Below are 94477 nucleotides of genomic sequence, written 5' to 3' on the forward strand. Positions count from 1 at the left end.
AGGCCGTGTATTTTTAAGACCGCTCTCAAAAATACACAGCCACTCCATGGAACGATTTTCTCACTGGGAGACTGGGCTTGGCAAGTACACTGTTTCGTGGGGCGCTTACCTATCCGCCCCAACAAATCATTCATAGCTACGACAAAGTGGTGCAGATCAATTTGATCCGCACCAAAATCTGAAAGGAGGCTCCCACTATGCCCGTCACCAATACGATTGAATTGCCAAAAAGGAGGGCCGCCATTGAGCCAACCACAATACGCCATTATGCGCTTCGCCAAGTACAAAGGGCCGGAGATCACCAACATCGAGGCCCATAACGAGCGCAGAAAAGAGAAGTACGCCAGTAACCCCGATATTGACCTTTCCCGCAGCAAGCATAACTTTCACCTGATCGACCCGCCCCAGCGGTACCGGGCCGAAGCCGAGCGACAGATCAGCGCTGCGGGCTGCCGTACCCGGAAGGACAGTGTCCGGCTGGTGGAAGTCCTGTTCACCGCCACACCGGAATTCTTTCAGGGCAAGAAGCTGCCCGAAATCCGGCAGTACTTTGAAGAAGCACTCCACTTCCTGGAGCAGTATCAAGCCAAAGAAACAATTATCTCCGCCATGGTGCATATGGACGAGAAGACGCCCCATATGCACCTTTCTTTTGTCCCGCTGACGCCAGACGGCAGGCTGAGTGCCAAAGAGATTGTGGGCAACAAAAAGAAGCTGAGCTGGTGGCAGGACAAGTTCTGGGAGCACATGGTTGTCAAGTACTCCGACCTGGAGCGCGGCGAGAGCGCCAGCCAGACGGGCCGCGACCATATCCCGCCCCGCATTTTTAAGGAGATGACCCGCCTGACCAAGCAGCGCCAGAAGCTGGATCATCTGCTCACAAGCATCGGGCCTCTGAACGGCAAGAAGCGGGCCGCCGAGATTTCTGAACTGCTGGACGGCTATATCCCGGCCGTGGAGAAGATGCGGACCCAGCTGAAAAAGTACAGTACAGCCTTCACCAGTACCAAGGCTGAGAATGAAAAGCTCAAGAAGAAAAACAAAAAGCTCTCGGAGTCCCTGGACGAGGCGACTCACGAGAGCGTTCTGAAGCAGCTGAAAGATGCCAAGCTCCAGCGGGAGTATCAGGAGGCCCTCGCGATTCTGGAGCGCATTCCCAAAGAGGTTCTGGATGCGTATACCCACATGGGAACCGCAGAACGAAACCACCCCATGAAACAGGGCTTATGAACATGGGAGGTAATCATTTGGCAAAAAAGAAAGCGATCAATGATTACGGCACCGGCATTCCACAGCACGAGATGGAAGCGCTGGCTCGGGTCCTGCTGCCGGAAATTGAAAAATTTTATGCCAGCGAAGAAGGTCAGCGTCAGTTTGCTCGGTGGAAAGAGGAACAGCAGCTAAAGCAGCAGAACCTCCCTATGGCTGGGTAAGTAAATGAATTTCTAATCAAGTGCTCAAGCGAGCACTTGATTTACATAAAGCCAAATAAATTATATACTAAAAATAATTTTTATATTGTAAACAGACTTTTCTCCTCAATTACATGAAAGTCTGCTTATTATAACAGGTTAGCTTTTTTGTAATTCAATCCCTGTTAACTCTAAAACCATATCGAAAAATCTCCCAAATCATAATATCATCAGAAGATCCACAAGAGTCCAGCAATATTAATAGTTTTGCCAGTAACAAAGCCAAAACATTTCTATTTTACAGAATACTAAACTAAAAAGTATCTTTTCATATTATCTCGGAACGTTTAATTCATGAGGACGTAGCATATATTTACGCTCTTTGACATGGTTATTTAGAATTTCAGCGATATCCACCATTAGAGACACAACTGTTTGGGAAAACTCAGTAATATGCTCAGGATCAACAGAAATGGAGTTGTCACCGTGGGCAATACGATTCCTATAGTTGAGAAACTTATTAAGAGGCACCTTGTATTTTTCTAACGATTCACAATTGACCGCATATCTATTGCAAATATTCTGCAATTCAGCATAATTAACATTTGACCCTGTATCAATTTCCAATGGAAGTTGTACTGGTCCAGATACCATATCTTGAATCTTTCTAACTAGTTGCTTTTTCTTTTCAAAAGTTTGCGGAGGTTGATGTAAGCTTAGTGAAGAAAACATATGTTTTGTTTTTATACTTTCATTTAAATCAGAAAAAGTCAACTGTTCACTATTGATGACCTTTACATACTCTTTGAAAGAGTTAACAATATAGCCCTCCCAAACCGCATATAGAGCAGGAATACAATATTTTCGAGAGACAGCTTTTTTTCTTTCTGACAAATGAGATTGAACTGTCAAAGATTTTAATATAGCAATCTCACCTAATCTCCAATTTAAATCAGAATTTATAGCTTCTTCAAAATCACTCATGTGCACTTTCTCCAAATAGTTCAAGTGCTCGCTTTATTCGCCGTTTAGCCCTATTTTTGCTGCTTGAAGATACGCCAGAATTTTTTCTAAACTGATCATCAGTTTTTAGTCGAGCAATCACGGAACTTAATTTATCAGGATGTGTTTCATAAAAATCCAGATTATTAGTTAATGCTACCATTACTGCATCATAAAGACTAGACGAACAAATTGTGCTATTAGCAAAACGGAAAACAGATTTACCCAAAGGTTCAAGCAATTTTAAGGTACGATAGAATTTATCAGGTATTTCTGCCGGAATATCTTCACCTTTGTCTAGTTTCTCTCGTAAATAATTCGTCATATACATTGAAATTGATGCATTTACTTTTTCCCAGCTATCCACTAAGCAAATATATCTTACTATTAGTTCTTGGTTATATAGCTCCAGCTTTTGACGTTCAGTTAGCGCCGTTAAATTGACAAATATTTTATTGTTAACTGCCTCATCAATAAATTCATATAATTTTCTTAGGCCACTTCGGAATATGCAGTTTCTTATTTCCTGATCGGTCAACGCCTCTCCACCTGTATTAAGTCGACTAAACAGCTCATATCTCATATCCCATTGGCTGTCCCATTTTATAATTTCTATCCGACAAACAGCACGCTTAATATTTAAACGATACCTGTTGGGAAGATTATCAATATTGAATCCCTCTAGAGCATCTAGTAAATCACCAGATACTAAAAACCACCTGTTCATCTCCGGCTTATCTGTTCTCAAAACACCAAAAAATGAAAGTACTGTCGAAATTCTTTGCAGCCCATCCACCAATTCCCAACGACCATCATTATCTTCTGCCACAAAAATTGGGGGAATAGGAATGCCAAGCAAAATAGATTCTATAAATTTTGTTTTCTGTTCAACAGTCCACCGAAACAATCTTTGAAATTCAGGAGAAATTATTATTTCTCCTTGCTCATACATGCTCATTATTTCGCCAAAGGACATGTCCATTCTATCAGTAGTTAGGCTATTCCTAAGCTTTTTAACTTGCATTTCAAGTTCGTTAACCTGTGCAGGGACATCTCCCTCTGGAAACATTGAAATCCGAGTATCATCCATAATAATCCCTCAACTCTGTCATGTATTTGTATATATTATATACTACTCATTTACATGTCTAAAATCAATAGCTAATATGAAGGAATCAATCTTCACTTTGTGAATGAGTCTTCTTCGACCAATGTGAAGGCTTTCATTATTAGAGAACGCACATTTAGGAGGCAATATGTTTCTTTACACCGAAGCCGCCTAATCCGTCCTATGGTCCAGGTAAAGATACTCGTCACAGCTATAACAAACAAGACTAAAGTACCTTGAAAAGAGTTTGTAGATTCTGGTGTATACAGAACAAAGGCATTTCTAAGGTCCTCAGAATCGGTTTAATAAGTACAAGGCGGGCCTTCCCTTCTTCATTCGAGGAAGCCCCGCCCTTTCCGATCACCGCGTCAAATCCAGGTTCTCGGTAGAAAGCAAAAATCCGAACCCGTCTCCCACTGGGAAGATCAAGTTCGGATTTCTATCTCTTGGTCGGAGTGGCGAGACTCGAACTCGCGGCCTCCTGCTCCCAAAGCAGGCGCGCTACCAACTGCGCAACACCCCGGCACTGCTCTATAGTATACCGCGTTTGGGGCGTTTCGTCAATCGGCAGTTGCCGGCGGGGCCGGGCCGTGCTACAATAAAGCCAGCACCTGCCCACCCCGACGGAGGCCCTGTTATGACGGTGATTTTCCTGGATATCGATGGCGTTCTCTGCACGCCCCTCAGCGTCCGGCTGAACTGGCTGTTCCGCCGGCCCATGGAGCGGCCCTTCTTTGACCCCATCGCCCTGGGGCTGCTGCGCCGGCTGGTGCGGCGCACCGGCGCCCGGGTGGTGTTGTCCTCCTCCTGGCGGTACAGCTTTGAGGACGACGATCCCTTCATGCAGGCCATCCGGGACCACTTCTACCGCACCCTGGAGGCCAACGGCACCCCGGTATGGGATCTGGCCCCCATTCTGGGCCGGAGCAAGGGGGAGGAGATCGCCGCCTGGCTGGAACAGCACCCCGGCGCCGGCTTCGTCATCCTGGACGACCGGCCCGACGAATTCACCGGCACGCCGGCCCTGAAAGCCCGGCTGGTGGAGGTGGACAGCATGCGGGGACTGCGCCGGAGGGATTTCCGGCAGGCGCTGGACCTTTTGGCCGGGGTTGCCCCCGGCGTCTAAATCTGTTATACTCACCCTAACCATCCAACGAAAGAGGTGTCCGCCATGATTGATTTTGAAAACCCGTCTTTTCTCAAGCTGCGCCCGGTCAACGATTCCAAGCTGGAGCGCCTGATCCAGCCTCTGCTCACCCCCGGTGAACAGGTGGTCCAGGCCTTCCAGAGCGTCCGGGACGGCGTCGTCTTTACCGACCGCCGGGTCATCGCCATCAACGTCCAGGGGGTCACCGGGATGAAAAAGTCCTTCACCTCCCTGCCCTACCGCCGGGTGCAGGCCTACGCCATCGAGTCCGCCGGCATGGGCGATCTGGACGGCGAGCTGCAGCTGTGGTATTCGGGCCTGGGGGCCGTCAAGTTTGAGCTGCTGGCCGGTTCCGACCTGGCCCTGCTCTGCCGCGTCATCGAAAACGCCATCTCGGGCTGAATCCTGCCCGACACACAAAAGCGCCCGGTGCCTCTCCCCTTTTGCGGGAAAGGCCCGGGCGTTTGTTTTGTTCAGGATTCGGGTTCGTCCAGCTGCCGCAGCAGGCGGTCCAGCTGCTCAAAGGTATACAGCCGGTTGAATACCTCCAGCATTTCCTTTTTGGAAAGCCTCGGCGGCAGCCCCAGGGCCCCCAGCAGCCGGTATTTCCGCTCGGCGGCCCCTGCGGTACCCGACAGGCCCCAGTCGTACAGGTCGGTGTAGGTGACGGCCCGGCCCGTCCGGGGGGCGGCGGGCTGGTCGGCCTCGCTGCCCAGAGCCTGCCGCAGGCTGCGGAGGATTACCTCGTCGGGCACCCCCTCCACCCCCAGCAGGCCCTCCTTGCCGGGGGCGGCCTTGCGGCGCTCTTTGCCCGGCATGGCCGGGACATAGGCCTGGACCACGTGTTCCTCCCCCACCAGGTTGGTGATGTAGGTGCGGATCTGGAACCCCGCCTTGTCCGAGTCGGTCAGGAGAATCAGGCCGTTTTGCTCTGCCAGCTGCTTGAGAAGCCGCTGGCGTTTTTTGTCCGAAAACACCGCGAACCCGCCCGTCAGCAGGATCATGGCGTCGGTGAGGCCGGCCAGGCGGGCGGCGTCGTATTTGCCCTCCACCACCAGCACCCGGCCGGTATGCAGACGTTCGCTCATCGGCTGCCTCCTTCCATGACCAGGCGGCACAGGGCCATTTCCAGCAGCACCTGGGGGTTCACCGGCTGGCCCTTGAGGTTTTTGTCCAGCTCCAGCAGGATATTCAGGCACCGCTTGAGCTGGGGCAGGGTGTAGCCTGCCGCCGTCTGGGCCGACCGCTTGAGCCGGAAATCACTGCCCTTGTACCCGAAGTCCTTGAACACGGCGGTGTAGTTCTTTTTGTTCTGCTGGCCCAGCTTGACCCGGTACAGGTCCACATAGCTGCCGATCAGGGCGGCGGTGATGGCGATGGGTTCCTGCTGCAGCCGCAGCAGAACCTGCAGTTTCTTGCAGGCGGCGGCCGCGTTGCGGGCGGTCACCATCCGCACCATCTCAAAGACGTCCGCCTCCAGGCTCACCACACCCATGTCGGCCACCAGGGCCGGGGTGATGGTGCGGTAGCCCGAGGCCGCCGCCAGCTTGTCCACCTCGTTTTCCAGCAGGTAGGGGTCCTCGCCGCAGCGGTCCAGCAGGGCCGACGCCGCCGGGCCGGTCAGTTCGGCCCCCTGGGCCTGGGCCCGGTCGGTCATCATCTGCCGCAGCTGGGCGGGGCCGGGCTTGGCCAGTTCCTCGGCCCAGCCCAGCTTTTTGCACTGGGCAATCAGCCGCTGGGCCCGCTTGCCCGGCTTGGCCTTGCCGGTGCGCTCGGCCTCAAAGACGCTGCCCAGCACCAGCACGGCGTTTTCCAGGCTGGCCACCGTGTCCATAAAGGCTTCCAGGTCTTTTTCGCTGTAGGCCCCGGGGTCCACCTCGGGCAGGCAGACCACACGCCGGGTGCCGAAAAACGAGATGGTGCCCGCCGCCATCACCAGCTGCTCCACGTCGGGAGCCGCCCCGTCCAGCACCGTCATCTCCTCCTCTGTCCCCTGGGCCAGCAGGCGGCAGGCCGCCTGCACCGCCTGGTGCACCAGATATTTCTCGGTGGAGTAAAAATAGAACACCGGGCAGCCCTGTTCCGCCAGGACCGCCAGCTTGGTTTCTGCGGGCATCGCGCCTCGCCTCCTTTGTCATTGCCGGACCCGCACGCCCCCGCCCGGCCGCAGCAGCAGCCCGGACGCCCGGGGCGTGTCCGGGTCCATCCAGTCGTATTCCTTGAGCGCCAGCACCCCTTCCCACCGGAAGGCCGACGGGTCGGAGGGTGAGGCCAGCAGCCAGTCCACCTCCATGGTTTGGGCCAGCTCAAAGGTGCCGTTGACCGCTGCCAGCCGCCACCGGCCCACCGTCACAAGGGCGGCCCGGCCCTGGGGCAGGCAGAGGACTTCCACTTTCATATCGCCCCGCTGGCCCCGGTAGGTGGCATAATCTCCCAGCCCCGACGCCAGAATCACCCGGTCCGCCTCGGGGCGGGTCACCCGGGAGGGTTCGCTGCGCAAATCCACCAGCAGGCAGGGCTGGGACAGGCCGCGGCTTTCCAGCCAGCCCTCCACCGCGGTGCGGCCGCTGCTGCCGCCCCGGTAGAGAACCACCGTCTGGCCGTTCTGGGTCAGGATCACCGAGGGGGTCTGGGCGCTGCCCACCAGGGCCACCTGCACCACATCCCGGCTCAGGACCACCGCCCCGCCGATCCCCACCGCAGCCGCCAGCACCAGCGCCGGCACCCAGAACCGGGCCCGCACCCGGCCCTGATAGGCCAGGTAGCACAGGCCCATCAGGATCAGGCTCACTGCGGCGGCATAGCGGCTGTCAAAAGCCATCTGGGCCCCGGGCCACTGGGACACCATTTCCACCCATGCGTTCAGAAGCCGGGCGAACGCTCCGGCTCCCATCGCCAGCAGATGATAGACCGGGTACAGTGCCGGCACCAGCCCGGTGAGGGCCGCCAGGATGCCCAGAATCATCATAGGCTGCACCACCCACAGGACGGCCACACCCGATATGAGCGCATAGGGGCTGGTGCTCATCCCCCGGAGAACCAGCACCGGGAAGGTGGCCGCCGAGGCGCACAGGGAGATGCACCCTGTGGTCCAGACCGCCCGTGCCAGCCGCAGAGCCGCCCGCTGGATCAGGGGCGCTTGTCCCATCCCCTCCCGGCGAAAGGCCGGGCGGTCGTTCAGCCTTTGGGTGCGGCGGCGGGCCAGGGCCGCCCCTGCCAGGGTGCCCATCACCGCCGCATAGGACAGTTCAAAGCCCACGTCGCAGACGGCGTAGCTGTTGAAGGCGCTCATCCCCAGCCCGGCCAGGGCCAGACTGGTCATGGCGTCGGCGGGGGCCATGACCCACACCCCAAAGGCCCCGATGGCCACCGCTGCGGCGGCCCGGAGCACCGACGGGGTAAAGCCGGTGATGCCGGTCAGCAGGACGGCCAGCGCCACCGGCCCCAGGGCCCGCAGCCGCAGAGCCCAGACCTTGCGCCGGCTGAAACAGCCCTCCATGGGCCGGGCGGGACGCAGCTGCATCTGGGCCAGCCGCACCCCGAACCGCCGGTACAGCTTAAAGCCCAGTTTGTCCGGCAGCAGCAGGGCCAGCTTCTGCCCTGCCGTCAGCCAGCGCTTCATATCCCACAGGGCCGGCAGGCCCATGCCGCACAGGATGGTGACGTGCATTCCGCTGACCACCAGCACATGGGACAATCCCGCCGCCCGATAGGCGCTGTTCAGTTCTGAGGAGATCCGGCTGCGGTCCCCCACCACCATGGCGGCCAGGGCGCCGGCCTCGTCCCCTTCCATATCTTTGCACAGAGCATCGCTGAGGGTCTGCTGGAGCCGGGCCGACCAGGCCCGAAAGCCTTCCGCCTCCCCCAGACAGGCAAACTGCTGGCTGTAGTCGGCCAGAAAGACGATTTCGTCGGCGTAGCGGCCGGGACGGTCCTCCTGGCCGGGGGATTCCAGGGTGAAAATCCCCTCGATCCGGTCCCCGGCCTCACAGGCCGGCAGGTTGTCGCACCAGCAGCAGAAGGACGCCTCCTGCCCCCGGACGCTCTCCACCCGCAGCCTGGCCCGGACATTCAGCCGGGTGTAACCCTCCCTTACCTCCTCCACGCTGGCCACCAGACGGACGGTGGTGTTGTCGTACCGGCTGGTGAGGGTTTCCAGCCGGGCCTGGGTGCGCAGGGTAAAGCCGATGCCCAGCATGGCCCCCGCCAGCAGCCAGAGACCATATCCCCTGCGCCGCCCGCCCAGCAGCATCACCGCCAGGCAGATCCCGACAAAGAAAGCCGCAAGCGGCCCGAGGGTCACCTGCGGCTCATAAGCAGCGATCAGCTGTGCGCTCAGCGCACCGGCAAAAAGTGCGCAGACCGGCCGCCTCACCCCATCAGTGGAAGAACAGGGGCAGCGGCTCCAGGAAGATGATGTCCTCCCGCTTGGCTGCGTCGCCTTCAGCCAGGACGGCGGCCTGGCCCACGATCTCGCAGCGGGTCTGCTCGGCCAGGGCGTCCAGGGCTTTCAGGGAACCGCCGGTGGAGATGACGTCATCCACCACCAGCACACGCTTGCCGCTCATCTGGTCCAGCTCCTTGCGGTCGATGACCAGCTTCTGCTTGCCGGCGGTGGTGATGGACTGGTCCTCCACGATGACCGGGTCCTTCATATACAGCTTGACGTTCTTGCGGGCGCAGACATAGGGTTTGCCGCTCTGACGGCTCATCTCGTGGGCCAGGGGGATGCCCTTGGCCTCGGCGGTGAGCAGGATGTCAAAGTCGGGGCACTTTTTCAGCAGCTCGGCGGCTGCGGCCACCGTCAGCTCACTGTCACCCAGCATGATGAAGGCCGCAATGTCCATGTGGTCGTTCACCTTGCAGATGGTCAGCTCGCGGGTCAGGCCCGCGACCTTCAAAGTATAGGTTTCAGCCATGTTGTGATTCTCTCCTTTTTCCGATCCGGGCTCTCAGCCTGCGGGCCAGCCCATGGGGCGCTTGGCCATCACATGGAAGTGCAGGTGCTTGACGCTCTGGCCGGCGTCCTCGCCCACGTTGGACACGATGCGGTAGCCGCCGTCGCAGCCCAGGTCATTGCACAGTTTGGCGATGGTGGCGAAGATGTGGCCCAGCAGGGCCCCGTCCGCCTCGGTCAGGGCTGCGGCCGAGGGAATGTGCTTTTTGGGGATGACGAGGAAGTGGACCGGGGCCTGGGGGTCGATGTCATAAAAGGCCAGCAGCTGGTCGTCCTCGTACAGCTTGTTGGAGGGAATTTCCCCCGCAGCGATCTTACAGAACAGGCAGTCATCCATGGTTGTGACAGCTCCTTTCGTGGGTGAATCTGCCGGCAGCGCCCGGCCGGGGGCCGGTTTCTGCCGTTATCAGTCAGCGCGGCGTCCAAGGCCGCGCGCGGGCCGTGGATCAGGCCATCTGGCGGCCGGCCACCTCGCCTGCAGCCTGCAGGGCCTCGTCGATCTTGGTGGCATCCTTCAGGCCGGCCATGGCGAAGTCGGGCTTGCCGCCGCCCTTGCCGCCTGCAATGGCCGACAGCTCCTTGACCAGGTTGCCGGCCTTGAGGCCCTTGGCCTGGGCCAGCTTGTTGACGGCCACGGCCATGGTGGTCTTGCCGTTGTCGCTGCCCACCAGGACGGCCACCACCGGGTTGACGGCCTTGTCGCGGATGGTGTCGCACATGCCGCGCAGGGTGTCGCTGGCGGTGCCGGTGAAGTAGGCGGTGACGATCTTGACGCCGTTGACCTCGTTGGCGTTCTTGAACAGGTCGGTGACCTTGGAGGCAGCCACCTCAGCCTTGAGGGTATCCAGCTCCTTGGTCAGGGCCTTGTTCTCGGCCATGACGGCCTCGGCGCGGGCGGCCAGGTCGGCCACGTTGTTGGCCTTGAGGGCGGCGGCGGTCTGGCGCAGGGTCAGCTCGTTGGCGTTGGCCCGCATCAGCAGGTTCTTGCCGGTGACGGCCTCAATGCGGCGGATGCCGGCGGCCACAGAGGACTCGCTGACAATCTTGAAGCAGCCGATCTGGGCGGTGTTCTTGACGTGGGTACCGCCGCAGAACTCGGTGGACCAGCCGCAGACGTCCACGACGCGGACGATCTCGCCGTACTTCTCGCCGAACAGGGCCATGGCGCCCATCTTCTTGGCCTCGTCCAGCGGCATGCTGCGGACGTTGACCTCCAGGGCCTCATAGATCTTGTCGTTGACGATCTGCTCCACCCGGGCCAGTTCCTCAGGGGTCACGGCGCTGAAGTGGGTGAAGTCGAAGTGGGTCACATGGGCATCCTGATAGGAGCCGGCCTGGTGGACGTGGTCGCCCAGGACCTCCCGCAGGGCAGCCTGCAGCAGGTGGGTGGCGGTGTGGTTGCGGGCGATGGCCCAGCGGTACTCACGGTCCACCTGGGCGTTCAGCACGTCGCCCACGCGGACATAGCCGTTCTCCAGCACGCAGGTGTGGACGAAGTAGCCCTTGGGGGTCTTCTTCACGTCCAGCACGCGCAGGGTGCAGTTGTCGCCGGTGAGAACGCCGTGGTCAGCGGTCTGGCCGCCCATCTCGGCGTAGAAGGGGGTCTTGTCCAGCACCACCAGCACGCCTTCTTTGGCCTGGTCGTCGGTGGCGATGGCGTCGGTGAGGGTCTCCTCGTCCGACAGGGCCACCACGGTGCCCTGGTCGTTCAGGGTGTCATAGCCGGTAAAGACGGTGGGGGCAGCCTCCAGAGAACCGAACAGGTCGGCGCTCCAGCCCGAGATATTCTTCTTGAGGCGCTCGGCGCGGGCCCGCTCCTTCTGCTTGGTCATCTCGGCGTGGAAGCCCTCCTCGTCCACCTCGATGCCCTGCTCGGCGGCGATCTCGCGGGTCAGGTCCAGGGGGAAGCCGAAGGTGTCGTTCAGCTTGAAGACATCCAGGCCGCTCAGGATGTGCTGATGGGCCTTCTCGATGCCGTCGATGAGGGTATTGAGGATGTTCATGCCGGCGTCGATGGTCCGGGCGAAGTTGGCCTCCTCGGTGCCCACCACCTTCTTGATGTAGGCGGCGTGCTCACGCAGCTCGGGGTATGCGCTCTCGCTGGACTGGATGACGGTCTCCACCAGGTCCACCAGGAAGGGGCCCTGGATGCCCAGCAGACGGCCGTGACGGGCGGCGCGGCGCAGCAGGCGGCGCAGCACGTAGCCGCGGCCCTCGTTGGAGGGCAGGATGCCGTCCGACACCATGAAGGTGCAGCTGCGGATGTGGTCGGTGATGACGCGGATGGAGATGTCGGCCTTGTCGTTCTGCTTGTAGGTCTTGCCGGCGATGTGCTCCACATGGTGCAGCACGCTCTGGACGGTGTCCACCTCAAACAGGTTGCCCACGCCCTGCATCACGCAGGCCAGACGCTCCAGGCCCATGCCGGTATCAATGTTGGGCTTGGGCAGGCGGTCATAGTGGCCCTTGCCGTCCGAATCGAACTGGCTGAACACCAGGTTCCAGATCTCCATATAGCGGTCGCAGTCGCAGCCGGGGCCGCAGGTGGGCTTGCCGCAGCCGTACTCGATGCCGCGGTCAAAGTAAATCTCGGAGCAGGGGCCGCACGGACCGGAGCCGTGCTCCCAGAAGTTGTCCTCCTTGCCCATGCGGACCATGTGGTCGGGGGCGATGCCCACCTTCTGGGTCCAGATGTCATAGGCCTCGTCGTCTTCCAGGTAGACCGAGATATACAGCTTGTCCTTGGGGATGGCCATCCACTGGTCGCTGGTCAGGAACTCCCATGCCCAGGGAATGACCTCCTCCTTGAAGTAATCCTGGAAGGAGAAGTTGCCCAGCATCTCAAAGAAGGTGCCGTGGCGTGCGGTGATGCCCACCCGCTCGATGTCGGGGGTCCGGATGCACTTCTGGCAGGTGGTGACCCGGTGGCGGGGCGGCTCCTCCTGGCCCAGGAACCACTTCTTCATGGGGGCCATGCCGCTGTTGATCAGCAGCAGGCTGGGGTCGTCCTTGGGCACCAGGGGGAAGCTGCCCAGGCGCAGGTGACCCTTGCCCTCGAAGAAGCTCAGGTATTTTTCACGCAGTTCATTCAAACCGGTCCATTGCATAAACGATTCTCTCCTTGCTCTGCCCCGCCATGCGGGGCCTGAATATAAACGGCAGCGCGGCGAAAACAAAAGCAGCCCCCGCCCCGACAAGGGACGAAGGCTGCCGTAACTGCTCCGTGGTACCACCCAACTTGCGGCGGGCCGGGTGGCCTGCCGCCTCTTTTGCCGCAATAACGCTGCGCCGCGCCCGGCTTGTTTCGCCGGGAGCTCGAGGGTGGCATGGAACGTGAACAGCCGGAGGGCCTCACAGCTGAAAAACCCTCTCTCTGAACGGCTGGGCGCACATTCCTGGCCCTGTCATCGCCAAATAACCTTTTTTGATTTCAGGCGGGCGGCAGGGGGCCACACCCCCGGCCGCACCACTCAAATTATAAGCATGTACAGCGTTTTTGTCAACTGTTTCGATCAAAATTCCAGCGTAGGGCTGACCTCATTGCGCCGCTGGGTCTGGACGATGCAGTCCTTGCCGGGCACGGCCCCCGCCGCGCCCAGGGTGGTGAACACCGTCTGCAGCGCCAGGGCGGGGGTGTTGTTCTCCTGGGACAGGTGGCACAGGGCGAACTTTTCGCAGCCCTGCTGCACCAGCTCGGCCAGCTTTTCGCTGCACTCGTCGTTGGACAGATGGCCCCGGGGGCTTTCGATGCGGGCCCGCAGGTAATAGGGATAGGGCCCGTTGCGGAGCATGTAGGGGTCGTAGTTGCTCTCCAGGGCCACCAGGTCGCACCCGGCCAGGGCGGCGTGGACCGCCGGGGTCAGGACGCCCAGGTCGGTGGCAATGGACATCACTTTCCCCTCGGGGGTGGTGATGCGGTAGCCCACGCAGGGCACGTCATGGCTGGTGGGGAAAGCCCGCACCCCGAACCCGCCGATTTCCTCCTCGTCGCCGGTCTGGGGGTCCAGCACATGGACCGGGCACCCCGCCGGCAGCACGCCGCCGGCCTCCAGCGCATCCAGGGTGGCCTGGGCCCCGTACACCGGCAGCAGATGCCGTTTGAGGAAGGTGGCCAGGCCCTTGACGTGGTCGCTGTGCTCGTGGGTGATGAGGATACCGGCGCAGTCCGCAGCCTGGAGCCCCACCTCCCGCAGCGCGCCGGTGGTGACCCGCACCCCCTTGCCCATGTCGATGAGCAGGCAGCGGCCGCCGCTGCGGACCACGCTGCAGTTGCCCGAGGAACCGGAATAAAGCGAGATGAATTCTGCCATGGGGGAAAAGGGCCCTCCCTGCCCTGGGTGTACAACGAATCAAAGGAGCCGCGCCAGGCCGGTGCGACTCCAGGGATTCAGGGTTGGTTCGGTTTTGTTACAGAGCCTGCTCCAGAGCGGCGGGGACCCGCTCCACCTTGCGGATGTCGGCCCCCAGGCCCTGCAGCTTTTCCACAATGTTTTCGTAGCCGCGCTCGATGTGGCTGATCTCCTCGATCTCGCTGGTGCCGTCGGCCATCAGGGCCGCCACCACCATGGCCGCGCCGGCCCGCAGGTCGCTGGCGTGGAGGGGGGCGGGCATCAGCCGCTCCACCCCTTCGATCACCGCCACCTGGCCGTCCACCTGGATGTTGGCCCCCATCTTCCGCAGTTCATCCACATAGCGGAAGCGGTTGTCCCAGATGCCCTCGGTGATGGTGCTGGTGCCCTTGGCCACGCTGAGCAGCACGCCCATCAGGGGCTGCATGTCGGTGGGGAAGCCCGGATGGGGCATGGTGTTGATCTTGGTGGGCAGGATGGGCCCGGTGCGGGTGACCCGGACCGCGTCGTCAAACTCCTCCACCTCGGCCCCGCAGCGCCGCAGCTTGGCGGTGATGGGTTCCAGGTGCTTGGGGGTGACGTTGTGAATCATCACGTCGCCGCCGGTGGCCGCCGCGGCCACCATATAGCTGCCGGCCTCGATCTGGTCGGGGATGATGCTGTAGGTGCAGCCGTGCATCTGGCTGACGCCCCGCACTTTAATCACGTCGGTGCCGGCGCCGCGGACGTCCGCGCCGCACATGTTCAGGAAGTTGGCCAGGTCCACCACGTGGGGCTCCTTGGCGCAGTTTTCCAGGATGGTCTGGCCCTCGGCCATCACCGCCGACAGCATGGCGTTCATGGTGGCGCCCACGCTCACCTTATCAAAGAAGATGCGGGCACCCTGCAGCTTCTCCTTGGCCCGGACCGTGATCATGCCGTAATCCACACTGTCCTGGGCGCCCAGAGCGCTGAAGGCCTTCAGGTGCTGGTCGATGGGGCGGGGGCCCAGATTGCACCCGCCGGGCATGGCCACCTGGGCCTTGCCAAAGCGGGACAGCAGCGCCCCCAGGAAATAGTAGCTGGCCCGCATCTGCCGGGACAGGTCGTCCGGCACGTTGGTGCTGACCAGATGGGTGGTGTCGATCTCGTAGGTGTTGCGGTTGAGCATCCGCACCTGGGCGCCCAGGGCGCTGAGGATGTTCAGGCTGACGGATACGTCGCTGATGTTGGGCAGATTCTCGATCACACAGACGCCGGCCGCCAGGATGGTGGCGGGCAGGATGCCCACCGCCGCATTTTTGGCGCCCGAAATAGCGACTTCGCCCTGCAGGGGCTTGCCGCCGGTAATTACAAACTTCTCCAAAGTAATGATCTCCTTCATGGGTCCGCAGATTCAATAAACGTCCCACGCCGCACACAGTCCCTGGGGTGTATCTGAGAATTCAAACATGCTGGATTCTTCGCCCAAAAGATGCAGCTGCAAGGCGCAGGAGCGCCGCACTCCTTGGTGGAATGCAAGCGACTGCAACGCGGCAGATGTGCTTTTGGGCAGAATAAGACAGCGTGGAGGAGTTTTCAGATACGCCCTTAGCCTGGACCGGATTTTTGTACACAGCCAGGCGGATTTTCAGGGCAGCGCAAACACGCCGTTTCCCTTGCGGCTCATCCTATTATACACAACTCCAGGAAAAAAGCAAAGTTTCAGGCCAGAGGTTTGCTCTTATTTTCTGTTTTGCCCAGATTCTCCATATTCATTCGTATTTTTTCTCTCTTTTACACAGAATACACATATTTCCTCCGGGCGTCAAGAGGCAGTTACCACACCCGGTCCTGGACCTCGGCCTCCTTGATCCAGCCCAGCTGATAGGCAGCCACCAGCTGTTTGAGGTCATGTACCTTTTCCCGCAGGGTCTCGCCCTCGTCGATGTCCTCCACCAGCACCCGGTGGTTCTCCTGTTCCAGGATGTTTTCCCGGGAGACGATGTCGATGTTTTCGGTGATGGCCTTTTCGGCGCTGATGAAGGGCTGATGGGTCCGCAGGGACATATCCCGGCTGGAATAGGTCAGGGTATAGCCGGCGATGCCGGTTTTCTCGTGGTAGGCACGGCAGAACCCGCCGTCAATGACAATCAGCCGGCCGCCCCCCTTGATGGGGCTCTCGCCGTTTTTCTCCTTTACCGGCACATGGCCGTTGATGATGTGGCAGGACCCCGGCAGCCCGAATTCAGACAGAATCCGCCGGCAGGCGGCCTCGTCGTTGTACCAGGTATAATAGGGGTCCTTCACCTCGGCGTGGGTGGCGGGGTCGGCCACATAGATCCGCTCAAAGGTGGTCATGGCGCTGCGGCCGAACAGGGGCGACAGCTTGCCGCACCACAGATACCACAGGAAATCCTGGCCGCTCTGGCGGGCGGCGCTGCCCTCGGGGCTGTAGTAGCCCCGGCGGGCCCGCTCGTCGCAGTAGTCCATCAGGGCCCGGCCCGAATAGGTCCGGCCCTCGAACCGCTCGGAGGCAAAGGAACCCTTCTCGGTCATGGGCACCGCCCCGTGGTAGAGGAGGTTGCCGTTTTCGATGTGGTAGACGCTGCCCTTGGCGTACAGAAACCGGACGTGCTGCTGGAGCTTTTCGCTCTGGCGGAAAGAGGCCACCAGCCGGTCAATGACCATCTGCTCGTCCTCGTTGAGGGCGGCGGGGTTGGCGGGGTCCACGGTGGGGAAACTGGTGTCTCGCAGGGGGTAGTCCTTCCCGGCGATGTTCACCGTCCCCTTCTCCCAGTCGATCCGGCGCAGGTAGTCCCTGCCTTCCATCTGAAAATCGGGGTTGCGGTCGATGACGGCGCACTCCAGCTTGAATAGGATGATGGAGATGGCCTTGTGCATGACGGCGCAGCGGTGGAGCATTCCCTCGGTGTAGGGGCCCCGGGCGGCGTCGGTGTGGGGCATCCAGATGGACAGATCGTCCTGGCCGTAGTATTGGTCGGCCAGCCGCTGGAGATGCCGCAGGTTGATGCCGTAGATGTCCTCCAGCATCCCGTGGTTGTGGTAAGCCAGGGTGGTTTTCATGACGGTGGCGGCACAGATGGGGCTGCCGGCGGCGGCGCCCATCCACACCACGTCGTGGTTGCCCCACTGGATATCCACGCTGTGATGCCGCAGCAGCAGGTCCAGAATGATGTCGGGCCGGGGGCCCCGGTCAAACAGGTCCCCCACAATATGGAGCTTGTCCACCGCCAGCCGCTTGATCAGCTCGCACAGGCGGGTGATGAACCGGTCGGCCCGGCCGTTCTCGATGATGCTGCCCACGATCTGGCCGTAATACAAATCCTTGTCGTGGTCCTCGAAATGGGCGTGGAGCAGCTCGTCCAGCACATAGCCGCAGCCCGAGGGCAGGCAGGACCGGACATGGTTGCGGGTGTGTTTGGAGGACACCAGGCGGCAGATATCAATGAGGCGCAGCAGGGTCTCGCTGTACCAGTTTTCCAGGGCGGACTGGCTGGGCTGGCGGGCCTTGAGCTGGGGCAGCTTTTCCGCCGGGTAATAGATCAGGGTGGCCAGCTCGGCCCGGGTCTCGGCGGGAACCGATTCCCCCAGGACGGCGTCCACCTTCTCACGGATCACCCCCGAGGCCGAGTTCAGGATGTGGACAAAGGCCTCGTTTTCCCCGTGGAGGTCGCTCATGAAGTGTTCGGTGCCCTTGGGCAGCTTGAGCAGGGCCTGGGTGCTGATGATCTCGCTGGCGGCCGCCGCCTGGGACGGGTAGTCCCGGGCCAGCAGGTTCAGGTATTTCAGATTTTTGCGGATTTCGTCGGTTTCGGTCTGCATGGATCATCCCTCCTTGCGCGCCGGAGCGCGGCGCAATGCTTCTCAATCCGTTCTTTTCAAAGGATACAAGTTTTTTCAATACTCAGTATAACACGCCGGGCAGAAAAAATGGTATACTGTTTGCAGGTCAAATCCGTAAATCTTTTGGAAGGGACTTTATGCACTATGTCTACAACCTTCACCATCCCCAGCCGCTGTGACCTGTGCCCCCGGCGCTGCGGCGCAGACCGCGCCGCCGGCCGTGCCGGATACTGCGGCGCCGCCGGCACCCTGAAAGTGGCCCGGGCGGCCCTCCACTTCTGGGAGGAGCCCTGCATCAGCGGCACCCGGGGCAGCGGCACCGTGTTTTTCTCGGGCTGTGCTTTGCGGTGCTGCTACTGCCAGAACTACCCCATCAGCGCCCAGGCCTTCGGCAAGGAAATCACCGTGGAGCGGCTGGCCGGGATTTTCCTGGACCTCCAGGCCCAGGGGGCCCACAACATCAATCTGGTGACCCCCGGCCAGTGGCAGCCCTGGATTATCGCCGCCCTGGACCAGGCCCGGGCCGCCGGGCTGCACCTGCCCATCGTCTGCAACACCGGCGGCTACGAAACCGTCGAGAGTGTGGCCCGCTGGGCGGGGTACATCGATATCTGGCTGGCCGACCTGAAATACATCTCCCCTGCCCTGGCGGCCGACCTGTCCGCCGCCCCCGACTACCCCGCCGCCGCCAAAGCCGCCATCGAGGCCATGCTGGCCCAGGCGGGCCGCCCCGTCTTTGACGGCGAGGGCATCCTCCAGCGGGGGGTAATTCTGCGGCACCTGGCCATCCCCGGCCACACGGATGACAGTTTCCGGGTGCTGGACCAGATGGCCGCCTGGAACGACGCCGACCCCGGCTGTTTCCTGCCCAGCCTCATGAGCCAGTTCACTCCCTTCTATCAGGCCGCCGACCACGGCATCGGGCGGCGGATCACCACCTACGAATACCGCCGGGTGGTGAACTACGCCATGGACAAGGGCCTCACCACCGGATACATGCAGCAGAAGAGCAGCGCCCGGGAGGAATACACCCCCAGCTTCGACCTGACGGGGGTGTGATGGGGGGCGGATTTCGGCGGCGCGGCGCGGAAATCCCCGCATTTTGATCCAAATGCACAGCAGGTTTCCACAAATTTTGGCACATTGCCTCCAACGTTTTGGGAAAGCTGCTTGAAATTCTCTGCGAAAAGCAATATAATGGATACAACACTGAACGTGCGGCCTTTGGGGCCTGCACCCGCCCACCGGGAACTTGAAGGAGGAGCCCTATGGAACACTACAATCCTCTGTTGAGCAGAGATACCGACGCGCCGAAATTCATCACCTGCGGTGAGATCATGCTCCGTCTGACCCCGCCGAACTACGAAAAAATCCGCATGGCCTCCAGCTTTGAGGCCAGCTACGGCGGCAGCGAGGCCAACATCGCCCTGGCGCTGGCCAACCTGGGCGTGGACAGCACCTTTTTCAGCGTGGTGCCCAACAACAGCCTGGGCAAGAGCGCGGTGCGGATGCTGCGCTCCAACGACGTCCACTGCACCCCCATGATTCTGGCCACCCAGCAGGATGTCCCCACCCACCGTCTGGGCACCTACTACCTGGAGACCGGCTACGGCATCCGGGCGTCCAAGGTCACCTACGACCGCAAGCACAGCGCCATCACCGAGTACGATTTCTCCCGGGTGGACCTGGAGGCCCTGCTGGACGGCTACGACTGGCTGCACCTGAGCGGCATCACCCCGGCCCTGGCCCCCAACTGCCGGGCCCTGACCATGGACCTGCTGAAAACCGCCAAGAAAAAGGGCCTGACCGTCAGCTTTGACGGCAACTTCCGCAGCACCCTGTGGAGCTGGGAGGATGCCCGGGACTTCTGCACCGAGTGCCTGCCCTATGTGGACGTGCTGCTGGGCATCGAGCCCTATCACCTGTGGAAGGACGAGAACGACCATTCCAAGGGCGACTGGAAGGACGGCGTGCCCCTGCAGCCCAGCTATGAGCAGCAGGACGAGATCTTCCAGCGGTTCATTGAGCGGTATCCCAACATCAAGTGCATCGCCCGCCATGTGCGCTACGCCCACAGCGGCAGCGAGAACAGCCTGAAGGCCTTCATGTGGCTGGACGGCCATACCTTCGAGAGCAAGCTGTTCACCTTCAATATTCTGGACCGCGTGGGCGGCGGCGACGCCTTCGCCAGCGGCCTGATCTACGCCATGCTCCACAACTACAAGGCCATGGACATCATCAACTTCGCGGTGGCCAGCAGCGCCATCAAGCACACCATCCACGGCGACGCCAACATCACCGACGACGTGGGCACCATCCGCAACCTGATGAACATGAACTACGACATCAAGCGTTAACTTCCCCCCAAAACCACCGCACCCCCGGACGCCCACAGCGCCCGGGGGTGTTTTTTGTTGGGAACGGCCCGTCGGGCCGGGTTTTACACCTGGATGGTCTGGCCGGTGGAAAGATAGGCCAGATGGTCCATGTACTCCTTCATAAAGGCGTACTGCTTGCGGCCGGTGCAGTGGCAGGTGTAGAAGTCGGTGCCGTAGGCCGACAGCTGCCGGGCGTAGCCCGCCAGGGCGTCGTCCAGGGGCATGGTGTTGAAGTGGAAGCCGCCCACCAGCACATCCGGCCGGAACCAGTCCACAATATTCAGAATCCCCTTGTGGGAGCACCCGCTGATCAGCACCCGACGCCCGGCGTCCTCGATCAGGAGATAGTGCTCGTGGCGGAAGTCCTCGGGCCGGAACGCTCCGTCCTCCTCCACCGTCAGGCCGAAGCTGCCCAGGTCCTCCCGCTTGGGCAGGCCGTTGCAGGTGGCCAGGGTCAGGCCGGGGGCAATCTCTTCCCGGTCCCCCACAAAGCGGAGCCGGGGACTGGACGCCAGGGCCGTGTCCAGGCCGATGTACCGCTCCTCCCCGTGGTAGTGGGGCTCAAAGGCGTGCTGGTTCAGGTAGACCGGGGCGGTCTGGTTCAGCTCCAGAAACCGGGCCAGGCCGCCGCCGTGGTCGTAGTGTCCGTGGGACAGCACCGCCAGGTCCACCCCCGCCAGGTCGATGCCCAGGGCCTCGGCGTTGCGGGCAAAGAGATCGGTCTGCCCCATGTCAAACAAAATCCTGTGGCCCAGGGCCTCGATGTAGAGGGAGAGGCCGTGTTCCTTGTCCAGGCGCTCGTCGGAGGTGGTGTTTTCCACCAGCGCTGTGATGTTGATCATTGTTTCACCGCCTTTTCGGATTGTGCCGGGGCCCTCCGGCCGCCGGCTTTGGCTTTATTATAGCGCATTTCGCCCCAAAAGGGAACGCGCCCCCGTCCCGGGGCAAGAAAATCCCGTCCCGGGGGTTGACATTTTTCCACAGTTGTCTATACTGGACGGTGGACATGAAAACAGGGGCGCCGAAAGGCTGAGATCCGCGCAAGCGGAGTACCCTCCAACCTGATCCGGGTAATGCCGGCGTAGGTAAGTTTGCGGAACGTCCGGTTTTGTAAACACCCCATGCGCCTGCTGCAAAGCGGGCGCTTTTGTTTTTGTGTACTACTTTTTTGAGGAGCGATTTCTGATGACCAAAACCTATTCCAAGACCCGCATCCTGGTGGAATGCGCCCTGATGATTGCGGTGGGCACCGTTCTGTCCAACATCCGCATCTTCACCATGCCCAACGGCGGCAGCGTCACCCTGCTGAGCATGCTGCCCTTTGTGCTGGTGTCCTTCCGCCACGGCGTCAAGTGGGGCCTGTTCACCGGCTTTGTGAACAGCCTGCTGCAGATGCTGCTGGGCTTCTGGGCTCCCCCGGTGCCCACCTTCCTGTACTTCCTGGGCGAGGTGCTGCTGGACTATGTGCTGGCGTTCATGGCCCTGGGCCTGGCCGAGCTGTTCGCCCGTCCCTTCTCCAACCGGGCGGCGGGCATCGCCGTGGGCACCTTCATGGCCGGCTTCCTGCGGTTCATGTGCAGCTTCCTGTCCGGCGTGCTGATCTGGGGCAACCTGAACGAGGGCCTGTCCGCCTGGGTCTACAGCCTGACCTACAACGCCAGCTACATGCTGCCCGAAACCATCATCACCCTGGTGGCCGCCCTGCTGATCTACAAGGCCGCACCCCAGCTGTTCCTGGAGCAGGAAAAGGCTGCCGCCTGATTCAGCCAAGGTCTTTTGTATCTGCGTTGTTTTTCCGCCGCTTCCCGGATGCCGTCCGGGAGGCGGCATTTTTTTGCAAAAAATTGCAGAAAAACAGTTGACATTCCCCCTCTCCTCTGCTATAATAACTGACGTCGCCGGTGCACAGCACTTAAGACAGTCAAGAATATGGGGGTATAGCTCAGCTGGGAGAGCGCTTGAATGGCATTCAAGAGGTCAGCGGTTCGATCCCGCTTATCTCCACCAAGACACCTGCTTCAATCGAAGCGGGTGTTTTTTGTTTGTATTGCCTGCGGCAGTCTGGTTCCGGGCGGCGGTTCGGCCATGCCCTGGCCCGGCTGACCGCCAGTCCCTGGGGCGCCCTCTGCCGGGACGAAACCGCAGCCTTTGCCGCTTTTTGAAGGATGCCCGCAACAAAAGTCCCCGCCGTTCCCGGCGGGGGCTTTGCTGTTTCTATGTGGGTTCAGGCTCAGTTTTTGGTACCGTTGTTGTCCTTGCCTTTTTTGCCGAAGCGATACTCCTTGCCCTCGCGGATGCGCTGGAGGTTGGAGCGGTGCATGTAGATGACCATGCCGGCCATAATGGCGCCGCCCACCGTCATCACCACCACATCGTGGAGGCCGTAGCCGCTCAGCAGGCCATAGGCCAGGGTCAGGAAGGGATAGGAGGCTGCTGCTGTAATGCTGCCCAGGGAGACCATGCCGGTGGGGATCAGGCAGACCAGAAAGACCACCATCAGGAAGGGAATCAGCACCGGCTGGACCGCCAGAATGGTGCCGGCCGCCACCAGGACGCCCTTGCCGCCCTTGAAGCCGAAGTAAATGGGCTTCAGGTGGCCGATGACTGCCAGAATGGCGGCCAGGTAGATCCCCAGGAACTGGGAGAACAGCTGGCCCGACATATAGCCGAACAGCCACCGGGCAATGCACACCGCAGCCACGCCCTTCAGCACGTCGCCGGCGGCGGTCATGGCGGCGGCCTTCTTGCCGAAGGTGCGCAGCATATTGGTCATGCCGGCGGCGCCGCTGCCGTGGCGGCGGACGTCGTCGTGGTAGACAAACTTGGACACCAGGATGCCGGTGTCAATGCTGCCCAGCAGGTATGCCTCCAGGGCAACCGCCAGGACGATCAGAAAATCCATCAGCATAGGGATTCCTCCTTTGAATCAAGCAGCGGCAGGCCCTGTGTTCACACAGGCTGTATCTGCAGGACCCGCCTTCCTTCGCCGGTACCAAAAGCCCCGGCTGGCTGGCCGCATCCATGCAGGCCGGGGCCATTTCTTCCAGGGTTGATTACACGTCTTTCGCCCCGACCTGCCCGCTGCCGCGCTCGCGGACCACCAGGCGGATGGGGGTGTGTTCCAGGCTGAAGCTCTCGCGGATCTGGTTGATGAGGTACCGCTGATAGCTGAAGTGGAACAGGGGCTTGGAGTTGACAAAGGCCACAAACGTGGGCGGACGGGTGGAGGCCTGGGTCAGATAGAAGATTTTCAGGCGGCGGCCCTTGTCCGTGGGGGGCTGCACCCGGGCGGTGGCCCGGGCCAGCATCTCGTTCAGGACGCCGGTGGGCACGCGGGCGCCGTTCTGGGTGTCCACGTCCCGGATCAGCCGCATCAGCCGGTCGATGTTATAGCCGGTCTGGGCCGAAATAAAGATGATGGGCGCATAGCTCATGAAGCTGAAGCACTCGGCATACCCCCGGCGCTGCAGTTCCATGGTGTTGGTCTCTTTGCCCTCCACGGCGTCCCACTTGTTGACCACGATGATGCAGGCCTTGCCCTGTTCGTGGGCATAGCCCGCAATCTTGCTGTCCTGCTCGGTGAAGCCCACGGTGGCGTCCACCAGGATCAGGGCCACGCGGCTGCGTTCCACCGCCGCCAGGGCCCGCACCACCATATACCGCTCCAGGCCTTCCTCGATGTTGGAGCGGCGGCGCAGGCCGGCGGTGTCGGTAAAGATGAACTTGCCATAGGCGTTGTCCACCGGGGTGTCGATGGCGTCCCGGGTGGTGCCGGCCTCGTCGGCCACGATCATCCGGTTTTCGCCCAGGATGCGGTTGGTCAGGCTGGACTTGCCCACGTTGGGCCGGCCGATGATGGCCACCGGAATCCGGTCCTCCTCCACCACCGTCTCGGAAAAGTCCAGATGGGCGCAGACGGCGTCCAGCAGGTCGCCGGTGCCATGGCCGTGGACCGCCGACACCGGCATCACCTCATCGAATCCCAGGTTGTAGAACTCGTACATTTCGGCCGGCGGCTCGCCGACGCTGTCGCACTTGTTCACCGCCAGGATGATGGGCTTATGGCTGCGGCGCAGCATGTGGGCCACCTCCTCGTCGGAGGAGGTCAGGCCCGAGCGGACGTCCACCACCATGATGATGCAGTCGGCGGTGTCGATGGCGATCTGGGCCTGCTGGCGCATGTGGGCCAGAATGCCCTCGGTGGCCTTGGGCTCGATGCCGCCGGTATCCACCAGCAGCAGGTCATGGCCCTGCCACTCGCAGGGCGCAAAAATGCGGTCCCGGGTGATGCCGGGGGTATCCTCCACAATGGCGAGGCGCTGGCCGCACAGTTTATTGAACAGGGTGGATTTGCCCACGTTGGGCCGGCCCACCACTGCGACAATGGGTTTACTCATTGGCTCATTTCCTCCTTCTTCGGCTTTCTGCGGCGGGAAATATGCAGCCCGCTGCGCAGCAGGGCGCGGGCCTCCTTGCCGCCGTCGGCCGGCAGGATCTCCACTTTGACCCCCAGGCGCCGGGCCAGTTCCTCCACCGTGATGCTGTCCAGGAACATATCCCGCTCACTGCGCAGCATCACTTCGGGCACGCCCAGCACACCGCTGGTCAGCTTGCCCGCGCACTGGTCGATGATGTCGGTGGCGGTGACCAGGCCCGCCACTCCCACGTTGCCGCCGAAAAAGCGGTTCTGGATGGGGTGGACGGTCACCGAAATCATGGGGTACTGCCGGTGCAGTTCCTCCATCATGGCGGTGATGAGGGGGGCGGCCATGGTGCCGGTGACCACGTCCATCTTTTTCTCCTCATAGACCACGTGGGCCCTCTCCAGCTCGGCCCGGAAGCTGTCCTCATACAGCCGCCACATCCCCACCCCGTTTTCCAGCTGGGCAAAGTCCTCATAGAACTCCGCCGGCGGGATGGGACGCCCGGCGTTGAGATACCACTCGTCGCTGGGGTAGATGATCCGGACGCCGTGGCGGGCCTTGGCCTCGTCGCCGAAGGCCTCCATGATGTCGATGACCTCGGCGCTGGACGCCGCATCGTAGGGGGTCTGCTGGTACAGCCCCTCCCGGTAGTCGGTGACCCCGCAGGGCACCGCCGCCACGCTCTGGACCATGGGGGCCAGGGCCAGCAGGTCGGTGAGGGTGCGGCGCAGCTCGTCCCCGTCGTTGACCCCGCGGCACAGCACCAGCTGGCAGTTCACCGCGATGCCCGCCTCCACCAGGCGGTAGAGGTATTTCAGGGTTTCGCCGCCGCGGCGGTTGGCCAGCATTTTGGAGCGGAGCTCGGGATTGGTGGTGTGGACTGAAATATTGATCGGCGAAATGTGCATCTTGATGATCCGGTCGATCTCGCGGTCGTGCATGTTGGTCATCGTGATGTAGTTGCCGAACAGGAAGGACAGACGCTCGTCGTCGTCCTTGAAATACAGGCTTTTGCGCATACCGGGGGGCAGCTGGTCGATGAAGCAGAAGATGCAGCGGTTGGCGCAGGAGTGCTTTTTGTCCCCCAGATAGGTGGCAAAATTGCACCCGAAATCCTCGCCGGGCTGACGGGCCACGTCCCACTCCCGCAGGACGCCGTCCACCCGGGCGGTCAGATGAAAGCCGGGGCTGTCGGTATAAAACTGGTAGTCCAGCGCGTCGTTGATGGCGTTGCCGTCCACCGACAACAGCTCATCCCCGGGGCCCAGGCCCAGCGCCTGGGCGTCGCTGCCCGCAGCGACGGTATCAATCTTCATGGCCATAGGCGCCGCCTCCTTTCGCAATGCGTCTCAAAACGCGAAGAAGGGGAAGGCGCGGCACGCCCTCCCCTTCTGTCATACATCCATGATGCCACCAAGTAAAATGCAAATCAGCCCTTCTTGATGACTTCCTCGCCCTTGTAGTAGCCGCAGTTGCCGCAGGCCTGGTGGGGGAGCTTGAAAGAGCCGCAGTTGCTGCACTTCACCAGCGTGGGGGCCTCCAGCTTCCAGACGTTGCTGCGACGCTTATCGCGGCGGGCCTTGGAAAGATGTCTCTTGGGTACTGCCATAGTTTGCACCTCCTTGGATGGAATATCAATTCAGCAGTGATTTCAGTACGCTCAGCCTCGCATCCGGCTGTGCGCTTTGTTCCGGCGCAGCCGGGCAGGAGCAGGGACGTTTGCGCCCGCATTGGGGACACAGCCCCGGGCAGTCGGCACTGCACAACAGGACCGTGGGAACCTGGAACAAAAACTCCTGGTAGAGCCAGTCGTCCAGATCGATGCAGCCCGCCTCGTTGACGGGCAGCTCAAAATCCGGGTCGTCCAGGTCGCGTTCCCGCGCCGTCCAGCCCGCATCCACCTGTACCTCAAGCTGGACAGGGTCGAGACAGCGTGCGCATTCGCCATGCACCGATGCGCTTGCCCGCAAAGTCATCCGCACTTCGTCCCCGTCGGCCTCCGCTGCAAAGCGGGCGGCCACAGGCGCCTCGATGCGGGACCCGGCAAAATCACGCCCCGTCAGGTCGCAGTCAAAAGTCTGCTCCTGTCTGGCGCGGCCGGATGCGATGAACCTTCTTAGGTCAAATTGCATAGTACACCTCTAAAAAGCTGCCTTGTAAGTATAGCGCCAAAGGGGGCCTGTGTCAAGCCCCAAATTGCGCACAAATGGGAAAAATTTCATTCTTTTGTGCCGGGACCGGGCAAGGCCGGCGCGCCCTGAGCACACCGGCCTGTCCGAAATTTTTCAGAATGAAACCGTCCGAGACCTTTTACAGGTACTTCTTGACGTTGTGGGGCAGCATGGACTCGTCGGCGCTGACGGTGACGGTCACGCGGACGGTGTCGCCGGCGATGGCGGCCATCTCGTCCAGAACCACGCCCAGACGGTTGATGTCGTGATCGAGGACCTTCAGGATGCCGTCGATGTAGACATCGGTGATATCATAGTTGCTGGCCATCAGGCCTGCGACGAAGCCATACAGCATCTCGCCGCCCTGGATCTTGTACTCTTCGAGGTCGATGAGGCGGGCTGCCGATGCGATATCGTAGGTGAGCTTCATGCCCTTCTCCACCACGACGACGTTGCCCTTGCTGGTACGGACCGACTCGTTAATCATGTCGATCATAGCCTTGGTCTTTCCCGAACCCTTGGTGCCAACAATCAGTCTAATCATAGTCATTGCCTCCTGTATTTTCCACGCCTTGCGGCGCAGGATTCCTGTGCGATTACTGGAGCTTGGCCTCCAGCTCTGCGGTCAGACTCTCGTAGCCGGGCTTGCCCAGCAGTGCGAACATATTCTTCTTGTAGCTCTCGACGCCCGGCTGGTTGAAGGGGTTGACGCCCAGCAGGTAGCCGCTGCATGCGCAGGCACGCCAGAAGAAGTAGATCAGGTAACCAACGTTGTAGGCCGACAGGTCGTCCACATCGATGAGCAGCTGGGGCACGCCGCCGTCGGTGTGCGCCAGGATGGTGCCCTCCATGGCCTTGCGGTTGACCACGCTCATGTTCTGGTTGGCCAGGAAGTTCAGACCGTCGAAGTTGCCCTCCAGCTCCTCAATGTAGAGGTCCTGGGCGGGGGTCTTGACGTTGACGATGGTCTCGAACATATTCCGGGTGCCTTCCTGGATGAACTGGCCCATGGAATGCAGGTCGGTGGAGAAGATGCAGCTGGCGGGGAACAGGCCCTTGTTGTCCTTGCCCTCGCTCTCGCCGAACAGCTGCTTGTACCACTCGTTCATCAGGGCGAAGTTGGGCTCGTAGCACTCCAGGATCTCGATCTGTTTGCCCTTGCGGTTGAGGATGTTGCGGGCTGCGGCGTAGCGGTAAGCGTCGTTGTCGGGGCTGAGGACCGAGAACCGCTCCATGGCGTCGGCAGCGCCCTTCATCAGCTCGGCGATGTCGATGCCGGCGGCGGCGATGGGCAGCAGGCCCACAGCCGACAGCACCGAGTAGCGGCCGCCCACGTCATCGGGAACGACGAAGGTGGGCCAGCCCTGGCTGTCCGCCAGCTGCTTGAGGGTGCCCTTGGCCCGGTCGGTGGTGGCGTAGATCCGCTTGTTGGCTTCCTCCACGCCCACCTGGTCCTCCAGCAGCTTGCGCAGCACGCGGAAGGCGAGGCTGGTCTCGGTGGTGGTGCCCGACTTGGAGATGACGTTGATGGAGAAGCGCTTGCCCTTGCACAGAGCAATGATGTCGTTCAGGGCGGTGGGGCTGATGCTGTTGCCGCAGAAGTAGACCTTCAGGCCCGGCTCCAGCTCGTTGTGGTAGACGCCCTTGACGGCCTCGACCACGGCGCGTGCGCCCAGATAGCTGCCGCCGATGCCGGCCACCACCAGCACATCCGAGTCGCTGCGGATCTTCTCGGCCGCAGCCTGGATGCGGCTGAACTCTTCCTTATCATAGTCGCGGGGCAGATACATCCAGCCCAGGAAATCGCTGCCGGGGCCGTTCTTGGCCTCCAGGCTCTGATGGGCCGCCGCCACCTGGGGATAGATCGCTGCAAACTCATCTTCGTTGATGAACGGAGAAAGGTGCTTGGTGTTAAACGAAACGCTCATGATTCTAGGCCTCCAAACTGTTCCTTCCTTGTATGGTTCCGCGCTGCGGGCAGCGGGGACACAGGCCCCTGCCGCCGGCGGCGACGAGATTCTTTCTCTAAGTGTACCGTCCCGCCCCGATAAAGTCAAGGCCAAAATCCCCGGGATTCATACAATTTTAACAAGGGCCCTCTGGGGTCTGTTGTAAATTCTGTTAATTTTCGCGTCAAACTGCAAAATCGTGAAACCGTTCGGGAAAATATGGGCTTTTGGTCCTGTTTTAAGCGCCGCCGGCCCCGGCCCCCGGGGCCAAAACAGCGCCCGTCCCGGCCCGGTCCGGGGTCGGGAGGGCGCTGAGGCTCCAGCGTCAGAACAGGCTTTCCAGCATCAGGCGGACGGCGGCGTCAAAGTCCATCTCGGCGGCGCCGGCGGCGGCACGGATGGGCCAGGAGCCCACCGTCTCCCCGTTGCTGGTGACGGTGACGGTGCCCACCTCATCCCCCAGGCTCACCGGGGCGGCGCAGCTGTCGGGCAGGCTGATCTCGGCCGCCAGGGACGCGCCGCCGCCGCTGGGCACCAGCAGCCGGTCGGGCAGGGCGGAATAATCCAGGGGGATCTCGGTGTCGGCGCTGCCGGTCACCGTCAGATACAGGGGCCGGCCGGACAGGTCGGGCAGGACGGCGGCCTCATAGTTGGCGAAGCCGTAGTCCAGCAGCTTGGTGGCCGCCTCGAACCGCTCGGCGCTGGAGCTGGACCCCAGCACCACCGCAATCAGATTCAGGCCGTTGCGGGTGGCCGACGCCGAAATGCACACCCCCGCCCCGCCGGTGGTGCCGGTCTTGAGGCCGGTGATGCCGTCGTAGCGGCGCAGCAGCTTGTTGGTGTTCACCAGCATGGTCTGGCCGTTCCGCAGCGAGTCGGTCCAGATGCCGCTGTAGTGGAGCACCTCGGGGTACTGGGTCAGGATGGTGCGGCTCATGATGGCCACGTTCCGGGCGGTGGACAGATGGCCCTCGGTGTCCAGGCCGCAGGCATTTTTAAAGGTGGTGTCGGTCATCCCCAGCTCGGCGGCCTTGGCGTTCATCATGGCCACAAAGGCCTCCTCGCTGCCCCCCACCAGCTCGGCCACCGCCACCGCCGCGTCGTTGGCGCTGGACACGCAGATGGCCCGCAGCATCTCGTCCAGGGTGAACTGCTCCCCCGGCTCCAGCCAGACCTGGCTGCCCCCCATGCTGGCGGCATGGTTGCTCACCGGCACCAGGGTGTCCATGGTGAATTTGCCGGCCCGCACCGCATCAAAGGTCAGCAGCAGGGTCATCACCTTGGTGATGGAGGCAATGGGCACCCGCTGGTCGGCGTTTTTCTCATACAGCACCGTGCCGGTGTCCTGGTCGATCAGGATGGCCGTCCGGCAGGGCAGCGAAAGGGACGCCGCCTGCGCCTCCACCGCCGTTTCCACCGCGGCGGGCTCCTCCCCGGCGGCCTGCGCCGCCGGCGCAAAGACCATCATCACCAGCCACAGACAAAGCGCCGCCGCACAACTGAGAGCCAAACTCCTACGAACCATTCTCTTGCCTCCATCCCTCTAGGCCGCGCCTGCGGCGGTATCCGGACGGCCCGGGCAGACGCCGCTTCCCGCAACCACTCCAGTGTGATTTTATGCAGCCGCCGGCCCGGGCAGTCCGGCAGGATTACATCTTGCGTTTTTCGCTTTGATTCGATATACTCAAAAACACACCATCGCCCCGCCTTTCCCCGCTGTTTCCCTGCGGTTCAGCCCGGGCCGCGGGGCGCCCAGACAGGAAAGGAACTTCCATGCGCGTTTGTTTTTATACCCTTGGCTGCAAGGTCAATCTGAACGAGACCGAGGCCCTGGAACAGCTGTTCGAGCGCAGCGGCTTCACCGTGGTGCCGGACGGCGAGCCCGCCGACGTCTATATTGTAAACAGCTGCACCGTCACCAACTTCGGCGACCAGAAAAGCCGCAAATGGCTGCGTCAGGCCAAGCGGAAAAATCCCGGCGCCGTCACCGTCCTGACCGGCTGCTATCCCCAGGCCTTCCCCGAGGCCGCCGCCCAGCTGATGGAGGCCGACCTGGTCTGCGGCAACACCGACCGCCGCGCCATCCTGGACAATGTCCAGAAACTGCTGGACGGCCACGAGCGGATTGTGGCCATCCAGCCCCATGTCCGGGGCGAGTCCTTCGAGGAGATGCCGGTGGACCGGTTCGAGACCCACACCCGCGCCTTCATCAAGGTGGAGGACGGCTGCAACCGACAGTGCGCCTACTGCATCATCCCCAAGGCCCGGGGCCCGGTCCGCAGCCGGTCCGAATCCAGCATCCTGGCCGAGCTGGGCCAGCTGGCCGCCGCCGGCTACCGGGAAGTGGTCCTCAGCGCCATCTCCCTGCCCAGCTACGGCACCGACACCGGCACCAATCTCTATGAGCTGATCGAGCACTGCGCCCAGGTGGAGGGCATCGACCGGATTCGTCTGGGCAGCCTGGACCCCGACATGCTCACCGAAGAGGGCATCCGCCGGCTGGCGGCGGTGGACAAGCTCTGCCCCCAGTTCCATCTGAGCCTTCAGAGCGGCTGCGACAGCACCCTGCGCCGGATGCGCCGCCCCTACACCACCGCCCAGTATCTGGACATTGTCCGCCGCATCCGCCAGGCCTACGCCGGCCGGCGGGTCAGCTTCACCACCGACTGCATCTGCGGCTTCCCCGGGGAGACCGAGGCCGACTTTGAGGCCAGCTGCGCGTTCCTGGAGGAAGTGGGCTTCCTGCGGGTCCATGTATTCCCCTACTCCCGCCGGGAGGGGACCCCGGCCTTCAGCTTCCCCGACCAGATCCACGAGCGGGAAAAACAGCGCCGCAGCCGGGCCATGCACCTGCGGGCCGAGGAGGTGAGCCTCCGGGTCCTGGCCGACCTGGAGGGCACCGAGGACGAAGTCCTGCTGGAAACCCCCGTCTCGGCCACCGTGTTCACCGGTTACACCCGGCTGTATGTGCCGGCGTCGGTGTCGGCCCCGGGCTGCGCCTCGGGCGACATCGTGCGGGTGCGGCTGGGCCGCTTTGACGGCGCCCGGGTGTCCGCCGCCTTCCTGGAAAAGAAAACCTGAGCGCCCCGCCGGGGCGCCTGTACCCCCTGATTTTTGTCCGGACTGCCGCCCGAATGCGGCGGCCCGGACTTTTTTGCAGGGTGTTTGTTATTTTCTTGACGCTTTTTTCGCTTCTGCCCTTTTCAAGGCGGACAAAATGTGTTAGAATAAAATCGTATGAAACGGCGCAGACAGACCGGTCTTCTGTACCTCTGCGCCGGCAAACCCATGGCACAGATTTCACTGCGTGAGCCAGGTTTTTTCTGCAAAGCAAAGGAGAGTTTGGAATGAGCTTCAGAGGCATCAATACCACCGTCATCCAGATCCGGCGGGCGGTATTCACCGAAGTCGCCCGGATGGCCTATGCCAACGTCAAGGGCGAACAGGCCAACCACATGATGCGCAAGATCCCCTACACCATCATCCCCGGCGAAGAGGGCAAACTGCGCAAAGATATCTTCCTCGAGCGCGCCATCGTCGAGGAGCGCGTCCGTCTGGCCATCGGCCTGCCCACCCGCCGCATGGACGAGCACAACAGCGTCGTCTCGGGGCTGGAGGACGCCAACATTGCGGACAAGTACTATGATCCCCCGCTGATCAATGTCATCAAGTTCGCCTGCAACCGCTGCCCCGAAAAGATGGTCAAGGTCTCGGACCTGTGCCAGGGCTGCCTGGCCCATCCCTGTATGGAAGTGTGCCCCAAGGGCGCCATCGTCTGGGAGTCGGGCCGCTCCACCATCGATCAGGACAAGTGCATCAAGTGCGGCCGCTGCGTGGACGTCTGCCCCTACCACGCCATCGTCAAGACCGAGCGTCCCTGCTCGTCGGCCTGCGGCATGGGCGCCATCCATTCGGATGCCCTGGGCCGTGCCGAGATCGACTATTCCCGCTGCGTCTCCTGCGGCCAGTGCCTGGTCAACTGCCCCTTCGGCGCCATCGCCGACAAGGGCCAGATTTATCAGCTGATCCAGAGCTTCAACCGCGGCGACCGCGTCTACGCCCTGGTGGCCCCCGCCTTCGTCAACCAGTTCCCCGCCCTGAACACCACCCCCAAGCTGCGCGCCGCTCTGGCCCAGGTTGGCTTCTGTGAGACGGTGGAAGTGGCCATCGGCGCCGACCTGTGCACCGTGGACGAGGCCCACGACTTCCTGGAGGAGGTCCCCGGCAAGCTGAACTTCATGGCCACTTCCTGCTGCCCGGCCTGGAGCATGATGGCCAAGACCCTGTTCCCCGATATGGCCAAGAACATCTCCATGACCATGACCCCCATGGTCTTCACCGCCCGCATGATCAAGGCCGCCGATCCCGAGGCCCGCATCTGCTTCATCGGACCCTGCGCCGCCAAGAAGCTGGAGGCTTCCCGCCGCCATGTCCGCAGCGACGTGGACTTTGTGCTGACCTTTGAGGAGCTGGCCGGCGTCATGGAGGCCCGCGACATCGACTTCACCTCTCTGCCCGAGGGCGAGGAGGAGCTGCACTACGGCTCGGCCGCAGGCCGCGGCTTTGCCCAGTCGGGCGGCGTGGCCAAGGCTGTCGCCGACAAGATCCACGAGTGGTACCCCGACAAGGAAGTCAAGATTGCTTCCGCCCAGAGCCTGGCCGACTGCAAGAAGATGCTGATGATGGCCAAGGCCGGCAAGTACAACGGCTACCTGCTGGAAGGCATGGGCTGCCCCGGCGGCTGCATCGGCGGCGCCGGCACCATTGCCGATCCCACCCGCACTGCGGTCCAGCTGAACAAGTATGTGGCTTCCGCACCCTTCACCGATCCTGAGCAGAGCGCCTTCATCTCCAACATCCACCTGCTGAAGGACGACCCCAACTTTGAATAATCCTTGAAATTTCCCCATCACGGATGAAATGAGACGCCCTCCCCGGCATCGCGGCCAGGGAGGGCGTTTTTGTTTTGCCTGCGCGGTTTTGGCCCGGCAGGCCCCGGGCCCCGCGCCGCGGAATTTGACGCGCTCTTGACAATTCCTTGAAAGGGTGCTATCTTGATAGTGGGGCAGTTTGCACAGTCCGACAGGCTGCTGCGCCGCCCCTCAGGAAAGGATGTTAGAACATGACCTGTACTCTTTGTTATAAACGGCTGTGGGCAGCCCTGCTGGCCCTGGCAATGATTCTGGCGGGCGGCCTGACGGCCGGGGCCACAGGCCCCACCGGCGGCGTCACCGCCACATTGCCGGTGGCGGTGTCCTTCTGGGAGCAGGACACCGAGAACCCCTCGGTGGTGAACGACGGCGTGGACGCCAACCGTGAAGCCACCCTGGTCCGCCAGTCCAACGGCACCTACACCCTCCAGCTGCCCATCCAGACCGTCTCAACGGTGGTCTTCAACGGCCATCTGTCGGGTCTGACCATCGGGGACATCTCCTACGACGGCGAGATGTCGGGCAGTCTGGACGACGGCACCGCCGTCCTCACCATCAAGAACCTGCCCTCCTCGGTGCTGACCGGCAGCAACATCAGCCGGTCCCTGCTGGTGACCTGCGTCATCGAGCTGGACATGGATCTGCTGGGTGAGACGACCAAAACGGCCCGGATGTGCGTCACCGTTCTCTGAGCGCTGGACGCTGGCATCAAAAAGGCTGCGGGGCTCATGCCTGCCGCAGTCTTTTTTTGCCCGGATGCCCCGGGCCGGTGATCAGAAACGTTCCATCAGGTCGTTGGCCATCTGGTCCAGGCGGCCCACCGCCTGCTCGGCACCCTTGGCCATTTTGCGCGCCGTGCGGCGGACGCCCCGCGGGTTCTGCTGAACGGCGGCCATGACGCCCATGGCGCCCACGGCAGCCCCTGCGGCCATGCCCAGCAGCAGGCCGGCGGTGGATTGTACCCGATTGTCTTTCATACTCAGTGCCCTCCCGTTGTACAAGTTTGGATCATCTGTGCCGTTTTCGGACGGCCTGTCATAGTATGCCCGGGAGGGTTCAGGATATGTATTTATAAAAAGGAGGCCTGTTCCTTGGCAACTGAACCCAAAAAAGTCCTCTGCATTCACGATTTGTCCGGCGCCGGCCGGTGCAGCCTGTCGGTAATCCTGCCGGTGCTGGCGGTGATGGGCCTGCAGCCCATCGCCCTGCCCACCATGCTGCTGTCCACCCATACCGGCGGCCTGGGCCAGCCCGCCCGGTTGGACTGCGAAGCCTATGGCCGGGCCGCCCTGGAGCATTACCGTGCCCTGGGCCTTGTGCCCGACTGCATTTATGTGGGATACCTGGGCACCGAGGCCCTGGTGGACCTGGCCGCCGAGGCCTTCCGGCTGTGGCCGGAGGCGGTCAAGGTGGTGGACCCGGTGATGGCCGACGGCGGCAAGCCCTACAGCGGCTTCACCCCCGCCGTTATTGAAAAGGTCCGCAGCCTGTGCGCCGCCGCCGACCTGATCCTGCCCAACCTGACCGAGGCCCGGCTGCTGCTGGGCCAGGACCCCGCCCTGCCCGCCGAGCCCATCACCCAGGAACAGGCTCTGGACCTGGCCGCCCAGCTCACCCGGATCGCCGGGCGTGTGGTGGTGACCGGCCTGCCCATGGGCAAGTTCGTGGGCTGCGCCGGCGCCGGCGACGAGCCCTTTGTGGTGCGGCATTTGCACATCGACCGCAGTTTCCCCGGCACCGGGGACCTGTTCGGCGCCATCGTCATCGGCTCGCTGCTGCGTGGCAACGTCCTGAGCGCCGCCGCCGACGCGGCCGCCGGCTTTGTGGCCCAGGCCATCCAGCACACCCCCCGGGACGCTGATACCCGGTTCGGCGTGTGGTTCGAACCGCTGCTGCCCCGTCTGGCCCCCATGGGCGAGCTGTAAACTGGAGGAAGACATGGAACATAAACCCACCTTAAACATCGTCCTAGTGGAGCCCCGCATCCCCCAAAACACCGGCAATGTAGCCCGTACCTGCGCCTGCACCGCCTGCCGGCTGCACCTGGTGGGGCCCATGGGGTTCACCATCGACGACAAAAAATTAAAGCACGCGGGTCTTGACTATTGGCCCATGCTTGATATAACATATTATCAGGGCCTCGACGATTTTTTTGCCCGCAATCAAGGCCCCTTCTATTATTTTTCGACCAAGGCACCCCACCGCTATACCGACGTGGCATACCCGGACGGGGCGTATCTGGTTTTCGGCAGAGAAGACGCAGGCCTGCCCGAGGCCCTGCTGGCCGCCAATCAGGACTGGTGCATCCGCCTGCCCATGCGGGAGGGATGCCGCAGCCTGAACCTGTCCAACAGCGTGGCGGTGGGCGTCTACGAGGTTCTGCGCCAATGGGATTTTCCCGAGCTGCTTGACCACGGCCATCTGCGTGACTACGAATGGAAATGAGGATTACTATGAACAAAATCGCGATCCTGACCGACTCCTCTTGCGACATCCCCCAGTCGATGGCCGACAAGTACGGCATCGACATCATGAGCTTCCACATCCTGCTGGACGGCACCGACTATCTGGAGCGTGTGAGCTGCAACAACGAGGAATTCTATGACCTGATGCGTCAGGCCAAGGGCGTGCCCTCCACCGCAGCCATTACCCCCATCCAGTTCTGCCAGAAGTACTGCGAGTATGTGGACGCCGGCTACACCGACGTGATTCACGTCACCATCAACCGCGGCGGTTCCTCTACCTATGACAACGCCGTCATGGCCCGCGGGATGCTGCGGGAAGAGCGCCCCGAGCACAAGATGCGGATTCACCTGCTGGACAGCCACACCTATTCCATGGTGTTCGGCTGGTACGTCTGCGAGATGGCCCGCAAGCTGCGCAACGGCGCCGAGCTGCGCCACGTCCTGAGCGAGTTCGAGACCCAGATGGACAAAATGGAGATCATTCTGGGACCCTACAGCCTGCGCCAGATGAAGAAGAGCGGCCGCATTTCGGCTGCCGCCGCCTTTGCGGGCGAGCTGCTGGGCCTGCGCCCCATCATCAGCCTGATCGACGGCAAGACGGTGGTGGAGAGCAAGGTCCGCGGCGACGACAAGGTCATCCCCGCCATGGTGGACCTGTGCAAGAAAAAGATCGCCGGTGTGGACGATTTCGAATACATGATCGGCCACACCAACATCAAGCAGACGGAGGATCTGCGCCGCGCCTGCAAGAAGGCCTTTGGTCAGGAGCCTGTGGTGGTCTTTGAGCTGGGCGGCGTGGTCTCGGCCAACACCGGCCCCGACACCCTCGCCATTGCCTACGTGGGCAAGGCCCGCTGAACCCCGGTCTGAATCGGATTTCATCTGCCCCCGGTTTGCCGCCGGGGGCATTTTTCTCTTGTTTCCGGCGTTTTTCTGTGGTATAGTATTGGATAGTGCGCTCTGCGCACTCCTTGAAATCCAAATAGCGACCCAAAGAGCAACTTAGGATTTTAGGCTCCCCGGCGCATGCCGGGCCAAACCTCCGGGGGCTGGCGGCCCCGGAAGGTCAAAATCTTTCCGCTGGAGTATTGTATCATGAACAAGGAAACTCTCACCGTCCGCAAACTCACCCGCTGCGCCGTGGTGGCGGCCATCTATGTGGCCCTGTGCCTGGGCCTGGCTCCCTTCTCCTATGGGGCCATCCAGGTCCGCGTAGCCGAGGCCCTGTGCCTGCTGCCCATCTTTGGCCCCGAGTACATCCTGGGCGTCACCCTGGGCTGCGCCCTGGCCAACCTGCTGGGCTCCACCATGATTGACGTGGTGTTCGGCACCCTGGCCACCTTCCTGGCCTGCCTGTGCACCTATGCGGTCCGCCGCTGGCGTGTGGGCGGCCTGGCCATCCCGGCCTCCATTCCCCCGGTGCTGTGGAACGCCGTCATCGTGGGCACCGAGATTGCGGTCTTTTTCTCCAACACCCCGGCAACCCCGGCCCTCATCTTTGCCAACGCCCTGTCGGTGGGCGCCGGCGAGATCATCAGCTGCTGTGTGCTGGGCGTCCTGCTGGTCCGCCTGATTGAATCCAACCCGCGTCTGGCCCAGGTCTTCACCGACGAGACCACCCGCCAGCACGCTTAACCCCCCATACACCCTGACAGGAGGCGCTTTATGGCAGACACGCAGCTTGTGTTCTGGGACTGGAACGGCACCCTGATGGACGACGTGGACTACTCCTGCGACTGTCTGAACGGCCTGCTGGCCGCCTACCACTACCCGCAGCGGTATGAGGTGGAGGAATACCGCAGGGTGTTCGGCTTTCCCATCCAGTCCTATTACCGCCGGGTGGGCTTTGACTTTGACCGCACCCCCTTCCCCCAGCTGGCCGAAACCTACATGGACCTGTACAACGCCCATGTGGACGGCTGCCCCCTGACCCGGGGCGCCGCCGACGCCCTGGAGGCGATGGCCGCCCGGTGTGAAGGCCAGGTGCTGCTGTCGGTGTCCCGCCGGGACTATCTGGTGGACCAGGCCCGCCGCCGGCAAGTGGACCGGCGCTTCATCGAGATGCTGGGCCTGGACGACATCCACGGCGTCAGCAAGGTGGAGCTGGGCCGCCGGTATATGGCGTCCTGCGGGGCCGACCCGGCCCGGTGCGTCATGATCGGCGACACCGACCACGATGCCGAGACCGCCCGGGCCATGGGGGTGCGCTGCATCCTCTACACCGGCGGACACCAGACCCGCGCCCGCCTGGAAGCCACCGGCAACCCCACCATCGACCGGCTGGAAGACCTGCCCGGCCTGCTGTAAACTCTGATCTCACCGCCCTGTTTCCCCCGCAAAGGGGCCTTACAGGGCGGTTTTTGCGGTCTGTTCACAGAAATTTTACCTGAATCCGCCGCAAATGTTTGACACCCCTTCCCGCTTTGGTGTATCATAGGGGCAGTGTCATTGGGGCCGGGCCCTGCCGCGGCCCCCTGCACAGCCTTTCCGCTTTCCTGCGAAAGCCGGCGCCGCCCGCGGCATTTTCCGCCCCGGGCCCCGCCTTACAATACACGAACACTCCTATTTTGAGGTGAAACTATGTCCCTGGTAGAAAAAATCTTTGGCACCTTCTCGGACCGGGAGCTGAAAAAAATCAACCCCCTCACCAAGAAGGTCCTCGACCTTGAGCCCACCTATGCGGCCATGTCCGACAGCGAGCTTCAGGCCCAGACCCCGGCCCTGAAGGAGCGGCTGGCGGGGGGCGAAACCCTGGACGACATCCTGCCCGAGGCCTTTGCGGTCTGCCGCGAGGCCGCCTGGCGCGTGCTGGGCATGAAGCACTTCCCGGTCCAGATCACCGGCGGCATCGCCCTGCACCGGGCCAACATCGCCGAGATGCAGACCGGTGAAGGCAAGACCCTGGTGGCCACCCTGCCCGCCTACCTGAACGCCCTGTCGGGCGAGGGCGTCCATGTGGTCACCGTCAACGACTACCTGGCCAAGCGCGACAGCGAGTGGATGGGCAAGCTGTACCGCTGGCTGGGCCTGACGGTGGGCCTGATTGTCCCCGGCCTGGACGGCGCCGCCCGCCGCAAGGCCTACAACGCCGACATCACCTACGGCACCAACAACGAGTTCGGCTTTGACTATCTGCGCGACAACATGGTCACCTACAAGGCCAACATGGTGCAGCGCGGCCACGCCTACGCCATCGTGGACGAGGTGGACTCCATCCTGATCGACGAGGCCCGCACCCCCCTGATCATCTCGGGCCGGGGCGAGGATTCCTCCTCCCTCTACACCCAGGTGGACCAGTTTGTCCGCGGCCTGCGCAAGAGCGTGGTGGTGGAGCTGGAGACCAAGGAGGAGGCCGACGACCAGGCCGACGGCGATTACGTGGTGGACGAAAAGCACAAGACCGCCACCCTGACCGCCAGCGGCATCAAGAAGGCCGAGGAATACTTCAAGGTGGACAACCTGGCCGCCGCCGACAACATGACCCTGGTGCACCACATTGAGCAGGCCATCAAGGCCCACGGCGTCATGAAGAAGGACATCGACTATGTGGTCAAGGACGGCGAGGTCATCATTGTGGATGAGTTCACCGGCCGCCTGATGATCGGCCGCCGCTACAACGAGGGCCTTCACCAGGCCATCGAGGCCAAGGAAGGGGTCACCATCGCCTCCGAGAGCAAGACCCTGGCCACCATCACCTTCCAGAACTATTTCCGCATGTACAAGAAGCTGTCCGGCATGACCGGCACAGCCCGCACCGAGGCCACCGAGTTCACCGAGATTTACGGCCTGAACATCGTGACCGTTCCCACCAACAAGCCCACCATCCGCAAGGACTACCCCGACGTGGTGTATTCCACCGTGGCCGGCAAGTACCGCGCGGTCATCGACCAGGTGATGGCCTGCCACGAAAAGGGCCAGCCGGTTCTGGTGGGTACCGTCAGCGTGGAAAAGAGTGAGATCCTGGCCAAGATGCTCCAGAAGCGGACCCGGGACTTCAACGTCCTGAACGCCAAGAACCACGAGCGTGAGGCCGAGATCGTGGCCCAGGCCGGCAAAAAGGGCGCCATCACCATCGCCACCAACATGGCCGGCCGTGGTACCGATATCATGCTGGGCGGCAACGCCGAGTTCATGGCCAAGGCTCAGATGCGCAAAGAGCAGTTCTGCGAGAAGCTGCTGAACCCCGACGCTCCCCAGGACGCCCTGCCCGAGCAGGTGGAAGCCCTGCTGATCGAGGCCGACGGCCACAGCGACACCACCGACGCCAACATCCTGGCGGCCCGGGCCCGCTTTGACGAGCTGTACCGCCAGTACAAGGACGAAATCGCCTCCGAGGCAGAGGAAGTCCGTGCCGCAGGCGGCCTGTTCATCATCGGCACCGAGCGCCACGAGAGCCGCCGCATTGACAACCAGCTGCGCGGCCGTGCCGGCCGTCAGGGCGACCCCGGCGCTTCCCGGTTCTATCTGAGCCTGGAGGACGACCTGATGCGCCTGTTTGGCGGCGAGCGGGTCCAGAACCTGATGAATTCCATGGGCCTGGATGAGGACACCCCCATCGAGACCCGGATGATTACCTCCACCATCGAGAGCGCCCAGAAGAAGCTGGAAGGCCGCAACTTCGAGATCCGCAAGAACGTGCTGCGGTACGACGACGTCATGAACCAGCAGCGCGAGATCATCTACGGCCAGCGCCGCAAGGTTCTGGACGGCGAGGACGTCAGCGCCGACATCCACAAGATGCTGCGGGACAACATCGACAGCAGCTGCGCTCTGTTCCTGACCGGCGAGGTCAAGGAGGACTGGGACTTTGCCGCCCTGCGCCGCCATTACAAGGGCTGGCTCACCACCGACAACGACTTCCACTACACCGCCGAGGAGCTGGCCGATCTGACCCCCGAGAAGGTGGCCGACACCCTGTACGACCGCGGCATCAAGGTGCTGGAAGACAAGGAGACCCGCTACGGCGCCGCTCTGATGCGGGAGCTGGAGCGCATCTGTCTGCTGCGGTGCGTGGACCGGTACTGGATGGACCACATCGACAACATGGACCAGCTGCGCAAAGGCATTTCCCTGCGCAGCTACGGCCAGAAGGACCCCGTGGTGGAATACCGCATCGAGGGCTTTGACATGTTCGACCAGATGGTGGACTCCATCCGTGAGGACACCGTCAAGATGCTGCTGATGATCGAGGTCCGCCCGGTCCAGCAGGGCCAGCCTGCACCCCAGGCCGCTGCCCAGCAGCCGGCCCCCGCTGCACCTGCGGCAGCCGCTCCTGCTGTTCCCGCCGCCCCCGCCGCAGCGGCCGCTCCGGCCGCCCCTGCTTCGGCTGACATCGCCGCCCTGCGCCAGAAGATGACCGGCCAGAGCGCCGGCGCCCGGGCCGCAGCCGCCGGCCAGGTGGCAGGCGCCGCCAACAAGCCGGTGCGCGTGGGCAAGATCGGCCGGAACGATCCCTGCCCCTGCGGCAGCGGCCTCAAGTGGAAAAAGTGCACCTGCGCCCAGTACCACCCCGACCTGGCATCCAAAAACTAATCCAGCATAAACGCCCCCGCCTTCCACAAACAGAAGGCGGGGGCGTTTTTATCGGCGGGAAAACAAGTTAAGCTTTGATCTCGTTCCAGACGCTCTGGCCGTCCAGGCTGGAGGCGTCCACGCCCAGATATTCACAGATGGTCCGGGCGATGGTGGAAAAGCTCATGCGGGTGCCCAGGTTGACGCCGGGGCGGATCTTTTTGCCGTAGACCAGCCAGGGCACATACTCCCGGGTGTGGTCGGTGGTCTTGAGGTAGGACGGGTCGCAGCCGTGGTCGGCGGTGACCATCAGGATATCGTCCTCCCGCATGCCGGGCAGGAAGCCGGTCAGGAACCGGTCAAACTCGGTGGCGGCGGCAGCGTAGCCGGGGATATCGCGGCGGTGGCCGTACAGCATATCGAAGTCCACCAGGTTGACAAAGGCCAGGCCCTCAAAGTCCCGGGTCTGGAGGGCCTGGGTGAAGGCGATGCCGTTGGTGTTGCCGGTGGTCTTGATCTTTTCGGTGACGCCCTGGCCGTCGAAGATGTCGAAGATCTTGCCCACGGCGATGACGTCCTGGCCGGCCTTGCCGATCAGGTCCAGCATGGTGTCGCGGGGGGGCTTGAGGCTCAGGTCGTGGCGGTTGGTGGTGCGGCGGAAGTTGTCCGCCTTGTCCCCCACAAAGGGCCGGGCAATGACACGGCCCACGCCGTACTTGCCTTTCAGCATCTCCCGGGCGATCTCGCAGCAGCGGTACAGTTCGGGCACCGGCACCAGGGCCTCGTTGGCCGCCACCTGGAACACGCTGTCGGCGCTGGTATAGACGATGAGGGCGTTTTCCGCCATGGCCTGCTCGCCGTAGTCCTTCAGCACCTCGGTGCCGGAATAGGGCTTGTTGCACAGGACCTTGTAGCCGGTTTTGGCCTCATATTCGGCGATCAGCTCGTCGGGGAAACCGTTGGGGAAGGTGGGCAGCGGCTCGGGGCTGACCACGCCGGCAATCTCCCAGTGGCCGATGGTGGTGTCCTTGCCCATGCTCTGCTCCTGCAGCCGGGCAAAGGCGCCGATGGGGGCGGCGTCCGGCTGGCCCGCCGTCACGCCGTCGATGTTGAACAGGCCCAGACGGCCCATGTTGGGGCAGTCAAAGGCCGGGTCCCGGGCAATGGCTCCCAGGGTGTTGGTGCCCTCGTCGCCAAAGGCGGCGGCGTCCGGCTCCGCACCGATGCCAAAGCTGTCCAGAACGATCAAAAATACACGTTTTGCCATAGTGTTTTAGTCCTTTCTGCGGGGCCCCTGCCGGGCGTCCCGCGGGTCAAAGGGCGCCGGGGCCTGTCCATCCTCCTGGGCGGAGGACGGCGCGCCGGGGCGCTGGTTTGATTTCAGTATACCATATTTCCCCACCCCGCAAAAGAGGCAAAGTCACACTTTCACCGATCTTCCGCGAAGGCTTTCCGGCCTCCAAAACGTTGCCCGTCACAACATTTTCGCAAAAAACTTCTTGCTCATTGGTATCCATCAAGTTATAATAAGAGTGTATGGCATAAAATATCATTCATATACGGCATTGGTATGCCAGGAGGTAAACGCTATGCGCAAAACCAAAATTATCTGCACCCTGGGTCCCTCCACCGACAAGGAGGGCGTGCTGCGGGCGCTTGTAGAAAACGGGATGAACGTGGCCCGTTTCAACTTTTCCCACGGCTCTCACGAGGAGCACAAGGGCCGTTTCGACGCCCTGAAGGCCATCCGTGAAGAGCTGAACCAGCCTGTGGCCGCCCTGCTGGACACCAAGGGCCCCGAGATCCGTCTGAAGGACTTCAAGAACGGCTCCGAGATGCTGGACGAAGGCCAGACCTTCACCCTCACCACCCGCGAGGTGGAGGGCACCAAGGAGATGGTCAGCATCACCTACAAGGACCTGCCCCACGACGTGGCTCCCGGCGGCACCATCATGCTGGATGACGGCCTGATCAAGCTGTCCATCCGCGAGGTCACCGACACCGACATCATCTGCACCGTCCTGAACGCAGGCAAGATCAAGAACAAGAAGGGCGTCAACGTTCCCGGCGTCCACCTGTCCATGCCCTATATGAGCCAGCGGGACCGGGACGACATCATCTTCGGCATCGAGCAGGGCTTTGACTTCATCGCCGCCTCCTTTGTGCGGACGGCCCAGGACGTCTACGAGATCCGCAACCTGCTGAACATGTACGACTCCAAAATCCGCATCATCGCCAAGATCGAGAACCCCGAGGGCGTCGAGAACATCGACAGCATTCTGGCTGCCGCCGACGCCGTCATGGTGGCCCGCGGCGACCTGGGCGTCGAGATTGATTTCTCCGAGCTGCCCAGCATCCAGAAGTCCATCATTGACCGGTCCTACTCCTTCGGCAAGCCCATCGTCACCGCTACCCAGATGCTGGACAGCATGATGAACAACCCCCGCCCCACCCGTGCCGAGATTTCGGACGTGGCCAACGCCATCTATGACGGCACCTCCGCCATCATGCTGTCGGGCGAGACCGCTGCCGGCGCCTACCCGGTGGAGGCTCTGCGGACCATGTCCCAGATCGCCGAGCGCACCGAGGCCGACGCCCACTACCAGGTCCACCGCCTGAGCCGGATGAAGGTCAACGGCACCACCAGCGTCAGCGACGCTACCGCCCACGCCGCCTGCCTCACCGCCCAGGACGTCAACGCCTCGGCCATCGTCACCGTGTCCGAGTCCGGCAACACCGCCCGTCTGCTGAGCAAGTACCGTCCCGATCAGCCCATCATCGCCTTTGTCATGCGCCAGCAGGTCCAGCGTCAGCTGGCCCTGTCCTGGGGCATCACCCCGCTGCTGATGCCTCTGGCCCACAGCACCGATGAACTGATCGACGTGTCCACCAGCCTGGCCGAGAAGTACGGCTATATCCACAACGGCGAGCTGGCCGTGGTCACCGCCGGCGTGCCGGTGGGCGTCAGCGGCACCACCAACATGGTGAAGATCCACATGGTGGGCAACTGCCTGGCTTCCGGCGTGGGCGTGGGCCGCGAGGACGCTGCCAACGCCAGCGCCACCGGCAAGGCCTGCGTCTGCCACAGCCTGGACGAGATCAAGGCCCGCTTCAAGCCCGGCATGATCCTGGTCCTGCCCTTCACCAGCAACGAGATGATGCCCTATATCCGTGAGGCTGCCGCTCTGGTGGTGGAGGAACCCGGCATGAACAGCCATGCCGCCATCACCGCCAATGCCCTGCTCAAGCCCGCCATCGTGGGCGCACAGGGCGCCACCAGCCACATCCGCGACGGTCTGGACATCGCGGTGGACTGCGCGCACGGCAGCGTCCAGTCCCTGCAGGGCCAGGCCTAAGGAGGCGCCTCCATGGAACGGATCGCCAGTTTCTGCGTGGATCACACCAGGCTGCTGCCCGGCATGTACCTGAGCCGCCAGGACGGCGACGTCCTGACCTGGGACATCCGGATGAAGCGCCCCAACCAGGGCGACTATCTCTCCACCGGCGCAGCCCACACCCTGGAGCACCTGTTCGCCACCTATGCCCGCAACAGTGCCTGGAGCCAGGGGGTCATCTATGTGGGCCCCATGGGCTGCCGCACCGGCTTTTACCTGCTGACCCGGGGCCTGACCCCCGCCGAGGCTCTGGCCTTGACGGTGGAGTCCTTCCGGTTTATGGCGTCCTATGACGGGCCCATTCCCGGCGCCAGCGAGGTGGAGTGCGGCAACTGGCAGGATATGGACCTGTCCGCCGCCCGGGCCGAGGCCGCCGCCATGGTACCGGTGCTGGAGGCCCTCACCGCCGACCAGCTCCACTACCAGGACTGATTTTTTGACAGTATAAAACGCCCTTCGACTTTCGCCGGAGGGCGTTTTTCTGTCTCTGGGCGCAAAAAAGCCCCTGCCCTCGGTCTGGAGGGCGGGGGCTTTGTGTTTTCATCGGTTCCGGGGCAGTTTGGGGGCGGGGCCGGTGGAGCCCCGGAGAATCAGCTGTCCGTGAAGCAGCAGGCTGCTGATGGGCACTCCGTTCATCAGGCTGTCCAGGGCATAATAGCCGCTCTTGCCGATCTGGAGCCGGTCCTGGCGGATGGTGGTGAGGGGCGGAGCAGTGTGGGCGCAGAAAGGCAGGTCGTCAAAGCCCACAATGCTCAGCCGCCGGGGCACGTCGATGCCCAGTTCCTGGCAGCGGATCAGCACCGTATGGGCCAGCAGGTCCGAGCTGCACAGGATGGCAGTGACCCCCTGGTCCAGCAGTCGGGGCAGGTGGTTGTCCAGGCATTCGGAGAAGTAATAGGAGTACCCCGCCAGGCTCTTGGAGCTGGGCAGCTTGCGGCGGTTCAGCTCATAGAAGAAGCTGCGGTACCGCACCTGGGTGATGTGGGAGCCCAAAGCCCCGCTCAGGTAGCCGATTTTCCGGTGACCCATGCCGTACAGGGCCTCCACCGCCTGACCGATGGCCTCGTTGTTGTCGATGCCCAGGGTGGCCACGGTGGGGTTGCCCAGGATCAGGTTGTCGTACAGCACCGCCGGGGTGCGGCTGCGGGGAAATTCCTTCATCCAGGGGTCGTTCAGGCTCATGCCCAGAACCAGGGCCCCCAGATACCCCTCCCGCAGCATGAAGGTATCGTAAGGCACCGACTGCTGCAGCTCTTTGGTCAGCTCCACCACCCGCACGCCATAGCCCGAGGGCTCCGCCATCTGGCGGAAGCCGGTGACGATATCGGTGCCGAAATCCTCCGGTTTGCTGCAGCTCATATTCTCGATCAGGATACACAGGCTCCGCACCGCGCCGCGGCGGGCCCGGGTATAGCCCAGGGCCACCGCTGTCTCCAGGATGGTCTTGCGCAGCGCGTCGCTGACGTCGGGCGCGCCGTTCAGCGCCTTGGATACGGTCCCCTTGGAGACGCCCACTTTCTTTGCGATATCATCCATTGTGACCATCCCGGCCGGCACCTTCCTTCTATGCCAATATGGCTTTTATTATACCTTCTCCATGCCAAAAAGGCAAATGTCGAAACCTTTAAAAAAGTTTCGAGAGTTTCAGCTGGTATACTTCGTTTTGTCATATCACCATAAAGTCAGACACTTTTGTTGTACAACCTTCACAAATTATTCACGAACCACCAAAAAGACTTGATTCTTCGCCAAAACAGGTTTATATTTATCCCAGAGCGAAACATTACGAAACTTTCGCATTTTGGTTCACACGGCCATACTACACGATAGGAGGAATTGCCACATGCGCAAAAAATTGTCCGCAGCCCTTGCCCTGTTGCTGGCAGGGGCCACCATGCTGGGTTTGCTGACCGGCTGCTCCAGCCAACAAAGCGGCGCGAGCGAAGAGGTTCGCCTCATGGTTTGGAGTCCGTCCGAGGACCAGTCCAAAGACAGCGGCCAGTGGCTCCAGACCTGCTGCGAGCGGTTTGCCGAGCTTCACCCCGAGTGGGACATCACCTTTGTCTACGGCGTTGTGGATGAGACCAGCGCCGGCACCACCATCTCCCAGGACCCCGAGGCCAGCGCCGACGTCTTTATGTTCACCAACGACGTTTTGACCAACCTGACCGATGCGGGCGCTGTGGCCAAGTTTGGCGGCAAATACGCCGATCAGATCAAGTCCACCAACAGCGACGCTCTGCTGGACTCTCTGACCCTGGACGACTACCTGTACGCCGTCCCCTTTACCACCAACACCTGGTATATGTATTATGACAAGCGGGTCTTTTCGGAGGAGGACGTGAAGAACCTGGACACCATGCTGGAAAAGGGCGTGGTCAGCTTCCCCTTCACCAACTCCTGGTACCTGCCGGCCTTCTACTTCGGCAACGGCTGCACCCTGTTCGGTGACGGCACCCAGGAAGAGCTGGGCGCCGACTTCGGCGGCGAGAACGCTGTGGAGGTCACCAACTACCTGATCGACCTGTACAATCACCCCAACTTCGTGGTGGATGCCGACGGCTCGGGCATTGCGGGCCTGCGCGACGGCAGCATCAACGCCATGTTCAGCGGCTCCTGGGATGCAGCCTCCATCAAGGAGATCCTGGGCGAGAACATGGGCGTGGCCGCCCTGCCCACCTACACCCTGAACGGCGAGGAGAAACAGATGTACGCCTACGCCGGCAGCAAGGCCATCGGCGTCAACTCCCACAGCAAGTACATGGTGCAGGCCATCGAGCTGGCCATCTACCTGGGCTCCGCCGAGGCCCAGCAGCTCCACTATGAGCTGCGCAACGTGATCCCCTGCAACACCAAGCTGCTGGCCGACCCCGCCATCGCCAGCGACCTGGTGGTGGCCGCCCAGAACGACACCTTCGACAACACCTCGGTTCTGCAGCCCTTCGTGGCCTCCATGAGCAACTGCTGGACCCCCGTGGAGAACCTGGGCAAGGGCATCCGCAGCGGGACCGTCACCCACGAAAACGCCGCGGAACAGACCATCGCCATGAACGACGCCATGAACAGCAACGGCATCTCGTAAGGAAAGGGAGGAATCGAGGATGAACGCGACAAGCGCATTGAAACTGCGCCGTGCCTATGTGGCCGAAAACCCCTGCACCTGCACGGCAGCTTTGAAAGACGGCGGCATCGAGACCAAACTCTCGGCCCTGGTCATGGGCCTGGGCAACATCGTCCACGGACAGGTGGTCAAGGGCCTGCTGTTCCTGGCGGTGGAAGTAGCCTATCTGGTCTTTATGTTCACCCAGGGCTTCTACAACCTGTCCATGCTGGTGGGCCTGGGCAGCGTGGAACAACAGGAGTACTGGAACGAGGAACTGCAGATTTTTGAGTACACCCAGGGCGACCAGTCCATCCTGCTGCTCCTGTACGGCCTGGCCACCCTGTTCATCACCGGCCTGGTGTTCTGGATCTGGCGCGGCACCCTCAAGAGCGCCTACCACGCCGAGTGCATGGCCAAGGCCGGCAAGCACATCAACACCTTCACCGAGGACCTGAAGGAGCTGCTGGACTCCAACCTCTACCGCCTCCTGATGACCCCCTCCATGTTCTTCATCACGGTGCTGACCATCCTGCCCCTGGTCTTTATGATCTGCATGGCCTTCACCAACTACAGCAAGATCGGCAACCATCTGGTCCTGTTCGACTGGGTGGGCCTGGACAACTTCCGCACCCTGTTTGACTCCAACTCGGTTCTGGGCTCCACCTTCTGGCGGGTCCTGGGCTGGACCCTGGTCTGGGCCTTCTTCGCCACCTTCACCAACTACTTCGCCGGCATGATCCTGGCCATCGTCATCAACCGCAAGGAAACCAAGTTCAAGGGCTTCTGGCGCTTCTGCTTCGTGCTGCCCTGCGCGGTGCCCATGTTCGTCTCCCTGCTGATCATGCGCACCATGCTCCAGCCCGAGGGCGCCGTCAACGTCCTGCTGCGCCAGCTGGGCTTCATCGCCGAGGGCACCAGCCTTCCCTTCTTCACCGATCCCACCTGGGCCCGGGTCACCGTCATCCTCATCAACATCTGGGTGGGCGTCCCCTACACCCTGCTCCAGCTCACCGGCGTGCTCCAGAACATCCCCACCGACCTCTATGAGGCCGCCACGGTGGACGGCGCCAACTCGGTGCAGACCTTCTTCCGCATCACCCTGCCCTACATGTTCTACGTCACCACCCCCTATCTGATCGCCACCTTCGCCGGCAACGTCAACAACTTCAACGTCATCTATCTGCTGTCGGGCGGCGACCCCGTCACCGATCTGGCCTCCACCGCCGGCAGCACCGACCTGCTGGTCACCTGGCTGTACAAGCTGACCATCGACAAGCAGTACTACAACGTGGGCGCCGTCGTCGGCATTCTGACCTTTATCATCCTGGCCATCGGCTCGCTGCTGACCTATCGCCGCAGCAAGTCCTACCGTGAAGAAGGAGGCTTCTGAGCATGAGTTCCAATCAAAAACAGGCCAGCGCCAAGCGCATCAAGGCCCGCAACAACGCCATTGTCTATGTGGTCCTGTCCATCCTGGCGGTGATCTGGCTGTTCCCGGTCCTGTGGGTGGTGCTGACCAGCTTCCGCGCCGAGAAAGGCAGCTACGTCTCCACCTTCTTCCCCAAGTCCTACACCCTGGACAACTACATCAAGCTGTTCACCGACACCAGCATCCTCAACTTCCCCCAGATGTTCATGAACACCCTGTTCATCGCCGTCTGCTCCTGCATTTTGTCCGCCTTCTTCCTGCTGTCGGCCTCCTACTGCCTGTCCCGGCTGCGGTTCAAAATGCGCAAGCCCTACATGAACATGGCCATGATCCTGGGCCTGTTCCCCGGCTTCATGTCCATGGTGGCCGTCTACTTCATCCTGAAGGCGGTGGGCCTCACCGAGGGCAACAACGTCCGTCTGGCCCTGATCCTGTGCTATTCGGGCGGCGCGGCCCTGGGCTTCCAGATTACCAAGGGCTTCTTTGACACCATCCCCATGGCGCTGGACGAAGCCGCCCTGCTGGACGGCTGCACCCGCTGGCAGATCTTCACCAAGATCACCCTGCCCCTGTCCAAGCCCATCGTCATCTACACCGTCCTGACCTCGTTCATCGGACCCTGGGTGGACTTCATCTTCGCCAAGGTGATCTGCCGCGCCAACTCCGACCAGTACACGGTGGCCATCGGCCTGTGGAAGATGCTGGAGAAGGAGTACATTGACAACTGGTACACCTGCTTCGCGGCCGGCGCCGTGCTGATCTCGATTCCCATTGCAATCCTGTTCCTGAAACTGCAGAAATACTACGTCAACGGCATGGCCGGCGCGGTCAAGGGCTGATCGGTATTCTCTGAGCGCATTTTCCCCCAAGTCCCAACCCACGCAGCAGCCGTCAGACTCCCATATCTGGCGGCTGCTGTCCTTTTGACAGACCGAAGGAGCTTTCATGCAGACTGAAACCCAAACCGCGGCCGCACGCCGCAAAATGTACGATTCCAAGGCATTTGAAGTCCAGTTCCACACCGACGCCCCCCTGGGGGCCCTGTGGACGGCCCGGTCCACCCGCTTTGCCCTCTGGGCCCCCACCGCCCGCAAGGTGACCCTGTCCCTGTACGAGGACGGCAGCGCCGGGGACAGCACCCTGATGATCGACCTGGTCCGGGGCGAGCGCGGGGTCTGGCAGACCGAGGTGGAGGGCAACCTGGACGGCCGCTATTACGACTACGCCGTCACCGACAGCGAGGGGGTCACCCGGCAGACCGCCGACCCCTGGGCCCGGGCCTGCGGCCGGGATGGGTTCCGCAGCATGGTCATCGACCTGCGCCGCACCGATCCCGAGGGCTGGGCCGCCGACCAGCCCCCGGCCCGCCATCCCGAGGACATCATCTGGGAGGTCCACGTCAAGGACTTTTCCCACGACGTCCACAGCGGCGTCCCCGAGGAACTGCGGGGCAAGTACAAAGCCCTGACCCTCACCGGCACCACCCTGGACGGCGACGGGGTCCACCCCACCTGTCTGGACTACCTCAAGCGGCTGGGCATCACCCATGTGCAGCTGATGCCGGTGTACGACTATGGTTCGGTGCCCGAGAGCGATCCCGAGGCCTTCAACTGGGGCTATGACCCAGTGAACTACAACGTCCCCGAGGGCAGCTACGCCTCCGACCCCGCCGACGGCGCCGTCCGCATCCGGGAACTGAAAGAGGCGGTCCAGGCCCTCCACCGCAGCGGCTTCCGGGTCATCATGGACGTGGTGTACAACCACACCTACAAGCTGGATTCCTGGCTGTGGCGGACCGAACCCTGGTACTTCTACCGCCAGAACCCCGACGGCAGCCCCGCCACCGGCTCGGGCTGCGGCAACGACCTGGCCAGCGAGCGGAGCATGTGCGGGCGGTACATCCTGGAATCGGTGCTGTACTGGGCCCGGGAATACCACATGGACGGCTTCCGGTTCGACCTGATGGGCCTGCTGGACACCGGCCTGATGGAGCGGATTCGTTCCGCCCTGGACGCGGAATACGGCCGCGGCGAAAAACTGCTGTTCGGCGAGCCCTGGAGCGCCGGCCGCAGCCCCATGCACCGGAAAGCGGTCCCTGCCGGCAAGCGGGCCCTGCCCACCCTGGATGAAAACATCGGCGCCTTCTGCGACGCCACCCGGGACCTGGTCAAAGGCCATATCCTCCACGCCGAGCGTCCCGGCTTTGTCAACGGCGGCTCGGCCCGGCTGGCCGACCTGAGCGCCGCCGTCACCGGCTGGGCCGGGGTGAAGGGCGGCCGGTTCGCGGTGCGGACCCCCTCTCAGACCATCACCTACCTGTCCAGCCACGACGACTGGACCCTGTGGGACAAACTGGTCATCACCATGGACCCCACCCGAAGTTTTGACACCCCCACCCCCGAGGTCCTGCGGGCCAACCGTCTGGCGGCGGCCTTCTGTTTTGGCTGTCAGGGCCGCCTGTTCCTGCTGGCGGGCGAGGAATTCGGCCGCACCAAACAGGGCCTGCAGGACAGCTACAACGCCCCCGCCCGGCTCAACCAGCTGGACTGGACCCGGGCCTGGTCGGGGCCCTGGCATGAGCTGGAGGAATATTACCGGGGCCTGATGGCCCTGCGCCAGCATCTGCCCGCCCTGTGGGACAAGACCGAGCAGGCCCGGAACCGGCTTCTGGCCTCCTGGCGGCCCAGCCGCCTGTGCGCGGCCTTCCTGCTGGACAACAGCGGCCCCGCCAGCCGTTGGGATCAGCTGCTGTTGTTCTACAACGCATCCGACCGCATCCGTCCCGCCGCCCTGCCCGAGGGCCGGTGGCAGCTGCTGGCCGACGAGGGCCGCAGCACCTGCTGGCAGGACCAGGCCCCCGTCCTGCTGGACGGCCTGGCCCAGCTGCCCGCCTCCGGCGCCCTGATTCTGGGCCGGACATCACTGGATTAAGGAGTACATTGCTATGGACTTTCTCTTTGGCCGGCAGGACTTTGCCGGCGAAAACGCCCAGCAGAACTGTTTTTTGCTGGCCAACGGCCTGGGCGGCTACTGCTCCCTGTCGGCGGCCTTCTCGGCCACCCGCAACGACCACGCCTTTCTGATGGCCTGCCTGCGGGCCCCCACCGCCCGTTTTGACCTGGTCCACCGTCTGTCCGAACAGCTGGACGCAGGCGGCCAGCGCCTCTGGCTCTCCACCCAGGACAAGGCCGGCGCCCCCGCCGAGGACGGCTGGCGGCATCTGATCCTGATGGACGCCGAGGGCCCCTGCTGGGTCTATGAGGCGGAGGGCATCCGGGTCACCCGCCGGGTGGCCATCCAGTACGGCGCCAACACGGCGGCGGTCCGCTACACCATTGAAAACGGCTCCGCCTCCCCCTGCGCCCTGACCGTCACCCCCTGGCTGCGCTTTGTGCCCAAAGGGGGCAAGATGACCCGCCGCCGCATGTTTGACTGGCAGGCCGGCCGGGTGTCCAGCGGCGGAATGGACCTGTATTTCTCGGTGGAAGGAGGCCGGGCCGAAGCCCTGGAAGCGCCTCAGTTTGAGACCCTGTTCTTCCGCCACGACGCCCCCGACGGCCGCACCCCCACCGGCCTGTGCGGCGCAGCGGGCCGCTTCCTGTTTGAGGCCGCCCCCGGTGAGACCCGGGAGGCCGCCGTGGTATTCAGCACCGAGCCCCGGCTGCCCAAAGCCGATGCGGTTCTCTCGGGCCAGGCCCGCCGCCGCAAGGCCCAGGCCACGGCCGCCGGGCTCCGCAGCCCTCTGGGCAAGGTTCTCTCGGAGGCCGCCGACGCCTTTGTGGTGGACCGGGCCTCCACCGGCGGCAAGACCATCATCGCCGGTTACCCCTTCTTCACCGACTGGGGCCGGGATACCATGATCGCCCTGCCCGGCTGCACCCTCTCCACCGGCCGGTGGGAGGACGCCAAAAGCATCCTGCGCACCTTTGCCGAAAACGAGCGGGACGGCCTGCTGCCCAATCTCTTCCCCGACCAGGACGCCCCGCCCCAGTACAACACGGTGGACGCCGCCCTGCTGTTCATCAACTGCCTGTGGCTGTATCATGTCCGCACCGGGGACGACGCCTTTGTCCGGGAGGTCTGGCCTTGTGCCGCCCGCATTGTGGAGCGGTATCAGGCCGGCACCCTCCACGGCATCCACATGGACGCCGACGGCCTCATCTGCGCCGGCCAGGGCCTGGATCAGGTGACCTGGATGGACGTGCGGATCGGGGACATCCTCCCCACTCCCCGCCACGGCAAGCCGGTGGAAGTCAACGCCTACTGGTACAACGCCCTCCGGATCATGGCCCGGCTGGCGCCCCTGACCGGCGCCGAGGGCGCATCCTATGACGCCCTGGCCGACCGGGTGGGCGAGAGCTTCCGCCGCAGCTTCTGGATGCCGGACCAGCAGCGGCTGCGGGACATCATCGGGGATGTCCCCTCCGAGGCCGACACCCAGCTGCGGTGCAACCAGATCTGGGCGGTGTCCATGCCCTTCACCCCCCTCACCCGCTCCCAGGCGGAAGGGGTGGTGCGCAGCGTCCGCCGGGCCCTGTGGACCCCCTGCGGCCTGCGGACCCTGGACCCCGCCGATCCCAATTTCCATCCCGTCTACGGCGGCCCCCAGAAGGTGCGGGACCTGGCCTATCATCAGGGCACCGTCTGGCCCTTCCCCCTGGGCGGGTATTATCTGGCCGAGCTGCGGCTGGGGAATTTCGGCCCCGACGCCTGCCACCGGGTGAGCCGGGACCTGGACGCCCTGGTCCCCGCCCTGCGGGAGGGGTGCCTGGGCCAGCTGCCCGAAATCTACGACGGCGCCGCGCCGGGACCCTCCCGCGGGTGCTTCGCCCAGGCCTGGAGCGTGGGCGAGATGCTGCGGGTCTGCGAGGCGCTGGAACGCCCCGCCGCCGCAGGTCTGGACAACGGCTGGGCCCAGGAGTAAACTGAGGCTGTACACCCATTTTCCCATCACAACAAGGAGGCAACGCCATCTATGAATCTGGCTGCCATCACCCATCAGGCCCGCACCCCCATGTGCTGCGCCCTGGACCAGGAAACCCTTCAGATCACCCTGCGCACCGGCCGGGACGCCGATGCGGTGGAATTGATTTACGCCGACCCCTACGAGGGCGGCATCGCCGGCGGCGAGGCCGCCTGGCAGGGCCGCCGGGCCCCCATGTCCCCCGCCTTCACCCTGGAACATCACCAGCTGTGGACTACCACCCTCCGCCCACCCTACCGCCGTCTGCGCTACTGCTTCGCGGTGCATCAGGGGGAGGAGTGCTGGTATTACTATGAGGACGGGCTGCGGCCCTTCCTCCAGCTGGACAACCGGGTCCAGTGCTTCACCATGCCCTGGATGAACCCCGCCGACTGCATCGCGCCCCCCGACTGGGTCCGCCATACCGTCTGGTATCAGATTTTCCCCGACCGGTTCTGCCGGGGCGGCAGCGGCCGGCCCGGGGCCCTGCCCTGGCGGCGGGGGCCGGTCACCAACGCCGACCGCTTCGGCGGAGATCTGGCGGGCATCACCTCCAAACTGCCCTACCTGGCCCGGCTGGGCATCAGCGGCCTTTACCTGACCCCCATTTTCGCCTCCCCCAGCATCCATAAATACGACACCGCCGACTACACCCGCATCGACCCCGATTTCGGCACCGAGGCGGACCTGTCCCGCCTGGTCCGCGCCGCCCATCAGAACGGCATCCGGGTGATGCTGGACGCCGTATTCAACCACTGCGGCCCCGGCTTTGCCCCCTGGCGGGATGTGGTGGAGCACGGCCCCCAGTCCCCCTACTGGAAGTGGTTCTTTGTCCGTCAGTGGCCCTTCACCGAGGGGGACACCCGGGACGGCCGGTACTTCTCCTTTGCCTTCCACGGCGGCATGCCCAAGCTCAACACCAACGAGCCGGAAGTGCAGGAGTACTTCATCACCCTGTGCGAGAACTGGGTCCGCCGGTACGACATCGACGCCATCCGCTTTGACGTGGGCAACGAGATTTCCCACGCCTTCCTCCGCAAACTGCGGGCCCGGCTCAAGGCCCTCAAGCCCGACCTGTACCTGCTGGGCGAGATCTGGCACGACGCCTCCCCCTGGCTGGAGGGGGACGAGTACGACGCCGTCATGCACTATCCCCTCCAGAGCGCCCTGCGCCGCTTCTTTGAGGACGACGCCCTCCCCGCCGAGGCCTTCGGCTGGGATGTGGGCCAGTGCCTGGCGGCCTACCCGCCCCAGGTGGACACCGCCCAGTTCACCCTGCTGGACTCCCACGACACCATCCGGCTGCGGACCCGCGCCGCCTCGGAGGCGGATTTCTGGCAGCAGCTGGCGGCCCTGTTCACCCTGCCCGGCAGCCCCTGCATCTACTACGGCACCGAGCTGGAAATGGAGGGCGGCCCCGACCCCGACTGCCGCCGGTGCATGCCCTGGGAGGAGCTGGACACCCCCGCCGGCAAGGCCAGCCATGACGCCCTGCAGGCCCTCATTGCCCTGCGCCGGCAGGAACCCGCCCTCCAGGGCCGGGAGATCGCCTTTGACCCCGGCCCCGGGCGTCTGGTCCGCTACCGCCGGGGCAATCCGGCCGAGGCGCTGGAAATCTGCCTCAACGCCGGCAGCCAGCCCCAGCCCCTGGCCCCGGGCGGCGAGGAACTGTTCTGCCGTGGCTGGGACGGCGGCGTCCTGGCCCCCGGCGGCATCCTGATCCGCCGGGCCTGAGCGCCCATCCCATCCACAACAAGGAGGTTTTTCCCTATGATGAATTTCAGCAAAAAAGACTGGTGGAAACAAGCTGTCATCTACCAGATTTATCCCAAGAGCTTCCAGGACTCCAACGGGGACGGCATCGGCGACCTGCCCGGCATCCTCTCCCGGCTGGACTATCTCCAGAAACTGGGTGTGGACGCCCTGTGGCTGTGCCCGGTATTCGCCTCCCCCCAGGCCGACAACGGCTATGACGTGGCCGACTATCAGGCCATCGACCCCATGTTCGGCAGCCTGGACGACATGCGCACCCTGATCCGGGAGGCTAAGGCCCGGGGCATCGGCATCCTGCTGGACCTGGTGCTGAACCATACCAGCGACCAGCACCGCTGGTTCCAGGCGGCCTGCCAGAGCCGGGACAACCCCTGCCACGACTACTACGTCTGGCGGGACGGCGAGCCGGGCGTCCTGCCCAACGACATGCGGGCCGCCTTCGGCGGGCCGGCCTGGACCTATGTGCCGGCGGTGGGACAGTATTACTTCCATCAGTTCGCCCCCCAGCAGCCCGACCTGAACTGGTTCAACCCCGCCGTCCGGCAGGAACTGTACCGGATGATCCGGTTCTGGATGGAGGAAGGGGTGGAGGGCTTCCGCCTGGACGTCATCGACCAGGTGGCCAAGGAGCCCGACCGCAAAATCACCGCCAACGGCCCCCATCTGATGGAGTTTCTGCGGGAACTGAACCGGGAGACCTGGGGCGGGGCCAACCTGGTGACGGTGGGCGAGGCCTGGGGCGCCAACCTCGAACGGGCCCGCCAGTACAGTGCCCCCGACGGCACCGTGTTCAGCATGGTGTTCCAGTTTGAGCAGATGGTGCTGGACCACACCGGCAACAAGTGGGAGCCCAAAGACTTCGCCCTGCCCCAGCTCAAGGAGAGCATTGCCCGCTGGCAGAAGGGCCTTCACGGCTGCGGCTGGAACAGCCTTTTCTGGAACAACCACGACCTGCCCCGGATCGTCAGCCGCTGGGGCGACGACGGCGCCCATCGGGTGGACTCAGCCAAGGCCCTGGCGGTGGCCCTCCACGGCCTGCAGGGCACGCCCTACATCTACCAGGGCGAGGAGCTGGGGATGACCAACGTGGACTTTCCCCTGGAGGACCTGCGAGACCTGGAGAGCATCAACGCCTACCATGAGCTGATCGCCAAGGGCGAGCCGGAGGAGCTGGCCATGGCCCACATCCACCGGATGATGCGGGACAACGCCCGCACCCCCATGCAGTGGACCGCCGGGCCCAACGCCGGCTTCACCACCGGCACCCCCTGGATGAAGCTCAACCCCAATCACACCGAGATCAACGCCGAGGCCGCCCTGGCCGACCCCGACTCGGTCTTTTACACCTACCAGAAGCTGATTGCCCTGCGCAAGGAGCATCCGGTCTTTGTGGAGGGAGATTTCACCCTGCTGTGCCCCGAGGACAAGCAGGTCTTTGCCTACCTGCGCCGGGGGGCCGGCCAGGAACTGCTGGCCGCCGTCAACCTCAGCGGCCAGGAGGCTGCCTTTGACCTGCCCGAGGCCTTCCGGGGCTGCACCCCGCTGCTGGTCACCCAGGGCGCGCCCCGGGATGGGGTCCTGCGCCCCTGGGAGGCCGTCCTCTGGCTGCGCAGCCTGTAAGTCTAACTTGTTTGGTTGATCCATACTCTGTTTTGTCACAGAAAAGGAGGGGTTTCCCATGGAACTCAAACAGCAGCTGTCCGCCATCACCCAGGAGCGCTTTGGCTGTCCGCCTGCGGACTGCACCGACGCCCAGCTCTATCAGGCCCTGCTGGCCCTGACCCAGGAGCGGGCCGCCGCCCTGCCGGCCCCCGACACCGGGCGCAAGCTCTACTACTTCTCAGCCGAGTTTCTGCTGGGCAAGCTGCTCAGCAATAACCTTTTGGCCCTGGGCCTGTTCGAGCCGGTCCGCACCCTGCTGGACGAAATGGGCCGCTCCCTGGCAGCTTTGGAGGAATACGAGCCCGAGCCCTCGCTGGGCAACGGCGGACTGGGCCGTCTGGCCGCCTGTTTTCTGGATTCCATTGCGGCCCTGGGCCTGCCCGGGGACGGCGTGGGCCTGAACTATCACTACGGCCTGTTCCATCAGAAGTTCACCGACCGCAGGCAGCAGGAGCAGCCCGACCCCTGGATTCAGCCCGAGAGCTGGCTGATTTCCACCGGCAAGACCTTCACCGTTCCCTTCGGGGGCTTTGAGCTGACGGCCAACCTCTACGACATTCTGGTGCCCGGCGCCCACAGCGGCATTGCCAACCGGCTTCACCTGTTTGACGTGTCCGACCCCGCCCAGCCCCCTGCCGACGGCATCCGGTTTGACAAGCGGGACATTCCCCACTGCCTGACCTCCTTCCTCTACCCCGACGACAGCGACTACGAGGGCCAGCTGCTGCGGGTGTATCAGCAGTACTTTATGGTGTCGGCAGGGGCCCAGCTGATTCTGGAAGAACTGGCCGGCCGGGGCTTCGGGCCCGAGACCCTCAGCGACCATGTGGCCATCCAGATCAACGACACCCACCCCTCCATGGTGATTCCCGAGCTGATCCGCCTGCTGACCGGTCTGGGCCTGACCTTCGACCAGGCCCTGGCCCAGGTGGAACAGACCTGCGCCTACACCAACCACACCATTCTGGCCGAGGCGCTGGAAAAGTGGCCTCTGGACTACATCCGGACGGTGGCGCCCCAGCTGGTGCCCATCATTGAGGAGCTGGACCGCCGGGCCCGCCAGCGCAGCGGCGACGACCGGGTGTCCATCCTGGACCCCTGGGGCCGGGTGCACATGGCCCATATGGACATCCATTACGGCCACTCGGTGAACGGCGTGGCGGCCCTCCACACCGAAATCCTCAAAAACAGCGAGCTGAAACCCTTCTACGACCTGTACCCCGAAAAGTTCAATAACAAGACCAACGGCGTGACCTTCCGCCGGTGGCTGGAAGCCTGCAACCCGGCCCTGGCCCGGTGGATCACCCAGCGGATCGGCGACGGATGGACCCGCGACGCCGCCCAGCTGGAAAAGCTGCTGGACTACGCCGGCGACGCCGACAGCCTCAGCGCCCTGCTGGAGGTCAAGCAGCACAACAAGCGGAAATTCCAGGCCCTGCTGCGGCAGCGCCAGGGGGTGGAGATCGACCCCAACTCCATTTTTGACATCCAGGTCAAGCGTCTCCACGAGTACAAGCGCCAGCAGATGAACGCCCTGTGGGTCATCTACAAATACTGTGAGATCAAGTCAGGCCGCCGTCCGGCCCGGCCCATCACCGTCCTGTTTGGGGCCAAGGCGGCCCCGGCCTACACCATGGCCAAGAACATCATCCACCTGATCCTCTGCCTGCAGGCTTTGACCGAATCGGACCCCGACGTCCGGCCCTGGCTCCATGTGGTGATGGTGGAGAACTACAACGTCAGCTGGGCCGAGGCCCTGATCCCCGCCTGCGACCTGTCGGAACAGATCTCCCTGGCCTCCAAGGAGGCCAGCGGCACCAGCAACATGAAGTTTATGGCCAACGGCGCGGTAACGCTGGGCACCATGGACGGCGCCAACGTGGAAATCGCCGATCTGGTGGGCCCGGACAACATTTTCACCTTTGGCGCATCCAGCGACCAGGTCATCGACCTCTACGCCCGCAATGCCTACCGGTCTCTGGACTACTACCACCGGCCCAACCTGGAATATCTGGTGGACTTTTTGCTGACGCCCCAGATGCTCTCGCTGGGTGACCCCAACCTGCTGTGGCCCCTGTGGAACGACCTGAAGTACAAGGACTGGTTCATGGCCCTGCTGGACCTGGAGAGCTACATCGCCGCCAAGGAGCGGGCGCTGGCCGCCTACGAGGACCGCACCGCCTGGGCCAAAAAGATGCTGGTGAACATTGCCAAGTCGGGGTATTTCTCCTCCGACCGCACCATCGCCCAGTACGACGCCGACATCTGGCACCTGCGCCCGGCCGCCGCCCCGGAAGCTCCCGCAAAGGCTGAGGCCGCCCCAGAGGCCGCGGAGGCCCCCGAAACGCCCGCCGCCCCGGAGAAGGACGAATAACCAGCCCCAGGCAGGCCGCCCACACACAATAAAAAGCCGGAAGGCGCGGAATGAATCCGCAGCCTTCCGGCTTTCTTTATGTGGATATCGCTCAGCGGGTTTCCGCCAGCAGCACTTCCGACAGCATCCCGCGGACGGCGTCGGTCAGCTCCATGGTCTGGAGGACGCCCAGCAGTTCGGCGGCGTTCATGCCGCTCTGCAGGTAGCCGTAGATCCGCTCTTTCAGGTTGTACTCCATCTCGGCCTTGTACAGCAGCTGGAAGGTCTGGCCCAGCAGGTCATTGGACCGCACCGCCACCGGATGGCCGAACCGCACCTCCAGCCGGTCGGCGGGAGTGATGGCGGGGGCCTGCACCGTCAGGGTGTGGGTGTCCTCCTGATAGCTGCACGCGGCCTCTGCCGGCTGGCCGTTCACCAGCACCTCCACCGGCTGGTCGGCCACGCCCCGGAATTCCAGGGTGTAGGTCCGCCGGGCGGGGACGGTGGCAGGATTGCCCTCCACCGGAGCGATGGTGAAGCAGCCTTCTTTCATGCAGTCCCAGGTCATATGGGTGACGGCGGCAGTGGGAGCCGGGTTCAGGCTGACGCCGTCGTCCTCGTACAAATCAAAGGCTCCGTCGCTGCCCGGGAACACCTTGACCACCATGGCCTCGGGGTTGTCGATGCGGTTGCTGTAGGGTTCCAGGGCGGCCATGGGCAGAATGCCGCCCGCCTTGGCCAGCACCGGGATGTCCTCGATGCCCCGCCAGAGGATCAGTTTCCGGCCGCCGTCGTAGACCCGGCCGTTGAACAGGTCAAACCACTTGCCCGCCGGCAGCCACGCCTCGAAGGAGGCGGCCCCGGCCTTTTTGTCCATGGGCCGGGTGATGGGGCAGGCGATGAGCTGGGTGCCGAAATAGTACTCGTTGGGCACCTCGTAGGCCTCGGGCTGTTCCGGCTCCAGATAGTACATGGGCCGAACCAGCGGCTGGCCCTCCTGGCTGGCCAGCCGGTTCATGGTGTAGAGATAGGGCACCAGCTGATGGCGCAGGCGCAGGTATTTCTTCATCACCGTCTCGGAAATCAGGTTGTAGTTCCAGGGTTCCTTGCCGGTGAAGCGGCTGTTGGAGCTGTGCAGCCGCATGATGGGCGAAAAGACACCCAGCTGGACCCAGCGGGTGGACAGTTCATCGTCCTTGTAGCCCATCATATGGCCGCCGATGTCGTGGCTCCACCAGCCATAGCCCACATTGCTGGCGTTGGCGGTGAAATAGGGCTGGAAGTCCAGCGATTCCCAGGTGATGATGGTATCCCCCGAGAAGCCCACCGGGTACCGGTGGCTGCCCACGCCGGCGTAGCGGGAGAAGGTCATCCCCCGCTTGCCGTCCCGCATGCTGTCCAGATAGTGGTAGTGATTCAGCATCCACAGGGGGTCCAGACCGGGGATTTTGGTGCGGGTGCCCTGCTGCCAGTCCAGCCACCAGAAGTCCACCCCGTCCTTTTCCTGGGGGTGGTGGAGGCACTCGAAATAGGCTTTCAGGAACTTGGGGTCGGCAATGTCGAACTCGATGGTCTCGCCGGTGCGCCAGTCCCGGCCCAGCGCCTCGGCCATGGGCCGGTAGGCCTCCTCAAAGGCCCGGACGCCGTCCGCCGGGTGAACGTTCAGCGTCACCCGCAGGTTGTGCTGGTGCAGCCAGTCCATGAAGGCCGGCGGGTCGGGGAACAGCTCTTTGTTCCAGGTGTAGCCGGTCCAGCCGCTGCCGTACTTGGGGTCCACGTCCACCAGGTGCCAGTCCATGTCGATGACCGACACCGAGAAGGGCACCTGTTCCTTCTCAAACCGCTGGACCAGTTCCTTGTACTCCTGGTCGGTGTAGCGGTGGTAGCGGCTCCACCAGTTGCCCAGGGCGAACCGGGGCAGCATTGGGGTGTCCCCCGTCAGGCGGTAAAAATCCCGCAGGCAGCCCTGGTAGTCGTGGCCGTACCCGAAGAAGTACAGGTCCACCGTCTCCCCTTTCCGGGTCTCCACCCAGCCGTCCTCCCGGATCACCAGAGAATGGCTGTCGTCCAATACGCCATACCGGCCCCGGGACACCACGCCGTGGTCCAGCTCCACCGCGCCGTCCGCCCCGTCCAGGGTGCGGGCGGTGCCCCCCAGGTCCTCCACCGGCTCGCCGTAATGCCAGACGGCGTTGTGGGCGTCCTTGCTGGCCTTGACCGTCAGGGACAGGCCGCTGGGAGAAAAGGCCTGTTTGTTGTACAGCAGCTCCACCCCTTCGGTGACGATTTTGAGGGAGTGCTCGGTCTCATACACCTCAAAGGCGGGCACCGGGAACTCCCGGTTCATCACGCACTGGGTGGGGCGGTCCTCAAAGATCCCCGCCTCATTGTACTCCAGCCGGAACAGCCGCGGCGTCAGCAGGCTGAACCGGTATTTGTCCCCCTGCACCACCGCTTCCCGGCGGCAGATGGGACGGCTCTTGATCTGGGTCGTTTCCATAGGCAGCATCCTTTCCTTATCCTTCATCCATCAGGCCCTCTTTTTGGTCTGCGGCCCTATTATAGCAGATTGCAGCCGCCGTTCCAAGACAAGGTTTTGTATTGTTTCGTTTTTTTCTTTTACACTGTCCGGGGCGTTTGAACCGGCCGGCGTTCCGGCGCGCAAAAGTGCCCGGACGTCCCCAAGGCAGGAGGGGTGCGTCCGGGCGCTGCGGGAGGGAATGGCGCAGGAATGCTCAGGAAAAAGGGGTTTTACTCCTCTTCCTTGACCATGCCCACCAGGTCGAACTTCTCGGTGGAGATGACCACGTCGTAGTTGTCGCGGGCGGGCTTGGGATATTTGACCCAGATGGTCCGGTCCGACATATTGTAGTACCAGGCGCAGGGAGACTCGTCAAAGACCTCCCGCACGATGGTGCGGGGCACCGGCTGGCCGTCCACCGTCACCCAGTAGGCGCCCTTGGCCTTGCTGACCAGGCGGATGGTGAGGCTGTCCACGGTATCGGTGTAGCTGCCCTCCTTGCGGAAGGACAGAACAGTCTGTTCCCCGGCCTTGACCTGGATTTCGGTGCGGGAATAGACCCCGTTCTGATAATCCTGGGTGTGGCCGTCGTCGTCGTACAGGACAAAGCTGGTGTCGGTCTCGGCAGCCACCAGCAGGTCCAGATGGCGCAGGGTGTCGCTGAGGATGTGCTTCACGTCCTCACTGGTGACGAACACTGCCGAGCCCCGCAGGAACATGGGGATGCTGCCCAGGTCCACCGGCACTTCGATGGTCTGGCCGCCGGCATAGGGCCGGAGGTTGTCGTTCATGTCGTACCAGGTGCAGCCGGCGGGCAGGTAGATGGTCCGGGTCCGGGCCCCCTTCTCCACCACGTTGGCCACCAGGACGCTGCTGCCGTACATAAAGGTCAGGTTCTGGTCGCTGTAGCAGGCGGGGTCGTCGGGGAACTCCAGGAACAGGGGCCGCATGGCCGGCATGCCAGTCTGGCTGGCCTGATACATCAGGGAGTACAGATAGGGCAGCATCCGGTAGCGCAGAGCGTAGGCGGCGCGGATGTAGTCGTTGTTCTCTTCGTACATCCAGGGCTGGGTGACGGTGTTGTCGTCGTTGGCCGAGTTCAGGCAGAAGCGGGGCTGGAAGATGCCGCTCTGAATCCACCGCAGCAGCAGTTCCGCCTCGGGGGCGGGGCCATGGAAGCCGCCGATATCGCAGCCCATGTTGGCACAGCCCGACAGGCCCATGCCCAGGATGGTGGCGATATTGAACTTGACGGTGCGCCAGTCGGTGAGGTTGTCGCCGCCCCACACCTGGGCATAGCGCTGGATGCCTGCAAAGCCGGCCCGGTTGATGATGTAGGGGCGCTCGCCGGGGTAGACCTCGGCCAGAGCTTCCTTGCCCACATAGGCCATCAGGTTGGAATGAAGGATTTTGAGCTCGGCCATGGTCCCCTTCTGGCCCTCAAAATCGCACTGAGCGGTGCGGTCCTCCACGCCGTCCATCTCGCAGTTGTCGTTCCAGACCGTCTTGGCCCCCAGCTCCAGGACATTTTTCTTCAGCAGCTGTTTCCAGGTGTCCCGGCCGGCCTTGCCGGTGAAGTCGAAGAAGCGGCCTTCCCCGCCCCACCAGCGGCCATAGTAGTCGCCGGTGCCATCGGGAGTCTTGACAAAGACGCCGTTCTTCTCAAACAGAGGCATGTAGGGGTGATTTTTCAGGATGCCGGGCTTGAGGTTGGGGATGACATTGATCCCCATCTCGTTCATCCGGGCAAAGAAGCCCGCCGGGTCGGGGAAACGCTTGTAGTTCCAGTTGAAGACATACCGCAGATTGTCCTCTTCCCCGCTGGTGTAGCCCGACGCCAGCCAGAAGTTGTCGATCAGGACGCCTTCCTTCTTGTGCTTGTCGATGACCTTGTAGATCTCCTGGTCGCAGTCCTTTTCCAGCTCGGCGTAGTACATGGTGGAGGCGCAGTAGCCCAGGGACTGCTTGGTGGGCAGGGCCGGGCGGCCGGTGAGCTGGGTGTAGTGGTCCAGCACCTGGCAGATGTCGGGGCCGTTGAGGAAGAACAGGTCGATGTCGCCGCCGTCGGTCTGGTAGTAGCTGTACCGGTCCCAATAGCCCGAAATCTCCTGGCCCATGTCAAAGACGCTGTCGTAGGAGTTGTGGTAGAACAGGCCCAGGGCGTGGCGCTGCTGGTCGCTGACCCGGATGTAGAAGGGAATGTGCTTGTACATGGGGTCCCCGATCTCAGGATCATGGCCGATGGCGTCTTTGGGGGCCATCCGCATCCGGCGGCCCTTCTTGTCCAGGTGGCCGGTCTTTTCGCCAAAGCCGTAGAAGTGGTCGTGGGCGGCGTCGATCCGGGAATAATGGGACAGCCGGCCCAGCTGATCCCGCTCAAAGGCGCGCTCCCGCAGATCGGCGTAGATCAGCTCACCTTCGGCGGTGTACAGCCGGAAGGACAGGGGGCACTTGTTCATCACCAGGGTCAGGGTGCGGGTGCGGAAGGTCAGGGTCTTTTCGCTCTCCTCACAGGGGACGTCCAGGGTCGTGATGCGGACCCGCTCGTCCTTGAGCAGCTCGTCCATCCGGTCGGGCCACGCCGTGGTGACCAGGGTATAGGATTCCTCCTTGAAGGCGCGGTCAAAGGACACCCGCACCCGGATGATATCGTCGGTCATGAACACCAGCAGAATGTCCGCCGTGTCGCCGTGAATCTTGTATCCGTTCCCGGTCTTTTCCAGAGACTGGAAGTGTTTGAGCAGCATAATCGTTCTTCCTTTTTGTTTTATTTACATGCCGATGAGGTCAAAGTCCTCAAAGGACACGGTCAGGGTAACATCCTTGCGGGGGTTGGGGTACTTGACCAGCACGGCCTTCTTGGTCTGGCTGTAGTACCAGCCCTCGGCGGCGGCCTCGAACTTGCGGCGGTTGAGGAAGTGCTCCAGCTTCTGCCCGTCCAGGGTGACCCAGAAGGGGCTGCGGTCCTTGCGGACCATCTCCACCATCACCCGCTCCACAAAGTCGGTGTAGCTGCCCTCGGCGGCAAAGTCCACCTTCACCACGTCGGTGCCCGACACATGAATCCGGGTCTTGCGGCAGACGCCGTCCTTGAAGTCATTGGTGACGCCGTCGTCGTCGTAGAGGGTGTAGGTCCGCTCCCCGCCGGGGATCACCGTCAGGTGCAGGTCGGTCATATGGTCGTTGGCCATGCTCATCAGCTGGTTATCGGCCATGGGCACAATGGCGCCCTCCCGCAGGAACATGGGGATGGTGCTGATGTCCACCGGGATTTCGATGGTCTGGCCGCCCTCGTAGCAGGTGAAATGGTTGTTCCAGTCGTACCACTTACAGCCGGCGGGCAGGTATACCTTCCAGGTCTTTGCGCCCGGCTCCAGCACGTTGGCCACCAGGATATCCCGGCCAAACAGGAAGGTAAAGCTCTCGTCGTAAACCTTGGGGTCCTGCTGGAACTCATACACCAGAGGCCGCATGATGGGCGCGCCGGTCTGGCTGGCCTCGTACTCGGCCGAGTACAGATACGGAGTGAACCGGTAGCGCAGCAGGATGGCGTCCCGGATCAGCCCCGCCGAGCCGCGGTACATCCAGGGCTCGGTGACGGTGTTGTCGTTGCTGGCCGAGTGGATGGAGAACCGGGCCTGGAAGATGCCGTTCTGCACCCAGCGGACAAACAGTTCCTCGTCGGGGGCGGGGCCGTGGAAGCCGCCGATGTCGGCGCCCTCGTTGGGCTGGCCGGACAGGCCCATGCCGGTGATGATGGGGATGTTGTAGCGGAGGGTTTTCCAGCTGGTGTAGTTGTCGCCGCACCAGGTCTGGGCGTATTTCTGGATGCCGGCCGAGCCGCTGCGGCAGACGATGTAGGGGCGGGCCTTGGGGTTGTGCTCCACCACCGCCTCGGCGCCCAGCTTGCACATCAGGGTGCTCATCAGGGGTTTGAGCTGGGCGATGGTGCCGCCCTTGCCGTCAAAGCAGCAGCGGCAGTCCTTGTCCAGCAGGCTGTCATACTCGCAGTTGTCGTCCCAGATGGAGTCGGTGCCTACGTCGATGACGTTGGCGGTCAGGTATTCCTTCCAGGCTTTGCGGGCCTCGGGGTTGGTGTAGTCCCAGAAAGCGCCGTCGCCGCCCCACCACTTGCCGACGCCGTAGGTGTCCTCCTGGGAATCCTTGACAAAGACGCCCTTCTGGACAAACTCGTCGAACCAGGGATGGCACAGCAGGATGCCCGGCTTGACGTTGGGGACGTTCTGGGCACCCTTCTCGTTCATGGCCGCAAAGTAAGCCCGGGGGTCCTTGAACCGCTCGGTGTTCCAGGTAAAAACACAGCGTTTATTGTTGTAGCTGGTATACCCCGAGGACAGGTGGAAGCCGTCGATGGGGAAGCCTTCCTCCTTGACGGTGTCGATGAAGTCCAGGACGGCGTCGTCGCTGTCCTTCTCCAGCTCGGGATAGTACATGGAGGAACCCTGGTAGCCCAGCGCCCGCTTGGGCAGCAGGGCGGGACGGCCGGTCAGGAGGGTATAGTTGTCCACCACCCGGCGGATGCTGTCGCCTGCCAGCAGGAACAGGTCGATGTCACCGCCGTCGGCCTGCCAGTAGGTGTAGCGGGACCAGTAGTTGCTCTTTTCGCAGCCCATGTTGAACACGGACTCATAGAAGTTGTGGTAGAACAGGCCCACCGCCTTGCGGGTGGTGCGGGAGAGACGGATGTAGAACGGGATGTGCTTGTAGAGGGTGTCCATCTTCTCGGCGTCATAGCCCATGGCGTCGGTGGCACGCTCCCGCAGGAAGGTCTTGTTCTTGTTCAGGGCGCCGGCCTTCTCGCCGAAGCCGTAGAAGCAGTCCTCTTCCTCCATGGCGCTGTAGTGGGTGATGCGGCGGTTGGAGTCCAGGGTATAGGGGGTGCCGGCCAGATCGCTGTACAGCAGATCGCCGTCCCGGTTGTACAGCTGGAAGCAGAGGGGGGATTTCCGTGCCACCAGCTTCACCTTGCCGGTGTCGAAGGTGATCTCCCCTTCGGTCTCCTCCACTGCGGGAGTGCAGGGGGTCAGGCGGGTGCGCTCCGCCTCGAACAGACCGTCCAGACGGTCCTCCCAGGCGGTGGTGGACAGAACATAGGACTCCTCGGCCAGTTCCCGGTCAAAGGATACCCGCAGACGGACGATTTCGTCGGTGACAAAACAGACCTTGATGTCCGCGCAGTTGGTGTGGAACAGGAACGCGCCGTCCAGGCGCTCCATGGCCTGGATTTCCTTGCAAAGATACATGGAATTACTCCTTTCCGGAAGGGCGTTTTTTCACAAGTATAACATACCTGTGTTGGTATGGAAAAGAGCCCCCGACCATTTGACGGGCAGACAGTCAGGGGCTCCATCCGGTAACCAGCGGCCTTTATGCCGCAGCGGGAAAATGCAGGGAATTCACGCTCATGCCCACCAGAAGGTATCCACCAGGCCGCACAGATAGGGCACGATCATGGGGATGGCAGGGATGAAGGTGATGAGCAGCAGGGCCACCACCATGCCGACAAACAGAGGGATAATGTACTTGGTGACGCCCTCGATCTTGACCTTGGCCACGCCGCAGCCCACGAACAGGCAGGAACCGACGGGCGGGGTCACCGAGCCGATGCCCAGGTTGGTAATGAGCATCAGGCCGAAGTGGACCGGGCTCATGCCGATGCTGGTGGCGATGGGCAGGAAGATGGGGGTGAAGATCAGGACGGCGGGGGTCAGATCCAGGAAGCAGCCCATGATCAGCAGGAAGACGTTCATGATGAGCAGGATCACATAGCGGTTGCTGGAGATGCTCATGAGGCCCTCGCTGATGGCGGCGGGGATTCCCGAGTAGGACATGACGTAGGACATGATGGAGGAGGCCGCGATCAGGAACAGGATGGTGGCCGAGCTCTTCATGGTGTCCGCCAGCATGTTGTAGAAGGTCTCGAAGCTGATTTCGCGGTAGACCACAGCCAGCAGCAGGCAGTACAGGCACATGACCACGCCGGCCTCGGTGGCGGTGAAGAAGCCGCCCAGAATGCCGCCCATGACGATGATGACGGCCAGCAGGGAGGGAATGGCGTCGATCCAGACCCGGAGGGCGGAGGCGTCCTCCTTTACGGTGGAGGCCTTGTAGCCCTTCTTGACGGCCAGATAGATGGTCAGGGCTGCCACGCACAGGCCCAGCAGGATGCCGGTCAGATAGCCGCCCATGAACAGGGCTGCCACCGACACGCCGCCGGCGGTGATGGAGTAGAGGATCAGCGGACCGGACGGGGGGATCAGGATGCCGGTGGGGGCGGAGCAGATGTTGACGGCGGCGGAGAAGTTGGGGTCATAGCCCTCCTCTGCCTCCAGGGGGCTCAGGATGGAGCCCATGGCCGAGGTGGCGGCCACCGAGGAGCCGGACACGGCGCCGAAGAACATATTGGCCAGCACGTTGGTGGCGGCCAGATAGCCGGGGATCTTGCCCACCAGCAGGCGGGCCAGACGGATCAGGCGGCGGGCGATGCCGCCCTTGTTCATGATGTTGCCGCCCAGGGTGAAGAAAGGCAGGGCCAGCAGCGAGAAGGAGTCAAGGCCCGAGAAGCACCGCTGTGCCGCGATGAGGGCGAAGATGTCCGCGGGCATGCTGAACAGGGCGGTGATGACCGAAGCGATGCCGATGCCGGCCGAGATGGGGACACCCGCCAGCAGCATGACGAAGAAGGAGCCGAAAAGGCTCAGGGTTGCCTGTACGACCATCAGTTTTTGCCTCCTTTCTTCTCAGCGAACAGCTGGGCGTACTTGAGCACGCGGGCCAGCACGATAAAGACGCCCGAGATGGGCAGGATCGAATACAGGAAGGTGAAGGGCAGGTGCATGACCGACGAGATGTTCAGGGCGTTCATGGACAGCTTGAGTCCGCCGTAGATAAAGACGTAGCAGACAAAGAACAGGGTGGCCGCCTCGATGAAGATATTGAGGGCCACGGCTGCGCCGCCCTTGACCCGGCCCTTGATCAGGTCCAGGGACAGGTGCTCGTCCCGGTAGAAGCAGTAGGCCGAGCCGATGAGGGAGGCCCAGATCAGGACGTAGCGGAGGAACTCATCGGTGAAGGTGGAGGGGTCGCCCAGCACCATACGGCTGAAAATCTGCCAGGTACCACCCGCCAGCAGGGCGAACATGGACAGCGCCAGCAGGAAACGCATGACGGTGTCCAGGATTTTTTCAAATGTTTTCACAGTCTCATCTCCTCATTTGTAGGCGCAGGCGGTGGGGACAGCCCGCGCCGGGTACAGATGCGCGGGGCCGTCTCACACGGCCGCCTGCTGAATCCGCTCCACGTAGGCGTACACCTCGGGGGAATCCGCCTGCAGGTCGGTGTAAATGGACTGGCACGCCTCCTGGAAGGCGGGGATATCCACGTCATAAATCAGCTCGACGCCCTTTTCCTCGGCGGCGGCCAGGACTTCGTCCTCAAAGGCTGCCCAGGACGCCTTATAATCCTCGGTCATGGACCGGGCGCAGGCGGTCACAATCTCCCGCTGGTGGTCCGAGAAGGCGTTCCAGGTCTCGGTGGACATGAGCAGGATATCGGGGATGCGGGTGTGCTCGTCGAAGCAGTAGTACTGGGTGACGTCGGCGTGGTCACGCAGGGCGGTGACGTTGTTCTCGGCGCCGTCGATGACGCCCTGCTGCATGGCGGTGTAAATTTCGGAATAGCTGGTGACGGTGGCCGAGCCGCCCAGGGCGGTCATCATGTTAATGGCCATCTGGGAGTCCATGGTGCGGATCATCAGCCCCTTCAGGTCCGCGGGGGTGCGGATGGCCTTGTTGGCGGTGTAGAAAGAGCGGGCGCCCGAATCCATCCAGGTCAGGCCCATGAAGCCCTTGCTCTCGGTGAGCTTGTACAGGTCCTGGGCGATTTCGCCGTCCATGACGCTGTAGTAGTGGGCCTGGTCGTTGAAGACATAGGGCACCGACAGGACGTTCCACTCCTGCTGGAAGTTGCCCAGGGTGGACGCCGAGACCTTGGCCATATCCAGCGCGCCGGCGCGGATCTGGGTGATGTTGTCCACCTCGCTGCCCAGGGTGGCGTTGGGGAAGATCTCGATGTTGATGGTGCCGCCGGTCTGCTCGCGGACCGCATCGGCAAAGGCACTCAGGGCGATGTGGACCGCATGGTCCTCGGCCAGACCGTGGGACAGGGTCAGGTCAAAAGTTTTCTCGTCGCCGTTGGCCTGGGCTGCCTGCTTGCCGCCGCAGCCAGCCAGGGCGCCTGCCGCAGCCACAGCGCCCAGCGCTGCCAGAAAGTTACGGCGGGAAATCAGCTTTTTCATTGGGATACAGTACCTCCTTTTCACTTGCGGCCTGCCTTTTCAGGTGCCGCACTCCGAATCTTCCGTCTTTCCTTGGGTCCGCCCCCTCCTTTCCGTGGTTCGATTGTATATCCAAAGCAGCCCGGGACCGGGGCGTGCAGCCGCCGCATCCCTCACAGGGCGCAAGGTTACCGTCTGGATCGTCCGGCCTTCTTTTTGCCTCTTTGGGCGGCCGGGGCCTTCCCTGCTTTCCGGTTGTCCCAGATGCGCAGGATATCCCGCAGGCTGAAGGTCAGCAGGGAGAACGGCGCCTCCCACTGTTTGCCGGTGCGCTCGCTCACCAGCTGCATCACGTCCCCGGCGGTGCCCGGCTGGATGGTGGACCGGTCCACCATCACCACCGACTCCGGCCCGAAGAACAGGTACAGATACCGCCGGTCCTGGACGATGCGGTCCAGCTTGTCGTAGCGCAGTTTTTTCCGGATGCCGCCCTCCTCCAGCTCCATGTGGCCGGCGCAGAAGGTGCACACCGACGAGGGCAGCACCCCGCCCCGGGCCTCGATGACCCCCTCGGCCCGGACAATGGCCGGAAAATCCCGGCCCACAAACAGCAGGCATCCCGCCAGCAGCAGAAGTCCCTGGACCAGCATGGGCACCGGTGCGAACAGCCCGGCTGCCGCCAGCGCCACTCCGGCCACCGCCGTCACAACCACACGGCCCATCCGGTAGGTGTTGTACTGGGTCTCAAACAGCTCCTGAATGGTGTTTTCGGTGTGGTCCATCCGGCCCTGGTACTGTACGGCCATGGGTTTTTCCTCCTTTGTCCGGCGCAGAAACGGCGCATCATTTTTTGCGTGTGCTGTTGCATCCAAGCTATGTGAGAATTGTACAATAATATTCTCCATATTTTGGATAATATGTTTAATTTTCGACTTACCGTCATAATAATAACAAATTATCGGAGGAAAATCGTCTGAATGTGTGATAAAATGTTCGCAAAATGTGACCTGTTGTGATATACTGGGTTCAGCAGCAAAACCATGCAGGAGGGACGTTCATGCGTTCGTTTGTCACCCCCTACGCCGACCAGAACATCACCCCCGAGGAGGCCAACCGCCGCCTGCCCTGGGACAAAGTGGTGGTGGGCTGGTATTCCAACCGCCGGGTTCACCAGTCGGTGACCCACTACCACCCCTACCACGAGTACATTTATATGGTCAGCGGCAAGGCCCGCTATTACGTCAGCGGCGGCCAGTACGAGCTGCACCCCGGGGAGCTGATGCTGATTCCCCCCAAGGTGGTGCATACCGGCTACTACGACACCTACGATCGTCTCATCATCCAGATTGACGACGCCTTTTGGCAGCAGACCCTGGAGACCAGCGGCCTGGGAGCGGCGGGCTGCACCATTCCCGACCGGCTTCTGATTTTCCACGAGGACGCCGGCTACAAGTGGAAGGTGCGGTCCCTCATCGAGCAGGCCGCTGCCGCCCTCACCATCCCGGACGAGGCCGAGCGGGAACAGATGTACCGGCTCCTCCTGAGCCAGCTGACCATGATCATCCGCCAGATCATCCGGGAGGACGGCCTGGGCAAACCCACCTCCACCAACGCCCTGGTGGCGTCGGTGACCAACTACATCCAGCAGCATTTCCGGGACCCCGACCTGACCGTCACCCAGCTGGCCCAGTACGCCTACGTCAGCCGGGAGCACCTGTCCCGTATTTTCAAGGAATACACCATGCAGAGCATCCACGACTATCTCACCGAGCTGCGGATGCAGAGCTGCCGCCAGGACATTGCCGACGGCAAGCAGATTCTGTCCGCCTGCACCGAAAACGGCTTCAGCAACTACAGCAGTTTCCTGAAAACCTTTCGGAAGCTGTACGGCATGACCCCCGCCGACTACCGCAGCCACCTGAACGCCCTAGACACCAAGGACTCCCCTGCCCCGCCGGCCGGCCCGGCCCTTTGTCTTTGAACAAAACAAAAAACAGCCCGCACCCTCCGGAAGTCGATCCGGTTGGGTGCGGGCTGTCTGGTTTTATGGGTTCAGGTCAGGAGCTCAGTGGATTTCGTACCACTTGATCTCGTTGGCCTCCAGGTGGAGGTCAAAGCTCTGGCCGTCGGTGGTGTAGACGGTGGTGTCCTGGGGCTCGTAGGTGTTGTTCACCACACAGTACTTGTGGTTGGCCACGTAGGCGTGAACTTCCACGTTGTAGTTGGAGCTGAACCAGGTGTGGAGCTCCTCCTCGCTGTGGGCGCTCCACAGGATGGCGCGGTAGAGGGCGCGGCTGTTGGCAAAGCTGTAGGGCAGGCCGCTGATGTAGACGGCGCGGCCCTGGCCAAAGTCGTTGGCGGCCAGCTGGACTTCCTTGTCCCGCTGGATCAGGACCTGGGCGCCTTCCAGGGCGTAGATGCTCTTCTGGCCCTCGCCGAAGTCCATGTCGTGGTCGGGGCAGTCGGCCAGGATGAAGTGGTCGCGGTGCTCCTCCCAGTTGTACTTGTCGTAGTTGAGAGTGAAGCCGTTCTCCTTCTCCACGCCCAGGACGCCGGCCAGCTGCAGGTAGCGGCCCTGGTACAGGTGGCCGGAGGGCTCGCCCACGCCGATGAGGCCGCCGCCGTTCCACACAAACTGCTTGACCACCGAGGCCACCTCGGCATCCTCCCACCAGCGGCCGCCGGTGTGGGCGGTGTCGGCGTCGCCCACGTTGATCAGGACGTCGATGTTGTCCAGCAGGTGGGGATCGGCTTTGATGTCGTCGAAGCTGATGAACTGGACGTCGAAGGGGGCGCCGCTCAGGGCCTCGATGACGCCGGCGTAGCTGTAGTTCTTCTTATAATAGAGGGCGTGATGGACCATGTGGCAGCCCCAGGCCCGCATCTTGCCCCAGCAGTTCAGCACCGCCACCCGCTTGACGCAGTAGGGCGTGGTGCCCTTGATGTTGTCGTACAGCTCCCGGAACTCGTTGCAGACGCTCTCCACATAGTCGATGAACTCGGGGAACTCCAAAGCCAGCTTCAGATAGCCGCCGTAGCCGATGCGGTCGATGGGCTTGCGCAGGATGGCCCGCCGGGCGGTGACCCAGTTCTCCTTGGCCTCCCGCACCGGGTCGCCGCCCTCGTGGAAGGTATCGGGGAAGAAATAGGGCAGGAACCGGCCCTCGGTGTACTTGACGCCCTCGATGTCCGAGATCAGGCGCAGGGTGGAACCGTTGCCCACGCTGCCCACCACGGCGTCCAGGCCGATGGTCTTGAACTCCGGCATGAAGGGCTCGGTGCCGATCCAGTGGTCGCCCAGGAACATCATGGCCTCGCAGCCGCACTCGTGGGTGATGTCCACCATCTCCTTGGCCAGCTTGGCCACTTCCCGGCGCTGGAAGGCCTGGAAGTCCCGGTATTCCTTGCTGGGAACCCGGTACTGGTTGTTGTAGTAGCCCTGGTCGATGATGTATTCGGGGCGGAACTTATAGCCCACTTCCTTCTCGAACTGCTCCAGAATGTAGGGGCTCACCGAGGCGGAGTAGCCGTACCAGTCCACGTACTTCTCCCGCTTCAGCTCGTCGAAGATGAGGGTGAACTGATGGAAGAAGGTGGTGTAGCGGATGACGTTGACGTAGGGATGCTCCTGGATGAACTTGCGCAGCCGCTCCATGGAGTACTTGTGGGTCTTGGGCTGGCGGACGTCGAAGGTGATCTGGTGCTCAAAGTTGGTCCAGCCGTTGGTGGTGGCGTTGTACATGTGGACGGGGTCCCAGATCAGGTAGGCCAGGAAGCTGACGGTGTACTCGTGGAAGGGCACAGCCTGCACCGTCACGCAGCCGTCGGCGTAGCTCCACTGGCTGGAGGGCACCGGCTGGCCGGTGGTGCGGTCCATGACTTCCCACCAGCGGGTGATGTCGTCCCGGGTGTTCACCTCCATCAGCTCGGGGCTGATCCCCTTCATCAGGGGGATGGTGACGGTGTCCCCATGGGCGGTGTAAAAGCCGGTCATGATGTAGCACTGCTGGATTTCATCGGGGTTGGCCTTGGCCCAGGCGTTGTCCTTGCGGGTGGTGTAGTAGGTGGAGTAGATCTTGGCGTCGGCGTCCCGCAGCTGCTGGGGGAAATCGGTGCCGTCACAGTCGCGGATGGCGTCAGCGCCCCACTTTTTCAGGATTTCCAGGGTTTCGGGCACCACATCCAGGTCGGTGGGGATGGTTACGCGCCCTTTTTTCTGCGTGTCGTTCATGCGTATGCTCCTTTGTTTCCTTTTCCGTTTTCCAACATTCCCTCGGGGCGGGTCAGCGGCGATCCCGGAAGGGACTGTTGTAGATGGCCAGCGCCGCCAGCAGCAGCGCCACGCCCACTACCATCACGCCGAGGCCCGCCAGCTGGCCGGTCATCTGCCAGCCTTTTACCACCAGCACCATTGCCAGGACGAACAGCACCGCGATTAAGACGATGCGCAGGACAGGGTGTTCTTTCCAAAATTCCATGGTGTCTCCTCCTTTAGCCCTTCAGGCCGCCCACGGTCATGCCCTGGGTCAGCTGCTTCTGCACACAGATATAAAGGATGAGGGTAGGCAGCATCACCAGCACCAGGCCGGCGTACATGGTGCCGTACTGGGCCGCGCTCTGCTGGGCCTGCATCAGGTTCAGCAGGCCCACCGGCAGGGTGCGGGGGGCGCTGGTGGAACTCATCAGGGTCATCGAGATGATGTACTCGTTCCAGAACGAGAGGAAGTTGAACAGGATGATGGTGATGATGGAGGGCTTGGCCATGGGGAAGATGATCTTGACCATGGCCGAGAAGTAGCCGGCGCCGTCGATGTAGGCGGCCTCCTCAAAGTCGTGGGGCAGGGTGGCAAAATAGCCCGACAGCAGATAGATGGTGAAGGGCAGGGCCGTGGAGGCGTACACCACCGCCAGGACCACCAGGTTGTTCAGCAGGAAACTGGTGCCCACCACGTTTTTCAGCCAGGTGTCGCCGTCCCGCAGCATCAGGAAGATGGGGACCACAATGTAGTTGACGTTGATGAACAGGCCCGCCATGAACAGGGTGTTCAGCAGCTTGCTGCACCGGAACTTGAACCGGGACAGGCAGTAGGCCGCCGGCAGGGCGATCACCAGCAGCAGCACCAGGGCCAGGGCGGTGACCATCACCGAGTTGAGCATGTACTGGCCCATCTTGGCGCCGTTCCAGGCGTCCACAAAGTTCTGCCAGTAGAAGCCGGCGGGCAGGGCCCAGGGATTGCCGTAAAACTCCGAGTTCTGCTTGATGGAGGCCATAAAGACCCAGGCCACCGGCACCAGGATGGTGACGGCCAGCAGAATCAGGACAAAGTAGATGAAGAATTTGTACAGCCCCTCGGCCGAGCGGGGGGTTTTCTGTTCCTGTTTGTTTTCCATACAGTTTTTCCCTCCTTAGAATTCCAGGGGCTCACGGCTGGTAGCCTTGTTGACGCAGGCGGACAGGGCGAAGGAGAACACAAAGATCACCACGCCGATGGCCATGCTGTAGCCGTACAGGCCGGCGTTTTTCTGGCTGTACATGTAGTTCAGGGCCACGTCCGACGCGCCGTTGGGGCCGCCGCTGGTCATGGCGGTGACGAACAGGAAAGCCATGTTGATGGTGGAAATGATGAAGAAGGTCAGGGTGGTGCGGATGTTGGTCCAGATCAGGGGGATGGTGATCTGGAAGAACTGGGTCAGCCGGCCGGCGCCGTCCAGGTTGGCGCTCTCATACAGGCTGGCGGGCACCGACGCCATGGACGCCATGTACATGACCATGTAGTAGCCCACCGCCTGCCAGACCATGGCGATGATGAGGGAGGGAATGACCAGTTTTTCGCCCTTCCACAGGATGGGGTTGGTCATGTCCCGGAACAGGCCGATGATGCTGTTGAGCATGCCGTTCTCCGGCTTGTAGATGGCCGAGAAGATACCCGAGATGACAACCACCGACAGGATGTTGGGGATGTAGAAGACGATGCGGAAGAAGTTCTGGCCTTTGATTTTCTCCCGGGTGAGGATGGCCGCAAAGACCAGGGCAAAGGCGAAGGTGACGATGGTGACCACCACCACCAGCAGGATCATATTCTGCATCGAACGGATGAACTGGGTATCATGGATCAGCTGCTGGAAATTTTTCAATCCGACGAAGGTCTCATTGGGAGAATAGGCCCCCCGCTCATACAGCGACATCCGGAACACGTTCAGGGTAGGCAGGATCATGAAGATAAAGAACAGGATCGTCGCCGGGGCGACGCACAGCACCAGAAAGCGGCTGCGGCGCTTATTGGACTTCATACAGGGGACCGCTCCTTTCAAATCAAAAGCGGAGGCGGCTTAACCGCCCCCGCTGGGCAGGGCTTGGGTTGGGAAAGGATGGATTACTCCACCAGGTTGGCCCGCATCTGATCGCTGGCCGACTTGATGCCGTCGATCCACTCCTGCTCGGTGATGCTGCCCGAGACCAGGGAGTTGACGGGATCGAAGAAGACGGTGCGGATCTCGATGCCGGGGATGGCGGTGAAGGCGGCGAAGTTGCCCATGGCAGCCTTGGCGCCGTTGTCGTAGATGGAGTAGAACAGCTTGTTGTCGCCCTCCAGGCCATCGGCGATGCCCAGGACGGGCTGGATGGCGTTGGACTCAGCGAACAGCTCGCAGGCCACGTCGCTGTACAGGAAGGCCAGGAACTGCTTAGCGGCGTCGATGTGTTCTGCGCCGGCGGGGATCCAAGCCTGCTCAAACCAGGTGTAGCTGTAGCGGTCGCCGCCCTCGGAGACTGCGGGCAGGGCGGTCATGCCCCACTCGAAGCCCTCAGCGCGGGGAGCCTCGGCCATTTCGCCCACGATCCAGGTGCCGTTGGGCATAAAGACGGCCTTGTTGTCCAGCACCAGCTGCTGGTTCTGGGTGAAGTCCTGATCGTTGGCCTGGGCGGGGGTGATGGGGTTGGTGTAGGTGGCCAGCTTGGTCACGATGTCGAAGCAGGTCTGTGCCTCGGGGGTATCCCAGATGCCCTCCTCGTAGTGGGTGGCCTTCTCGAAGAACTCGGGGCCGCCGGCTGCGTACATCAGGGCGTAGAAGAAGGCGTCAAAGTAACCGGTGGTGGGGTAAGTAAACAGGTAGGTGCCTGCGGCCAGAGCGGCGTCGCCCAGCTCCCACATCTCGTCCCAGGTCTGGGGCACTTCCCAGCCGTTCTCAGCCAGGAAAGCGGCGTTGTAGAACAGGCCGCAGGGGCTGTAGAACATGGGGGCCAGATAGGTCTTGCCGTCGTTGTAGGGGTTGGTCAGGCTGGTGTCGGTGAAGCCGCCGGCGATCTTGTCGCTGACCTTCACGGTCTCGCCGGGAACGGTCATGCTCAGCACGTCGGTGATGTCGGCGATCAGGTTGCCCTTGATGAACTGCTCGGTGAGGGCTGCCTCACGGCCGGTGGCCAGATGGACCACGTCGGGGTAGTCGCCGCCCTGCATGGAGGGGCCGATGACGTCCTCCAGGTTCTTGTCGGTGGTCAGCTCCACGGCGATGCCGGTCTGCTCGGTGAAGGCGTCGGCCACCTTCTGCCACATCTCGGAACCATAAGCGGTCTCGATGGCGGCCACCTTGATGCTCTCAGCGGGGGCGGCTGCACCGGAGGAGGCAGCGCCCGAAGCGGCGGTGGAGCTGGACGAGCTGCTGCCGCAGGCGGCCAGGCCCAGGGCAGCTGCGCCAGCGCCCACAATCTTGATAAAGTTGCGACGAGAAATGCGTTTCATAAGTCAATCCTCCAACTTGGATTATCCTGTCCGTTCAAGACGGGCGGCCGCACAGGTCCGGCCAGGTGCCGCGTCTTTTTCTCTGTACCCAATATAGAAGATTTCCACTTGTTTCACAAGCGCATTCTTGTTCCGTTTTTTAGAAATCTTGCTTTCAGTAAAATACAACAGGTCAAATTGCTGTGCAATTTCCAACAACTTTGTACATATTGCTTATATAGGACTGATACCGTCAAATATTTACAAAAAAGTGACAAACCACAGAATTTTCTCTGCACAATCCGACCGAAATTGGCCCTTGCAAAATGCGGCGGGATTCTCTATAATAAAACCAAATTCCGGAGCTTCCGCCAGGACGGAAAGTGCAATCTTGCTCTTATTTTTATAAATATTGCTTCGCATTTTAGAGGTTTCGGCCAGGAGGTTTTTCATGAGCACCGACCGCTTTGACATCAGCCACGCCCCCGCCCCGCGGGAGGCATTCCGGCTGCTGTACATCAGTAAAAGCCGCTTCGGCGGCGACTGGAACAGCACGGCCCACACCCATTCCTGCACCGAGCTGTTCTACTGTCTCAGCGGCGAAGGCCAGTTTTACATCAGCGGGCAGCTGTACCCGGTCCACCCCGACGACATGGTGATCGTCAACCCCCAGGTGGAGCACACCGAGCTGAGCCTCAACGCCGCCCCTCTGGAATATGTGGTGCTGGGGATCTCGGGCATCGAGGTCCTGTTCGGCAACGCCGACGCCCCCTACGCCATCCTGAACTGCAAGGAGCACCGGGAGCGGCTGGGCACCCTGCTGCACATGCTGCTGGCCGAGGCGGACCACAGCCTGGACGGCTACGAGACGGTGTGTCAGGACCTGCTGGAAGTGCTGCTGATCTGGCTGGTACGCACCACCACCCTCTCCCTCCAGATCCAAAAGACCGTCGCCCGCTCGGACAACCGGGAGTGCGCCGAGATCAAGCGGTACATCGACGTCAACTACAAGGAAAACCTGACCCTGGACAAGCTGGCGGCCCTGGCCCACATCAACAAGTATTATCTGGCCCACACCTTCCAGAAGGAGTACGGGGTCTCCCCCATCACCTACCTGAGCCGCCGCCGGATTGAGGAGAGCAAGTACCTGCTGGGCAACACCAACCACACCCTGGCCCAGGTCAGCGAGCTGCTGGGCTTTTCGTCCCCCAGCTACTTTTCCCAGTGTTTCCGCAAGGCCGAGGGCATCAGCCCCAACGAATACCGCCGCCAGGTGCGGCAAGGTCAGCGTCCCGCGCCGCCCACACGGCGCTGAAAATAAAAACGGAGGAATTGCATTATGAAACCCATTACAGAAGCTCTGCTGCACCAGGCTGCGGCTGCTTTCGCTTTTGACTGCGCCACGGGCGACATCGAGCGGTACGGTGCGGGCCACATCAACGACACCTTTGCGGTCTGGGCCGCGGACAAAAGCAAGCGCTTTATCCTGCAGCGGATCAACACCGACACCTTCACCGACCCCGCCGGGCTGATGGAGAACATCTGCGGCGTCACCAGCTACCTGAGCCGCCAGATTCTGGCCCGGGGCGGCGACCCCGCCCGGGAAACCCTGAACGTCATCCCCACCCGGGACGGCAAGCCCTACTACACCGACTCCGAAGGAGGCGCATGGCGGGCCTACATCTTTGTGGAGGGGACGGTCTGTTTACAGAAAGTAGAAAACGAGCAGGATTTTTACACCGTGGCCGAGACCTTCGGCGGATTCCAGAACCAGCTGGCCGGCTACCCCGCCGCCACCCTGCACGAGACCATCGCCCGGTTCCACGACACCCCCAACCGCTACGCCAACTTTGAGAAGGCCCTGGCCGCCGACGTTATGGGCCGTGCCAAGGACGTGGCCGCCGAGATCGCCTTTGTCCGGGCCCATGAGGCCGACTGCCATGTGCTGGTAGACCAGCTGGCCGCCGGCGTGCTGCCCCTGCGAGTCACCCACAACGACACCAAACTAAATAACGTTCTGATCGACGAGGCCACCGGCAAGGGCATCTGTGTCATCGACTTGGATACCGTCATGCCCGGCCTGTCGGCCTATGACTTCGGCGACTCCATCCGGTTCGGCGCCAACGACTGCGCCGAGGACGAGCCCGACCAGAGCAAGGTCCACTTCAGCCTCCACCTGTACGAGGTGTTTACCAAGGGCTATCTGTCGGCCGCCGGCAGCGCCATGACCGAGGCCGAGCGCAAGAGCCTGCCCTGGGGCGCCAAGCTGATGACCCTGGAATGCGGCATCCGGTTCCTGACCGACTATCTGGAGGGAGACCACTACTTCAAAATCAGCCGTCCCGACCAGAACCTGGACCGCGCCCGGACCCAGTTCACCCTGGTGCAGGGCATGGAGAAGGAATTCGACGCCATGACCCGGATTGCCCTCCAGGTCTGAGCCGCTCCTATATATAAATAGAAGGGACCCGCCGTCCCCTGCTGAAAACGCCCCCTGCCCGGGGTTTGTTCACCGGTGCAGGAGGCGTTTTTTGGGTGCTGTGCAGTTTTCTCAGCGGGTGGCGAGGGCCTGGTAGCCCTCCAGGTACCGCAGGCCAAAGGTCCGCAGGGAGGGCGTATCAAAATGGAGGCCGTCCCCCCGGCAGGTGAGGCCCTGGGCCGAAATCACCCGGCAGCCGGGAATCCGGGCCGCCAGGTCGGGCAGACGGCGGTTGAACTCCCGCAGCAGCGGGGCGGGGGTGCCGGTGAAGCCGTGTTCGGGGTAGCCCAGCTCCCCCACCAGGATGGGCAGGTCCCCCAGCTGGGCCCGGAACCCCTCCATGGTGCGGAGGAACTGTTCGGGATAGGCTTCCAGCTGTTCGGGGGCCAGACAGTCGCTCTCCCCCTGGTGCCACAGGATGGCCCCCAGCCGGGAGGTGCGCATGGCCAGCCGGGCCTGGAACACTGCATGGTCAAAGAGGATCTCCCCCGGCTGCCACTGGGCGATGGTGGTGCCCCCGTCGGCGCAGGGGATCAGCCCCACCTTCCGCCCTTCCTTGGGGAAGGCCGCCGCAAAGCTGGCCGCCAGACAGGCCCCGCTGCGGGGGCTGGACCCTTCCAGCACCCCGCGGTCCACGTTCACCGGCTCGCTCATGGCCTGCCAGCGCCCCATCCGCAGCATCAGACAGTCGGGCGCGGCGACGGCATTCTCCGCCGTCAGGTCTCCCCGGCCCGCCATGTTGGACTGGCCCGCCAGCAGGAAGGAGACAATTTCCCCTTCTGCCCCATGGAGGCCGTCATCAATCCATAATCCCATCAAAACGCCCCTTTTCTCCCTTGGTTTTTCTCTATCATACCAGAAAAGCGCCGCTTTTGCCAGAGAAAACCGCCCCGCCGGGTTGCACCGGCAGGGCTTTTGTGCTATGCTGGGCCTATCCCCCCAGGGGGGATAGATTGGAGGAATCGTTATGGAACATTCTGCACCCCACCACCACACCGAGACCAAGCAGGTGCTGGACCGGCTGTCCCGGGCCATCGGCCACCTGGAATCCATCAAGCGGATGGTGGAGGAGGGCCGGGACTGCAGCGAAGTCCTGATTCAGATTGCCGCGGTGCGATCGGCCGTCAACAATGTGGGCAAGATCATTTTACAGGATCACATCAGCCACTGTGTGGCGGATGCGGTCCGCACCGGCGACCAGCAGGTCCTGGAGGACCTGTCCGCCGCCATCGACCAGTTTGTAAAGTGAGGCGATGGGCAATGGACAACACAGCTTCCCAAAACATCCGCTCCATTGTGTGGGCCCTGCTGGCCGCCGCCCTCTACGCCATCAGCACTCCGGTGTCCAAACTGCTGCTCCAGGACGTGGCCCCCACCATGATGGCGGGGCTGCTGTATCTGGGGGCCGGCATCGGCATGTTCGGGCTGGGGATGGTGCGCCGGGGCGTGAAAGCCCTCCCCCATGAAAACCATCTCACCCGCCGGGACCTGCCCTATACCGCGGGGATGGTGCTGCTGGACATCGCCGCCCCCATCTGCCTGATGGTGGGCCTGACCCGCACCACCTCGGCCAACGCCTCCCTGCTGAACAACTTCGAGATTGTGGCCACCGCCCTCATCGCCCTGATGGTCTTTCGGGAGAAGATCAGCCGCCGGCTGTGGCTGGCCATCGGCCTGATTACCCTATCCAGCATGATTCTGTCCTTTGAGGACGCCGCCAGCCTGGATTTTTCCTTCGGTTCCCTGTTCGTGCTGGCAGCCTGCGTCTGCTGGGGCTTTGAGAACAACTGCACCCGGATGATGTCGGCCAGCGACCCGCTGGAAATTGTGGTCATCAAGGGCTTTGGCTCGGGTCTGGGGTCTCTGGTCCTGGCCCTGGCGTTGGGAGAGCCCCTGCCCCCGCTGCAGGTTCTGCCGGTGGTGCTGGTGCTGGGTTTTGTGGCCTATGGCCTCAGCATCTTCTTTTACGTCTACGCCCAGCGCCGTCTGGGCGCCGCCAAGACCAGCGCCTATTATGCGGTGGCCCCCTTCATCGGGGTGCTGCTGTCCCGCCTCTTCCTGCAGGAGGCCTTCACCCAGGTATTTCTGATCGCTCTGGCCATCATGATGGCGGGGGCCTACTTCGCCTCCACCGACGCATAATCCCCCCGGCCTGTACATATTCTCCCCGGGTCCCTCATACCTTTTAGAAAGGTGAACGGAGGGATCGGTATGAAAGGTGACCCGGAACAGCGGGCCGTTTTGCTGGGAGAATACATTGTGCAGCACAGCGCCACCGTGCGGGCGGCCGCGGCCGCCTTTGGCTTCAGCAAATCCACGGTCCACAAGGACGTGGCGTTCCGCCTGCGGGAGGTCAGCCCCGGCCTTTTTGAACAGGTCAAGGCCATCCTGGCCCGCAACAAGGCCGAGCGCCATCTGCGGGGCGGGGCCGCCACGCGGGAAAAATACAGCCGCCTACACCACGCCGGGCAGGCCGGACACTGAAAAGCTGCCGCACGGGTTTTGGGCCCATGCGGCAGCTTCTGCTTTCGGATACCGTTCAGGAGGATTCCCCCATCTTGCGGAACTGCTGCAGCGCGCTCTTTTCCAGCCGGCTCACCTGGGCCTGACTGATACCGATTTCTTTGGCCACCTCCATCTGGGTTTTGCCAAGAAAATAGCGCAGCTCCATGATTTTGCGTTCCCGGTCGGACAGGCCCTGCACCGTCTGGCGAAACTCCAGCCCGCTGATCCAGCTGTCCTCTCCGTCGGTGTCCCGCACCTGGTCCATCATATACATGGCGTCGCCGCCGTCGCTGTACACCGGCTCCTCCAGGCTCACCGGCTCCACCACCGACTCCAGCGCCGCCGTCACCTCCCGCCGGGACAGGCCCACCGTGTCACAGATTTCCTTCATGGTAGGCTCCCGGCCCAGCTGTTTTTCCAGCTGTTCCCGGGCCTGCATGGCCCGATAGGCGGTATCCCGCAGGGAGCGGCTCACCCGCAGGGCGTTGTTGTCCCGCAGAAACCGCCGGATCTCCCCCACGATCATGGGCACCCCATAGGTCGAAAACCGGACATCCAGCCCGGGGTCGAAATGGTCGATGGCCTTGATGAGGCCGATACACCCCACCTGAAACAAATCGTCCAGGTTTTCGCTCCGCTGGGAAAACTTCTGTACCACGCTCAGCACCAGCCTCAGATTCCCCTCGATCATCCGGCGTCGGGCGGCCTGATCGCCGGCCCGGGCCGCGGTGAGGAGGGTACGTTTTTCCGCCTCGGTCAAAACGGGCAGCTCGGCGGTATTGACGCCGCACAGCTCCACCTTGTTGTACATCCTGTGCCTCCCGGTCTTTGTGTTACCGGAAGTATGGCCGCCCTGCCTGCGGCTCATGCAGGGGGCGGCCTGTCAAATCATTCCACGTTTTTTCACAGGATATGCCATAAAGGGTGGAAAACCGCGCCTCCTTACTCCTGTTCGAGCTGGCGGCGCAGGTCCCGGATGATCCGCTTTTCCAGCCGGGAAATATAGCTCTGGCTGATGCCGATGGCGTCGGCGGCCTCCTTCTGGGTCCGCTCCACCCCGTCCACCAGCCCGAACCGCAGCTCCATAATCTGCCGTTCCCGGGCGCTGAGGCGCTCCACCGACCGGCGCAATACCGCCCGCTCGGCGTCCTGTTCCAGCCGCTGGCCCACCTGGTTCTCGTCGGTGCCCAGCACGTCGGACAGCAGAAGCTCGTTGCCGTCGCTGTCCACGTTGAGGGGCTCGTCGATGCTAGCCTCCTGGCGGCGGTTGGATGTTTTGCGCAGGTACATCAGAATCTCGTTGCCGATGCACCGGCTGGCGTAGGTGGCCAGCTTGATGTTCCGCTCCATGGTAAAGGTATTCACCGCCTTGATGAGGCCGATGGTCCCGATGGACACCAGATCCTCCGACGGCACCCCGCTGGACTCAAACTTTTTGGACAGGTACACCACCAGCCGCAGATTGTGGGTGATGAGTTCATCCCGGGCGGCCGCGTCGCCGGCAGCCATCCGGCCCAGCAGCTCCTTTTCCTCCTCGGGGGTCAGGGGCGGCGGCAGGCTGGGCCCGCCCGTCAGATAGTGGACCGCGCCCCAGGCTCCCGCCCGGGCCCACAGCCTCTGCCACGCTTTGAGAATCCATTTCAGCATTCCGATGTCCCCCTTAGTTCTCAGGATAATCCCATCCGGCCCGCCAGGTCCGACCCCAGCAGGAGGGTCCAGCCCTCCTCGGCGCCCCCCGGACAGAAAGCCGCCAGCAGCCCCGTCTGGCTCCAGGTGCGGCCCCCGGCCTGACGGATCAGGGCCGCAGCGGGCAGGGCGGGCAGAAGGGTCCGCCCCGCGATGGTGCCGCAGACCAGATACCGCATCCCCAGGGCCGGGTCGGGCGGCTCCCCCGTCCCGGCAAAGACGGCGTCCAGGCAGGCCCGGTGGGCCTCGGGCAGGGCCGTGCGGACGGCATCGTACCGCACCAGCACCACCGGCCGGCCCGCCACCGGGTCGGCCAGGGTGAAACCGCTGTCGTAGAAGGCGGTCACCTTCACCCGGGCGTTTCCCATCTCCAGCACGGCGGGCACCGCCGCCTGGCCCGGCCGGCCCAGAAAGCTCAGCAGGGCCCGCACCGCCAGGTACACCGCCGCCGTCCCGGCCAGAAGCCGCCCCGGCGTGATGTCCATATAGGCGGTGAGGTTGGCGGTGTGGGCCTGGGGCGCCAGCGCCGCCGCCCCGGTGAGCAGCAGGTTCAAAGCCAGAAACCACCCGCCCAGCCGCAGGAATACCCGCACCCCGGGACAGCCGTAGGCCAGAGCCACCGCCACCGCGCCGGTCCCTATCTTATAGAGAAGGGCCGGCCCAAATCCCATGGGCGGCGCCAGCAGCACCAGGCAGCTGATCGCCCCCAGGGCCGCCCCCGCCGCCAGCCGCGGCCCGCTGCAGCGGACCCCCGCCAGCAGCCCCGCCGCCAGCAAAAAGGCCGCCGCTGCGGCAAAATTGGTCAAGAGCAATTCGTCTATGTACAAAACTTTCACGGTGCATCGCCCCTGACATCCAGCATACCGCTCCCCGGCCGGGAAAAGCGGCGAACCAGAAAAACGGCTCCTTTTCGCCCGGCCGGCCCCCTTCCCGCAGGACAAATCATCTTTTTTCACAAAACCCCTTGCAAAATCCTTTCGGTTGCGCTATAATATCGCTTGCAAACTTTGATATGCCTCTTTAGCTCAGTCGGTTAGAGCACCTGACTGTTAATCAGGGTGTCGCCTGTTCGAGTCAGGCAAGAGGCGCTTCGGGCACGGATCGCAGGATCTGTGCCATTTTTTGTATATTCCGTACAATTCAACGCCCGATTTTTGGCGTAAACAACACTGTTTTTTTCCTTGAATTTAACATTGGCCCCTTGAAGAAGCTGTCGCATTGTGGTAAACTACACATGAGCTTTAAGAGCCGGCAGGCGCCTTAAAGCCGCAGCACCTTGATCAAAGGGTAGGCGCTCCCTTCTTTTGATAGCAGCTGACCTCTGCTTTGTCCTGTTTCTCCGCAGGGCAGGGCAAAGCAGAGGACTGCGTGCTGCTATAGGGGTTTTCTCCTTTTGTTTCATGCCGGGCGGGCCTGAAAAGCCGTGTTTTGACCTACATTCGTACAGGATGGAGCAATTTTCCTCTTGTGAATTCGGGCAGAATATGATAGAATGTGTCCATAGTCCCGTGTGAACAAAATAAAAATACATTGTAAAGAGACCATGGCGTTCGCCGGGCGAATCTCTTGTAAAGGAACCATCTATGCGCTATACTTATGTGCGGCAGCACGACACCACAGACTGCGCGGCTGCCTGCCTCGCAATGGTGTGCCTCCATTACAAAAAGGAAATCACGATCACGCGGCTGCGTGACATGATGGGCACAGACCTGAAGGGCACCAACCTCGTAGGCTTGCAGAAAGCTGCCAACGAACTGGGGTTCACCTCAGCTGCCGTTCGGGTTGATCGCGAGAACTTCTTAAGTGACTTTTCTCTTCCCTGCATCGCGCAGGAGATTACCGACCAGGGCTTGACCCACTTTGTGGTCGTATTCAAAAAGACAACCATCCCTGACGAGGGTGCACGCCGCAAGCATATGCTGGATGTGAACTCCGCCAAGGAGGAAGCCGAAAAGACCGGCAAAAAGTACAAGGACAAAGAATACGTTGTCGTGGGTGATCCGGCCACCGAGCTGAAAAAGATGACCCTCGACGAGTTCTACAAGAACTTTACCGGCGTTCTTCTGCTGCTCAACCCCACCGCTGATTTCCAGCCGGGCAAGGTTGAACAGGGCAGCATCTTCAAGCGGTATGTGAATCTTCTCTGGCCGCAGAAGAAGCTGTTCGCCTACGCGATTCTCAGTTCGGTTCTGTTGACCATCCTGGGTATTGCCTCTTCCCTCTTCAACAAGATCCTGATGGACGAGGTGCTCCCCTACGGGCTGCAAAACCTGCTGCTGACACTGGTTCTGGTGTTCAGCGTCGTCAACATAACCTCTGCACTTGTCACCTTCGTGCGGCAGTGGATTCTGGTCCATCTGTCCATTAAAATTGATATCCCGATGATGCTGGGCTACTTTGGGCACATCTACAAGCTGCCCATGAAGTTCTTTGCCACACGCAAGACCGGTGATATCACCACCCGTTACTCCGACGCAAACACCATCAAATCCATCTTCACCAGCGTTGCGCTGAGTTTGATTATGGATATCTCGATGGCTGTCATCACTGGCGTCATCTTGTTCAAGATGAACGCCACCCTCTTCTCCATCGCTTTGTTCATGACGCTGGTCAGCATCCTGCTGGTGCTGGTGTATAAGCGTCCCTACAAAAAGATCAACGAAGAGACGATGCAGCAGGCGTCCATCCTGAACAGCCAGATGATCGAGGGCCTGCGCGGCATCGAGACCATCAAGTGCAACGCAGGTGAGGACAACGAGCTGGAGCGGCTGGAACGGGAATATATTAAGAGCCTGAAAATCAGCATCCGGTCCAGCAAACTCTCCACCACCCAGACGCTGATTACCACTCTGATCTCCACGGGCTTCAGCATGCTGACCACCTACGTCGGCATCTCGCAGGTCCTGCAGGGAGATATGACCCTGGGTTCGTTTATGGCGTTCAGTACCCTGTCCAGCTATTTTACCAGCCCAGTCAGCAACCTTGTCAATCTTCAGCTCCAGATCCAGGAAGCCTCCATTTCCATGAAGCGCCTGACTGAGATCATGGACTATGAGACCGAGCAGTCCGACGAGCAGGAACACACCGACCTCGAACGGATGGAGGGCGACATCGAATTCCGCGATGTGACCTTCCGCTACGGCAACCGCACCCCCGCACTGGATCATGTGTCCTTCGCCATTCCCGCAGGGAAGAAGGTGGCACTGGTCGGTTCGTCGGGCAGCGGCAAATCCACCATCACCAAGATGCTGCTCAAGTATTATGAGCCGGAATCGGGTGAGATCCGGGTGAATGGCGTGAACCTGGACGAGTACACCAATGACTCGGTCCGCCGCGCTATCTCCTATGTCCCGCAGAACATTGAGCTTTTCAGCAAGACCATTCTTGACAATATCCGCATTTCGCGCCCTGACGCGACGGTGGATGAGGTCAAGGAGGCGGCCAAGAAGGCGGATGCACACGACTTTATCCGCAAACTGCCGCTGCAGTATTACACCTACCTGGAAGAAGCCGGCAACGGCCTGTCGGGCGGTGAGAAGCAGCGCATTGCGTTGGCCCGTGCGTTCCTGAAGAACTCAAACCTCTATATTTTGGACGAATCCACGAGCAACCTCGACTTTGCAACAGAAAATGCCATTTTTGACATGATCTACAACCAGCTGGCCGATCGCTCGATGCTGATTGTCGCCCACCGCCTTTCCACTGTGCGCGGCTGTGACGAGATTATCGTCATGGACGAAGGCCACATTGCAGAGCGCGGCACCCACGATGAGCTGATGGCAAAGCAGGGCAAGTATTACGCTCTGTGGAACCTGCAGCAGGGTATCTTCCGCAAGCGCGAAGAGCCCAAGCCGGTTGTTGAGACAGTCTCCGCCTCGGATGATGAGGATGATGACGACTCGATAACCTATTGACGGTGCAACCAGGTGCGCACCTGGTTACATAAATGGTTTCCGGACGGTTGCGCAACCGACCGGCAATCGACACATTTTTTCGTTTCAATCATTTGAAGGGAGTAATTCATTATGATGATGCCTGCAAACTACTCTGTTATCGCAGAGAACGAAATGACCTACGTTAACGGCGGCGCTCTGATCGACTGCTTCGCCCCCATCATGAACGAGGGCAACTGGAAGACCTTCAACACCAACCTGATCAAGATCGTTGGCAACTACTCGATGACCAAGTTCCTGAGCAGCACTGTTGGCGTCCTGTTCGGCGGCAACTTCAGCTTCAGCAACTGGGGCGACACCCTGGAGGGCAACTACTACGTTAAGGACAACGCTTTCGACACCGTTGCTAACGTTCTGGGCGGCCTGGCTGCTATCTACACCCTGGGCACTGGCGATGCTAAGACCCTGCACACCGATAAGGTTCTGGGCGTTAAGGGCGCTCTGTAAGTCAGATTCATTCTAACTTAAGAAAGGTGGTTCATCATGACCTTTCCTGCAAATTACGCAGTAATTGCAGAGGATGAGCTGACTTATGTCACTGGCGGCGGCGTGATCGCTAACGTTCTGCCCGCTGTCATGACCAGCGAAAACTGGAAAACCTTCAACACCAACATGATCAAGATTGTTGGCAACACCTTCCTGAGCCAGTTTATTGGTGCTGTTCTGGGCACTGCCTTTGGCAGCAACTATCAGTTCGGTGGCATCATTGATGCCCTGGGCAATACCTTCTCTGGTAAGGATCTGCCCAATACCCTGCTGCAGGTCGGTGGCGGTCTGGCCGCTATCTACACTCTGGGTATTGGCAATGCTAAGGTGAAGCAGTCTGGTGTCATCGGTGTCGATGGCGAGAAGGTTGCCTAAGCTGGTGTTTCAGCTCTAATCTCGATTGCAAGTGTATTTTAGTCTGACCCCGCCCCACGGGGTTGGGGCAGATCAAAATGCCTCGTTATGGTGTGCCAGGAGGCAAGTCCCTCCTGGCGCACCTTATTTTTTTGTAACCTAATTTTCCCTGAAACTTGTCTGTTTCATCCCAGTGGATGCGACAGGCAAAAGCGGACTGTGAGCGGTTTAAGCAAACCAAGGTCACAGCCGGCTTTTGCCTGCTGCGCCCCGCATGGCCCCTGCCCCGCCCCCTTTGCGGCGGACGGGCGCGGCCTGTGCGGCCAGAGGGACGAAGTGCAGGGGCAATACACTACAATAAAACAGGTGAATCATTATGCATGAAATTCAAGTAAGTGAAAGCAAAACCCTCAAGCTCACCAACGTGCTCAGCCGCCGCATCATGCCCGAGGAGTTTGCCAACATCAATCTGATTGTGACCCAGATGGAGAACTTCGTCCGCAGTCACAACGCCCAGCCCATCGGACCGCTGGTGCAGCACATTATGGTCACCAAGGGCCCCAATCCGGAGCCCCAGATGTATCTGCTGCGCCAGGCCAACCAGATGATTCCCCGCCTGGACCCCCAGTACCACATGGACGCCGTCCTGCGGGTGAAGGATTGCCTGTATGCCCGCTTTATGGGCCCCATGAACCGCAACGACCTGGCCGCCCAGAAGCTGAACATCTATGCTTTTGAGCATGACATCCAGCTCTCGGGCAGCGTGTACAGCATTTTTGTCAATCAGGACGACGATGAAGGCGTTGTCGACGTCTTTATGGAAAAGGAATAACCCTATGACCAACATTCGTGTCACCAATCTGTACGATCTGCAGGACCGCCGGATTATGATGGAGAAGAAGCTGCCCCCCTACGGGTACGCTCTGATCCTGATTGTGGCGGCGCTGATGATCGGCCTTGTGGCCTGGAGTACCGTGACCCCCCGCATCTATATCGCCCAGCTGTCGGGCACCGTCCAGTCGGCCAACAAGACCTATATTATGTCCTCTTATTCGGGCCAGATCACCGAGCTGAATATCTCGGAGGGCAGCTACGTGGAGCAGGGCGACCTGATTGCCCACGTCAAGAGCACCGACCTGGATATCCAGCAGAGTCAGCTGGAAAACCAGATGGCCATCTACCAGACCCAGCTGGCCCAGTACAACAAGCTGATTCAGTCCATCCAGGACAACACCAACTATTTCAGCGAGAGCGACCCGGCCGACCAGACCTACTACTATCAGTACGAGAACTACCAGAGCCAGGTTGCCCAGCACACCTTTGACTCGTCGGCCTACCGCGCCGCCGGCTACACCGAGGCGCAGATCCAGTCCCTGATGGAGCAGAACCAGAGCGAGCTGGAGCAGATCTACTACTCGGCCCTGCAGTCTGCGGCCCAGAACGTCAGCAACGTGCAGGCCAACATCGAGAACCTGCAGTCCCAGCTGGATGCCCTGAGCACCGGCGCCAACGATTACTACATCTACGCGCCCACCTCCGGCGTCATCCACATGGACACTCCCTACAGCGTGGGCATGGTTCTGTCGGCGGGTTCGGTCCTGGCCACCGTCGCCAGCGAGAACTCGGATTATGAGATCGTGGCCTATGCCGGCCTCAGCGACCGTCCCCTGATCGAGGTGGGCGATCCCTGCACCATCGCCATCACCGGCCTGGCCCAGACCGCCTACGGCACCCTGACCGGCACCGTCACCGCCATCGACAGCGACGTGACCTCCTCCAACGGCACCTCCTTCTACAAGGTGACCGTCCGCCCCGACAGCACCTACCTGATCAGCAAGAGCGGCGACCAGGTGGACCTGTCCAACGGTATGAGCGTCACCGCCCGCGTCCAGTACGACGAGGTCACCTACTTCCAGTACGCGCTGGAGGCTCTGGGCGTCCTGGTGCGCTGATCCGGTACGATTCCATGTCATGCATTTCCGGCGAGCGGTGAAGGACCCAAACCGTCCTCCCCCTCGCCGAAAATTCCCCCTGTAGGTGGTTTTGCCCGCCGGCACCGGTCCGCGGGCAGAGCGGGTCTCTCCCGGTTTGGCTGCCTAAATCTGCCCGCAACGAGGTATAACATGAAGTTTTTTGCAAAACGGCTGTCGGCCATTCTGCTGCTGACTGCCCTGACAGTCAGCGCGGCCATGCCTGCCGCCGCAGTAAGTTTGCCCTCCATCAAATGGCCGTTTCAGCGGGTGGAGGTCGAGAGCATTGAGCCCGGCGAATACGACGCCGAGATGGTGGTGGGCACCACCCAGCAGCTGAAACCCACGGTCATGCCCGAGAATGCCACCGACAAGGACGTGGTCTTTGCCTCCGAGGACATCAGCATTGTCCAGGTGGGCCAGGACGGCCTGATCGGCGCCGCATCGGTGGGCACCACCCGCGTTTCGGCTACCGCCGGCGGGGTGACCATCTACTACGACATCAACGTTGTACCCGATCCCTCCACGGTGGTTTCGGATATGGATGCGGCCATTTCCTCCGAGGAAATCGCCCTGGGCGATACCGCCACCATTTCGGTGTCGGTGAGCCCCAGCTCGGCCGCCGCCACCGCCACCGTGACCTTCACCTCCTCCAATGAGGCGGTGGCCAGCGTCAACAACTTCGGCCGTGTCACGGCTGTGGGCAAGGGCAGCGCCACCATCACCGTCACCTGCGGCGATATCGTCCGCACCATCAACGTGAAGGTCTATATCCCCACCGACGGCATCCACCTGAACACCAACTATCTGGTTCTCAAGCCCGGCGAAACCGCCCAGATCACCGGCAGCGTGACCCCTTCCACCGCGCCCCAGGGCCTGACCTTCCGCTCCAGTGACAAGAGCGTGGCCACCGTCTCCGGCAGCGGCACCGTCACGGCGGTGGGCACCGGTTCCACCTCCATCATCGTTTCCAACGGGGATTCCTCCAGCATGGTGACGGTCATTGTCAACCGGGGCGGCGCATCCAGCAGCTCCAGCAGTTCGGGCTCCGAAACCGATGAAGGGGGCGCATCCAGCGGCGAAACCGTCTCGGATGATCCCATCATTCAGCAGATCAACGACGCCCAGATTGAGGTTGTCAACCTGAACCAGGCAGATATTCCCCTCATCACCTCCGAGATGCTCAACGCGCTCCGCCGCACCGGCAAGACCATGAACATCACCGGCGAGGGCTATATCCTGACCATCAAGGGCACCGATATCCGGAACACCCAGAACACCATCAACACCGCGGTGGTGTTCACCCCCAGCACTGAGGAAAACGGCCTGGAGTTCACCCTGAACGAGGGCGGCGCCATGCCCTGCACCGTCAGCGTGACCATGACCGGTGAAAACGCCAGCTATGGCCGCCTGTACCTGTACAACACCGCCACCGACCAGTGGCAGTACCTGAACAGCTACTCCGACAGCGTGGTCACCACCGACACGGCGGGCCGTTATCTGCTGACCAACGACACATTGACGTTCGTCCACGTAAACATCTACGCAATGATCGCCGCAGGCGCGGCCCTGCTGGCCATCGTGGTGGTGTATATCGTGGTAAAGAAGAGGTATTGGTTCTGGTGATGCAGGCCATCCATATAAGAATCTTACCTTCCCCATAGCAAGCAAAGCCCCGTCTCCTGACAGGAGACGGGGCTTTGTGTTTGGTTTTGATGGAAAGGTGTGTTGTTCCCTTATTTCGGCCGGCAGGCGGCTCTGAGGCCCTGTTTCTGCCTCTGTCGTGGCTGTTCCTTGCGGCGGCCTGCCGGGCTGTCCGGGACGAGGCGGGCTCGCTCCCCCATCGGGGGAGCTGTCGCCGCAGGCGACAGAGGGGGGATTCCTCTAAACCGTGCGGTACCTCCCAGCTTCCCGGTTTCCGCCGGGCGTCGTGGTACGCCCTTCCCCATCGGGGAAGGTGGCCCGCAGGGCCGGATGGGGGATTCCGCTAGACCATGCGGTACCTTCCAGCCTCCCGGATTCCGCCGGGCGTCGTGGTACACCCTTCCCCATCGGGGAAGGTGGCCCGCAGGGCCGGATGGGGGGCTCCTCTAAACCGTGCGGTACCTCCCCCGCCCTGCCTTTCCACTGCTCCGCCCATGGTACCCAGCCCCCGACCGGGGGCGGCGGCGCAGCCGCGGGGGATACCGCTGAGGGCGGGTG

77 protein-coding genes, 3 tRNA genes and 2 riboswitches are annotated in these 94477 nt (G+C 62.2%); of the genes, 40 read left to right on the plus strand and 40 right to left on the minus strand.

Annotation, left to right across the window (positions count from 1 at the left end):
• Positions 1-243: 243 nt before the first annotated feature.
• Together mobV and B5F27_RS03250 are read left to right on the plus strand one after the other, a co-directional pair.
• Complete coding sequence (gene mobV, locus B5F27_RS03245; protein WP_087364653.1) at positions 244-1230, plus strand: MobV family relaxase; 987 nt, start codon at positions 244-246, stop codon at positions 1228-1230.
• 17 nt (positions 1231-1247) lie between these two features.
• Positions 1248-1433: a hypothetical protein gene (locus B5F27_RS03250; RefSeq protein ID WP_242962053.1), complete on the plus strand. Its 186-nt coding sequence runs from the start codon at positions 1248-1250 to the stop codon at positions 1431-1433.
• A gap of 312 nt (positions 1434-1745) precedes the next feature.
• Here the strand turns inward: B5F27_RS03250 and B5F27_RS16445 are convergent, their stop codons facing one another.
• The 3 genes from B5F27_RS16445 to B5F27_RS03260 all read right to left on the minus strand — a co-directional run bounded on the left by B5F27_RS16445 (position 1746) and on the right by B5F27_RS03260 (position 4045).
• Positions 1746-2396, minus strand: coding sequence for an MAE_28990/MAE_18760 family HEPN-like nuclease (locus tag B5F27_RS16445; RefSeq protein WP_144066471.1), 651 nt, complete (start codon positions 2394-2396; stop codon positions 1746-1748).
• Positions 2389-3504, minus strand: coding sequence for a DUF262 domain-containing protein (locus B5F27_RS03255; RefSeq protein ID WP_206422986.1), 1116 nt, complete (start codon positions 3502-3504; stop codon positions 2389-2391). Before B5F27_RS03255 ends, B5F27_RS16445 begins: the two co-directional genes overlap by 8 nt.
• Positions 3505-3969: 465 nt before the next feature.
• Positions 3970-4045 (minus strand) — tRNA-Pro (locus B5F27_RS03260).
• Between the two features lie 114 nt (positions 4046-4159).
• Between B5F27_RS03260 and B5F27_RS03265 the strand changes: the two genes are divergently transcribed.
• The gene (locus B5F27_RS03265; protein ID WP_087247934.1) at positions 4160-4648 is read left to right on the plus strand and encodes an HAD domain-containing protein; all 489 of its coding nucleotides are present in this window, start codon (positions 4160-4162) and stop codon (positions 4646-4648) included.
• Between the two features lie 45 nt (positions 4649-4693).
• On the plus strand, positions 4694-5071 hold the full coding sequence (locus B5F27_RS03270; protein WP_087247936.1) for a PH domain-containing protein: 378 nt from the start codon (positions 4694-4696) through the stop codon (positions 5069-5071).
• Positions 5072-5142: 71 nt separating this feature from the next.
• On the opposite strand, the gene B5F27_RS03275 is transcribed toward B5F27_RS03270, so the two are convergent.
• The 9 genes from B5F27_RS03275 to B5F27_RS03315 all read right to left on the minus strand — a co-directional run bounded on the left by B5F27_RS03275 (position 5143) and on the right by B5F27_RS03315 (position 17779).
• The gene (locus tag B5F27_RS03275) at positions 5143-5757 is read right to left on the minus strand and encodes a DUF4093 domain-containing protein (RefSeq protein ID WP_087364655.1); all 615 of its coding nucleotides are present in this window, start codon (positions 5755-5757) and stop codon (positions 5143-5145) included.
• A complete protein-coding gene (holA, locus tag B5F27_RS03280; RefSeq protein WP_087364657.1) occupies positions 5754-6785 on the minus strand; it encodes a DNA polymerase III subunit delta in 1032 nt (343 codons plus the stop codon). The genes B5F27_RS03275 and holA overlap by 4 nt, the downstream gene beginning before the upstream one ends.
• An 18-nt stretch (positions 6786-6803) precedes the next feature.
• Positions 6804-8972 (minus strand): ComEC/Rec2 family competence protein, encoded by a 2169-nt coding sequence (locus B5F27_RS03285; protein ID WP_144066472.1) that lies wholly within the window; start codon positions 8970-8972, stop codon positions 6804-6806.
• 76 nt (positions 8973-9048) lie between these two features.
• Positions 9049-9588 (minus strand): phosphoribosyltransferase family protein, encoded by a 540-nt coding sequence (locus tag B5F27_RS03290; RefSeq protein WP_087364661.1) that lies wholly within the window; start codon positions 9586-9588, stop codon positions 9049-9051.
• A gap of 33 nt (positions 9589-9621) precedes the next feature.
• On the minus strand, positions 9622-9963 hold the full coding sequence (locus tag B5F27_RS03295) for a histidine triad nucleotide-binding protein (RefSeq protein ID WP_087248509.1): 342 nt from the start codon (positions 9961-9963) through the stop codon (positions 9622-9624).
• A gap of 109 nt (positions 9964-10072) precedes the next feature.
• The gene (alaS, locus tag B5F27_RS03300) at positions 10073-12733 is read right to left on the minus strand and encodes an alanine--tRNA ligase (RefSeq protein ID WP_087364663.1); all 2661 of its coding nucleotides are present in this window, start codon (positions 12731-12733) and stop codon (positions 10073-10075) included.
• Positions 12734-13138: 405 nt separating this feature from the next.
• A complete protein-coding gene (locus B5F27_RS03305) occupies positions 13139-13936 on the minus strand; it encodes an MBL fold metallo-hydrolase (RefSeq protein WP_087248513.1) in 798 nt (265 codons plus the stop codon).
• Positions 13937-14033: 97 nt separating this feature from the next.
• Positions 14034-15320, minus strand: coding sequence for a UDP-N-acetylglucosamine 1-carboxyvinyltransferase (locus B5F27_RS03310; protein ID WP_143405427.1), 1287 nt, complete (start codon positions 15318-15320; stop codon positions 14034-14036).
• A gap of 452 nt (positions 15321-15772) precedes the next feature.
• On the minus strand, positions 15773-17779 hold the full coding sequence (locus tag B5F27_RS03315) for a fructose-1,6-bisphosphatase (protein ID WP_087248517.1): 2007 nt from the start codon (positions 17777-17779) through the stop codon (positions 15773-15775).
• Between the two features lie 165 nt (positions 17780-17944).
• On the opposite strand from B5F27_RS03315, the gene B5F27_RS03320 reads away from it, so the two are divergent.
• Positions 17945-18859 (plus strand): radical SAM protein, encoded by a 915-nt coding sequence (locus tag B5F27_RS03320; RefSeq protein WP_087364664.1) that lies wholly within the window; start codon positions 17945-17947, stop codon positions 18857-18859.
• 209 nt (positions 18860-19068) lie between these two features.
• Positions 19069-20157, plus strand: coding sequence for a sugar kinase (locus B5F27_RS03325; RefSeq protein WP_087248521.1), 1089 nt, complete (start codon positions 19069-19071; stop codon positions 20155-20157).
• An 83-nt stretch (positions 20158-20240) separates the two neighbouring features.
• Here the strand turns inward: B5F27_RS03325 and B5F27_RS03330 are convergent, their stop codons facing one another.
• Positions 20241-21020, minus strand: a complete 780-nt coding sequence (locus B5F27_RS03330) for an MBL fold metallo-hydrolase (protein ID WP_087364666.1) — start codon at positions 21018-21020, stop codon at positions 20241-20243.
• 162 nt (positions 21021-21182) lie between these two features.
• Positions 21183-21284: riboswitch (TPP riboswitch) on the plus strand.
• 79 nt (positions 21285-21363) lie between these two features.
• Here B5F27_RS03330 and thiT point away from each other — a divergent pair.
• A complete protein-coding gene (gene thiT, locus B5F27_RS03335; protein WP_087364668.1) occupies positions 21364-21939 on the plus strand; it encodes an energy-coupled thiamine transporter ThiT in 576 nt (191 codons plus the stop codon).
• Between the two features lie 170 nt (positions 21940-22109).
• Positions 22110-22185, plus strand: a tRNA-Ala gene (locus B5F27_RS03340).
• Positions 22186-22408: 223 nt separating this feature from the next.
• On the opposite strand, the gene plsY is transcribed toward B5F27_RS03340, so the two are convergent.
• The 8 genes from plsY to B5F27_RS03380 form a co-directional block, all read right to left on the minus strand.
• Complete coding sequence (plsY, locus tag B5F27_RS03345) at positions 22409-23086, minus strand: glycerol-3-phosphate 1-O-acyltransferase PlsY (protein ID WP_087248528.1); 678 nt, start codon at positions 23084-23086, stop codon at positions 22409-22411.
• 145 nt (positions 23087-23231) lie between these two features.
• On the minus strand, positions 23232-24575 hold the full coding sequence (gene der, locus B5F27_RS03350; RefSeq protein WP_087248530.1) for a ribosome biogenesis GTPase Der: 1344 nt from the start codon (positions 24573-24575) through the stop codon (positions 23232-23234).
• A complete protein-coding gene (locus B5F27_RS03355; RefSeq protein ID WP_087248532.1) occupies positions 24572-25924 on the minus strand; it encodes a DUF512 domain-containing protein in 1353 nt (450 codons plus the stop codon). The genes der and B5F27_RS03355 overlap by 4 nt, the downstream gene beginning before the upstream one ends.
• A gap of 107 nt (positions 25925-26031) precedes the next feature.
• Entirely contained in the window at positions 26032-26211 is a 180-nt protein-coding gene (rpmF, locus tag B5F27_RS03360) for a 50S ribosomal protein L32 (RefSeq protein ID WP_087248534.1), read from the minus strand.
• Between the two features lie 25 nt (positions 26212-26236).
• Positions 26237-26734, minus strand: a complete 498-nt coding sequence (locus B5F27_RS03365) for a YceD family protein (RefSeq protein ID WP_087364670.1) — start codon at positions 26732-26734, stop codon at positions 26237-26239.
• Between the two features lie 178 nt (positions 26735-26912).
• On the minus strand, positions 26913-27317 hold the full coding sequence (locus B5F27_RS03370; protein ID WP_087248538.1) for an ATP-binding protein: 405 nt from the start codon (positions 27315-27317) through the stop codon (positions 26913-26915).
• 52 nt (positions 27318-27369) lie between these two features.
• Entirely contained in the window at positions 27370-28701 is a 1332-nt protein-coding gene (locus tag B5F27_RS03375; RefSeq protein WP_087364672.1) for a glucose-6-phosphate isomerase, read from the minus strand.
• A gap of 346 nt (positions 28702-29047) precedes the next feature.
• Positions 29048-30247: a D-alanyl-D-alanine carboxypeptidase family protein gene (locus B5F27_RS03380; protein WP_087364674.1), complete on the minus strand. Its 1200-nt coding sequence runs from the start codon at positions 30245-30247 to the stop codon at positions 29048-29050.
• A gap of 248 nt (positions 30248-30495) precedes the next feature.
• On the opposite strand from B5F27_RS03380, the gene mtaB reads away from it, so the two are divergent.
• From mtaB to B5F27_RS03395, 3 genes are all read left to right on the plus strand, one after another.
• Positions 30496-31803: a tRNA (N(6)-L-threonylcarbamoyladenosine(37)-C(2))-methylthiotransferase MtaB gene (mtaB, locus tag B5F27_RS03385; protein ID WP_087364676.1), complete on the plus strand. Its 1308-nt coding sequence runs from the start codon at positions 30496-30498 to the stop codon at positions 31801-31803.
• A gap of 266 nt (positions 31804-32069) precedes the next feature.
• Complete coding sequence (locus B5F27_RS03390) at positions 32070-33614, plus strand: 4Fe-4S dicluster domain-containing protein (protein ID WP_087364678.1); 1545 nt, start codon at positions 32070-32072, stop codon at positions 33612-33614.
• Between the two features lie 230 nt (positions 33615-33844).
• Complete coding sequence (locus B5F27_RS03395; RefSeq protein WP_087364680.1) at positions 33845-34345, plus strand: hypothetical protein; 501 nt, start codon at positions 33845-33847, stop codon at positions 34343-34345.
• 81 nt (positions 34346-34426) lie between these two features.
• On the opposite strand, the gene B5F27_RS03400 is transcribed toward B5F27_RS03395, so the two are convergent.
• Positions 34427-34630: a hypothetical protein gene (locus B5F27_RS03400; protein WP_087247245.1), complete on the minus strand. Its 204-nt coding sequence runs from the start codon at positions 34628-34630 to the stop codon at positions 34427-34429.
• Positions 34631-34744: 114 nt separating this feature from the next.
• Between B5F27_RS03400 and B5F27_RS03405 the strand changes: the two genes are divergently transcribed.
• The 6 genes from B5F27_RS03405 to secA all read left to right on the plus strand — a co-directional run bounded on the left by B5F27_RS03405 (position 34745) and on the right by secA (position 41650).
• The gene (locus B5F27_RS03405) at positions 34745-35578 is read left to right on the plus strand and encodes a bifunctional hydroxymethylpyrimidine kinase/phosphomethylpyrimidine kinase (protein WP_242956969.1); all 834 of its coding nucleotides are present in this window, start codon (positions 34745-34747) and stop codon (positions 35576-35578) included.
• Positions 35579-35591: 13 nt separating this feature from the next.
• Positions 35592-36098, plus strand: coding sequence for a tRNA (cytidine(34)-2'-O)-methyltransferase (locus B5F27_RS03410; protein ID WP_087364682.1), 507 nt, complete (start codon positions 35592-35594; stop codon positions 36096-36098).
• An 8-nt stretch (positions 36099-36106) separates the two neighbouring features.
• Complete coding sequence (locus B5F27_RS03415) at positions 36107-36976, plus strand: DegV family protein (protein WP_242962055.1); 870 nt, start codon at positions 36107-36109, stop codon at positions 36974-36976.
• Between the two features lie 137 nt (positions 36977-37113).
• A riboswitch (PreQ1-III riboswitch) is annotated at positions 37114-37204 on the plus strand.
• A gap of 9 nt (positions 37205-37213) precedes the next feature.
• Complete coding sequence (locus tag B5F27_RS03420; protein ID WP_087364749.1) at positions 37214-37753, plus strand: QueT transporter family protein; 540 nt, start codon at positions 37214-37216, stop codon at positions 37751-37753.
• Positions 37754-37783: 30 nt separating this feature from the next.
• The gene (locus tag B5F27_RS03425) at positions 37784-38425 is read left to right on the plus strand and encodes an HAD hydrolase-like protein (RefSeq protein WP_087364686.1); all 642 of its coding nucleotides are present in this window, start codon (positions 37784-37786) and stop codon (positions 38423-38425) included.
• A 273-nt stretch (positions 38426-38698) separates the two neighbouring features.
• The gene (gene secA / locus B5F27_RS03430) at positions 38699-41650 is read left to right on the plus strand and encodes a preprotein translocase subunit SecA (RefSeq protein ID WP_087364688.1); all 2952 of its coding nucleotides are present in this window, start codon (positions 38699-38701) and stop codon (positions 41648-41650) included.
• Between the two features lie 67 nt (positions 41651-41717).
• Here the strand turns inward: secA and B5F27_RS03435 are convergent, their stop codons facing one another.
• Entirely contained in the window at positions 41718-42896 is a 1179-nt protein-coding gene (locus B5F27_RS03435) for a phosphopentomutase (RefSeq protein WP_087364690.1), read from the minus strand.
• A gap of 322 nt (positions 42897-43218) precedes the next feature.
• Between B5F27_RS03435 and pyk the strand changes: the two genes are divergently transcribed.
• Both pyk and B5F27_RS03445 read left to right on the plus strand, forming a co-directional pair.
• Entirely contained in the window at positions 43219-44985 is a 1767-nt protein-coding gene (gene pyk / locus B5F27_RS03440) for a pyruvate kinase (RefSeq protein ID WP_087364692.1), read from the plus strand.
• A gap of 12 nt (positions 44986-44997) precedes the next feature.
• Positions 44998-45456 (plus strand): S-ribosylhomocysteine lyase, encoded by a 459-nt coding sequence (locus tag B5F27_RS03445; RefSeq protein WP_087364694.1) that lies wholly within the window; start codon positions 44998-45000, stop codon positions 45454-45456.
• Between the two features lie 108 nt (positions 45457-45564).
• On the opposite strand, the gene B5F27_RS03450 is transcribed toward B5F27_RS03445, so the two are convergent.
• The gene (locus tag B5F27_RS03450) at positions 45565-46560 is read right to left on the minus strand and encodes a LacI family DNA-binding transcriptional regulator (RefSeq protein WP_343214625.1); all 996 of its coding nucleotides are present in this window, start codon (positions 46558-46560) and stop codon (positions 45565-45567) included.
• A gap of 307 nt (positions 46561-46867) precedes the next feature.
• Between B5F27_RS03450 and B5F27_RS03455 the strand changes: the two genes are divergently transcribed.
• From B5F27_RS03455 to B5F27_RS03490, 8 genes are all read left to right on the plus strand, one after another.
• Positions 46868-48106 (plus strand): extracellular solute-binding protein, encoded by a 1239-nt coding sequence (locus tag B5F27_RS03455; protein ID WP_087364696.1) that lies wholly within the window; start codon positions 46868-46870, stop codon positions 48104-48106.
• A 19-nt stretch (positions 48107-48125) separates the two neighbouring features.
• A complete protein-coding gene (locus B5F27_RS03460) occupies positions 48126-49517 on the plus strand; it encodes a sugar ABC transporter permease (RefSeq protein ID WP_087364698.1) in 1392 nt (463 codons plus the stop codon).
• A gap of 2 nt (positions 49518-49519) precedes the next feature.
• On the plus strand, positions 49520-50395 hold the full coding sequence (locus B5F27_RS03465; RefSeq protein WP_087247267.1) for a sugar ABC transporter permease: 876 nt from the start codon (positions 49520-49522) through the stop codon (positions 50393-50395).
• 106 nt (positions 50396-50501) lie between these two features.
• Entirely contained in the window at positions 50502-52487 is a 1986-nt protein-coding gene (gene pulA / locus B5F27_RS03470; RefSeq protein ID WP_087364700.1) for a type I pullulanase, read from the plus strand.
• Positions 52488-52500: 13 nt separating this feature from the next.
• Positions 52501-54480 carry an amylo-alpha-1,6-glucosidase gene (locus tag B5F27_RS03475; RefSeq protein ID WP_087364702.1) on the plus strand — a complete coding sequence of 660 codons (1980 nt, stop codon included), beginning with the start codon at positions 52501-52503 and terminating at the stop codon, positions 54478-54480.
• A gap of 51 nt (positions 54481-54531) precedes the next feature.
• The gene (locus B5F27_RS03480; RefSeq protein WP_087364704.1) at positions 54532-56253 is read left to right on the plus strand and encodes a glycoside hydrolase family 13 protein; all 1722 of its coding nucleotides are present in this window, start codon (positions 54532-54534) and stop codon (positions 56251-56253) included.
• A gap of 36 nt (positions 56254-56289) precedes the next feature.
• Positions 56290-57912: an alpha-glucosidase gene (locus B5F27_RS03485; protein WP_343214626.1), complete on the plus strand. Its 1623-nt coding sequence runs from the start codon at positions 56290-56292 to the stop codon at positions 57910-57912.
• Between the two features lie 58 nt (positions 57913-57970).
• Positions 57971-60328: a glycogen/starch/alpha-glucan phosphorylase gene (locus B5F27_RS03490; RefSeq protein ID WP_087364706.1), complete on the plus strand. Its 2358-nt coding sequence runs from the start codon at positions 57971-57973 to the stop codon at positions 60326-60328.
• Between the two features lie 91 nt (positions 60329-60419).
• Here B5F27_RS03490 and B5F27_RS03495 read toward each other — a convergent pair whose 3' ends face one another.
• From B5F27_RS03495 to B5F27_RS03525, 7 genes are all read right to left on the minus strand, one after another.
• Complete coding sequence (locus B5F27_RS03495; protein ID WP_242962056.1) at positions 60420-62834, minus strand: TIM-barrel domain-containing protein; 2415 nt, start codon at positions 62832-62834, stop codon at positions 60420-60422.
• 224 nt (positions 62835-63058) lie between these two features.
• On the minus strand, positions 63059-65575 hold the full coding sequence (locus tag B5F27_RS03500) for a TIM-barrel domain-containing protein (RefSeq protein WP_087364707.1): 2517 nt from the start codon (positions 65573-65575) through the stop codon (positions 63059-63061).
• A 24-nt stretch (positions 65576-65599) separates the two neighbouring features.
• Complete coding sequence (locus B5F27_RS03505) at positions 65600-68092, minus strand: TIM-barrel domain-containing protein (protein WP_087364709.1); 2493 nt, start codon at positions 68090-68092, stop codon at positions 65600-65602.
• 159 nt (positions 68093-68251) lie between these two features.
• On the minus strand, positions 68252-69568 hold the full coding sequence (locus tag B5F27_RS03510; RefSeq protein WP_087364711.1) for a TRAP transporter large permease: 1317 nt from the start codon (positions 69566-69568) through the stop codon (positions 68252-68254).
• Positions 69568-70047: a TRAP transporter small permease gene (locus tag B5F27_RS03515; RefSeq protein WP_242956780.1), complete on the minus strand. Its 480-nt coding sequence runs from the start codon at positions 70045-70047 to the stop codon at positions 69568-69570. The genes B5F27_RS03510 and B5F27_RS03515 overlap by 1 nt, the downstream gene beginning before the upstream one ends.
• Before the next feature lie 72 nt (positions 70048-70119).
• The gene (locus tag B5F27_RS03520) at positions 70120-71145 is read right to left on the minus strand and encodes a TRAP transporter substrate-binding protein (RefSeq protein WP_087247281.1); all 1026 of its coding nucleotides are present in this window, start codon (positions 71143-71145) and stop codon (positions 70120-70122) included.
• 167 nt (positions 71146-71312) lie between these two features.
• Entirely contained in the window at positions 71313-71930 is a 618-nt protein-coding gene (locus B5F27_RS03525) for a YcxB family protein (RefSeq protein WP_087364713.1), read from the minus strand.
• A 251-nt stretch (positions 71931-72181) separates the two neighbouring features.
• On the opposite strand from B5F27_RS03525, the gene B5F27_RS03530 reads away from it, so the two are divergent.
• Positions 72182-73105: a helix-turn-helix domain-containing protein gene (locus tag B5F27_RS03530; protein WP_087364715.1), complete on the plus strand. Its 924-nt coding sequence runs from the start codon at positions 72182-72184 to the stop codon at positions 73103-73105.
• Positions 73106-73189: 84 nt separating this feature from the next.
• On the opposite strand, the gene gnpA is transcribed toward B5F27_RS03530, so the two are convergent.
• From gnpA to B5F27_RS03555, 5 genes are all read right to left on the minus strand, one after another.
• On the minus strand, positions 73190-75355 hold the full coding sequence (gnpA, locus tag B5F27_RS03535; protein ID WP_087364718.1) for a 1,3-beta-galactosyl-N-acetylhexosamine phosphorylase: 2166 nt from the start codon (positions 75353-75355) through the stop codon (positions 73190-73192).
• A gap of 52 nt (positions 75356-75407) precedes the next feature.
• Positions 75408-75602, minus strand: a complete 195-nt coding sequence (locus B5F27_RS03540; protein ID WP_087247289.1) for a hypothetical protein — start codon at positions 75600-75602, stop codon at positions 75408-75410.
• A 13-nt stretch (positions 75603-75615) separates the two neighbouring features.
• Positions 75616-76515 carry a carbohydrate ABC transporter permease gene (locus tag B5F27_RS03545; RefSeq protein ID WP_087247291.1) on the minus strand — a complete coding sequence of 300 codons (900 nt, stop codon included), beginning with the start codon at positions 76513-76515 and terminating at the stop codon, positions 75616-75618.
• A 15-nt stretch (positions 76516-76530) separates the two neighbouring features.
• Entirely contained in the window at positions 76531-77415 is an 885-nt protein-coding gene (locus tag B5F27_RS03550; protein WP_087364720.1) for a sugar ABC transporter permease, read from the minus strand.
• 83 nt (positions 77416-77498) lie between these two features.
• Positions 77499-78863 carry a carbohydrate ABC transporter substrate-binding protein gene (locus B5F27_RS03555; RefSeq protein ID WP_087364722.1) on the minus strand — a complete coding sequence of 455 codons (1365 nt, stop codon included), beginning with the start codon at positions 78861-78863 and terminating at the stop codon, positions 77499-77501.
• Positions 78864-79293: 430 nt separating this feature from the next.
• On the opposite strand from B5F27_RS03555, the gene B5F27_RS03565 reads away from it, so the two are divergent.
• A complete protein-coding gene (locus B5F27_RS03565; protein ID WP_087247299.1) occupies positions 79294-80157 on the plus strand; it encodes an AraC family transcriptional regulator in 864 nt (287 codons plus the stop codon).
• A 24-nt stretch (positions 80158-80181) separates the two neighbouring features.
• Positions 80182-81282, plus strand: coding sequence for an aminoglycoside phosphotransferase family protein (locus B5F27_RS03570; protein WP_087364724.1), 1101 nt, complete (start codon positions 80182-80184; stop codon positions 81280-81282).
• A gap of 111 nt (positions 81283-81393) precedes the next feature.
• Here the strand turns inward: B5F27_RS03570 and B5F27_RS03575 are convergent, their stop codons facing one another.
• Positions 81394-82137, minus strand: a complete 744-nt coding sequence (locus B5F27_RS03575) for a sialate O-acetylesterase (protein WP_158098182.1) — start codon at positions 82135-82137, stop codon at positions 81394-81396.
• A 151-nt stretch (positions 82138-82288) separates the two neighbouring features.
• On the opposite strand from B5F27_RS03575, the gene B5F27_RS03580 reads away from it, so the two are divergent.
• The 3 genes from B5F27_RS03580 (at position 82289) to B5F27_RS03590 (ending at position 83805) form a co-directional block, all read left to right on the plus strand.
• Positions 82289-82570: a metal-sensing transcriptional repressor gene (locus B5F27_RS03580; protein ID WP_087364755.1), complete on the plus strand. Its 282-nt coding sequence runs from the start codon at positions 82289-82291 to the stop codon at positions 82568-82570.
• Between the two features lie 11 nt (positions 82571-82581).
• Entirely contained in the window at positions 82582-83463 is an 882-nt protein-coding gene (locus B5F27_RS03585) for a DMT family transporter (RefSeq protein ID WP_087364728.1), read from the plus strand.
• A gap of 69 nt (positions 83464-83532) precedes the next feature.
• On the plus strand, positions 83533-83805 hold the full coding sequence (locus tag B5F27_RS03590; protein WP_087247305.1) for a sporulation transcriptional regulator SpoIIID: 273 nt from the start codon (positions 83533-83535) through the stop codon (positions 83803-83805).
• A 55-nt stretch (positions 83806-83860) separates the two neighbouring features.
• Here B5F27_RS03590 and sigG read toward each other — a convergent pair whose 3' ends face one another.
• The 3 genes from sigG to B5F27_RS03605 form a co-directional block, all read right to left on the minus strand.
• On the minus strand, positions 83861-84637 hold the full coding sequence (sigG, locus tag B5F27_RS03595; protein ID WP_087364730.1) for an RNA polymerase sporulation sigma factor SigG: 777 nt from the start codon (positions 84635-84637) through the stop codon (positions 83861-83863).
• Between the two features lie 131 nt (positions 84638-84768).
• Complete coding sequence (gene sigK, locus B5F27_RS03600) at positions 84769-85473, minus strand: RNA polymerase sporulation sigma factor SigK (protein ID WP_087247309.1); 705 nt, start codon at positions 85471-85473, stop codon at positions 84769-84771.
• Positions 85474-85493: 20 nt separating this feature from the next.
• On the minus strand, positions 85494-86348 hold the full coding sequence (locus B5F27_RS03605; RefSeq protein WP_087364732.1) for a sigma-E processing peptidase SpoIIGA: 855 nt from the start codon (positions 86346-86348) through the stop codon (positions 85494-85496).
• 178 nt (positions 86349-86526) lie between these two features.
• Here B5F27_RS03605 and B5F27_RS03610 point away from each other — a divergent pair.
• The 7 genes from B5F27_RS03610 to B5F27_RS03640 all read left to right on the plus strand — a co-directional run bounded on the left by B5F27_RS03610 (position 86527) and on the right by B5F27_RS03640 (position 93901).
• Positions 86527-86600, plus strand: a tRNA-Asn gene (locus B5F27_RS03610).
• Between the two features lie 495 nt (positions 86601-87095).
• Positions 87096-89426, plus strand: coding sequence for a peptidase domain-containing ABC transporter (locus tag B5F27_RS03615; protein ID WP_087364734.1), 2331 nt, complete (start codon positions 87096-87098; stop codon positions 89424-89426).
• 111 nt (positions 89427-89537) lie between these two features.
• Positions 89538-89912, plus strand: a complete 375-nt coding sequence (locus B5F27_RS03620; protein WP_087364736.1) for a hypothetical protein — start codon at positions 89538-89540, stop codon at positions 89910-89912.
• Positions 89913-89948: 36 nt separating this feature from the next.
• Complete coding sequence (locus B5F27_RS03625; RefSeq protein WP_087364738.1) at positions 89949-90326, plus strand: hypothetical protein; 378 nt, start codon at positions 89949-89951, stop codon at positions 90324-90326.
• 355 nt (positions 90327-90681) lie between these two features.
• Positions 90682-91137, plus strand: coding sequence for a hypothetical protein (locus tag B5F27_RS03630; protein WP_087364740.1), 456 nt, complete (start codon positions 90682-90684; stop codon positions 91135-91137).
• A gap of 4 nt (positions 91138-91141) precedes the next feature.
• Entirely contained in the window at positions 91142-92257 is a 1116-nt protein-coding gene (locus tag B5F27_RS03635) for an HlyD family efflux transporter periplasmic adaptor subunit (RefSeq protein WP_087247320.1), read from the plus strand.
• A gap of 171 nt (positions 92258-92428) precedes the next feature.
• A complete protein-coding gene (locus B5F27_RS03640) occupies positions 92429-93901 on the plus strand; it encodes an Ig-like domain-containing protein (protein ID WP_087364742.1) in 1473 nt (490 codons plus the stop codon).
• Positions 93902-94477 lie beyond the last annotated feature (576 nt).

The sequence above is a fragment of the Faecalibacterium sp. An192 genome, from assembly GCF_002160175.1.
In the GTDB taxonomy this organism is placed as follows: domain Bacteria; phylum Bacillota; class Clostridia; order Oscillospirales; family Ruminococcaceae; genus Faecalibacterium.

What these genes read in the sequence shown, in the direction of transcription:
- B5F27_RS16445 (WP_144066471.1), bottom strand. Translation starts at nt 2,396, where the DNA reads ATGAGTGATTTTGAAGAAGCTATAAATTCTGATTTAAATTGGAGATTA.
- B5F27_RS03255 (WP_206422986.1), bottom strand. Translation starts at nt 3,504, where the DNA reads ATGGATGATACTCGGATTTCAATGTTTCCAGAGGGAGATGTCCCTGCA.
- B5F27_RS03265 (WP_087247934.1), top strand. Translation starts at nt 4,160, where the DNA reads ATGACGGTGATTTTCCTGGATATCGATGGCGTTCTCTGCACGCCCCTC.
- B5F27_RS03270 (WP_087247936.1), top strand. Translation starts at nt 4,694, where the DNA reads ATGATTGATTTTGAAAACCCGTCTTTTCTCAAGCTGCGCCCGGTCAAC.
- B5F27_RS03275 (WP_087364655.1), bottom strand. Translation starts at nt 5,757, where the DNA reads ATGAGCGAACGTCTGCATACCGGCCGGGTGCTGGTGGTGGAGGGCAAA.
- holA (WP_087364657.1), bottom strand. Translation starts at nt 6,785, where the DNA reads ATGCCCGCAGAAACCAAGCTGGCGGTCCTGGCGGAACAGGGCTGCCCG.
- B5F27_RS03290 (WP_087364661.1), bottom strand. Translation starts at nt 9,588, where the DNA reads ATGGCTGAAACCTATACTTTGAAGGTCGCGGGCCTGACCCGCGAGCTG.
- B5F27_RS03295 (WP_087248509.1), bottom strand. Translation starts at nt 9,963, where the DNA reads ATGGATGACTGCCTGTTCTGTAAGATCGCTGCGGGGGAAATTCCCTCC.
- alaS (WP_087364663.1), bottom strand. Translation starts at nt 12,733, where the DNA reads ATGCAATGGACCGGTTTGAATGAACTGCGTGAAAAATACCTGAGCTTC.
- B5F27_RS03305 (WP_087248513.1), bottom strand. Translation starts at nt 13,936, where the DNA reads ATGGCAGAATTCATCTCGCTTTATTCCGGTTCCTCGGGCAACTGCAGC.
- B5F27_RS03315 (WP_087248517.1), bottom strand. Translation starts at nt 17,779, where the DNA reads ATGCAGACCGAAACCGACGAAATCCGCAAAAATCTGAAATACCTGAAC.
- B5F27_RS03320 (WP_087364664.1), top strand. Translation starts at nt 17,945, where the DNA reads ATGTCTACAACCTTCACCATCCCCAGCCGCTGTGACCTGTGCCCCCGG.
- B5F27_RS03325 (WP_087248521.1), top strand. Translation starts at nt 19,069, where the DNA reads ATGGAACACTACAATCCTCTGTTGAGCAGAGATACCGACGCGCCGAAA.
- B5F27_RS03330 (WP_087364666.1), bottom strand. Translation starts at nt 21,020, where the DNA reads ATGATCAACATCACAGCGCTGGTGGAAAACACCACCTCCGACGAGCGC.
- thiT (WP_087364668.1), top strand. Translation starts at nt 21,364, where the DNA reads ATGACCAAAACCTATTCCAAGACCCGCATCCTGGTGGAATGCGCCCTG.
- plsY (WP_087248528.1), bottom strand. Translation starts at nt 23,086, where the DNA reads ATGCTGATGGATTTTCTGATCGTCCTGGCGGTTGCCCTGGAGGCATAC.
- der (WP_087248530.1), bottom strand. Translation starts at nt 24,575, where the DNA reads ATGAGTAAACCCATTGTCGCAGTGGTGGGCCGGCCCAACGTGGGCAAA.
- B5F27_RS03355 (WP_087248532.1), bottom strand. Translation starts at nt 25,924, where the DNA reads ATGGCCATGAAGATTGATACCGTCGCTGCGGGCAGCGACGCCCAGGCG.
- rpmF (WP_087248534.1), bottom strand. Translation starts at nt 26,211, where the DNA reads ATGGCAGTACCCAAGAGACATCTTTCCAAGGCCCGCCGCGATAAGCGT.
- B5F27_RS03365 (WP_087364670.1), bottom strand. Translation starts at nt 26,734, where the DNA reads ATGCAATTTGACCTAAGAAGGTTCATCGCATCCGGCCGCGCCAGACAG.
- B5F27_RS03370 (WP_087248538.1), bottom strand. Translation starts at nt 27,317, where the DNA reads ATGATTAGACTGATTGTTGGCACCAAGGGTTCGGGAAAGACCAAGGCT.
- B5F27_RS03375 (WP_087364672.1), bottom strand. Translation starts at nt 28,701, where the DNA reads ATGAGCGTTTCGTTTAACACCAAGCACCTTTCTCCGTTCATCAACGAA.
- B5F27_RS03380 (WP_087364674.1), bottom strand. Translation starts at nt 30,247, where the DNA reads ATGGTTCGTAGGAGTTTGGCTCTCAGTTGTGCGGCGGCGCTTTGTCTG.
- mtaB (WP_087364676.1), top strand. Translation starts at nt 30,496, where the DNA reads ATGCGCGTTTGTTTTTATACCCTTGGCTGCAAGGTCAATCTGAACGAG.
- B5F27_RS03390 (WP_087364678.1), top strand. Translation starts at nt 32,070, where the DNA reads ATGAGCTTCAGAGGCATCAATACCACCGTCATCCAGATCCGGCGGGCG.
- B5F27_RS03395 (WP_087364680.1), top strand. Translation starts at nt 33,845, where the DNA reads ATGACCTGTACTCTTTGTTATAAACGGCTGTGGGCAGCCCTGCTGGCC.
- B5F27_RS03400 (WP_087247245.1), bottom strand. Translation starts at nt 34,630, where the DNA reads ATGAAAGACAATCGGGTACAATCCACCGCCGGCCTGCTGCTGGGCATG.
- B5F27_RS03410 (WP_087364682.1), top strand. Translation starts at nt 35,592, where the DNA reads ATGGAACATAAACCCACCTTAAACATCGTCCTAGTGGAGCCCCGCATC.
- B5F27_RS03415 (WP_242962055.1), top strand. Translation starts at nt 36,107, where the DNA reads ATGAACAAAATCGCGATCCTGACCGACTCCTCTTGCGACATCCCCCAG.
- B5F27_RS03420 (WP_087364749.1), top strand. Translation starts at nt 37,214, where the DNA reads ATGAACAAGGAAACTCTCACCGTCCGCAAACTCACCCGCTGCGCCGTG.
- B5F27_RS03425 (WP_087364686.1), top strand. Translation starts at nt 37,784, where the DNA reads ATGGCAGACACGCAGCTTGTGTTCTGGGACTGGAACGGCACCCTGATG.
- secA (WP_087364688.1), top strand. Translation starts at nt 38,699, where the DNA reads ATGTCCCTGGTAGAAAAAATCTTTGGCACCTTCTCGGACCGGGAGCTG.
- B5F27_RS03435 (WP_087364690.1), bottom strand. Translation starts at nt 42,896, where the DNA reads ATGGCAAAACGTGTATTTTTGATCGTTCTGGACAGCTTTGGCATCGGT.
- pyk (WP_087364692.1), top strand. Translation starts at nt 43,219, where the DNA reads ATGCGCAAAACCAAAATTATCTGCACCCTGGGTCCCTCCACCGACAAG.
- B5F27_RS03445 (WP_087364694.1), top strand. Translation starts at nt 44,998, where the DNA reads ATGGAACGGATCGCCAGTTTCTGCGTGGATCACACCAGGCTGCTGCCC.
- B5F27_RS03450 (WP_343214625.1), bottom strand. Translation starts at nt 46,560, where the DNA reads ATGGATGATATCGCAAAGAAAGTGGGCGTCTCCAAGGGGACCGTATCC.
- B5F27_RS03455 (WP_087364696.1), top strand. Translation starts at nt 46,868, where the DNA reads ATGCGCAAAAAATTGTCCGCAGCCCTTGCCCTGTTGCTGGCAGGGGCC.
- B5F27_RS03460 (WP_087364698.1), top strand. Translation starts at nt 48,126, where the DNA reads ATGAACGCGACAAGCGCATTGAAACTGCGCCGTGCCTATGTGGCCGAA.
- B5F27_RS03465 (WP_087247267.1), top strand. Translation starts at nt 49,520, where the DNA reads ATGAGTTCCAATCAAAAACAGGCCAGCGCCAAGCGCATCAAGGCCCGC.
- pulA (WP_087364700.1), top strand. Translation starts at nt 50,502, where the DNA reads ATGCAGACTGAAACCCAAACCGCGGCCGCACGCCGCAAAATGTACGAT.
- B5F27_RS03475 (WP_087364702.1), top strand. Translation starts at nt 52,501, where the DNA reads ATGGACTTTCTCTTTGGCCGGCAGGACTTTGCCGGCGAAAACGCCCAG.
- B5F27_RS03480 (WP_087364704.1), top strand. Translation starts at nt 54,532, where the DNA reads ATGAATCTGGCTGCCATCACCCATCAGGCCCGCACCCCCATGTGCTGC.
- B5F27_RS03485 (WP_343214626.1), top strand. Translation starts at nt 56,290, where the DNA reads ATGATGAATTTCAGCAAAAAAGACTGGTGGAAACAAGCTGTCATCTAC.
- B5F27_RS03490 (WP_087364706.1), top strand. Translation starts at nt 57,971, where the DNA reads ATGGAACTCAAACAGCAGCTGTCCGCCATCACCCAGGAGCGCTTTGGC.
- B5F27_RS03495 (WP_242962056.1), bottom strand. Translation starts at nt 62,834, where the DNA reads ATGAAGGATAAGGAAAGGATGCTGCCTATGGAAACGACCCAGATCAAG.
- B5F27_RS03500 (WP_087364707.1), bottom strand. Translation starts at nt 65,575, where the DNA reads ATGCTGCTCAAACACTTCCAGTCTCTGGAAAAGACCGGGAACGGATAC.
- B5F27_RS03505 (WP_087364709.1), bottom strand. Translation starts at nt 68,092, where the DNA reads ATGTATCTTTGCAAGGAAATCCAGGCCATGGAGCGCCTGGACGGCGCG.
- B5F27_RS03510 (WP_087364711.1), bottom strand. Translation starts at nt 69,568, where the DNA reads ATGGTCGTACAGGCAACCCTGAGCCTTTTCGGCTCCTTCTTCGTCATG.
- B5F27_RS03520 (WP_087247281.1), bottom strand. Translation starts at nt 71,145, where the DNA reads ATGAAAAAGCTGATTTCCCGCCGTAACTTTCTGGCAGCGCTGGGCGCT.
- B5F27_RS03525 (WP_087364713.1), bottom strand. Translation starts at nt 71,930, where the DNA reads ATGGCCGTACAGTACCAGGGCCGGATGGACCACACCGAAAACACCATT.
- B5F27_RS03530 (WP_087364715.1), top strand. Translation starts at nt 72,182, where the DNA reads ATGCGTTCGTTTGTCACCCCCTACGCCGACCAGAACATCACCCCCGAG.
- gnpA (WP_087364718.1), bottom strand. Translation starts at nt 75,355, where the DNA reads ATGAACGACACGCAGAAAAAAGGGCGCGTAACCATCCCCACCGACCTG.
- B5F27_RS03540 (WP_087247289.1), bottom strand. Translation starts at nt 75,602, where the DNA reads ATGGAATTTTGGAAAGAACACCCTGTCCTGCGCATCGTCTTAATCGCG.
- B5F27_RS03545 (WP_087247291.1), bottom strand. Translation starts at nt 76,515, where the DNA reads ATGGAAAACAAACAGGAACAGAAAACCCCCCGCTCGGCCGAGGGGCTG.
- B5F27_RS03550 (WP_087364720.1), bottom strand. Translation starts at nt 77,415, where the DNA reads ATGAAGTCCAATAAGCGCCGCAGCCGCTTTCTGGTGCTGTGCGTCGCC.
- B5F27_RS03555 (WP_087364722.1), bottom strand. Translation starts at nt 78,863, where the DNA reads ATGAAACGCATTTCTCGTCGCAACTTTATCAAGATTGTGGGCGCTGGC.
- B5F27_RS03565 (WP_087247299.1), top strand. Translation starts at nt 79,294, where the DNA reads ATGAGCACCGACCGCTTTGACATCAGCCACGCCCCCGCCCCGCGGGAG.
- B5F27_RS03570 (WP_087364724.1), top strand. Translation starts at nt 80,182, where the DNA reads ATGAAACCCATTACAGAAGCTCTGCTGCACCAGGCTGCGGCTGCTTTC.
- B5F27_RS03575 (WP_158098182.1), bottom strand. Translation starts at nt 82,137, where the DNA reads ATGGGATTATGGATTGATGACGGCCTCCATGGGGCAGAAGGGGAAATT.
- B5F27_RS03580 (WP_087364755.1), top strand. Translation starts at nt 82,289, where the DNA reads ATGGAACATTCTGCACCCCACCACCACACCGAGACCAAGCAGGTGCTG.
- B5F27_RS03585 (WP_087364728.1), top strand. Translation starts at nt 82,582, where the DNA reads ATGGACAACACAGCTTCCCAAAACATCCGCTCCATTGTGTGGGCCCTG.
- B5F27_RS03590 (WP_087247305.1), top strand. Translation starts at nt 83,533, where the DNA reads ATGAAAGGTGACCCGGAACAGCGGGCCGTTTTGCTGGGAGAATACATT.
- sigG (WP_087364730.1), bottom strand. Translation starts at nt 84,637, where the DNA reads ATGTACAACAAGGTGGAGCTGTGCGGCGTCAATACCGCCGAGCTGCCC.
- sigK (WP_087247309.1), bottom strand. Translation starts at nt 85,473, where the DNA reads ATGCTGAAATGGATTCTCAAAGCGTGGCAGAGGCTGTGGGCCCGGGCG.
- B5F27_RS03615 (WP_087364734.1), top strand. Translation starts at nt 87,096, where the DNA reads ATGCGCTATACTTATGTGCGGCAGCACGACACCACAGACTGCGCGGCT.
- B5F27_RS03620 (WP_087364736.1), top strand. Translation starts at nt 89,538, where the DNA reads ATGATGATGCCTGCAAACTACTCTGTTATCGCAGAGAACGAAATGACC.
- B5F27_RS03625 (WP_087364738.1), top strand. Translation starts at nt 89,949, where the DNA reads ATGACCTTTCCTGCAAATTACGCAGTAATTGCAGAGGATGAGCTGACT.
- B5F27_RS03630 (WP_087364740.1), top strand. Translation starts at nt 90,682, where the DNA reads ATGCATGAAATTCAAGTAAGTGAAAGCAAAACCCTCAAGCTCACCAAC.
- B5F27_RS03635 (WP_087247320.1), top strand. Translation starts at nt 91,142, where the DNA reads ATGACCAACATTCGTGTCACCAATCTGTACGATCTGCAGGACCGCCGG.
- B5F27_RS03640 (WP_087364742.1), top strand. Translation starts at nt 92,429, where the DNA reads ATGAAGTTTTTTGCAAAACGGCTGTCGGCCATTCTGCTGCTGACTGCC.